Genomic DNA, 115,343 nt, shown 5'->3' with positions numbered 1-115,343 from the left:
TGGCCTGGCTGAAAATTTCGATTTTCCCCGAGGGAGTTCTAAATGCCCCCGGCTGGGTGTCATAGGTTTTCTCCTGATAAAAATCCCCTTCTGGTTTTGTCTCAGTCAAATATTCAAAATTCAGCTCACACGGTTGTAAAATATCTTTTACCAGGTCCTGCTCATCTTCCCAGGGAAAGATGTCTTCCAGGCCCAGACGTTGGGCCAGGCCTTTGTAAACATCCAGAACACTTCGGCATTCCCCCACAGGTTCGATGGCTTTGGAACGGACCTGTATGTACGGCAGACAATGACACACATTGTAATTATAGGCCAGGCTCCAGCCTTCAAGATGGCTCGTTGCCGGAAGCACATAATCGGCAAGCCGGGTGGTGTCTGTCTGAAACTGTTCGTAAACGACTAATAAATCCAGACGCTTAAACGCTTCTCGAAATGCGTTGGAATCCGGCATGGTCACAATGGGGTTACCCCCTAACACCATAAAGGCTTTCAGCTTGTCCGGAATATTTTCGGGAACCATCGACACGATACCATAAGGACTGGTCCGACCCCAGAGTTCGTAGAATAACGGATATTTGTCTGTTCCCAGGGGCCGGCCCTCAACCGGCAAACTGATATTTTTCATCTTTAGGCGGGGACTTAAAACCCATCCGCCCGGCACATTGATGCCGCCAACGATGGTCTGTAAAATGGCGATGGCGCGATTGGTCTGGGTACCATTGGCTTGTTGATCCTGGGTACAGGTCCCTTGATAAATGGCTGCTCCTTTTGTTGTGGCAAAAATACGGGCTAGTTTGCGAATATCATTCGCCGGAATCCAGGTAATTTTTTCGGCCCATTCAGGCGTATAAGGTTGTACATGCGGCACTAATTCATCAAAACCAAGGGTCCATTTTTCGATAAAGTCGGCGTCATACAGTTTTTCAGTGATGATCACATGCATCAATGCCATTGCCAGAGCACCGTCAGTACCGGGCCGAATTTTTAAATACATCTCGGATTGATCGGCAAGGGTGATGCGTTTAGGATCAATCACAATAACCTTTGCCCCTTTCAGTCGATTTTCTTTGATGGCCATTGCCAAAGGAAAATCTGATGCCAGGGGATTATGACCCCATAGAATATAAAGGTTGGAATTCAATTCTTCAACGGGATAACTGCCAAAAGTGATTTGTCGACATCGGATACGCATGCGATAACAAATACTTTCCACTGAAAAATAATTGGCTGACCCCATGGCGGACTTAAACCGCTGGGTCAAGGCAACCATTTCAAAATTTTCCACCCCTACGGAACCACAGAAAAATCCCAGCACCGAAGGCCCATATTGATCCTTGAGCGACTGCAACTTGGCAGCGATTTCATCCAAGGCCTGATCCCAGGAGATCTGTTTAAATCCGTCACCCTCTCTTTTTAAAGGATGGCGCAACCGATCCGGATGGTAGATATGTTCGATGGTGGCGCGTCCTTTGGGACATAAGAACCCTTTGTTCAATGGGTGGGATTCCTGGCCCTTTACATCCACCAATTTGCCGTCATGGACGGTCACCTCTTCTCCACAGCTATGATAACAAAGCGCACATCCGGTAAATACTTGTTTTGTTTTAGGGAACATTTTAAAAAATCTCCATTTCAAACCGCTATCATTTGACAAGGTTTTATTTGTATTTAATCAATTACATAATAATATATTATATAAAAAAACTTGCATTAACCCCCATCCGATATTCATTTCTCTTTCCCGTCAATAAAATGTTATTAATAATCATTTTTTATACTTTTTAGCAAAAATTATGTCAATAAATAAATTATTTAAAATTTAAATAACTAAAAATAACTAAAAATAACAATAATGCCCAATAACATTACCCTATCTGTCTTTTCCTTTCCCAGGATCGAATAATTCCTTTAAATCCAATGAATTCATCATCAAATAATTGGAATATAAGACTATTTTATTGGAATTAATCCATACAAATAACTAATTATATAATAATATTTTATATATCTCCTACCCGTTTCCATCGTTGCCATGACCCGATATCGCAACCTGCAAAACAGCATTCAAGACCCTTTTCTATCCGGATCCTGACAAATTTGCCTGTACTTTTTTCAAGGATGTACTTATATTCAGTGGTAACAACATCTGCAGCACGGGTGATGTACGGAAAAACCCATATACAAACTCATTGAACCCATAAAAGAGGGAACCTTATCATGACAAATTATCTTATTGTTGGAAACGGTGCCGCCGGAACAACAGCGGTTGAAAAAATTCGAAACCAGGATAAAACCGGTAAAATTGTAATGGTGACCGAGGAAAGCCTGCCCTATTATTCCAGGATCCGATTGCCGGAATTCATGGCAGGAGAAATTGATGAAAAACAGCTCATCATCAAGAAGGACTCATGGTACCGGGACTTGTCCATTGATCTGGTTCTCGACACCCGAATGGTAGCGGCCGATAAAAAGGCAAAGGTTTTAATGGCCGGGAATAATCGTCAATTTCCCTATGACACGTTGCTCGTTGCAACGGGAAGTCATTCTTTTTTGCCGCCAATCCAGGGCGTTAAAAAAAACGGGGTGTTCTCCCTGAGGAATATCAGCGATGCCCGCCAAATAAAGGCCCATGCAGAAACCATCAATGACGTCGTCCTCATTGGCGGTGGGCTTCTGGGTCTTGAATCGGGAAATGCCTTGAGAAAGATGGGAAAAAAAGTGACCATAGTGGAATTTTTTCCCAGGCTGCTGCCGCGTCAACTGGATGTGCCGGGCGCTGAAATGCTCCAGGCACAGATGGAAGACATGGGGTTTTCTTTCCGGCTTGATGCCAAAACCAGTGAATTCACCGGCACGGACGCGGTTGATGGCGTCTTGCTCGAAGATGGCGAATTGCTGCCCTGTGGCATGGTGATTGTTTCCGCCGGTGTTCGGCCCAATATGGAACTGGCCCAGCTCATGGATCTGGATGCGGACAAAGGCATCAAGGTTGATGACCAGATGAAAACCAGCGCTCCCGATGTTTATGCCGCCGGTGATGTGGCCCAGTTTAATGATCTGCCGCCCTATGGGATATGGCCGGCGGCAACGGAACAGGGGGAAATCGCCGGGTCCAATATGGCCGGAACTGCCGCGGTTTACAAGGGAACCACCATGTCCAACAAATTAAAAGTGATCGGCATTGACCTGGCTTCCGCAGGCAATATCGATGCAGAAGACCAGATGGAAAACAAAACCCGTATTGAAAAAGACGTGTACAAAAAAATTATTTTCAACGGCAATAAAATTGCCGGGTGCATCATGCTGGGCGATACATCCGGATTTAACCGGATTGTCAAAGCCATGTCGGAACAAACAAATATTTCATCCGTAAAGGAGGATATCCTGTCGGACGGATTTGAATTTTAAGATTTTCACGGTCTTAATTCACCGCTCCTTTTGGTCTGGAACTTGACATTCCCCGGGTTTTTCTTTAGGGTTTTCCCCCAGTAGTTCCCTGGAAATAGGCCCTGAAGAATAGCAGAAAGGAGAAGGACTGTGGTAAACAATGAAAAAAATGTTTTTGACCTGGGACAGAAAGATAAGTCGCGTTTTATCGTGGACATGTTCAATAGAATCATCGTTCACTATGCCCTCTGGTTCACGGAGGTGAAACACCAGATGGGTATGGAAAAAGCGCTTCAGGCGCTGGAGACGGCAACGGGAAAAAGTCTTTCCATTCAGATGAAACGCTTGTCCCAGGTACTTGATTTTGAGTTGAAGGATGGATTACCGGCTTCCTTTGTGGATATGGATGAAGAAACGCAATCCGCATTGATGGGTGCGGTGGCAAAAAACTGGCTGGTCAACGATGGCGTGTGGTTCCAGGCCGTTGAATTTGACAGGGGTATGATTGATGCAAAGCGGTGCAATGATTCCTGTTGGGCGCAATTTTCCCCTTACGAGGCCCGGGCCATTAAAAATTTTCTAAACCTTTCCGAAACACCAGGGCTTGAAGGATTGAAACAGGCCTTGAACTTCAGAATGTATGCAATGATCAACCAGCAATCAGTAATTGATGAAGGACCTGACAGCTTTGTTTTCCAGATGAACGACTGCCGGGTTCAGAGTGCACGGAAAAGAAAGAACCTCATGGATTATCCGTGTAAATCCGGCGGCGTGGTGGAATACACCTATTTTGCCCGGGCCATTGATTCCAGGATAACAACCGAATGTATTGGTTGCCCTCCGGACGAGCATCCGGAAGAATGGTATTGTGCCTGGCGGTTTTCCATTGACCGAAAACTATAAGAATAAAGAGGCACCGGGTGCTCAACCGTTTTAGCCCCCACTGGCGCTGTGCACTTCCGCCCTTTAAAGGTAACAAGTTATATAAAAATATATTATACAATTTGTTGCCTTTAAAAAAACAAAAGGACTATGAAAGGCTGACTTAAGGTGCCCAAAAATAATTAAATCCTTTATTTAACACAAAACAAACAAAGCATTCCTGCCATTGCTTTTCCTGCCGGGTCACCCCCCTAAGATCCTCATTAAAAGGGGTTTAACAGGGATGATGGGTTACATCATTATTCAGTCAACGCATTGAATATCTATACAATGTATTATGATAAACACAGGTTCATATAGGGTATCCGTAAAATTTTCAAATAAAATTTATGCCCCTTAAAAAACTCTTGACAGAGATTAAAGCGTAACATATTATCCAATAATAAGTAAACTTTGTAATCGCTTGCCAAGGCTAAGGTATGAATGTCAATACTCACATTAAGAGGGTCAACAACATGGATAAAACAAAAGAAATATTAACGGATTGCACTCTGTGCTATCATAGCTGCGGGACCAAAGTCACGGTCAAGGATGGCAGAGCTGTAAAAGTGGAAGGCCTCAAGTCTCATCCCATAAACAATGGAGAACTCTGCCCCAAGGGAGAGGCCATGCTGGAGCATATTTATGGTCCCGATCGAATAGAACACCCCATGAAACGGGTCAACGGCAAATTTGAACCCATTAGCTGGGATCAAGCCCTGGACGAAATAGCAGATAAATTAACCCAATTAAAAACAGAATTCGGCCCCCAGGTGCTGGGGGTTTTCAGTGGCTCTATCGGGGTAGAAAATCTGGAAATGGCGGGATTGACTCAGCGATTCAAAGCGGCATTCGGATCTCCCAATTTTTTCTCAGTGGAAAGTGTGTGTTACAGAATGCGCATTCGTACCCGGCAAATCACCTTTGGGAAATACCCCACTGAAGAGTTGGATTCAAAACTTTACATCCTCTGGGGCCATAACCCGGACGCCTCTGATTTTCCCTTGAAACTGGCCATCGACAGAAATTTGGCCCAGGGATCAAGACTGGTGGTCATTGATCCCCGGCGCATTCCCATGGCGGACAAGGCAGAGACCTACCTCAGCATAAGGCCGGGAACCGACGGTGCCATGGCCCTGGCCATGATTCATGTTATCATCAATGAAAATCTGTATAGCCCGCACAAAAAATTAATTGACGACTACACTATCGGGTTCGATAAATTAGTGGATCATATTCAAAAATATACCCCCGAGTGGGCCCAGGAGATTACCGGGGTTCCTGCCGAGGAAATTCGTAAATTAGCCCGCCTGTTTGCCAAGACAAAAGGGGCAGCCATTTATCAGGGGACCTGCACCCAGGACCAGACGGCCAACGGTACCCAGAGCAGCCGGGCCTTTTCCGTTTTACAGGTCATTACGGGAAATATAAATGTCCCTGGCGGATGGGTCATCAGTCCGCGTTTGGCCTTTGGGAATGTGGGATTAAAGGTCGAAGGAGAGCCCCTTGGCGCAGACCAATTCCCCTTGTTCTTCAAGGTCTGGGGCCGGAAAAGCCCCTATGGGGTTGTCACCGTAGTACCGGAGAGTATCCCGGACAAATTAAAGGCCTTTTATGTGGTGGGGGGCAACCCCCTGATGTCCATGCCCGACACCAATGCGTTCCGGGAAGCGTTTAAAAAACTGGATCTTTTGGTTGTTCATGACATGCACATGACCGAAACCGCCCGGGAAGCCCATTATGTGCTGCCGGCCTGCTCGCATCTTGAAAAATGGGGGGTTGCCTATACCTACAATGTCTGCCATTGCCTCCCCTTTCTGATGCTTCGGAAAAAATGCATTGAGCCATTATATGAAAGTCGATCCGAATGGTGGGTATATACGGAATTGGCCAAGCGGTTGGGACTGGAAGCATTGTTTCCCTGGAAGTCAGAGGAAGAATTGGTGCGTTTTGAACTGGCCCCCGGCAAATTGTCTTTTGACTATCTGTTAAACGAAAAACCTGAGGGAGCGTTTTATCAGGAAAAGACATACGAACTGAATAGTGATTTATTTCGAACCCCGTCCAATAAGATTGAACTCTACAGCGAGGCTTTGGAACATGTTGGATTTGATCCCCTGCCAACGTATCAGGAGCCGGCAAGAAGCCCACAGAGTGCGGAAAAAGAATTTTTAGCCGAATATCCGCTGATCCTGAGTACCGGCCATCGAAACTATTACTATACCCATAGTCAGCATCGAGATGTCCCGTCCCTTAGAAATGAGTCCCCCGAACCAGAGACGGAAATCGGCCCCACAACAGCAAAAGAATACGACATAAAAACCGGGGACTGGATCATCATCAAGACCAACACGGGACAGGTAAAAATGAAAGCCAAAGTGGATGAACGGATTTCAGAAGGCATGGTCTTTGTCCCCCACGGCTGGCCGGAAGAAGCAAATGCCAATCTTCTGACCGATGTGACATGCCGGGAATGCATCATGGGATATCCTGATCAGAAATCTCTGCTTTGCAACATCCATAAAACAGCATAACAACATGACAAAAAAATGGGTGCCCCTCTTTTAAGGGCACCCCGTTTACCGGTTATAAGGGACCAAATAAAAACACAACCAGGGAGGGTATAGTCACATGACACCACTTGAAATTCCGGATCAATTCAACATTGCGTCTTATATGTTAGACCGTCATATAGAAGAAGGCCGGGGCAACCGTCCGGCTATCTATTATAAAGACCAGGTGATTACATGGTCAGGCGTGGCGGAACAGGCGAATCGTGTCGGAAATGCATTGCTTGACCTGGGGGTGGAACAGGAAAACAGGGTGATGATTTGTCTCCCCGACTGTCCGGAGTTTATCAGTGCCTATTATGGCATCATAAAGATAGGTGCTGTTGCAGTTCCGGTAAACACCATGGCGTTACCAAAGGATTATCTTTACTTTTTGAATGACAGCCGGGCAAAGGTATTGATCACGACGTCTGATCTGGCCCCGGCTTTCAGCAAAATTTCCAATGACCTTAAATATTTAAAACACGTTGTGGTACTTGGAAAGAGTCAACCCGGACAGATCGATTTTGATGCCATGGTCAGCAAAGCTGCCCCAGAGTTGACCACCGTCGCCACTTCCAAGGACGATATGGCGTTCTGGTTATACAGCTCGGGAACCACGGGAACGCCCAAAGGGGTTGTGCATCTGCACCATGATATTGTGCACTCCATGCCACCGCACTGCACGGAGGTGATGGCCATCACACCGGACGATATCTCCTTTTCAATATCCAAACTCTATTTTTCATATGGTCGAAATAATTCATTGGATTCCCCCTCTTTTCAAGGTTCTGCCGTTGTTCTCAACCCGGATAAGCCGGATCCGGAAACCCTGATAAATATCATTGAAAAATACCGCCCTACCCTTTTCTACAGTGTGCCCAGTTCCTATTCCGCCCTTCTGAATTTCATGGAAAAAACCGGGCGCAGCCTGGACCTTTCTTCTGTTCGCTTGTGCGTTTCAGCCGGGGAAGCGCTGCCCAAGGTGATTTACGATAAATGGCGAGAGATGTTTAATGTTGAAATTTTAGACGGCGTCGGCTCCACGGATGTCGGCATGATCTACTTGTCAAATCGACCGGGGAAAGTAAGGCATGGCAGTTGTGGTAAATTACTAACCGGTTTCGAAGGCCAACTGATGGATGAAAATAAAGTCGAAGTGGCCGTGGGTAATATCGGGACGATGTGGGTAAAAAATGACGGAACAACCGCAGGGTATTGGAATAAGCATGATAAGACAAAACAAACCATTCACGGTGAATGGTTTTGTACCGGTGATCAATTTTACCAGGACAAAGATGGCTATTACTGGTATGCCGGTCGAGACGATGACATGCTCAAACCCGGTGGACTATGGTTGTCCCCAATGGAAATAGAAGATGTGTTGCTGACGCATTCCCTGGTTGATGAAGTGGCGGTGGTGGCCGAGGGCAATGAATCAGGCCTGGATAAACCGGTGGCGTTTGTGGTGGTCAAAGAGGGCTGTACCCCCACTGAAAATATGGAAAAAGAAGTATCAGACTTTGTCCGAAGCAAAACCGCACACTACAAGTGCCCCCGAAAAATTTATTTTGTCAATGAATTGCCCCGGACAGCCACCGGTAAAATTCAGCGGTATAAGTTACGGGTCCAGCTGCAACATGAAAGGGAACGTTAGACAAAACTCGGGACTATCTTGGCACAAACCATTTCTCCTTTCGATAGGCCTGGTCCTGGCTTTTTGCGATGAGCTCGCCGGTCGTTTGATTATAGATATTGATGTGATACAATGACGTTCTCCTGCCATTGTAATCCTCTTTTGCCTCTGCCACCAGATGGTCTCCCGGATAACTGGGTTTTAGAAAACAGATACTCACATTCAGCGCAACGGCAACTTTTCCGTGGGAATTGCATGCAGCGGCAAAGGCCATGTCACTGATGGAAAAAATAATACCGCCATGGGTGGTGCCGTGAAAATTCGTCATATCATCTGTAATGGTAAGGGAAACCCGGCTGTGTCCGGGTTCGATAATTTCCACTGTTGCCCCAAGATACCTGGCAAAGGCATCTTTTTGAATGTGATCATGGATCGCTTGCTCGCGGGTTTTATCTGCCATGGCATTCTCCTGTCCTGCCCTAAAGTAATTCATCAGCAGAGATTCTGGTTAATTCGCTTAAGGGACACGGAAATACCCCCTGTTCTTATACCGGTACTTGCTGAAGATTTTTTCACAACAAGGGTTAGATTGCAATATGTTATTTCTTTAAAGTTTCATCACAACACGTGTATGATGGACCCTTTAACCGGTAAAATATCGTGTATCCCTGAAAAAAATCGTTTAAATTTTTTTTTACTGTATTTTGTCAAAAAATGGGTTATAATCCTTATATCGATATCAAATTATATCATTTTAAAAACCAACCAAGTTCATAACGACACATCAGAGCAAACCATTTCAGTGTTGGTTTAATGTAAGCATTTCAATGCAAGGGTAAATATTAATATCATAAAAGGAGGATAAAATGAAAATCAGGACGAAATCTTTTTTAACTTACATGCTGATGGTGATATGCACATTGGTATTATCGGCATGCGCTACGACTTCGAAACAGGATACGACCATGGCACAAAAAATGGCCGCTATTGAGACTCAGGAGAAAGCACTTGCCCAGCAAAAAGAAGCCCTGGAGGCCCAAAAAAGCCAGTTGGCTCAAAAAAGCGCAACCGTCAGTTCCCAGAAAACGCAACTTCTTCAAAAAGAACAGATGTTGACCCAGAAGGAACAGGAACTGGCCATGGCCCGGGAAAAAGAAAAGGAGATGGTCGTTGCAGACCTGTTTCCACCCAACGCAAAACCCGGGGAATGCTATGCGCGGATCTTCATCCCCAGTAAATACACTTACGAAACCGAAACAATTCTAGTCCATGACCCCAAAGAAACAATTCAAATTATTCCAGCCCGTTACGAAATCGTGGAAGAAACAGTCCTGGTAAAGGAAGCCAGCACTAGACTGGTCGTGGAACCAGCCCAGTATAAATGGATCGAAGAGACCAAGATGGTTTCTCCTGCGAAAACCGAACTGGTCCAGGTACCAGCGGTTTACGAAACAATTAAGGAAAAAGTCCTGGTCCGAACAGCCCATACCGAATGGAAAAAGGGGACCGGACCGATCCAGAAGGTCAACGAAACCACAGGTGAAATCATGTGCCTGGTTACGGAACCTGCTGTTTATAAAACCATCAGCAAACAGATGTTGAAAACCCCTGCCACCACCCGGGAAGTCATCATTCCGGCAGTAACCAAAACCATCAAAAAACGGATAATGGTTTCACCACCCGTGACCAAGGAAATTGTTATTCCGGCTGAATATGGCAAGGTAAAGGTTACCCGCATGGTCTCTCCGGCCACATCTAAAAAAATCATCAAACCGGCTGTTTATGAAACCGTTCAACGCCGGGTAATGACGAATCCCGGGCATCTGGAATGGACCCAGATCCTGTGCCAGACCAATATGACCCAGGTCAAGGTCACCCAGATTCAGCGGGCCCTGGTCAAAGCCGGTTATGATCCCGGCCCCATCGACGGTGTGATCGGAACTGAAACCATGAAGGCGGTTAATAAATTTCAGTCGGCTAAAAAACTTGCCGTAACCAAATACTTGACCTTTGAAACGCTTCAGGCGTTAAATGTCAAGATGTAAACCCGACGTATTTCAATTTTCAGGATACGCATCCCCTGCTCTTTGATGCAGGGGGATGCGTTTTTTTTGCATTACCGGTAGTCGTCTTTTGTGATTTTTTTCTTTTGTTTCCCCTGGTATTCTGCATTATCCATTGTGGATTAGATTAACTGCTGCCTGAAAATTGAATTGCCTTGCCCCTCTATATATTGTAAGTTGATTCTTATTGACTCAACCTAGGGGGTCAGGCTTTTTTTATTGGAGGCTGAATCTTTTATCAGGCGCCATGCTTTTTATCACTATTTCATGATCAGACGGGTAAAAAAACCATAAAGAACACCTGACCCCAAGTATAAATGGTTCACCCTGAAAGTTGAGGTATTCAAATAGACGGGATGATTAAAAGTGTTCTGGGGTTCCTTATGGCGTTGTTATGAAGAAGAATGACATCAAACTTCGAACGGTATTCATTATACTGTCCATGATGATAGTGGTGTCCTCTTTTATTGGGGGTTACTTATACTATTCAGCCCTGAGAGACTCTTTAGAAAAGCAGACCCATAAAGAAGCCGAAGAACACATAAAACGATTGAGAAACAACCTTGATTCCTACCTGACATGGTCCCTCCTTTCGGTAAAATCTTTGGCTGGATTAAAGGAATTAAGACGCTCTCTATTGATTGGGGATAGACCTGCACTTGCCGAAACCAATTTGATTTTGGACCATTTCCGCGATGTTCTGCAGGTCAATGTCTGTTATTTAATGGACACTTCCGGCAACACCCTAGCGTCCAGCAACCGAAATGATCCCGATACCTTTGTGGGAAAAAATTATGGATTCCGCCCGTATTTTACACAGGCCATAAACGGCATCCCATCGGTTCATATGGCCCTGGGGATAACATCGAAAACCCGGGGAATCTATTACAGCCATCCGGTTTATAACGAAAAAAAAGGCCCCCCTATCGGGATTGCTGTTATTAAGGCATCTGTTGAACGAATTGAAAAAGATCTCATAGAATCTCACAACAGAATTATATTGCTGATTGATCCCCATGGCGTGGTGTTCGTTTCAAGTCGCCCGGACTGGCGGTACCATCTGTTATGGAAGGCATCTTCACAAACAACCTTAGAAATCACCAGAACCAGGCAATTCGGCACAGGGCCCTGGAATTGGACAGGCATGAAACGAATAGACGCAGAAACTGCTGTGGACGATTCAGGCAATACATACCATGTGCATCAACAGGCATTGGCGAATTACGCTGGCTGGCAGTTGGTTTCCCTGCATGACACGCATGACATTATGAAAAAAATAACCGCCCCTTTACGCAATTACATTGGTGCAGGGGTCCTGGTATCCTGTGTGTTTTTTGGCATCATTGCCTTCTTTCTTTTCATACGAACAAATACCAGCATTGTTGAACTCAAAAAAACAGAAGCGGAATTACGAAAAAGCGAAGAACGATACCGGGAATATTTTGAAGAAACTATTTCCGGGACGTATATATCAACCCCTGAAGGACGACTGATTGCGTGCAATCAAGAATACAAGCGCATTTTCGGATTCGATAGCACACAACAAGCCCTGGACACCCCTATCCGTGATCTCTCAGAAAATCCTGCTGAGAGAGTTCACTTTTTAAATCTCCTTAAAAAAAACAGGCGTGTAAAGGGCTATGAACCGAATTTAAAGACCGTCCATGGAGTCCCGATTCATCTGTTTGAAAATGCCTCAGGTGTCTTTGATGAAGCTGGTAATTTAAAGCATATCAGAGGGTTTCTACTGGATATCACGGAGCAGAAAAAGCTCGAAACGCAGCTTCAACAGACTCAAAAACTCGAATCCATTGGCACCCTTGCCGGCGGTATCGCCCATGATTTTAACAATATTCTTTCTGCCATTATCGGATATTCTCAATTAGCTGAAATACATATTAACGACCCGGAAAAAGCAACGGAATATTTGAGTCAGGTGTTTAAAGGTGCCCAAAGAGCATCCGCGCTGGTTCAGCAAATACTGACCTTCAGCAGGCAATCTGAATACAACAAACAACCGGTAACCATTTTTTTCTTGCTAAAGGAAGCACTTAAATTACTCCGATCTTCAATTCCCTCAACCATAGAGATCAGAGAGGATCTTATTTCCAAAGCAATCGTTATGGCAGATCCAACCCAGATTCATCAGGTCATCATGAATCTTTGCACCAATGCCTATCATGCCATGAGTGATACTGGCGGCGTATTGACGGTGAGCCTGCATGAGGTTAAAATTTCTGAGCAGGAAAGCATTCCTGATCTCAACAGGTTCCCGGGGAGATACCTTATCCTTGAAGTAAGGGATACCGGGCATGGCATGGATAAGGAAACTCAGGACAAAATATTTGATCCCTATTTTACAACAAAAGAAGTGGGAAAAGGGACGGGTTTGGGGCTGGCTGTGGTGAACGGCATCGTTAAAAACCATAATGGTTTTATCAAATTATCAAGCGAGACCGGTTGTGGTTCGACATTTCAGGTATTCTGGCCCATCATTGAACAAGTGGAACCCCTTGTTCTCCACGACAAAATGAAAACAAAGTTATTCACAGGGACCGAGCAGATTATGCTCGTGGATGATGAAACCGATATCCTCCACTCATTACAGCAAATCATGGAAAGGCAGGGATATAAAGTAACCCCGTTTAGAGACGGAAAATCCGCATTACAGGCCTTTGCAAAAAATCCCGACCAATTTGACCTCATTATCACCGATATGACAATGCCCCGGATGACAGGGAACGAACTTGCCACCGAGGTGTTAAACATACAAAAAGATATGCCGATTATTCTTTGTTCCGGATATAATGAAAATTTTACCGAAGCCATGGCCCGGGATTTAAGGATTTGCAAATATGTTCAAAAACCGGTGACGGGTCAGGAGCTATCTGCCTTGATCCGTGAGATATTAGATGGGAAGAATATGCTGTTGCCGGAATAAACCGTTCGACAGAAATATATGACTTTGAATTGTAACACGTCATTTACCAAAACATTTTCATTCAAAATAATTGGGAACGATCAAAAAATGGAGACCCCCCTGCTGAAGGAAAAGACGATTGCTGACAGTATTTCACTGGAAATTCTGACATCGCGTATCACACTCCCCCCCATCCCGACCAATGGTGCAAAACTCCTGGACATGGTTCAGCAGTCCACAGATAAAATAGATATTTCTTCATTTGCCAAGCTTGTGGAGGTGGATCCCGGCCTTTTGGCCAGAGTCCTGCAGCTCGCTAACTCCCCTTATTACAGTGAGGTACAAGAAATTGTCAGCCTGAGATCCGCCATTACCCGTATCGGCCTGAGGGAAGCCATCAATTCAGTCTGCCTTCACTTTTTCCAGAAAATATTACCCAAGGTTCCCGCCCTAGAAGGATTTTCTGCAAAGGATTACTGGGCCTTTTCCTGGGCCTGTGCAACGGCGAATCGACGTCTTGGCCACCCCAATCTAAGGATGGGTGTTTTGCCCGGAGAGCTTTATCTCGCCGGACTGCTGCATGGTATGGGAAAGCTGCTGATGGCCATGCATTCCCCCAATGAATTTTCCAAGTGCTTGTCCATGGCCAGGGAGTTGAATCAACCACTGTACAAAATGGAACAAGAGGTGTTTGGAACCACAGATGCCTTTGTTGCCGCCAGAATTATGGAAGTGTGGCATCTTCCTGCCAACATCTGTGCCGGAGTGGCTTTTTATCAAATGCCCGAATCTGCCCCGGTTCAATACAGAGAAATTGCAGGGCTGACTCAATTTGCCCATTGCATTGCCACCCTGTCAGGAATCGGAATCAATGGAGATGGCCTTTTAATGGATCTTTCTTCCACTTACATGGGCCAGCAATCTAATTTACTGATTTCCAGAAAAGAGATCCAGGAAAAGCTTGTCCAGGAAATATTGGCCACCTTATCAGAAAAATCCGAAAGCGTTACCGGGGTGGCAGCGATATCCCAAACCAAATCCCTTGAACAGGCAGACCTTAAACAAGAGCGCCCTGCAAAAAACCCTCTCCCGGTCACCCGGACAGACCACAAGAAAAAGGGGTTGCTGGCCTGGATCAGATCATTGCTGGGCGGCGATTAAAAGGGACATGGTCATCCCACATCGGCAGACAAAAGAGACAAAATCTGTCCCCCTTATCGGGACCATGGGAATGGCTTCTCCCTCACCCTGGGGTAAGGATTACAGATAACAATAAAAAAAGATCATTTTGTGCTTGACTTTTATCTTTGTTTCTATAATATAGATCGGACTTGCGCTGTTGTATGGAAAGCGTAAAGGTTTCATCCGAAAGGTGTATATTCCCGATCACAGAAACGGCATTGCCCCCAAAGTTAGAAACTCGAATTTTTTATTTTTATTACAGGAGATTGCCAAAATGGCTACTGGTACAGTAAAATGGTTTAACGACTCAAAAGGTTTTGGATTTATCGAACAGGAAAATGGAAAAGATGTATTCGTACATCACAGCGGCATTAATTCAACAGGTTTTAAATCCCTGAACGAAGGAGACCGCGTTTCCTTTGATGTCGAAGAAGGACAAAAAGGACCTGCTGCAACAAATGTAACCGTATTATAGTTAACCATTTTAGTTGCTTTTAAAAAAGTCATTTTGGTGACTTGAAAAATAAAGTCCCCGGACAGGATACTGTCCGGGGACTTTTTGATTTTGTGCTCTCCCTGCAAAAAATAACCTGCCAAGAATACCTTTTTCCATCGTCTTTTACAAATCAATGCCCGGGGGAAGAATCGTCCACTTCTTCTTTGATTTCATCACAACAAAAGATTCGCTATAATCAATATTTCCCTGCTGGGGAAGTTTGGATGACATAAACTTATAGAGTGCTTCCATATCATTTGAAAAAAGAATTTCCGCAAAAATATCATATCGACCGGTTACCGCATACACGCTGTCCACCTCCGGCATCCGGGAGAGACCATTCAACGTGTCATCTATTTTCAAATCATCAATTACCCGGATCGCCACAAGGGCCATAAAAAGTTTTTCAATTTTAAAGACATCCACCAACCCTGCGATTTTCAAAACCCCGGACTGCAGCAGATTTTTCATTCGAACCTGCAGGGTTGGACTGGTGATCTCCAGCTTGTTGACCAGTTCTTTTACGGGCATACGGCCATCTCGGGTCAGATGGCGGATCAGTTTTTTGTCCAGTCCATCCAGTTTTTTTAATCCCCCCATATTTTCTCCGACTCTCTTCAACCCCTACCCAATCACCTTATGAATAATATCAAGTGCATAATCGATATCTTTTTTGGTCACCACCAGGGGGGGCGCAAACCGAATGATGTTTTCATGCGTCTCTTTGCAGAGAATACCATTATCTTTTAACTGTTCACAATACTGCCGTGCATTAATCTTTTCAGGCATAAACTCCAGGCCGATCATCAGTCCCCGGCCCCGAGCCTCTTTTATCAAAGGATTTTTCAATGTTTTTAAGCCGCTTAAAAAATACGCCCCCATGGCGGCAGAATTTTCAATCATTTTTTCCTTGATCAGCACATCAAGGGCCGCCAGGGCCACGGCACAGGCCAAAGGATTCCCCCCAAAGGTACTGCCATGCTCCCCCGGATGAAGCACATCCATGATTTCGGTATTGGACAATACGGCAGACACTGGATACAATCCGCCGGATAAGGCTTTGCCAATGAGGGTCATGTCGGCCTCAATGCCGGCATGTTCTTCTGCCAGGAGCTTTCCTGTGCGACCCAGTCCTGTCTGGATTTCATCGAGAATCAAAACGATATCATGATCATCACAGATCTGTCTGACATCTTTTAAATAGGTATCCGGCGGAATGATAACACCGGCTTCTCCCTGGATGGGTTCAACCATAAAGGCAATGGTATTTTCGGTTATGGCGGCTTTCAGTGCTGCTGCATCACCAAACGGGATACGTTTAAAGCCCGGTGTAAAGGGCCCAAAGCCCTCCCTTGCACCGGGGTCTGAACTAAAGCTGATAATGGTGATGGTCCTGCCGTGAAAATTATTATCACAGACAATGATCTCGGCTTTATTTTCACCAATGCCTTTGGTTTGATATCCCCATTTTCGAACGATTTTTATGGCGGTTTCCACGGCTTCGGCACCACTGTTCATGGGGAGCACTTTATGGGAATGGGTCAATTCACATAATGACGTGTAAAACTGACTTAATTGATCATTTCTAAACGCCCGGGATGTCAAAGACAGTTTACCCGCCTGTTCGGTCAACGCCTTGACGATTTCAGGATGGCAGTGCCCCTGGTTCACGGCAGAATACGCTGACAGGCAATCCATGTAGCGATTGCCATCCACATCCCATACCCATATCCCTTGGCCTCTGTTTAAGACCACATCCAGCGGTTTGTAATTGTTTGCTCCCAGTTTACGTTCAATTTCAAGATAATCCATTTTTTCACCCTATCTGTAATATTTATTAAATTAATAATCATCTATTCATGGGTAGCTGCCCTCATTGAGATAAACAGGTTCTATGTAGGGAGATGTCATTGCGGACAGCAGGGCACCATAGGTCAGATGAAACCGAACCGTCTCTCCTACCTTAACCATTGTCGCCTTTAAATCAACGATGACATGATCACTGCTGGACCCGATAATCTCCATATCCCCCACAGGGGTTAACCCCTGGGTCAGCACATCCTGACGCCCAATTTCCAGAATCCCCCTTCTGATCCTGCCCCGATCGGAAAAAACAGGCACCTCCCCAAACGCATCCGTACAAATGGTGCCACAGGGCAGAGAATCCTTTTCCTTGACCTCTATCACTTCTGCCACAAGGCAGCTCGTGTTTGTTTCAAGTTGGTCAATCCTCGCATAATCAATGGTATTGTTCCCGGTAAATATCATTTCACCGATTCTCAAATTATTAACCCTGCCCACCCGATCGGTTTTGTTAACCCAGGGATAATTAGCAGAATTGCCCCCGGAAATCAGGTCAAAACAAAGGTTGAATCTGCTTTCCAAGGTTGTTGCAATCCTTGACAGTTCATCCATCTTCTCCTGATCCGGCAAGACCGCCCCGACACATCCCAGGTTGGTGCCGATACCGATGAGTTTGATTCCCTCAAAGGATCTGAGGGAATCAATGGCTTGCGCCATCTGATCCGGCAAAATACCTTCCCGCAAATCGCCCAGATCCACCATCAATACGATGCGGTGGATCTTGTTCTGCGCCCGGGCTTCATCAGACAGCAGCCGGATGACCGGCAGTTCCGAATTAAAGCTGATATCGGCATAGGTCACCACCTGTTTGACTTTGCTCATGGACGGTGTCCGGATAAGGACCCGGGTATTGTTAATGCCGGCTTCTTTAATTTTTTTAAGATTTTCTATTCTTGAGTCGGCCAGAAACCCGACCCCGGCAGCGGTCATTGCCGCTGCCACCGGGGGACTGCCAAGAACCCCCTTGGTAACCCCCATCATGGATATGCCTTGTGCCTGGAACATCTGCCGTAATAGTTTCGTGTTTCTGTATACCTTGCCAAGGTCAATTTCTATTCTTGGACAACGCAAAAAAATATCGGAAAAACCTGTCATTAGTTTTCTAATGCCTGCCTGGATAAATCTGTCTAAGGGGGCTATTGCGCCAGCTGTAAGCCCGGGATGGTTACCTTTTTTTCAATGGTGCTCATTATTTTGGCCACAGCAAACACCATAATCGTATAAATAATGGCCGCCACGACATAAGATTCAAAATATCGAAAATTCATGGCACCGGTCAGGTCTGCCTGGGCGAGCAGTTCCGGAACCCCCACGGCAAAAGCAACCGATGTATATTTGAACATATAAATAATCTCATTGGAAGAGGACGGAATCACAAGCCGCAAGGCCTGGGGTAAAATAACATACCGTATGGATTTCCATTTACTCAGTCCCATGGATCTAGCCGCCACCATCTGCCCGGGCTTAATCGACTGGATCGCCCCACGAAAATACTCTGCCTGATAAACAGATGTATTAATCCCCAAAGCAATACCGGCGGCAAGGATAGGCTTGAGTAACAGTCCCATATCCCCCAGACCATAATAGATAAAAAACAATTGAAGCAGGCAGGGAGTCCCCCGTAAAAACTCAACATAAGCGGTGACGATCCAATAAATAAATTTGCTGGAATAAACCCGGGCAACCCCCAGTATCATACCAAAAAAAATACCAACGGTGATACAGACAACAGACAGTTGCAGGGTAACCCAGGCACCTGACAGCATTTCGGGTAATATCTCAATGGCGTAATCAAAAAAGCTGACCATGTGTTTCAAACCTCCGGTTCACTGGATATCGGCTATTCCAGCCTAACAAAATTACTCAAAAAAAGTCTGGTTCTTTCATGCCGGGGTGTGGCAAACATTATTTTTGGCTCCCCCTGTTCGACAATCAGGCCCTGATCAATAAAAATGACCTTGTCGGCAACGGATCGGGCAAATCCCATTTCATGGGTAACAACAATGGCGGTCATGCCTTCATTTGCCAGGGCGGTCATGACACTTAACACCTCACCTGTCAATTCCGGATCAAGGGCTGAAGTGGGTTCATCAAACAAAATCAGCTTGGGTTTTAAGGCCAGTGCCCTGGCAATGGAAATCCGCTGCTGCTGGCCACCGGAAAGCTGTGCCGGATAAGAATCAATTTTATCAATCATGCCCACGCGTTTGATTTCTGCTGCGGCAATCTGCCGGGCTTGTTTTTTAGACAGCCCCCGGACCCTTAACGGTCCGAACATGACATTTTCCAAAATATTCAAATGGGTAAACAGGTTGAAATCCTGAAATACAAATCCCATATCCGCGCGGATGCTGTTAATATCAATTTCCGGAGTGTTTATGTTGACCCCTTCCAGCAGAATCTGGCCGGAATCGGGGGGCGACAAATGATTCAGACATCGAAGCAATGTGCTTTTCCCGGAACCTGATGATCCGATGACAGCCAGGGTTTCTCCTTTTTTTAACTCAAAAGAAACATCCTTAAGGACTTCATTGTCATCAAATTTTTTCGTCAGATGTTTAACTTCTAATATAGTGGACATGACACTATCCGCTCCTTTTTTCAAAGCCAGGAACCCACAGTCGTTCTTCTAATCTATAAAAAAACGATGTGCCTATTCTGGTCAATGTAAAGTAAAGAATTCCCACAAACAGATAAACAGCAGCCGTATTGCCATAGGTATACGCGATAATATACTTTGCGTTACGCATGATTTCCACCACCCCCACCACATAGGCAAGGGAGGTATCTTTGAGTTCGGAAGAAAATTCATTGGTCCAGGGTCCGATGGAGAGGCGGATCATCTGGGGAATGACAATGTAAAAAATGATTTTGGGTTTGCTTAAGCCCATGGCTTTTGCCGCCTCAAGCTGGCCGGACTGTATGGACAAGATAGCCCCCCGGAATATCTGGGATTGGAATGCGGAAGAACACAGGCCCAAGGCAATAATGGCTGCTAACATGCGATTCAGATCAAAGGGAAGATAAAACACCAGGAACAAAAGAACCAGCTGGGGAATGGCCCATAAAAATTTTCGCAGGGTTGTTGCTAAAAATTTTATAAGGGTGTTGCCGAAAATCTCAGCCAGTGCAATGGCCAATCCAAGCACGAGCCCCACAATCAAAAGCCCGGCAAGGACCTCTAAAGCCACCAGGGTTCCCTTTGCAAACTGGGGGAGCTCGGAAATAAGTATTCGAAGGATTTCCATAAATCGTGTTCCTGTCTCCAACAAGGGGTGAACCGATCAAGGTAACGCCTGGTCCGGGTATTCCGAACCAGACGTTCAATCGCGCTGATAAAATAACACCCGCAAGGGTGAAACAATTAATTGGACTCGGTGCAAAAAGCCTTATAATCAACCGGGTAAGGAACGGCTTCCACTGATGCCCAGGGCAGATATTTTCGAACCAGCTCTTCAATTTTGCCGGACTCGTAAGCTTTTTTGATACCTGCATTTATTTTTTCAATCAATTTATGGGGATCCCCCGGGGTGACAGCATAGGCGCTGTAATCAAAATGCAGCCCCTTACAGACATATCTGACATCCCTTTTGGCTTCAATAAATCCCCGGGCGGTTGGTGAGTCAACATGAAGGGCGTCCAGCCTGCCAATCTCAAGTTCTTTGATACCCAGTTCAACGGATTCATATCCTTTGATATTAATATTAACGCCCTTGTCCTTGAGTTCTTCTTTGAGCCACCTGTAACCGGTTGTACCCGCCTGGGCTCCCACATTGGCCCCATTGCTCATTGCCGTAATACAATTTAATTTTGAGGTGGATTTAACCAGTGTCCAATAGTCTGTTTTCCAATGCGGTAGTGCATAGTCAATCACTTCAGCACGCTTGCAGGTATAGGAAAGGCCACCGGCAAGGATGTCAATTTTCCCTTTGGAAAGGGCTGCGATAATGGCAGACCATGGAATATCAGCCGCCTCGACCTTAAACCCTTCAACTTGACCGATATATTGAAACAATTCCCAGTCAAACCCTTTGATTTCACCCTTTTCCGCCCATGTCCACGGCGGAAATGCAGCATCAATCCCTAGTTTGTAAACCGGAAGATCTGCAGCATACGACAGACTGCTCAATAAAAATGCTGCGCAAATAAATCCCACACTTAACATCTGCTTTTTAAATTTAAACATACGCTCTCCATTTCTTAAGTTAAAATAATCAACCCCCCATTGCCTCATTAATAATTCTGCAAAAATTAATATAAACAAAATTTAATGTCAAGTAATCTTACGATCTTAAAATATACAAGTGAATAATATTAATGTCATAAAAAAAATATTATTATTATTTTTATGACGTAAAAAAATTGGCCAAAATCGGCTGATGCAGTTTTGTTTTAAAAAAACCATTGATTGGATGGCATTTTGAAAGCTGCATAAATGTAATATTGGTTTTCAACTTGTTTATCTCTTCTCCCAGGCTATCAAAATTCCCCACCCCCTTGGAAATGATCAAATCCGACCGGTCAACCCATTCAAGCCCGCGCAAACCGGGAATGGTTAAAATATCGGAATATAGATCCCTGGCAATGGTATCTTCCAGTGAAAGATGATTAATGGCCGTCAACGACATGTTGAGAATACAGGGTATGCAGCCGGGTTGAATCAGCACAAGAAACTCCTTTTATAATGAATAACTCAACTTTCGGGGTTGGCCATTTATGCTTTATGCTTGGGGTCAGGCTTTCTTTCTGGCACTTTTTTCCCATCTTAGCATGAAATAATGATAAAAAGCACAATAAAAAAAGCCTGATCCCGTCCATAATGAGAATTGCTGGCGAAATATTCTTTGGTTGACTTGAAATGGTTTTGATTGGATACTGTATATAGTGTCCTTGACACTTTGACGGAACCCATTTAACTCATTTTTTAAGGAAGGATAACCATCATGGAGTTCAGCGAATTGATCAAAAAAAGGAGAAGCTGCAGGGCATTTCAGAATACACCGGTTACAGAAGAACAATTACAGTCCATTGCCAAAGCCGGCCAATGGGCCCCCAGCCCCCTGAATGAGCAGCCGTTTCAATTCATTGCCGTTACCGACCCGGGTGTCAAGGCCCAGATTCAGAAAATCAGTATCGAAGCCAAGCAGACCGTTATCAATAAAAATGGCCCCGCCTGGGTGGAAAAATACCCCATGAATTTTATCGGCGACTGTCCATTGATCCTGGTGGTAATTTATGATGCCGACAAAGGCGGGCTGGGCAGCTATTTTGAGCAACCCCACGGTGCGCTGCAATCCGCATCTGCATGCATTCAGAACATGATGCTCCAGGCAAAAGATCTGGGGCTCGATTCCCTCTGGTTTACTTTTTTCAATCCATCCGCCTTGAAATCGATTCTTGACATACCGGAAGAACTGGATATTGCCGGGGCCATCATGGTCGGGACACCTGCCATGAATGCCAAGGCACCCAAACGAAGACCCCCTATGGTTCACAGGGATCGGTTTAACGCCGAAGCACACTAGCCCCCCATTTGCACGGTTTCAATTGCCTGTTGTTTCTGATGCATCCTCCCGGAAGGGATGCCGTCTTTAACTGGCAAGGCCGGGAAAGTATTTAACAGCCGTTTGGGTAAAGACGGCAAAGAAGGATTCAATGAAAACAGAAAAAAGCACACAGGATTCCAGCGTGATTATCTCCAGGGTCATGCTGCCCGAGGATGCCAACCCGGCGGGAATTGTTCATGGCGGGGTTATCATGAAAGAAATTGACAATGCGGCTGGTGTTACGGCAGTCAGACATACCCGAAAAATCTGTGTCACCGCATCCATAGACCGTCTAGATTTTCACAAACCCGCATTTATCGGCAACCTGATAACAGTAAAAGCGGGGATCAATATGACGGGAAAAACCTCCATGGAAATCGGCAAGTGTTAAATGGTAGGAAACCATTAATTTTTAAGGGTCTAATTCGCTATCTATTATGATATCCAAGGGATATTAATTTGGAGTTGGGGTAATTGCAAATGGTACAAGAATCATTTGAAAAATTGGCTGAGTCAGTGAACATGAGCAAAACGTCTTCCTCGGAATCTGATACTGCAAAAAAATTGCTGGTACAGACAGAAAACAGATACAACCGGATGCTCGAGAATCTGAAAGACGAGTTTATGTTTTTCACCCATGACACAAACAAGCGATTTATCCTGCTAAGCCCTTCAGTGAAAAATATTTTAGGATATACCCCAGAGGAATATAAAAAACACATAGATGAACTGTGGACAGATCATCCGGGAAATATAAATGCGCGCAAGCACACAGAGTTGAGTGTTCGGGGAATTCGACAACCACCATATGAGGTGGATGTATTTCATAAAGACGGATCTGCCAGAAGACTGGTGATTATTGAGGCCCCGTTTTTTGATGAAAGCGGCCGGGTGTTGTTTGTCGAGGGAATGGCACGGGATATTACCCAAAAGCGCAAGGTTGAGGAAAAGCTTGAAAAATATCGCGAACATTTAGAAGAGCTGGTGGATCAACGGACCATTGAACTGAAGAATTCACAGCAACAGTTACAGGAAATTATCGATTTCCTTCCTGATCCCACCTATGTCGTGGATAGTGACAAAACCATTATTGCATGGAATAATGCCCTGGAAGAAATATTGGATGTTCCTAAACACAAAGCAATGGGAAAACAATTCTATGACTTCATAAAACCATTTTACAATGACGACGTTCCTTTGCTTATCGATCTCATAGGCGTGGAACCGAAAAATCCGATATTCAGGAATTTTAAAATTTCCAAAGAGGGGAAACTGCTGTTTTCAGAACGGTTTATCCAGTCAATGAATTCTGGGAAAGGAGGATACGTCTGGGTCACCGCAACGCCCATATTAAATCGGGATGGTAAATCCGTTGGTGCCATAGAGTCCATCCGGGATGTGACCCACATCAAAAATGTTGAAACAAGGGTTCTCGAAAGTGAGCGAAAGCTGTCCACATTGATGAACAATCTGCCTGGCATGGCTTACAGGCTGGTTAAAAAGAAGCACTGGGAGATGGAGTTTGTCAGCAAGGGAAGCCGCCTCGTCACCGGACATGAACCTTCTTTTTTCATGGGAAAATCGCTGAAAGAACTCAAAACATTGATTCATCCGGATGATTTAGGCCGGATTCCCTCAGAGATATTCAATACCATCACGAAAAGAAGGAAACCCGCCCGGACCGAATATCGCATTATCGATTACCATGGTGAAGTGAAATGGGTCTTTGACAGGGCAGAAGGGGTTCTTTTTGATGATGATAAACTGGTTGTCATTGAGGGGCTTCTGACTGATTTTACGGTTTTCAAGCAAAAGGAGCAGAAACTTCAGCATGAAAATCTCTATCTTCGATCCACCATCAAAGATCGGTATAAATTTGATAATATCATCGGAAACTCCCCGGCAATGCAAGCGGTCTATGAACTGATACTAAAGGCTGCCGGAACCAGTGACAGTGTGTTTATACACGGTGAATCCGGAACCGGGAAAGAGTTGGTGGCCCAGGCCATCCACAATGCTTCGGATCGGCGCGGGGCTCAATTTGTTGCCGTTAATTGTGGTGCGATTCCTGAAACGCTCATCGAAAACGAATTTTTCGGTTCAAAAAAAGGGGCTTTCACAGGGTCGAATATGGATAAGCCGGGCTATCTTGATATGGCGGATGGTGGTACGCTGTTCCTTGATGAGGTCGGTGAGATCAGCCCGGCACTTCAGGTCAAGCTGCTAAGGGCAATTGAAGGCGGCGGATATTCTCCTGTGGGCAGTACACAGGTAAAAAAACCGAATTTAAGAATTCTTGCCGCTTCCAATAAAGACTTGATGGAACTGGTAAAAAAAGGCCGCATCCGGCATGATTTTTATTTCAGAATTCATGTCCTGCCCATTCATCTGCCGCCATTACGAAAACGGGGCGATGATCTGTTCCTCATCATTGACCATTTTTTTAAAACATACAGTAAAACCAATACCGTCACCACATTGGCGCCCAAAGATCTCATCACACTGAAAAATTATCACTGGCCCGGTAATATCCGTGAACTGCAAAATGTGCTTCGCAGATACGTCATCCTTAAGAATCTTGATTTTCTGCAGGGATCAAAGCCAATGGATGCAAGCCTTGAGGAGACTTCCGAACCGGTGATGGCTGTTGACAAACCGTTTCCTTTAAAAAAAGCCGTGGGTAATTTTGAGAAGCGTCACATTCAGGAGATTCTCAATCAAAACCAATGGCAAAAAGGCAAGAGTTCAAAATTGTTGGGCATCTCCCGGAAAACCCTTTTCAGAAAGATGAAAACATATGGGTTAATATAGGCCTGCTGCGTGTCTTTTCCCCCGGAGAAACCGTCATTCGTCTATTTTCCAAGATACGCTTTTTTTATATAATCACTTTTCAGCAGGGCTGACGCATCTCCTTGTTGGACAATCCTGCCGGTTTCCATGACATATCCTTTTTGAGCCAGGCTCAATGCCAGTTGCGCATTTTGTTCTACGAGCAAAACAGCTGTGCCGGTTTCATTGATATCACGTACCACCTTGCCGATTTCTTTAACCATCAAAGGGGACAGTCCGGTGGACGGCTCATCCAGCAGCAGGAGTTTTGGTTCCGCCATAAGGGCGCAGGCAATGGCCAGCATTTGCTGCTCTCCCCCACTCATGGTTGATGCGATCTGTGCAACCCTCATTTTGAGCTTTGGGAACCGGTCAAAAACCCACTCAAGCATGTCATCTGTTTTCTTTTGATCCTTTTTAATAAATGCCCCAAGTCTTAAATTTTCCATGACAGTCATATATGGAAAAAGTCCCCTGCCCTCGGGCACCTGTACCAATCCTCTTTTAACGATTTCCTGGGGCTGCAACGTGTCAATCCTTTCCCCTCTAAAAAAAATTTTTCCGGCTGTCAGATCCTTTAACCCTGAAATCGCCTTTAGTGTTGTCGTTTTTCCGGCACCATTACTGCCGATCAATGTTACAATCTGTTTTTCTTCCACAGCCATGGACATCTCTTTGATGATGACGGCGCCGCCATATTGCACTTTAAGATTTTTTATTTCAAACAGCATCTTGTTCCGCTCCCAGCCAGGCTTCAATAACATTCGGCATTTCAACTACCATATCCGGATCTCCCTGGGCAATTTTTTTACCAAAGTCCAGCACCACCACCTGGTCACACAATCCAAGGACCGCTTTTATATTGTGTTCAACAATGACAATGGTCAAATTTTTTTCATCCCTCAAGGTTGTGATCATTTCCATCATTTGATCCGTTTCTTGTGCATTCATCCCGGTTAATGGTTCATCCAGAAGCAACATATCGCAACCCGTTGCCATGGCAATACCCAATCCAAGCGCCCGCTGATTCCCATGGGGGAGATTGATCGCCATTTCATCGGCTTTTTCACCCAGCCGGACAAATTTAAGGATTTCCATGGCTTTTTCATCAAGAATCCTGTCTTTTTTTTTACTGATGGCCGACCATGGGAAAAAAATTTCCTTCAGGCCCAGATTTGAATGCAAATGCAGGCCCAGTTTGATATTCTCCCGGGCTGAAAAGCTGCTGAACAGCACATCTTTTTGAAATACCCTGGCAATGCCTTTTCCGGCACGGCTGCATGGACGCTGGTGCGTGATATTTTCTTCCTTAAATATAATCGTTCCGGTTGTGGGGAAAAGAGATCCGTCAATCATATTCAGGGTGGTGGATTTTCCGGCGCCATTGGGACCTATGAGTCCGAATATTTGTCTTTCCTTGATATCAATATCCAATTCAGTAACCGCCTGAATGCCTCCGAATCGTTTTGACAGATTTTTGATTTTCAGCATGGTTTACCCCTTCTTCAATTGTTGTTTCAATCGGGTCAATCGTTCCGGGATACCTGTGACGCCTTCAGGTAAAAACAGTACCACAATAATGGCAATGAATCCGATGATGATGGGCCTGTATTCTTCAAAGGAACGTGCAAACTCACTAATCATCATTAAAACAATGGTACCCACTATGGGGCCGGAAAATTTTTCTTTGCCGCCGATCACCACATAAACCAGCAGATAAATCGATGCCATAATGCCGAATCTGCTGGTGACCTCCACACTCAATCCTTTTTGATAATGCGCAAACAAGGCACCTCCAATCCCGGCAAAAAAACTGGCAATCACAAAATTCATAATACGATGCAGGATGGCATTCATTCCAACGGATTGCGCCAGGGACTCCGCATCTTTTATGGCTCTCCATTTAACGTTCAAATGGGATTTTTCAATGAAAAAAAGAACCAGGATGGAAAGAATGACCACCATGAGTGTAAGGTAATAATAGTTTTCCATTGTATCGAAATCAATCGTTCCGAGAAATGGCAGGCCTATCGTTCCCGGGCCCGGAATATCCGTCAGGCCGAACTGTCCGCCTGTGAGACTGCGCCAGTTATATGCGATAAGACGAAGGGATTCGGCCAGCATAAAGGTTAAAATTGCAAAATAAATACCTTTCAGCCTTAAAAAGGGATATCCCAGCAATAATGCGGTCAGAGCACAGATAGACCCGGAAAGTGGCAGGGCGAGCCAAAAGGAAATATTCAATTTCATGACCATCAGTGCTGATGAATAAGCCCCGATCAAAGCGAATCCAACATGGCCCAAAGATATCTGCTCCAAAATAAAAATAGTTCTCAAACTGCAGGCCATAAGAACATTTATGGCAATTAGTATCAATACAGACAGCAAATAATCGTTTCCTGCCCACCTGCCGGCCAAAAAGCTGACAAGGGTGAATAAAAGGATGATCATCGTGTTGGTTTTCTTATTCATGTCCGAAAAGTCCCTGGGGTCTGATTAATAAAATGATAATGACAATAACAAGGGGAGCCAGTGATGCAGTCAATGGACCAAAAAGAACCGGTACGATCCCATCTATCAAACCGATCAGGATACCACCGAAAACAGCGCCCGAAAGACTTCCCATGCCCCCCAGTACAATAATAGCAAGCCCCTTGACCAGGGGCAGGGTTCCCATAAAAGGCGTCAACATTAAAATAGACCCTGCCATGGCACCGCCGGCAGCGGCGAACCCGCTGCCGATGGCCATGGCCAGAAGTGACATTTTATGGGGATCAATCCCTTTCAATTGTGCAGCCTGGGGATTCTGGGCGCTGGCAACCATCCCTAAACCCAGTTTTGTTCTTTTTAGGAAAAGATACAACATATAGGCCATGCAGGCAGAGATCACCATGGCAACCATTCTATCTTTGGGCACAAAAACCCCCATCAGTTCAAATGATCCCTCACTCAGCCGGGGAATGCTGCGCTCATACAGGCCAAAAACAATCACTGCCCCGGCCTGGAGTATCAATGTCAGTCCGGTGCTGATAATGATGGGTGAAAGGACTTTGTCCTCACAGCGACGAAACAGAAATCTCTCCATCAGCATACCGAACCCGGCCATCAAAAACATGCTGAACAATATGGCGGCATAAACATTGATTCCCATTTTAACCGCCAGGTAGTAGACGGCATAAGCACCCAGCATATATACTTCACCGTGGGCAAGCTGCAGGATTCCCATGATACTGAGAATCAATGTCAAGCCGAGGGCAATCAGGACATAGAGACCGCCCAGGGACAATCCGTTAATAATAATCTGAACCCATACTTGAAAAGGTAATGCCATCAGTTTAATTCCTTTTTGTCCGGTCTGTACAACTTATGGGTTCACAAAATCAGAAAAAACGACGTCTCCTTTTTTCATGTGGGTGATGGAAACAGGTCGGCTCAACACTCTATTGGCACCAAACCTATCTTTCCCGGTCGCTTTAGCTTTGCCGAAAATGGTATCGATATCACCGGGTTTATTTAAAGATTCAAATGCAGCGGTCAATTTTTCAGGATCGAGACTTTGGGCGATGCCAATTGCCTTCAACAATATGCCTGCGCCATCCCATGCAAGAAAGCTATCACCGATAAACGGTTCATTGTATTTCTTTTTCCATCTATCCATGACGTCTTTCATTTCGCTTGTGGGGTTCCCTAAATCAACACCGTTTGTGATCAGGTTATCACAGGAGCTCTTTCCGGCAATCGCCGTAAAAATATCCGGTCCCATGGGGGCATTGGCAATAAAGGTGCCTTTAAACCCCAACTGTCGGGCAGCCATCAATTGATAAGGTCCCTGGCCACTGACCATGGCAAAAATAACATCCGGTTTTGCAGCAATTATTTTTATGAAAACAGGCAGAAAATCCGTGGTACCAAAAGACCATTTAACAACTGATGTGACAGACAGTCCGTTTTTTGATGCCTTGGTTTCCAAATCCTTTATCATACCTTCATACCCGATATCCGGTGCCGAAATGACAATATTTTTGGCAGAAGGATAACTTTTGGCAAGGTAATCAATATCAATGGTATGGCTATCGTCAAAGGAAGGCCCAAGGCGCACAAGGTTCGGTTTTTCACCGGAGACATCTGCCGGATGCCCGGGGATGTTGACAGATGCTATGGCATAAAAGACCCCTTCTTTTTTTGTCACTTTGTAAATCGCGTCAATATTAGATTCAATAATACCGCCGTAAATAATCTTTGCTCCGTCCTTGTGGATTAATTTCAAGGCCGAAGAACTTGATGCACCGGGACTCATTTTCGTATCTTCGGCAATCATTTCAACTTGAAATTTTTTGCCGTTTATTTCAATGCCGCCCTGGGCGTTAATTTTTTCAAGGCGCATTTCAAATCCCCTTTTCAAGGCAACCCCCACCACGCTGATGGGTCCAGATAGAGGAAGGATTGTACCGATAACAATTTTCTCAGAAGCAAATACCACGCTTGAGCAAATAAAAGAGGCCAGACAAAATAAAATCCCAATCTTAAGTTTAAGCTGTTTTTTCATGTCTACTCGCTTTCTTTATTTTATTGATTAACTATTATTTTTTTCAAAAGCACCATTGCTTTTGTCAAAGACCACCTTGCCATCTACAATTGTCATCAAAACCGCTATCGAACCTATTTCATGGGGAGAAATTGTCAGGATATCTTTATCAATAATGCATAAATCAGCCAGTTTCCCCTTTTCAATTGATCCTTTGATATCTTCCATATGATCCTGCCATGCACCGTTAATGGTATAGGTTTGTATCGCCTCCTGAACTGAAATACATTCTTCCGGACCGCTGACGCTTCCTGAAACCAGGCTTTCCCTTAATACCGCAGCCTGGATACCCATTCGCCAGTTGGGATAGGTAACTGGCGCATCAGAGCTGTTGGTCAATGGGATACCGGCTTTTAAAACAGTTTTAAAAGGAAATTCTCTGGCAGCACGCTCAGCGCCAACCACTGTGGGTTCAAAATCACAGATCATTGCATGTATAAATGGCTGCATGGAAACACCAAAATTATGTTTAGCCAAAACCGCCGCCTTTTTTGGGCTTAAAAAATCGGCATGGACAATATAATGCCTCAAATCTTCTACAGGATTCTCTTCCATGGCCTGGACCATACCATCGACGGCCGTATCGATTGCCCGGTCTCCGGTGGCATGTATCCCGATCTGATATCCTTTGGAATGGATATATTTTATCATGGCAACCAGGTTGTCGGACTGTTCTTTATCCGTATCGCCGGGTATAACAGAACGCCCGTGGCCGACGTCTCCGCTGACATAATCTTCATTCATCCAGGCAGAATATGTTAAGGGGATACCATCTGCAAAAATTTTGATCCCCGGATATTTAAGCCAGTTCGCATCACTGGTCTTTGGAAATTCAAATGCTTTGAGACTTTTCTTTATATCGTCCAGGGTCAGTGCCCCGTAATTTCCCATTAACAATAAAATATTGACCCGGGTAGTTAATTTGCCCTCGGACAACAACTCCTGGTAGATCTGACAAAACTCAGCGCTCATTACCCCGTAAACATAGGCCTCCCCGCCAGGCCCGATCGCGGCATCAGTAAAGCTTGTCACGCCGTTGGCACTCAAATGTTCCATGGCAGTAAGCACAGCCTGTTTTTTTTCTGCCCGGGTTAAAAGCGGGACATATTTTGCGACAAGCGACTGGGCTCCCAATTCCTTAAAAATACCGGTGAGCTCTCCTGTTTTTGGATCTTTTTCTATCTCTCCTGATTCAGGATCAGGTGTCTCCTGTGTGAGATTGGCAATTTCAAGGGCTTTGCTGTTTACCAACATGGTATGTGCGGAAAAATCCGTAAACACAACCGGGTTATCCGGTGAAACCGCATCAATATCTTTTTTCCTGGGTAATCTTAAGGGGTCATCTTTGCATTCGGCCAGGGTACTCTGATCCCATCCAAACCCTCGTATCCATTCACCCGGCTTAACTTCTGCCACCTTTTCCTTTAATGCATCGACCATATCCGATATGGATTGAACATTCGGAAACGTTAAATCAAGAGACAATGGGGGCCGGGTGGCACCGAACAGGGGGCCGTGCATGTGCGAATCATTTATACCCGGCAAAACAGATTTACCATTCAAATCAAATATCTTTGTTGTTGGACTGACAAATTTTTTTACATCATCGTTGCTGCCAACCGATAGTATCCTGCCGTCCTTGACGGCTATGGCCTGTTGGATGCTGAACGTTTGATCTACTGTGATAACCTTGGCATTCTTTAAAACGAAATCAGCTTGTGCTGGCTGTGAATTCATTCCAAAAACCTCCATTTTTAAAAGAATTAATGGTTTAAAAAAAATAAGTTTAAAAAAATACATCTCATTCATTTAGTGATGGACTATAAGGGTATAAGAATACCCCAAAAAGGCAATGGGATAAAATTGAGGGGAAAATGGGAGGAAGAAGCTATGGCTTAAAGGAAGATGTCAAATATGATTGCAGGTTAATTTTTTTATTTTTAAGATTTAACTTAGTTCTTATATTTTTTCTGTGAAAATCGATGCTGGCAGGCGAAACAAAAAAGCACTCGGCAATTTCCTTTGTGGATTTCCCTATTTTGATCAAGGCTGCGACCTGTATTTCTTTGGGTGTTAACAAGTATTGTTCACTGCTCAAAAGGTATGAAAACTCATAAACAAATTCATTGATACCGGCTTCTATCCCTTCCAGATTGGATATCTGGTCAGGACGTACAAGACTGCTCCTTAAATTACTTAAAAACGGTTCAATTATCTTTTTTACGTTTGCCATGGCTTTTTGTTCCCAAATCACCTGATCTTCTTGCCGTAATTTCATAATGGTTCGCAGGGTTGTTTTCAGGTCCATAATTTCAAGTTCTTTTTGTTGCAGTTGCTGCTCAGCCAAAACGAGTTCGGTTACGTCCAAGGTAGAAAGCAAAAGCCCTGCAGGTCTATTCTGGTCATCTCTGACGGGAATCAGTTTTGCATCCCAGTATGTAGCGTTTTGTGTTATTCGCACATCCAGGGGCACTGGAAATTCGTGGGATGTATGCTGTCGCATATCATTACGGACACTGGTAAAAATTTCAAGCAAAGAGGAGCGAGCACTGGCAAACAAATCAAAGTATTCCATCCCTATGGCCTGTTTAGAAGATTTACATGAATAGGTATTGATATAATCCTGATAAAGTTTATTGCACTTTAATAAAACAAAATTTCTATCAAATAAAGCAACCCCGATTGGCAAAAAATTCGCCACATCGTTTGCAAGTAAGTCTTGCCATAATGTTGCCTGTTCAGGAAACTTACCGGCACAAGATCGATCCTTCATCTCTATTGCTTTTTTTACCACAATGTCAAATGCCAAATGCGAACCCATGATAATTGCCTCTTGATAAAAAAAATAATAAGAAACCCTTGTATTGTTTTATGGCTCGAACAGATAGACTGTTTTGAGTTAAGAGAAACTATCCTGCCGAGACAAACCAAATATGGCACATGATGAGCCACCATTCAAGTATAAAAATCAGCATTGTATCACGATAATATTTCAACAAATTTCCAACGATTAAATGATGTTAAAGAAACGTCTGAATAGATATTTCCCTTTACAGGCACACTAAATATTGGTACGCCGTCATAGATGTCGTGTTGTTATATGGGAAATATCCAGAAAATAAGGATGGCACTGCCATGATAATGCCAATAGAAAATCAAAAAGAATCCAATTTTCTAATGATCCATATTCCTGAATTACTCGAACGGTTTTCACTGTCATATGAAAAAAATGATGCGACCTGTATTGAATACTTTTTATTCAGCAAAAACACATTAGTGGAAATCTCACGATCCCTAATTGTTTCTCATGAAATTTTTTCAAAAAGTTTATATGTATCAAAGTTTTATCCTGAGATTTTCAAAGAACTCAACTGCAAATATCTGTCAGCAGCATGTTTCTATATAATGGCCCATCATGCGATTCAACAATTTCATCTATCCGATAACTGCTGGGTAAACCTGGAAGCTGAAAATACAGTTTTTGATTCATTTTATTCACGGCTGAACGATTTTAATTTTAAGGTACAAAGCAACCGACCTGCGAATCGGGTCTCTCTTCGGGGCCGGTATCATGAAATGCCCTTTCATACTGACATGATTAGGATGCATTAAAGTAATTCCGGCTTGAAAGCCGTCCAGTATACAGACCAATGAAATGAGGGCTGTATTACAGCCATTTTCAGAGATTGTCTAACCATTCTATTTGATTGCAAATTCTATTCATTAGTGTATGATACGATCCAGTATGCAAGTAAGAGCACATTCCCTCTGCCAGTTTTTTTGTCAGGTTGTCCTCGCAGCTGCGTTGTTTCCATTACATCATAGGAATCATCAGCCGCGGCATAATTATTATTTTGACACTTCAAACGACAGGGCTCCGCTTTAAAAAAACAGGGACCTCATCTGCTGCAAGGCCGATATTTGGTATCATCATAAATTTAACAATTTGTATGGATGGGAAAGCTGGTGTTTTTGCAAAACAGCCTCCCTGTCTTGCATTGATGGAGTGATATGGAAAAGCAACATCATTTTACCGGGCAGGATCCTCTCAAACAACTGTTGTTTAAAAACATCCAGGCTATATTACAGGAAAATCCGTTTGTACAATCCATTCTGCCCGCTTTTGAGCAGATCATGGAGTTTGCACAAGTTATCATTGAGCAGCTTGAAGAATCCGGGCAGAGCCCATTGGTATCATGCCAATGCGGGTGCAGCTATTGCTGTCATTCCCAGGTAAAAATCATCCCCATTGAAGCGCTGTTGATTTATACCTATGTAAAACGGACATTCAACGATATTGAAATTTCTGATTTAAAAAAAAGAATTTTATTCTTTAGCAATTTAACCCGGGGAAAAACATTTGAGCAACGATTTTCAATGAAACAAGCGCTTCCATGCATTTTCCTAAAGTCCGAACAATGTTGCATTTATCAGGCGCGGCCCAGCATTTGTCGGTCCTGGAATTCTCTTGCACAATCAGCTTGCATCACTGCATATAATTCAAAAAATTCCCAGGCAGAAATAGAATCATCCCCTGCCAGAGATTATGTATATGGCTCAGCAAGAGAGCTATTTGAAATGATAACCCGACAGCAGGCGCTTCAGGCACAGACCTTACACATGCACCAGGCCATTGATGACTGTTTCAACAATCCCGACCCGTTGACCCAATGGAGTCGGGGCATAGATATATTTCACATTCGGCCAAGGATGTGAAATATATCTTGGTGGCGAAAACAAAGAGGGCGTATCGTAAAAACAAAAAGACCCTGAACAATCTTCTGTTCAGGGTCTTTTATTTTTAAGTCATCAAGATGACTTTTTTTTAAAGCAAATAAAACGGTTTACTAAACCACGGTTACATTTGCTGCTGCAGGACCTTTCTGGCCTTCTTCAATGTCGAATGTAACACTATCCCCTTCACTGAGGGATTTAAACCCGGTTGAATTAATGCCTGAGTGATGTACAAACACATCTTTTCCACCGTCTTGCTGTTCGATAAATCCAAAACCTTTTGATTCGTTAAACCATTTTACGATACCATTAGCCATATTGGCAATCTCCTAAAAAAAAATAAAAAAATACAAGTTTCTAACTTTGGGGGATAATACCGCTTTTGTTGTCGGGATATTCACCTTGGAGGGAAACCTATGTGTTAACACAACATAACACACTTCCCTAAATATAAAAGAATATCGCCTATAAGTCAAGTGTTAAATATATTTTATTGGAAAATCCTATATACGCCTCAATCTTTCACAGCTTTTCCCATCTCGAGTTAAGTTTTTTGCCCCAGACCCCATTCGAATATAAGACATGCCATAGAACAGAAAAGCAAGTAGCGATCCGCCTACTCTTTCCCTGATTCTACTAGGACGTTATCTATCACCATGATATCCTGCCTTCCTACAAATGCCTCTTGACCAATAGTATACCCATTTAACGTCAGTATATTATCGTCGCCTATGATCAGTCCGTTCAATGTTTTTATTTCATCTGACAAGAACTTGGCAACAAAGTTGCCCCGATCATCAGATTTCCACCAATCGATTGCAACGCCGTTGAGATACACACTCGCTCCAACCACTATATTATAGGCGATATCGGTATGAACAGTGACGATAGTTCTTTGACTCTGAATATTGAGAACATTTTTGATATATGGTTTTGAACACTGTTTATAATCTCCAATTATGTCGAGCGGGGAATTGATTCTTTTGATTTTGAATTCTCCTATATGGGGGGGGTTAGTGAGCTGTCTCGAAATTTCTTTGCCGATTTTACGCGATGATATCGGGATGTAACCGGACATTATTGCTGATATGCATTTTGTAACCGTCTTGGTAACACTTCCGGTATGGGAGCTGAAGTGGCTCCGGGCATATTTCGCAATAATCTGCCCTTCGCAGATCCAGGAAAAATCGATGCCATTGAGTGTACGGTTACCATTGTTGAAACCAGACTTGATACTGTGGTAAATTCCAAAAATTTTGCCAGGCCCAATGAGAATCATCCGCTTTATCGAAGAACTTGGCTTGAGGCATTACGGTGGACTATGCCCAAAATTAGTTTGGTTTTGCAATTTTTTCATATACTGTTTGACAAAAAGCATTTTCCCATCCTAATATAGTTAAACAAAAAGTATTTATCTATCGTACTATCCCCTTATTTTTTAGCGTTTGACTTACTTTTTTTTTAATTTTAGCGATTCCAAATTAAACCAAACCAAGAGAGGAGAAAACCCATGAGAGGACGTAACTTACTAATAACTATAGTGATGGCTGGATTGATGGTCTTTTCGCTGTCAACTGCAACTTTAGCAAGTCCTGCTGTAGACAAGGGAGAAGCAAAGCCGAACCAATTCTGGTGGCCTGAACAGTTAGATCTCAGAGTGCTTCGTGCACGTGACATTGCATCTAACCCATATGGTGAAGAATTTGATTATGCCAAAGAATTTAAAAGCCTTGATCTCGAAGCGGTGAAAAAAGATATTGACGACTTGTTGACAACTTCGCAAGATTGGTGGCCAGCGGATTATGGCAATTATGGACCGTTTTTTATTCGCATGGCTTGGCACAGTGCAGGAACCTATCGCATTGTTGATGGACGGGGTGGTGCGGGCGGTGGTCAACAGCGTTTCGATCCGCTCAATAGCTGGCCTGACAATGTAAACCTTGATAAAGCACGACGGTTGCTTTGGCCGATCAAACAGAAATATGGAAAAAAGATTTCTTGGGCTGACCTGATCGTTTTGACTGGTAATGTGGCGATGGAAAATATGGGCTTTAAGACTCTTGGTTTCGCGGGTGGTCGTGAAGATGACTGGGAGCCTGATATGGTTTATTGGGGACCTGAAACGATGTGGCTTGATGCTAAACGTCGCAACAAAGAAGGGAAATTAAAAGGACCTCTTGCGGCTGTACAGATGGGCTTGATTTATGTCAATCCGGAAGGGCCGGGTGGAAACCCTGATCCGCTTGCATCGGCAGAAACTATTCGTGAGTCCTTCGGTCGCATGGCGATGAACGACGAAGAAACGGTGGCACTCATCGCAGGTGGACATACTTTTGGTAAAACACATGGCGCTCATAAGCCGACCGAGTGCGTTGGAGCTGAGCCAGGTGGTGCTCCTATTGAAGATCAGGGGTTGGGCTGGAAAAACAGTTGTGGTAAAGGGAATGCCGAAGATACGACGGGCAGTGGGTTAGAGGGTGCCTGGACATCCACACCAACTTTATTTAGCACGATGTATCTGGACAATTTATTTATGTTTGAATGGAAGCAAACGAAGAGTCCTGCTGGCGGGATACAGTGGATTCCAACAGATGAAACGGCTGGCGACATGGTACCTGATGCACACATTGAAGGTAAGTTTCATGCGCCTATCATGTTTACCACAGATCTTGCGCTTAAAGAGGATCCGGCTTATCGGAAGATCGCAAAACGGTTTCAGGAAAATCCGGAAGCGTTTGAAAATGCGTTTGCCAGAGCCTGGTTTAAGTTGACACATCGTGATATGGGGCCACGTGCACGCTATATTGGTTCCGATGTGCCAGATCTGGAAATGACTTGGCAAGATCCTGTGCCTGCTGTTGATCATGCCTTGATTGACGAGAAAGATATTGCAAAGCTTAAGAAAGAGATTCTCGAATCAGGGCTAGCCGTTCCAGAGCTTGTCAGAACTGCCTGGGCATCTGCTGCTAGTTTTCGTGCAAGCGATATGCGTGGCGGTGCGAATGGGGCACGTGTACGTCTTGAGCCACAAAAGAATTGGGACGTTAATAACCCGAAAGAACTGGCAAAAGCGTTGATGCATTTGAAAAAAATTCAGAAAGCGTTTAATGAATCACTTTCCGGTGATAAAAAAGTTTCGCTTGCTGATTTAATTGTTTTGGGCGGAGCGGCTGCTATTGAGAAAGCGGCAAAAGACGCTGGTTATAGTGTTGAAGTTCCTTTTGAACCAGGTCGCACAGATGCATCGCAAGACCAGACCGATGTAAATTCTTTTACTGTCTTGGAACCAACTGCAGATGGATTCCGGAATTATTTTGGTAAGGATAATGACCGTTCTCCGGGTGATATGCTTGTTGACAAGGCGAGCCTGTTAGATCTAAGTGTTCCAGAGATGACTGTTCTAGTGGGTGGTATGCGTGCACTGGACGCCAATTCAGGTCAATCCAAGCATGGTATATTCACCGACCGTCCAGGAGTGTTGGACAATGATTTTTTTGTTAATTTGCTTGATATGTCCACAAAGTGGAAGAAGTCAGAGAAGTCGGAAGGAATTTATGAAGGGTATGATCGTAAAACAGGTGAACTGAAATGGACAGCAACATCTGTTGATTTGGTCTTTGGCTCAAACACCGAGCTTCGTGCCGTTGCAGAAGTGTATGCATCTAGCGATTCTAAAGAAAAGTTCGTACGTGACTTTGTCGATGCCTGGGTTAAAGTAATGAGCCTCGATCGTTTTGATCTTCGCTAGTTGAATTGCTTATGATGTCGCATAAGTTGCTTACCGATAGGCGGCTTTAATGCAGGGAGCTATAAAAAAGCCAGTACTCTTTTGGGGTACTGGCTTTTTTAAATCGTTGAGAAGGTCTTTTAAAGCAAGGCCCCAGTGATCTTTTCGCTTCCGTCTGCGGATTCTTCCTCTTTTGTCTGTTCTATAAACCATGAGCCCATATCTTTGTTTTTGCCTGTTTTGCTGAGCGACACACCAACGCCGATTTTTTCCATTAGACCGGACAGTTCCGGGCGCATTGACCGCGGTATGCTGCAAGTTCATAAAAATCTTCCAAAACCTGTTGATTATTGGGCTTCAAATTATTTCGCAACAATTGATACTACATTATGCGATGGCTGTGGTAATTGTGAAAAAAATATCAGGTTGGTGCAGCAATAATGTCGGCCTCCAAAGCCCTCCGCGATCATATCTTCATTCAATTGGCTTGAGTCGGCATTGTGAAGCGCTGCATGCGTTTTACCAAGCACAATGGCAGTATCTTGATCAAAAACTGTTGGTAAAAGCGCTCCGGTCAAAAACTCCATAATCAGGAATTGGTTTCCTATATATTTATATATCTATACAGGCATAATATACATATGGCACGAGAAATCATTGATCTACCAAAGAATTATGTATGACGCTTTCCATGATGGCCTGTTTAGGAGGATGAAACTTTCGAAATACGCTCAGGACTAAAGGCCCTGAGAGCAATGACTGAACGTTCTTCAACTTAAATTGGAAAATAGATGTATCATAACCGCCCTGAAGTTGTGATGGCGGAATTTTATAGTCTACTTTTGTATCACCCATATCCTCCTCATAGCATGCTAATTTCGCGTGATAAACAGAAAGAAATTAAAAAGGTATCATGATGAATAATTATTCTGCCACCCATTTCATATTGACATTATACAAATCAAGATAAAATAGCAAAGATTTATGAATTTTTTGCATAGTTCAATGGTATAAGTCCGGGGTCGGGCCCGGCACCAAAAAACAGTGACTTGTGTTCATATTACATTTAGTCTGGTCTGATGAGATCAACAACACGACACCCGCACTGATAACTGCTCCCCAAAAAAGAGCCAACAGATGAGAATTCCCCATTTCTACAGTGCATTTTACGTTTACAAATATTCAACAGGTCTGTCTGCAGTAATCGCTCTTGCCAAAAGGGTCATGAGTGGCGGTGAAAGAGAAAAAGAGCAATATCTATTGTGCGACAATTAGAAGAACTAATTTAAAAATACAAATTGATAAACAGATATCCCCTTCTATTGAAAATAGTTGCCAAATACCGAAGGGATCGTCCTAAAAAAAAAGAGAAGCATGTCCCGGAAGGATATGAATATCGCCTTGAGCTTTCCTTTGAAGCTGATATGGCGCTTTATCGAACCATTTATGCGCCTTTATGTTGAAGAAAATCAAACCACAATAACAGGGTGCCAGGAGGCAAAAGATACTGGTTATGCTGTCGCCAACTAACTTTCCCGCTATTTCCTGCGCATGATGATTATTGCATCTGCAGGACAGATGGTCTGGCATAAACCGCAAAATTCACATACTTTTGCCTTCCATTTTGGAAATCCGTCCTGCATCGACATGGCACCATAGGGACAAACCGAACACTGTGCGCAACCCACACATTTTACTTTGTCAATGGTCATGGCCATGGCTTCCCTGGGGACCTGTCTTTCTGTTACAAATTTTTCGTATTCTTCTGGATTATTTACATGAGGGACGGAGATTCCTATAATATCCTGTAAGCCCTCGTAGCCTTTCCGGATCATAAAGTTTTCTAACCCGTCCACCATTTCGGTGAAAATATTGGTCCCATAACGCATGGCGGCGGTCATTACTTCAACTACCGATGCCCCACACATCAGACGAGATATGACATCCCGGGCGGTCATCGTTCCGCCGGAGGTAATGATCGGATGCGTTGTGAGCGCAGAGAGCCGGGCGGTTTGATAATTCTCATGTGCACTGATACCGCGCCCATAATAGGGGGATGGAAAAGGCAGTATGGGCATCCCGGTTTCTATGTCGATAACCGTGGCTGGAAAGAGAGAATAGATGGTATGTCCTGCCGCTCCAGCCATTTCGAGCCGGTGGAAATGGGCGCACGTCACATCCGTATGGAGTTTGAAATAAAAGGGAATATCCACTGTTTGCTGCAGTGTTTCTGCTACCCGCACGAGATGATCGATATCGGATATCGTCCCCCAGTCGCCTCCGCTATTTCTGCCAACATCAATCGGACAGGCGTTGAAGACTTCCAGCATGTCGGCGCCGGCCGACTCAAGCCGTTTGGCTATATCGGCCGTACGTTCCAAGGCCTCATCTTCTGAGAAGAATTCGGTATCGCTCATGATGTTGATATTGGGTATCAGAACAACGTCGGCCGCCTGGGTCAAGGGCTTTATTTTCTTTACAAACTCTATTCCTTCGTCTTCCTTGAAATTGCCGATGGAAATGTTCTGACTGCTCCCGGGATCGCCATACTTGTCCAGAAGCCATATGGCTGGTCTCGGAAGAAGCCACTTGCCACCCGAAACCCCTGAAACAAAAGAGATGCTCTTGGTGACGATTGCGGATGCCCCTGCCTCTATGCATCCTTCTACGGACTGTACGCTCCTGGTTATTACTCCCGAGGCTGCTGCGATCGGGTTTTTGAACCTTACACCAGCAATTTCCACACTTAAATCTACGTTTGACATGGTTTGGATTCCTTTATTTTGACGGACTTTGTGTAGAGGTCAAATGCCATAATTTGTAAAGGAAAATGAACCCCAGTTTTACCGCCTATTTTTTCTTCGACCTATCCAAATCTACATCAGACGTCTGTACGATAGGAAGACGTTTTTTGTCAAGAAAAGTATGAAAATTATTAAAGCAATGAAATATGCATGCAGCAGGGCACGAGCACAACATGCTCAATGTCTGAACCAAACAGTATGGCAAGTCAATCTTTCGCATTAAGGTAAAAAATAATTAATTCAAAGAGGCGACTCCTGCCGATTAAGTCCGGTTTCACCAGTTGCCCCTCCCCCTAACTATCCCTGCGACTCTTCAATTTTGCCTTACAGGGATCTCGTTGAACAGGAGTCTGGATCATTTTTGGAAAAAATATTGGATTTGTTTAAAAAATTTGATACTTTGTTATGGATGATAAAGTAATTAAGTTTACTTGTCAGCAGTGATGATCTTTTTTTAAAGATAAAAAGCTCTATTTTTGAATTTTCGATACTTTTTTATAAGAACATAATGCCTGATAAATCCTTCTTCTCAATGACTGCAGGGATTGGGCCTCAATATTCATTTTATGTTTAAAATAAGGAGAGAAAAATGACTGAAGAGAAAAATCAAGCGAAAACTGAAAAATCACCTACTCTTCCTGCACCAGCACCTGCATTAGCGCCAGCACCATTACCAGCACCAGCACCAGCGCCCAAAAGCAGAGGCGCTTTTTATTATCTCGATGGTTTTTTAGTTCGTTTATCACTGCTGGTACTTATTATTGCGCTTCTTTGGAACTGGGATGGATTCTGGAGAACAGATATAAAATTTCTTACCGATGCTCAAAAAAATTATTTTCCGGACAAGTACGAGGCAGAACATCTAAAAATTGCAGCATTAGATGATAAATCATCACTTTTCACAAAAATGAATGAGAGAATTGTAAAGTATGAAGAGGAAAAAAATCAGTCTTTAAAATCGGTAGAAGAGGTCGAAGCTGAGTTGGTTGCTTTAAAGAAAGAAGCTGCCGTATTGTTGCGCCACTACGATACGTCACTTAGAATTATCAAACAACTAAATCGAAAATTTTCTCCGGATGAATTTGAGGAGACATTAAAATGCAACAGCCCCGAATGCGAGAATATTCTCAAATCAAACCCTGAAGCTGACCCAACAACATACTCTTTTAACTAACCCCCATGCCCTGGTGGGCACAACAAATCATGAAAAATATTTTAACCACAGAGACCACAGAGGTATCCTCTGTGATCTCTGTGGTGATATTCTTTTTCATATAAAAAGCGTTTTTTCATATAGTCCCGCAGTCAAAGATGCCCCAAAATTTACATTTGATGCAGCCTGACTGCAAACCGGAACCGGTTGATCCGGCATGCGGGAGCATTGATAGCCTGAAGGTCACAAAGTAAAATGTTAATGAATCTCCAATTAAATTGTTTTTCGGGTGTCATTTAAATTTTCATGTTGAACAAAGACAATTTTTGCTATGTTAACTATAATTTGTTTATTAAGGATGAGACGAGGAAATGAATAAGACAATTCCATTATTTTTTGTATTCCTGATAATTGGTTACACAACTGAATCTCTGGGGGCCTCAATATATTTTTTTGAAGGCAAGGTCGAAAAAATAAGTTATGATGGAGCTGGTATTATTGCAAATGCAGGTTGGCAAATTGGTGATCCTGTTAAAGCTTCATTTTGTGTAGATTTCATAGAATTCCGTCCATTTTGCGAATGTAGCTATGGAGCCGGTGGGCTTGGTGGAATTGGTATGCTGAAGCCAAAACCCAATTGCAACATGGAAAAATTTCTAAAGTACCGGAAAAAGACCGGAGAAACAAAAAAAGATCTCAGGAAAATTTCCCAAAAGTCTTATTTTTATTGAAAAGTGTATAGGTCGCCTGTGGAGGTGGCACCCGAACTGGTGTCCTGGGTGGAAAAGGGACATTACATCATTGCCGGCTGAAGGATAGAATTTCACGAACATACAATATGAAAAAATACCAGGATTGATTTGAGGCCCAAATAAATAAAATAATTATTCGTAACAATGTAGCAGATGCTACAGACGGGTTAATGGAACTCCCATATATTGAGAGTCGAAGTGATTTAAAAATATCATCCATTAATTAAAAGGAGAATGGATCATGAAAGTGTTGGTAACTTATTTCAGCCAGAGTGGAAACACAGAAAAAATAGCCAAAGCCATCTGTGAAGAAGCAGCAAAGGCCAGTGATGCCGACTTGAAGAAACTTGAAGAACTCACCCCCGATATGGTCGCCGAATACGATTGCATTTTTATTGGCTCGCCCCTGCACTCCGGCAGCATGGCAGCCCCGGTAAAAGAATGTTTGGGTGTTCTCAAGGCAAGCTCCGGTCAGCAGATGGCTGGTTTTATTACCCATATGGCTCCTGCCTACCCAGAACAGGATATGGAAGCCTTTGCAGAACCCATGAAAGCCGCATGCAAAGAAAAAGGTATCGAATATAAAGGCTGTTTTGACTGCCAAGGCTTTCTGGCTGAATCCATGCACGCGCCAGTGCAAAAGAAATTAAATATGGATGATGATAAGTGGGCGGGTATGGTCAAACAGATGACCGGCCGGCCGAACCAAGAGGATGTGGACAACGCCAAAGCATTTGTTAGATCGCTCTTTGCATAAAAAAGAACGCCGGAATTAAATACAGATTCCATTTTGTTTGTCTTTTATTCCGTTTCCCGCGTTACCATAGATGGCGTATATGATACTATACGCCATCTATTTAACGAGTTTCAGACAGGACATCCGTACCAGCTAAAATACAGCAAATAAGCCTTGACCATTTTAAGGAAAAACTGATTGAAGTGCTTGAATAGCAAGTTGTAGAAATCCAACAGTATTTTTGACATTAAAATTTTTGGAATTTGGCGCCCTGACTTTAAATACTTGTCTGTATGACGTCCCGGAGCAGTTCCATTTTATCCAGCGGCGTGTTCTGATAAAGGCCTCTTTTCCGATTTCCATTTTGAGAATTTTGATTGACTTACTTATGGTTTTTACCCGTTCGGAACGTCTGATAGCTTTCGGATCGATTTTTTTGTGTTCCTCTGCGGACAGTCATCAGTTTCATCTTTTATCCCTCCTTTTGCTTGAGAATGATGTCCAGTAATTTTTCCATTGATACTGATAGCAGAATGTTGGTACCCCATCACAGACAATGCGGGACTCCCAACTCCTTTTGAAAGGACTAAAACTACATGCCCGGTCGGATCAGTGTATTTCAAAGGATTATTCAGACAATATGCATACCGGTTCAAACTCTGGGGGTTATTTATTCATATATTGTTCAGAAAAAATAACTAAAAAATAAATCTGTCCCCCTTTTTTTTTGCACATTTATTTTATTCGCTTACGATGGCTTTTACCTTTGCCAGTACTTCACTGATCGCACTGGCTGGTGCTTTTTCAGCAAATTGTAAACCCCTTTCAACAAAATCAATGGTTTTGACCTGGTGGCAAAGCACCACACCGCTGATTTTTTTCCCCTTGAAAGAAACTTCAAACCCATGTCCTCTGACCCTGCTTGTAATGGGTGCAACCAGGGCCAATAGAATTTTTTTATTAAAAGCAGAAGGAGAAAGGACAATGGCCGGTCTTTGCCCCATTTGTTCATGGCCGGCAGCCGGATTAAAATCAATCCAGACGATGTCACCACGCTTTGGAATATACCCCTTTGCCATTACCATTCCCTTCCAACCGGTTTGTCATGGAGCCATGCTTTGTCTTCATTATCAAGTTTGAGTGAAGCTGAGTTGCATTGGTCAAGAAGTTCATCCATAGTATATTCTTTTTTTCCTACAACCGGTGTGATAATTATTTTACCATTTTTAGCTTCGATATTAATTTTTTGATTAAGATGCAAATCAATCATATCAGCTATGGCTTTGGGTATTCTGGTTGCAAGGCTGTTGCCCCATTTTTTAACTATCATTTCCATAAAGCTATCCTATTTCTATTGAAATATTGTTTGTACAAAGCTTATCAAAAGAAATGATATGTGTCAACATTGTTGATACTAAATTCTGGGAAGAGTTCAACCTGTTTACTTATCATAGGTGAAGTTATTGATACTATTTTTCCGGTCCTCCTCCGGTCCTTTGGCTTTTATGAAATGGTCTTATTGTAAAGGAATTTGCTTTTAAACAGTGAAACCCCTTTAGCCAAAGGGGTTTTCATTTTTCCGATTTTCTCTTATTTTTACCCGTTTTAGCAGATTTTGGAAAGTTTTTCACACACAGATTCACACACAGAATTTTGTTATAATTTCCACGCCCTCCCTCCCCTCTTTCAATACCCCACCAAAAATCTTAAACAACACCTTTGATAACAACCATATACCAAACAAGACTAACACAGGAGCACCACCCTTGGCACGCACCAAACAGATAATCATTGAAAAAATATCAGAAGAAATTGACCAGTCTCCTTCAGATGCAAAAGATACAGTTGAACACCTTCTTGAAATTATGAAATCCACACTGGCATCTGGAGAGGATGTTATGGTATAATGGTTTGGTGAATTCCAGGTTAATGACAAAGCACCACGGAAGGGAAGGAATCCAGCTATCCCACCATATTCATTGGTAACGGGTTCTCCTGGGAAAGTTAAGAAAACATATGAAAATCTGAAGGAGATTGAACATAAAAAGAGATCCATGTCGAAAAGTTATATGGACAGCGCTCGGAATTTTGGTTCAAATGAAATATTTTATGAGATAAAGGACCAAAATGCCCCCTAAAACTTTCAAATGCAAACAATGCGGCAACTGCTGTCTTAATCTCAGCGATGCTTTCCAAACAAGTGTCAGTGATGAAGATGTTGCTATGTGGGAAAGAAAAGGCCGGTTTGATATCCTGGAGTGGGTTTGTCCGATATCCCTTGGTGAAGATCATAATATTTATGACATTTGGATTAGCCCAAAAACAGGAGATGATGTATATAGGTGTCCTTGGTTAAGAAAGCTTCCAAAGCAAGATAAATACATTTGCCGAATTCATGATCTAAAACCAGAACATTGCCGGAAGTATCCACAATCAATAAAACATGCTGAAGAAACTGGATGTAGAGGTTTTGAGTAGTTGATTTTGAAACTTGAGTGGGCACCCTAACCTCCTTCATCTTTTCAATCTCCTCAATAATTAAGCCACCGTTTTACCCTGAATTACAATTTCACCATCCTGATTTTAAATCCAGCTTTTTATATCAACTTCTTCTTTGTCCTGATCAATCTCCACAATTTCAAACTCGGTACAAAGAGCATCCCCGATGAAGATAGAACGTAAAAATTCTAAAGTCTGAGGTTTATAAATGGTACCGAATCCTGGGATACACCACCCAAAGGAATCAATCCCCGCCCCAAAATTCCTGTCACATACTTGATTTCCCCTCTGACAACTTGCATCAAAAAATGATTCATGGGATATCTGAATGCAAGTTCATCCTTGCATATTGGCATCACTTTCATAAGATGCCATTAATTTAAAATTGTTGATAACAGAGTTACTCATGGAACCTTTCTGTGTCAATTCTCCTCAATCCTGGTGGCCTTATGGCTTGTTTCAAAGGGATTTTCTACGAATGGATTGCAGTGTTCCCGCCTGAGGATTTATCGGGCTTATTTGGGAGGATTTGTTTGGGGTAACTCCAATATGCTGTAATGGAAAATTTAAAATTTAATTTTGTCCTGCCCATATCATGAATTTTTGAACCTGAGAAGAAAAATAATATGGGTACAACATCTTGTACCCGGCAAAATCAAAATTTTTAACAAGCGAGAACTAACACGTTATAGATAATATGAGAAGGCTGATCCCTCCGACGAGTTGTGATATAATCACGCTCAAGCAAATCAATAACGCAGTCACCCGAAGGGCTGCAAAAAGGGAGGGACCAGCCATGGATAACCAAAATAATATCACAATTGGAATTGATTTGGGAGACAAGTTTCACATAGCGGTAGTGCTTGACGGTGATGGTAATGAATTGGAAACCGTCAAGGTGATTAATACGAAAATCGGTGTGACCAAATTTTTCAATCCGTACAAATCCGCTACAGTGTCCATGGAAGCCGGGACTCACTCTCCATGGATAAGCCGCTTGCTCACTGAAATGGGTTTAACTGTATATGTAGGTAACCCCCGTAAATTAAGATTGATCTGGGACAGTACAGATAAATCCGATGCACGTGATGCCCGGATACTGGGCATGGTCTGCCGGGTAGAACACAGACTTTTACATCCATTGTACCATCGTGGTAGCCAGGCACAAGCGGATCTGGCAACAATTAAATCCCGTGATATGCTTGTGAAGAGTCGCACCCAATTGATCAACCATGTAAGAGGACTTGTCAAGGCAAATGGAGAACGGTTCCCCAAATGCAGTACAGCAAGTTTTGCCAAACGTTGTGAATCTCTTGTGCCGTCTGAACTTCAACCGGCTCTGGGGTTCGTGTTTGAAACAATTTTCCATTTGACTGAACAGATAAAAGAACTTGATCAGCAGATTGAACAACTGAGCATCGAACGGTATCCGGAAACACAGTATTTAAGTCAAGTAACCGGTGTCGGTCCCATCACAGCCCTGTGTTTTGTATTGACTATTGAAGATCCCGTTCGGTTTGCTAAAAGCCGTCAAGTAGGACCTTTTTTAGGGCTGACGCCCAGGCAAGATCAATCGGGTGAAATAGATAAACAGCTTCCCATTACCAAGGCAGGGAATACATACCTGAGGCAATTGCTGGTAGGAAGTGCGCATTATATTATTGGACCGTTTGGGCCGGAGAGTAATTTACGCCTCCACGGCCTGTCGATTGCAGCGCGTGGAGGTAAAAATGCAAAAAAAAGAGCTGTGATCGCTGTGGCCCGGAAGCTGGCTGTGCTGCTACATCGACTGTGGGCAACCAAAGAAGAATATCAACCGTTTTATGGCAGGGACAAAAAAGTGGCCTGATAATCAACAGCATCAAATATAACACAGGATTTTATAGTTGAAGAATTTAAAGGAAGATAACCCGATTGTAAGGGGGCCAGCCCCCTATCCCCCCGGGATTTACCGCATTAAGGACAAAAGTATGAGGGAGGAACAGGTACATTCGCGGTGTACCTGCCCTCATGCCTTCGTCACCGACTGCGGCGCTCGGGTTGCTTCCCAGCGTTGCCCTAATATTCCTATATCGGAATATTAGGGCATATTCCGTTTTTTGATGTATTCCGATAATTTTTCAAATCATGCTGAGTGTTTTGTAGACGTAACACCGTCACTATCCTTTTGGCTAAAAGAATCGGAATATTATATTCTCCTATTTTGTTTATTCCTCCATAATAGAGATGTCTGGCAGTCAACCAAGACAAATCTATAAAGGAGGTTTTTCTATGCAAAAGATCATGGAAGCAATCGAGTGTGTTTTGACATTTCTCCGAAAGATCCATCTCAGTAGCAGTAGCATTAAGCAGTATAAGATTCATCTGCGAAGTAGCATTGTTCCTTACTGCGAGGCCAACTGTATTGGAAGCTTTTCTGATGACGAAATGCAGGCCTATGCAGAGGAACAGATGTCAAAGGCAAAGAACGGTGAGTTTAGCAGATCTACTATGACACACCGAAGGAAAGCGGCTGCACTACTGGCAGACTGTATGCAAGGCAGGGAACTTGTATGGGGGCACAAGAGTTTCAAGCAGAAAAAGCTGTGCGAGTACTTTGAAGAGATTCTGGCTGACTATTGCACCCACATCTCTCAATCCTTAGCACTCAGAACTATTCGGGGGCACATATGCGTAATACGACAGTTTCTTGTTTTCATTGAGCAAAATAGCATGCAGAATTTCAACAAACTAACGTCCGAGAATGTGAAGGATTTTATTGCGAACGCAGCTCCAAACCACAAAGCCAGCATGTCAATGCTCACGGGTGCAACAAGAAAATTTCTTTCATACATAGCTGATACCGGACTTGCATCTATCAACGCTGAATGGAACCTTATCAACCCGGCACCCAGATATCGAAAATTGCTACCTTGTTTTTCCGACAAAGAGACGGATGCCATTCTTGACAGTATGGACAGAACTACTCCTATTGGAAAACGAGATTATGCTATCATAATGCTCACGCTTTGGGCAGGGCTTCGAGGCGTGGACATTTTAGACCTAAAGAGATCTGACATCGACTGGAATCGTAAGGTGATCAATGTAGTCCAAGGCAAAACCGTTGTGAGTATTCAAACAGCATTATCGCCGGGAGTAGGCAACGCTATAGCAGACTATATTCTGAACGGTCGCCCCGAAACGGATTCTCCATACATATTTGTACGTCATAGAAGACCTCATGACAGGTTAAGTGATACCACAGGCAAGGACATAATGGTCAGATCTCTTTGCAAAATAGGTATTTATCATAAAGCTTGGGATGGCAAGTCATTCCATGCATTAAGGAGAACTTTTGGCACAAGGCTTGTTCGGGCAGGAGTACCCATTCGATCCGTTGGTGAGATGCTTGGGCATGTAAATCCGAACTCAGCCAAACGTTATGTTTCCTTAAACATAGACGGCCTTCGTGTATGCTGTCTGGACATCTCCATGTTCAGAACCAAGAAAGTTGGTTTGTTATGACATATGAATATAAAAGCGGATTTGCCAGGCAGATCCAAGAAATGTTGGGACATAGAGCCATAATGGGGCATTCCGTGAAAGATTACAATAAGATCCTTGCGAACTTTGATCGGTTTTGTATGAATCACTTCCCGAACGAAAATATTCTTACGAAAGAAATTGCATTCGCTTGGTGTAATGATGCCAAAGGCAATGGCAAAGGTGGCTTTAATAGAGCAAGTGCGCTTCGAGGATTCGCTCGGTATATCTTTCTGGCAGGCGAAGAAACATATGTCATACCACCGTCTTTTTTTCCTATGCCAAAAGCCAAGCAACCTATCATCATGAATCATGTTGAACTAACGAACTTTTTTGAGGCGACGGATTGCTGCCATAGCAGCAAAAAAAACATTCTGCATGAGTTTACAGTGCCGGTCATTTTCCGTTTACAGTATGCCTGCGGAATGCGTCCACAAGAGGTGCGGTGTCTCCGGTGTGTGGATTTCAACTTCACAAATAATACAATTTATATCGCCGATGGAAAGCACCACAAGGATCGATGCCTGCCTGCTAATGCAGGCGTTATGGAGATATGCAAGAGGTACAACCGAATAGCGGAAAAACTAATCCCCTATAGAACATACTTCTTTCAAGCTCAATCGGGAAAGCCCTACACAACCGACTGGCTCTGCGATGCTTTCCGTATGTGTTGGGAGATGAGCGGAAATGATGGAACCAGGCGTGGTTCTTGTACTCCCTATGCTCTTCGGCACAATTTCGCTACACAAATACTCATGCGCTGGATTGAAGAGGGAAGGGATTTAGACGCAATGATCCCATACCTCAGTGCCTATATGGGGCACGAAAGCTTTTCCGCCACATACTACTACATTCATTTACTGCCAGAGCGATTAGCTCTTATGGACTTCACTCGCTCAGACAGTATCATACCGGAGGTTTATGATTATGAAGAAGATTAAAGATAACCTGTTCTCACATCTGCGAGAGTTTTTTACCATTTTCCTACCTAAGCAAGCTCAGCGCAGCTCACATACGATCCTATCCACGCAACAGGTGTGGAATATGCTGCTTTTCTTCGTCTGTGGCGCAACCGGCAAGCGTGTTGAGAGCCTCACCTTAGCAGATCTTTCCCGCAAAAACGTAATAAATTTTTTGGATAAAATGCAGCAGACAAAAAAATGGACTCCGTCTACACGAAATCACCGACTGGCACGTATCCGCTCATTTTTTCGTTATGTAGCCAGCATCGAACCGACATTTGTTTTTTATCTGGAAGACCTGCGAGGTATCCCGCTGCAAAAAGATGTGAACAATTCCTTCATGCTGGAGTATATGTCCAAGAATGCAATAACCGCTGTTCTTCACCAACCTGATCCATCCAAGAAAATCGGGATTCGCGATTTGTTCTTTCTGGTGTTAATGTATGATTCTGCTGCCCGTGACTGCGAAATGCTATCCATGCGGTTTTGTGATTTTGATCCGGTAGGAAAAGTTGTCTATTTGTTAGGGAAAGGGAACAAACCGAGAAGTGTCCCGATTAGCGATGATACCATTCAGCATTTTCACAGATATACGAAAACTTTCCATTCCCAAAAAGACGGATTTGTTCCCATGTTCTATACGATTAGGCATGGTAACAAGGGGCAGATGTCTGACGACAATGTGGCCAGGTTTGTCAGAAAATACGGCAATTCTGCAAAAGCTGAGTGCTCAGAAGTCCCTGATTGTGTTCACCCGCACTTGATCAGAAAAACGCGTGCCATGCTTCTGTATCAGGCAGGAATGCCTCTAGAATTACTCGCTCAGTTTCTGGGTCATAACAATCCGATGACCACATTGATCTATGCCCGTGCAGACAACGAGATGAAGCGCAAAGCCATTGATAGAGCATCGGCTGTGACCGGCTCAGTTAGTCCGGAAGCTGAAGAGGCTACATGGGACGGCAACGAGGAAATGATCAAGCGCCTGCTTGGATTGGGCTAAAACAATATCCCGATATATCGCTGGGGACATAATTGAGTTGTCTTACGTTCCCAGCATGATTTGAAAAATTATCGGAATACATCAAAAAACGGAATATGCCCTATCCTCCGAGCCAGCAGTAAAATGATATCACTGCTGAATAAAATAGCAACAGGGGAATGGTGCAACTTGATAAAAGTTTCCAACGTCTCATCCAGGAGACTGCGATTGGTTCTATGCAATAGTTAGTCGCCATTAACATTTTAAAATTGCGTAAGTTAGATAGCAGCTCCTGCCCACGGATATTAATATGTACCGGGGCAATTGGCAGCCCCACAAAAGAGTGCGGATGGAAGCGTGATGGTCGAGACTTGTTGGGCGGACAAAAAAGGTGAATTCGTGAACGAATTAGCTCTTGACATAAGCCTTCTCATGGAAGGACCAAGCCCCATATATGAAATGGAGAGCCCTATTATGAAATTAAGACAGTTTGTTATCAGTGCCCTTAGAAGCATAACCAGGAACAGAATGAGAAGCCTGCTTACTATGTTAGGAATCATTATCGGTTTGGCTTCTGTTATCGCACTCTTATCCTTGGGAAAAGGGTCCCAGGCAGATATTGAATCAGAGATCAGTTCCCTTGGAACGAATCTGATTATGGTTAGACCGGGCAGTACCAATGCCCACGGAGTGAAGGGGGGAGCCGGTAGTAAAAGTGCCCTGTCCATGGATGATGTTACGACGCTCGCTAAATCTGCTGAACATATCCAATATGTTTCGCCACTCATTAAGATTTCATCCCAAATCATTGCCGGTAACGCCAACTGGAATTCAACCATTCAAGGTGTAAATACCACCTATCCCATGATTCGCAACTATGAGCTAGCCCAGGGATCATTTTTTAATAAGAGAGATATGAAGGTGAAGGCCAAGGTTGCGGTACTCGGGCAAACGATTGTGGATGAGCTTTTTCCCGGTCAAAATCCCGTGGGGTCCCGTATCCGTATCGGTGCCATCCCCTTTAAAGTCATAGGCGTTCTCGCTGAAAAAGGCCAATCCTCCACGGGAAATGATCAGGATGATATTGTTTTTGTTCCATCTACAACCGCCCTTTATCGAATGAGTGACGGCAAAACCGTGCATGACATCATGGCCAGTGCCACTTCAGAATCGGCCATGGACCAGGCAAAGGCAGAGATCACCAGTATTCTCAGAAAAAACCATCGCATCGCAACCGGTGGTGATGATGATTTTGAAATACGGGATCAGGCTGAAATTGTCAGCATGGCCACCCAGGTTACCGGCACCCTTACCATGCTGCTCAGTGCCGTCGCCTGTGTTTCCCTGCTGGTCGGGGGTATCGGCATTATGAATATCATGCTGGTTTCCGTAACCGAAAGGACCCGGGAAATAGGTATCCTCATTGCAGTCGGTGCCAGGAGCTCAGATATTTTGATTCAGTTCCTGATCGAAGCGGTCATACTCAGCCTTTCAGGCGGAATCATCGGGGTCTTGACCGGGATCGGGATCGCTTTTGGATTGGGCAAAACCATGGGGACTCAAGTGATTGTGGAACCATCCATGATCATCATCAGCGTTGGATTTACTGCGGCAGTAGGAATTTTCTTCGGTTACTATCCTGCAAAAAAGGCTTCAGCACTTAACCCAATAGAGGCGATGCGATACGAGTAAGTATAACCCAAAATGATGTCATTTATAATAATCAGCACGTCTCCTGCTGCCATATTATTAAACAAAAACAAAAACAGGTTCAAGTTTTCCTGGGCAATCCTCTATTTGTCCACATATTTTGATCACCTGGTTCACATAATTGGATGTTACCATACATCCAAATTGGAACAATATAAAAAAGGAGCAGTAAAATAAAAATTAACCAAGATGGATTTATTGAAAAGGGCGAAATGCCAGAAGATCACATAAACTTCAAGGGAAAAAAGATGGAAAACCCGCCAGGCCTTGTATCCCATGGGCAGGTTTTGACGCAGGTTCCGCAACCAATACACCCCTTAATGGACTTAATGGTCATTTGCATTTCCTCTGTTAGCAGACACGGAGTCGCTTTGTTTGTCAATCACGGGGGGACCATAGCGTTGCGGGTGTGAATGGTCGTGAAAAGAATGTGAAAAAGGTGTGAAATTTGTAAACTTTATTTGTGCCTGCCACATTTAATTGCCATGGCAATGTACAATCCATCCTGGATCCGCTATATAAAAAATCACAGGGATTGTGCCTGTAAAGAACGCAGACGTCAATCAAAACAAGAAACGGTCCTGACCGACCATGATGGGAGCAGCACCATGAATGATACACATAAGCATCCCAAGGGCGCGGGTAAGAGTAGTTTTGAATTAATAAACACAAAGACCCTGGCAGACATTCTGCCGGTGAAACCTGGATTCGTTGTCCTTGATCTGGCCTGTGGCAGGGGGCTTTATTCCATGTTCCTGTCCGGGATTATTGGTGATCAGGGACTGGTTTATGCTGTGGACTTCTGGCAGGAGGGAATTGGCCTTTTAGACCAGGAGATTGAAGCCAGGGACATCACCAATATCAAAACCCTTTTGCTGGATGGGACACAGGAAATGGATATTGATGATGACAGCGTTGATGTCTGTCTGATGGCCACAGTCCTCCACGATTTTGAAGAAATTAACAAGGCCGATGCAGTTTTAAAACAAATCCATCGCATATTAAAACCCGGTGGATGTCTTGCTGTTGTTGAGTTCAAGAAAATTGAAGGACCTCCTGGTCCGCCCATGAAGATTCGGCTGTCTGAAGGGGAGGTTGAAAAAATGGTTACCGGGCATGGGTTTGAACGAGAAAAAACGGCCGATATGGGTCAATACAACTATCTGGTCACGTTTCGGTCAAGGGGAAATTAAGCCTGAATTTCAGCAGGTATTTGAAGGCCGATGGAATCAATTTCTCGTTTTTCAGTTGTTTTTATCCAGAATCAAAATTTGAATCTTTCTGTTGTAGCATAAGGCTCTACCAAGGCCGAATATTTGTCATAGAGGGCCTGAATGGTATTGGTGTTAAAGGCATTTTCAATGACCTCTGCGACATACCTGTCATATTGTTCTTTGTAAATTGTATCGGCATATATCTTTTCGATCAGTGGCCAACTGCCGATTTCAATGTTTGAAAAATCCAGCAAGGAATTCTCTACATTTCTTCATCCCTTGGCACCAACAAAGAAGGTAAAATTAAAGCGTCGGGAAAACATCTTATTTCGGTCCGGCGGCAGGGAAATTATTTCTCCCTTGTCAGAATGGTAAATCTCTATTCCCTTCTCCTGAACCATGCCCAAACAGCTGACGGCATGCTGCGTTTCAACATTAACAGCAGTGATGAGAACAGACACGAACTTGAAGCGTTGCTGAAAAAATATTGCAAAACCTTTGTCCTGATCACAGGTTAGGGTTTTAGCGAACTGCTAATGGCTAAAAGCTAACCACACAGCTATAAAGTTTTTATGATAAAATCAGGGAAAGACTTGCCATGGCACGGCTCATCCCCACATATAACAGGGGCAGATATTTTTCATCCTGGTAATGATGATCAAGATCCACAAGGAGGATACACTTGTTTTCAAGACCCTTGAATTCGTGTATCCGGGCATAGGAAATTTTAGGGATCAAAAAAATATCTTGAATTGAATTTTCATCCAGCACCTGGATGTTGCTGCGGGATGCTTTATTCAGAAGGGCGGCACAGGACACCTTAAACGGGACAGGGGATAAAATAGTAATATCGCCCAGGGCAACCCCTTCCCGGGTCACCAGGCGGTTCAACTCCCGGGCAAGTTCACGCTCAGGATGGCCATGGCTCGGATGGATGACTACCTCAGGTCCATGTCCTGTGCCGGTATCGCCGATATCATATTGCGTGAGGGCCTGGATTTTTTTTAAAATCGGTGTGGTATTCCGGCAGTTTTTTCGCAGTGGAATGCACACAGGATTCATCTTTAACAGGGAGTCCAGGGCTTGTTTTTGATAACACCCCCAAATGCCGGATTGATGGTTGATGTCATGAAAAATTGTCCAGCAACCGGTGGAAAAAGACCCGTTTAAAAAGGATGCCAGTGTTGCCAGATCGTCAAAATTAAAGAGGTCCTGGCCCTCATCCACGATGAGCCGATCAAAGGATTTAATCCGGTTTTGTTGGGCCTTCAGTTCCAGTTGATCAATGGTTGAAACCAATAGGTTGGGTTTTCTAAGCCGGGCATGCAGATATCGTTCAAGCCACACGGATTTGCATACAAACAGAACCGTGTTATGAGATTGCGCAGCCCTTCGACACAGTTCTGCCGCCATCAAGGTTTTCCCGGTACCTGCTCCCCCGCTGCACATGACCCTGTCATTGGCCTGGGCCACATCCAGTAAACGGAACTGGTCGTGGGTTAATCTGCACATCCGGTCATGGATCGTGTCTAATTGAGCAGACAGGCAAGCAAGGGTTTCAAATTCCGGGCGAAGATAGGCTTCAATCTGCTGTATCTCCTCATCACTAAGACGGGTTGCGGTTTTCCGCCGGTCAAGGGATATCCAGTAGCGGATAAGGGCCTTCAGCCAGGCATCAAAGCAATCAAACGCAGCGGCATCCAACAGGGTTTTTGGGTCCCATTCAAGGGTTTCCAGATCCAGGGCGCAATCCGGGAAAATAACCCCATATCCGATGCACATACGGGTGATCAACGGGTGACCCAACTGGTTTCCCAAATCATTTTTAATGGAGTGCAGGGCATCGTTTGCCTGGACAAAAGGACTTCTTCTGCTGGTATGGTCAATCCCTTTTTTATCCCTGAAATGCCAGAGTCCCTCCTTGTCCCGGGAGACGGACCCGCCTTTGACCTCAAAAACAAAAAGGCCATACCTGCTTAACAGCACAAAATCAGCTTCGCCAAACCGTTGTTTGATATGGCGGGGCACATTTAAGGAATGGAAACACACGGATGTCTTGTCCAGGGAGGGGAACTGTGAAAATTTTTCAAAGACCTGAAGTTCGGCTGTGCTGTTATTGTCATAGGGTTGGCAGGGTAACATTCTCATGGGGTTGACATATCCTTCAGGCCGTATAGAGCATGTCAAAGTGCTTTTTTTCATCATCCGTCAATTCTGTGGCTTCCAATAGGGTCTTGAAGAGAGGGATATCAATGGATTCCTTGAACACGACGTTTCCAATGAGCTTCAATTTTAATCCGCCCTCTCTTGTATAGTGCAGATCTGACAGTTTTTCTTTGGGGGCGGTGATATCCCAGTGAAGACAAGGCCAGTCCCTTGTTTTTGCCAATTGAAGGGCACATTTTCCCAGTTTGTGATGGGCCTTCCAGGGCAGGGTCAGCAGCATTGTTTTTTCCCAGGGGCTGCATTGTCCCGTCACCTTGAAAGTGCCTCCAGGAGAAAAGCCATAGGAATGCCCGGCATAAAATTGATTGTGCCAGTCTGCCATGAAATTACACACAGCAGAAACATGGGGCTTGTCCCGGCAGCAGATGCCTTCATCCAACCGCGTCCATCCCTGCCAGGCCGCGTATAAAATGGTGGCAAACAAGTGAATGGGGGGGGTTATGCCCCATTCTTTCATCATCTCCTTATTATCCGGAAAGTCATAGATATCTTTGGGATACAATAAAAAAAGCAACAGGCCTTTCATTACATTGGATGCAATGCCGTTGTCCTGGAAAAAAATGACCGGGTCAGTGATGCCTTCAACACTGGTTGAAATTTCCTGAAATCTTTTTTCCAGCTTCTGGATCAGGTCTGCATAAGGGCTTTTAGGGGCCTGCCGGAAATCCGGGCTTCGTTTAAATTCTTCGTGTAATCCATGTAAAAAAACAGACGCTGTCATGCCCTGGTGGGGATCACAGGCAGACAAGAGGTTCAGCAGGTGCCACAACAATATCCCGTCAACATCGTCGGTGGCTGCCGGCTGTTTCCAGATCCAGTGATGAAGGGTCTTGATCTGTTCGGGTAATACCGCCAGATCAACCGATGCGGATGGCAATTCATGAACCGCTGCAGTGATGAGCTTTCCGGCCTCGGGCAAGGGCGGCAGGGAGGCTGACAGCAGGGAAAGAACCCCGCCCCGGGCATCAGCCTCCAGAAAGTCTGCGGTACATGGGACGGTTTTTTCTGCAAAGGGCGGTGGGGATGTAAAGGCATCAAGCCCCGGGTTTTCATGAAAGATGTCTCCGTCAATGGTGGTTTGACGAAATGCCTTTGCGTTTACTTTCAGGCTGAAATCCGTGGGATGAAAATGGGCATACCGGAAATCCAGAAACCGGTCTTTTTCTTTTTTTGATTTAAAATAAATGTGTTGAATGGCGGTAACCGGTATCACCCCTTGGAAAAAAAAGATGCCTGCCGGGTTTTTTTCCTCCAGCGGGTCTTTACCCTCCACGGGGTCTTTCACCAGGGCGCTTAATTTTTCCCGGGACAAGTCAAGGGAAAGGATGACAACATCCATATCTGTTTCTTCCTGACACACCGAAAGGTGTTTGGCCGGTATGGAACCGATAAACAGCGGGATAAAGCCCGGAGAAAACGAACAAAAATCCTTGTAATATTTTCGATATCCTTCCATGGGACGAATGAGGCTGGTGGTGAGGATACTTTTTAAATTTTCCGTGTTCGTGGCCATTAAAAACGGTTTTGAATCAGGTTTTGCCATCCATTTACTCCTCTTGGTGTTGCTGCCATGTTTTTAATACCCGCGTATCGTCCGGGAATTCATCCAGGATTTTTTTAGTGATGGTGCCGGGGAGGGTGGCATCCATCAGGAAAAAAAGGCGTTCCCTGGCCCTGGAAATCAACACATACATCTCTTTTCTGAATCGTTCATCCCGGGGACCCGCCAGGAGAAATTTGTCTAGTTCAACAATGAAAACATCGTCAAATTCCAGGCCCTTTGCACTTTTTGAATTGATCACAACAATACCGCCCCGGTCAAAGGCAATGGGTTTGTTTTTGTTGCCCAACTGGTTTGCATAGGTGTACAGGGAAAAAATCCCCAGTTGCGCCAGTTGATCGAAGTAATTTGCCCTGACCGTGTTGTTGGGTGCCAGAATCCCGATCAAATGATCCGGATGGGTTTTGTGCCGAAGGGCGATACGCTGGATCATGATTGCTAAATCCGTATATTCGACCAGCAAGGGGATTTCACCGTTTTTTTCCGGCAGCTTTGGGGGATCAGCAGTGGTGGCGCAATAAAAGTGTTCGGCTAAAAGAGCGATTTGCCGGGTATTTCGATAATTTTTAGTCAGTAAAAAGCAGTGGTCCGGTTGAATATCCAACCGTTCTCTGATCTGCTTGATGGATGAATTCATGTCAGCCAGCTGCTGGTTTTCATCAGCCGAGACAATGATATGTTGAAAGGTTTCATCCATGAATTCATAGAACCCGGGGGGCATATCCTGTCCCTCATCAATTAACAAAAACGTATGGGTATCAACGTCCGGATCGGCTTGGTCCACCCGATCCATGACCCCGTCCCAGTCATATTCAAATTTTTTAATCTCCGGCGGGGTATGGTTGAACTGACGAAGGAAAAAATGCCAGAACCAGGAGTGCCAGGTTTTGATGTTAATATCATCGGCCAGGCTGTGGGACATTTTTTCCAGAATTCGATTGTACAAAAGACACAGACACGCTTGTTTGTTCCGGTTTAACCGGTCGGCCAGAATAAGAAAGATGACGGTTTTGCCTGTGCCGGGGGCCCCATAAACAATGGACCGGTTTTTTAATTGCGTTCGCCGCAGAACCCTGTCCTGTTCTTTACTCAATTCTTCGTATGTGGGAAGCCGGAAATCCTTTTTCATGGCATCACTTTCAGCCTAAATGTTCTGTATAAAAGGAATAAATCCTGTCATGTGGTGGCCGCCGGCGCCCATGATAAACTGCCGGTCCAGGAGGCAGTTGTTATAGATGCAGCTGACCTCCGGTAACAGGGAACAGCCATGGCAGGCGGCCCGGTTTAACTGGTCAGGGCCCTGTCCCTCATGCTCGGCACAGATGGGATCATAGGTGCAGTGTTCGGCTTTTGCCATGGCCTTAATCCACAGTTTAAAAAAACTGTCGGGCTGTCCATGTTCACTCAATCCCCCCAGCGAGCCCATTTTATTGGGAACGGCCACATAGATGAGAATACCATTCATAGCGTCACTGCAAAAGATTTTTTCTTTTATGGACGATATGGGATAACCGGAGGTAAATTCCAGTTCCCTTATGATCTGGTGGGCCAGGGTATGTAAAAGAATGAACCGGGCAGAGACGGTCACCTGTCGTTTAACAAACCCCGAGGTTTTAAGCCTTTTTTCCAATATCGTTGAGCGTTCAATACACAAGGGATCTGCTTCCCATGCCTTCAGCTTTTTTTCATCCAGGGAGAAGAAGATGCCTTCCCCATAGAGTTCACACGCGGGAAGCCAGGTGGTTTCTTCGCCCAGGGCAGGGCCGATCAACGCCCCCTGTGTGCCCACCTGCCGGGTAAATCCGCAGAACACCTGGATTTCCCTTAATCGGTTGATGATAATTAATCGTTCAATGGCACTGCCAATGGTCGCGTTTTTTTCGGTCATGTCCGTGGATTCAAGGTAATCCTTCCATTGAGCGGTCTGATGATCGGTGATAAAGCGTTCATGTTCCTGGATGTCTTTGTACTCAGTGCAGATGGCCTTATACTCTGCTGCCAGCATCTCATTTTCACTGGTGACCGCACCGGTTGGGGTTCCATAGTGGGGCCATCCCGCCTTGAGATCCGTTAGGGCTTTTTTCACCTCATCCCCGGTGAGGTGAAACTGTCGGGCCATTTTCTTGAGCAGGCGTTTTATCTGTCTTGTGTCACGGGCTCCCAGGTCTTTGACCACGGGATAATCATCATGCTGTCTGATTTTTGCCCGGATATCGCGTTCATTGATCCGGGATTCCGGCGGAATATCCAATGCTGAAGCAATGTCTGAAAAATGGATACGGGCATCGGTTAAGGGCATGGCCACGGGCGGGTCAGACTCTATGGGTTTTCTTTCCAGCAGCCATGGCTGGCTGCGCATGGTCTGGATCCGGTTGACGAAAAAGTCTTTATTTCTCAGGCCGCTTAAATTGTAGGGGGGAGACCCACAGGCCTTACATCTAAGGGTCAACCGGCCCTGGGGATCTCTGGACAAGATCAGGTGATCTTTGGCACTGCAATGTCTATTCGCTTTTTCGTCATAATGGGCCATGTCTGCCCAGGGCAGATCATCCAGATAGCCTTCACCCGATACCAGGACCCAGGTGACAAATTCAAGTTTACCATTACAGCTTTTCCCTGAAGATGTTGCATCACACGTCAACGCTTCCACGGAGTCGATTTTTTTTCCCAGCCAGGGCAGGTAATGGAGCCGGCCACAGCGCTGGCACACCATCCAGGACGGAAACCGCACGGCCGGGATGCGATTGCCCAGGCGTTTGTTGTTCACCTGGGTCAGGGTCGGGGGTTTTAACAGCTCAACATCTTGAAACCCTTTGTGTTTGAGCCAGATCTTTAAATGTTCCCGCACGATGGAGATGGGCTGTCCCAGAGGATTTCCCTGTCTGTCGGTCCAGAAACGGATGTCGCAGGGCACAAAGCATTCGCTGCCGGCCCGGCAGATTGCCCCCACCGAGCACATGCCAATGGTTTTGGTCTGCCCTACTGTGATGGTGGTCTTATCCATTCCATTGCCTGCCTGAAATAACCATTACCGGGGCCCCATAAACCGAATCCCGCATTCATCATCCACCTGCCGCATGGATTGCAGGGTCACCCAGCTGTCATCATCCGGGCGGTCCATTTTTTTCTCATTGTGCCGTTTTAACAAGGGTTTGCTGTCCTTTGAATGGCTTTGATACTGGAGTTTTTCCTTGAACAGTCCATCGCCGCCGCTCATGTCCTGCCACTCATACAATAAATTGTCAATGTGGGCCTGGGTTTTATCCCCCTTATCCGGTGATGCCAGCCTGCAGCGCTGGGCAAAGCAGGCAGCCGCATGCTGGATCTTGTCATCTTTAAGATTGATGCGGTCCGCCATATGGTTCCCCAGGAGACCGGCCCCATGGCGCATGACAATGACCAGGGCTGCATGCAGGGCCCTTTTCCGGGCCGGGGATGAAAACGGGGTTAAACTGGTGGGTTCAACAAACCGGTAAAAAGATTGATGATAGGCTTTAAAATTTTCAAAATGGGACATATCCCGGGCATGATTGCGGAAATAATGGGCCACCACAATGCCGGGAACATTGTTTCGTCCCACCCGGCTGCCGGCCTGGATATATTCGCCGGTTGTAAAGGGCTGGCCATTGATGACCATTAATCCCAGCCGGGAGATATCCAACCCCACCGACACCATATTGGTGCACAAAAGAACGGAAATGGCCTGATTGTTTTCCCCGGAATACGGGATCTCCAGATCCCCCAGGTATCGCCTGATTTCATTGGCGTTTCGATTGCTGGTCAATTCCGCAATACCGCTTTCCGTGTAGAGCCGCCTGTGGGTTAAAAACCCGTCAATTATCTTTCTTTCCCAGTCGTCCTCATTCCTGGAGACCTTAAACTTTTTACAGAACGCATTAAATCCCCGGGCCAGGGCATCGGTTCGACCCTGTTCGCCATCCAGCAATCGGCGGACAAACAATTCCAGGTATTTTCTGACATCATCCCCAATTAAATTATGGGTGATGCCAAGTCCTCTCAAACTGCCATGATAGGCCACCAGGGTCCACCAGGCATCCTGGATGCTTTCATCGGCATCATTCCACAGGGACGGCGATAACAAGAGGGCCGCACCCAAAGGGGCAAAGGATTCCGTCCGTTTAAATCCCGGAGAATAATAGCCCAGGTATAAGCGGCCCGGTTTTTCCCTGTCCACCCGGGCAAAAAAAGAATCGCTCCAGTTGAGTCCCGGTGACGGGAAAATGCTCACCTCCCGGGCATAGAGTTTTTTTACCTGTTCCCTGGCATTGCGGATGGTGGCCGTGGAGGCAATATATTTGGGGGAGTGGTCTTTGAGTTTCAAGACCGTATCAAACCCGGCTTCATATACCCCGGCAATGGTGCCAAGCTCTCCTGCGATGAGGTGCAGTTCATCCTGGATGATCAAATCCGGCGGCCGAAACGGGCCTTTTCCCCGGGAGGCGTTGCCCAGAAAAATCGTGGTATCCGTATTCCAGGCAAACATGGCAAATTTGTCAATGGTGGCCAGCAGCAGGGTGGGCGGATGGGTATACAGGTGTTCATCCACCACATTCACCGGCAGCACCGGGTTGTCGCTGCCCCCAAAATCACAGCGGCGATTGGTACAGCAAAAATGAAACTGTCCTTGATTTGAGACAAATCCCGATTTCGCCGGATTTTGGTCTAAGGCGAGTCGTTCCCCGCACCAGGGACAGTCTGTGACAACCAGTTTCTCAAGGCCTGCGCCATGGCTTTGTAAGGCATCATCCAGTATGTTCCGGGCATCTTTAAACCGGTTGGGGGAACTGGCGCCCCCCACCCACAACCCGGCGGTTATGGGTTCTGACCCCAGCACCTGGGGGTTTTTCCGGCGCAGGAGCTCAAGGGCGCACATGACAATGGATGCCCGCTGAAATTGCTGTATGGTCAAAAGCCTTAAGGTATATCGCATGATCACGGTGGTTCCGGCTCCGGTCCCGGGAAACCGCATGCGTCGGTGGGTCACCAGAAAGGCGATGATGGCCAGATAGGCTTCTGTTTTTCCGCCGCCGGTCTGGAACCACAGCAGATCCACCAGGTCCCGGTCCGGATTGTTTTCATCGATTAACGAGGGCAGGGTCTGCAGGAGAAACCCCAGCTGAAACGGGCGCCACAGGGGGTTTTCTACCTTGCGCGTTTTCATATAGGCCAGCATGGCGTCATGGGCAAAGGCAAAGGCCCGGGCCACCATGGGGTCTTTCAGGCAAATGATTCCCTGGTTCATTCTGTCCGCTGTTTTTTCAAGCCGTTTTAGCATGGTGCCGGCAACCGTCCGCTGCTCCGGGGACAGGCATATGGATGCCTTCCAGAGGTCGTCTACCCAGTTCTCATAGGTTTTTGTAAAACCAGTCAACCTTTTCTGGATGGTGTCCGGATGCTGCTGAATTTGCGCAAGGCGCGACAATTGAAGGGCCTTGCTGTCAATTTCAGGGACCTCTGTCTTCATCAACGGCACTTCATAGGCGGGAATAAAAGATGCGGTAATTGAGGTGACGCTGCCATTTTTTTCCGACCAGTCCGGGGAAACCCCATGTCCGATGGCATAAACGGTCTTGTCAGCGTAAAGCAATTCAAATTCTTTGTCTTCCCGGGCCATGGTATCAATTTCATTTCCCGGATAGGGACGGACCTGTCCGGCCTGAACATGACACTCAAAAGACAATTGGAACAGATGGGTTTTCTCCCATTCTCTCGGGTCAATTCTTCGGGCAACCGCCGTGTTGACAACAGAAATCGTCACAATATACCCGTCAGGCGCTGCCGTGGGATAGGGCCGCCATTTTACATGGAGTCTGGCAGACGGCTTATGGTCCTGTTCAAGGTCTGTATGGTGCAGAATCGGTATGGGAACCGTATCATCAAACTGCTGGTCATTCTCCGGCGGTTTCAGGGTGATGATGTCCTGATGATCCGGTGTGTCATCGGGCAACGGGTAGCGTTTCCAGATGTTTCCGGTCTTGTTGGTATATCTGGCCGCTTTGAGAATGACGTCCAGGGTAATCTCTTTGTCAACAAAAAAGCTGAGTCCCACGGCTGAAGGCGGTCGATACCGACAGATGGAAGATGCTTTTTTGGCACTATTGGCTGGGGCAGGGCCCTCCTCCACGCCAAACACGGGCAGTTCATCTTCATCCTCATCATCGGTTGCGAATACGTCATTGTCCGGGTCTTCCATATGCCCGTACAATATGCCGCAGGAATACAGGAGCGAGGGTCGTATTTCATTTAATTGTTCGTCAGCGTCATAAAAAGGGCCCACAAGGCATCGCTTAATCCAGTCGTGTATGTCTTGTCTTGCTTTAGTGAATGTGTTTTCGAACATAAGAATAATCAATGTTCTTTATCATGCTAAAGAACAGAAGCCCTCATTTGCGACCGGTTAACTTGAAAAATGAAATAGTCATTTTTAATCACACAAATCCATACAGCATCGTATTGTAATTGGTCAAGGAAATTTCAGAAATTAACAGTCAGCAGGTTCTGTCCTGCATGAATTTGCTACAACTGATACCCTTTAAAATGAATACGGCAGATGTATAAAATTTTAACTATTTGCGTATCGATTACTCCATATCATTTAAGTTTAATATCGCTTTATAGGAATTATAGATATTTGTTACTAATCAATTCAAATGAAATATGATTTTGGGGCGAATAGCATTCAAAATAGAGAGATCTGGAGGAAGAGGATATTACCGGGGAAATTGTAAGAAAGATCAATGAAATACTTGAAGACAGAGAATCTCCACCATGGGTAAGTTCTTTTGCTGTCCATGAAGACCCAATGATTAATGAACCAGGTCGAAGAGGTAAGAGACGAAAGAGAATTGATATTGAATTTGAGTGGGTCTGTCACGGTCCTCGTCACCGTTACCCCTTTGAAGCCAAACGTCTTTGTTCCAACACCCATCCGATTGGTAAATATCTCGGCTCAGCAGGTCTTGGAGAATTTCTTTCAGAAAACTATGCTCGTGACAACCTTGAGGCCGGAATGATTGGTTATGTTCAATCGGGTACTCCTAAATCTTGGGCTGAAAAGGCTCAAAAGAAATTCGAAAAAGAGCCTGGAATAATTCAAGTTTGCTCGGATGGTAACTGGACAAATATTACAATCATTAGTGAGCTTGGCCATTGTTTTCGTTCAAAACATCATCGAAGTACAGAAAAGAGACCCATTACTCTATATCACGTATTTCTAATTTTCTGTTAGCCGCTTTTTAAGTCGTTGTAAAATTTTTATTTTCAATGAAGATACTTTTTTAAGTTTCCTCAAATCTAACAAAAACATGTTGACGGCTGCAAGCCGTAGATGTTTATGTTCATAAACGGAATATATTGTACAGAATATTTCAGGAAATTAACTCATGGCCATCCAACCCGGATTATACGAACAACTGATCACCCAGGCGCTGAAGCAGGAACTGGACAAACTGGATAATGGGCTCCAAAGCATCACCACCCGGGTGGACACCGAAGAAAGCCACGGCATCCTGGCCCGCTATATGGAACACTACCTCGCCGGCATCCTGGCCCGGGTCAAAGGCCGTGACAAGCTTGCAAAACAGATTACCGTGTGCAATAAACTCATCTCCTCGGCCTGTAAATCCATTGAAAAAGATCAGGATGGCCATGGACACATTGATATAGATGGCAGACGTCTGCTGCAAGTCCTTGATCCAGCCCTTACCAATTCCCCCAGGCCGGAAACACCGCTGTCCGTGGGGGCATTACTCACGGCCACATCTGGTGATCCCTCCCTGGTCTCCCAGCTCAAGCAGGAAATGCTTCATGCCGATGGTCTGGAGTGGAATGTAAAATTGTGCCAGCAGGAATCAGGACATCTCTGGGAAAAGATCAATGCCACCTTTGAGACCTATCTGCGCTCCCGGGAGTTCGAACCCGTCTCCCTGGAATCTTTGCCGCGCCTGGACCGAGCCCTGAACCAGGAACGGGGAGGTGGGGCATTCACAGCAGATCAAGAACTCTCCTTTTTCAATATTGTCCCCTATACCTATCAACAGGAAATTCTGGACACCCTGAAAGCGGAAAGAGCGTTGCACCATCGGTGCAGAAATTTGGTGGTGGCAGCCACAGGCACGGGCAAGACCATCATTGCGGCCTTTGATTTCAAACACTCCTTTGACCGTCCCCAACAAACGCGAATACTTTTTGTGGCCCATCGGGAGGAGATACTTGTTCAATCCCGGTGGGTGTTTCGAAATATTTTACGGGACAACAACTTTGGAGAGTTGTGGGTGGGCAACCACAGGCCTGACCATCTGGAGCAACTCTTTGTCTCGGTGCAGACCCTCAACGCAAGAGCGCTTTGGGACCAGGTACCACCGGATTTTTTTGACTATATTGTGGTGGATGAGTTTCACCACGGGGCAGCGATACATCCACCACGAGAAACAGGGTCATCAGATATTGCTGTTTGTGAGGGAACAGAAAAGGTTCAACTCGCTTGCCTGCCCCTATTATTTCCTTGGGCCGGCAACCTATGTCCATCACACGGAGAATCGGCCCATGTCCATTGTGTGGCGTTTGAAATATCCCATGTCGGCACGATTGATCCGGACTACCCGGCGCTTGGCTGTGGGATGATCCAAGTTCCTTTTTATCTTAGCCTATGCTAAAAATGTCAGGCTTGAAACCGCCTGGCAACCTCAAAGATTGAAGATTTGATATTTTACCGGCATATGATATAGAGATACTCATGAACCCATTTAACCCAAAATTCACCATAATCACCCAAATAACAACGGCCATAACTCAGGTTGAACGGGCAAGGGGTTTCCTGGAAGCTGCTCGTCTTTCCGATGATTGGGTTCGGGAAATGGGAAACCAGGCCTTGCTCAAAAAAGTTCATCACACAACACATATCGAGGGGACAAGGCTGACACTATATCAGGCCCGCCGGTTTGCGGCGTTGGCCCAAGGGGAATAGACATGAGTAAAAACAAAAACCATCTGGTTTATCAATTTAAGATTTCTCTTTCCGAAATAGAACCGTGTATTTGGAGAAGAATACAGGTGCCGGCTAAATATAGTTTCTGGGACCTTCATGTAGCCATTCAAGACGCGATGGGATGGTTGGATTATCATTTGCACGCATTTCGCATACGTCCAAAACATAAAAGAAAATTCATTGAAATCGGTATTCCTGCAGATGATTGGGATGGTGATGAGATAATTCCTGGTTGGAAAGTTCCAATTGTTGATCATTTTACTGAACCCGGGCAGATTGCTGAATACGAATATGATTTCGGTGATGGGTGGTTCCACGAGGTCTTATTTGAAGCGATACTTCTCAAAACAAAAGGCACTAAATATCCGATATGCTTGGCTGGTGAACGCGCTTGTCCCCCAGAAGACTGTGGAAGTGTTGACGGTTATTACCGGGTTATTGATATTTTGCAAAACCCTGACCATGATGAATTTGAAGAGTATGTCGAATGGCTTAAAGGGCATGCAAAGAATTATTATCCCTATGATCCTGATGAATTCCTTTGTGATAAGATTCGTTTCGATAATCCAAAACAGCGGTGGAAAATTGCATTTTCCCAAAATGGAACATGAAATAATGGACGCTGGATTTGGGAGTTCTGGAGTTCTGAGTTCTGGGGACGCCTTATTTAATTCTGAATAATGCAGATAGAGATAAATATGGTGTTCCTGTAATTAGGCACATAGGCGCTAAATAAAGAGCCAAACGAAATTTAAAAATAAAAATTGAAGATGAAGTCAAATGAATGATTGGTTTACAATAGATCAAATCGACAAGGAAACTTTTATTATAAGCGAGTACCGCCACTGGGAGGAAACGCATTGTTATCTCTTGAATGGTTCTAAACATAGTTTGCTGATTGATACCGGGCTTGGCATCTGTAATATTTATAAAGAAGTCATGAAATTAACTGACAAACCGGTTACCGCAGTAGCTACTCACATTCACTGGGATCATATTGGCGGTCATAAATACTTTCCAGACTTTTATGCCCATGAGGATGAACTGAATTGGCTTAACGGAGAATTTCCTCTGACGATGGCGCAGATTAAAGGCATGGTCGTTGACCGCTGTGACCTGCCGAAAGGTTATGATGTAAACAAATACGAATTCTTTCAGGGTAAGCCGGCAAGAGTGCTGAAGGATAATGAAATGATTAATATTGGAGATCGTTTTGTTCAAATAATTCATACGCCCGGCCATTCGCCGGGGCATATGTGTTTTTGGGAAAAGGAGCGCGGTTACCTTTTTACCGGTGACTTGGTTTATAAAGATACGTTATTTGCCTATTTTCCGTCCACCGATCCAGTGGCGTACCTCAACTCTCTGGAGCGGGTGTCCGCACTGCCGGTGAAGCAGTTGTCCCCGGCACATCACACATTGAATATTCAACCTGAGATCTTGGGCAGAATGCGGGACGCATTTCGGCAGTTGCAAACTGAAGGTAAATTGCATCATGGCAGCGGAACATTTGACTACGGTGACTGGGCTGTATGGCTTTAAAAGGAAAATACCTAACATCATTACCACCCGGGTGGACACCGAAGAAAGCCACAGCATACTGGCCCGCTACATGGAACACTACCTCGCCGGCATCCTGGTACGGATCAAAGACCGTGACAAGCTTGTAAAACAGATTGCCGTGTACAATGAACTCATATTCTCGGCCTATAAATCCATTGAAAAAGATCAGGGTGGCCATAGAATTCATGCTCTCCCTTCTCAACACAGGTGTACGGGTCTCGTTCAATACCCGGCAGACACGTCTCCATGCCAAGGCCTACATCTTTCATCTTACTTAATTCTGAATAATGCGGTTAGAGATAAGTATGGTGTCACCGTAATTGTTCACCGTAATTGTGTCCTCGTAATTGCTAAAATGCAATTTATCACGAGGTCTGAATATTATGAATTTTACTTTATACCCCCAGGGTTTATATTATGAGGATGACCTATATTTTTAATATTGCCGTTACTCAATCAGGAGGAATTCCATGGAAAAGAAAAAAATAAATAAAATTTTGCAAACACTGGGGATAGAGACGGTGAATAAGGGTGCCACAACCGGCAGCATCAACGGCTGGATTACGACCAAAGGCCAGGAGCTTGTCAGTTACTCTCCCATAGACGGTCAGCCCATTGCAAGGGTTGCCCTGGCAGATGCCGGGGCCTATGATATTCTCATGGAAAAGGCCATCACAGCATTTGCCTCCTATAAAATGATGCCGGCGCCTAAAAGGGGGGAGATGGTCCGGGAAATCGGGAATCAACTCCGGGAAAAAAAAGAGGCCCTGGGCACCCTGATCGCCCTTGAAAACGGGAAAATAAAGGCAGAAGGACTGGGCGAGGTCCAGGAGATGATTGATATTGCTGATTTTGCTGTGGGGTTGAGTCGGCAGCTCTATGGGTTGGCCATGCACAGTGAACGGCCCTTGCATCGGATGTATGAACAATGGCATCCCCTGGGGGTGGTGGGAATTATCACTGCCTTTAATTTCCCCTGTGCTGTCTGGGCATGGAATGCCCTGGTGGCAGCGGTATGTGGGGATGTCTGCCTGTTTAAACCCAGTTCAAAAACACCTTTGACCGCCATTGCCATCCAGAACATTATTGCGCCGGTGGTGGATAAATACGGGGCTGATGGGGTGTTTAACCTGATCATCGGTTCAAGACAGGATGTGGGAATGCCCATGCTCAATGATCCCAGAATTCCTTTGATTTCCGCAACGGGCAGTACGGTCATGGGCAAACGGGTGGGGGCCATTGTGGGGGAGCGACTGGGACGCACCCTGTTGGAATTGGGGGGGAACAATGCCATTATTGTCACCGAAGATGCCGACATGGACATGGCCATCCGGGCAACACTTTTCGGGGCCGTGGGCACTGCCGGCCAGCGATGTACCTCCACCCGGCGGATCATTGTCCAGTCCTCGGTAAGAGAGGTTTTTCTTGCCCGGTTAATTGATGCCTACAAGCAGGTCCGAATCGGTAACCCCATGGATGAAAAAACCTTGATGGGACCCCTCATTGATGCCGAGGCCGTTGCCAACATGGACCAGGCCCTGAAGGCTGCGCAGGAACAAGGGGGGCAGATCCTTTATGGCGGCGGTCCGGTCACCATTGAAGGGTTTGAAACAGGTTTCTATGTAACCCCTGCCATTGTGGCGGTCAAAAATGATTATCCCGTTGTCCAGCAGGAGACCTTTGCCCCTATTCTTTATATCATTGACTATGATTCCCTGGATCAGGCCATTGAACTGCATAATCAGGTGCCCCAGGGACTTTCCAGCGCCATCTTTACCGGGTCCATGTACGCCCAGGAGCAGTTTTTATCCCACAAAGGATCAGACTGCGGCATTGCCAATGTCAATATCGGGACCTCCGGGGCTGAGATCGGCGGGGCCTTTGGCGGCGAAAAGGAGACCGGCGGGGGCCGGGAATCCGGGTCCGATGCCTGGAGGGTCTACATGAGACGTCAGACCAATACCATTAACTGGGGCCGTGATCTTCCCCTGGCCCAGGGCATAGAATTTGACATTGGATAGACATCGGATAGATATTGGATAGACAATGGAAAAAGCAATGGAGAAAAACAATGAACAACAGCATATTCAAATTACCGGCAGCCTATAACGAACCCATCAAGACCTTTTTACCGGGTAGCCCGGAGCGAGAACTTCTGGACAAAGAACTGGCGCGGCAGATGGAGATGACCCTGGAAATCCCCTTGATCATCAACGGCCGGAAGATCCATACCAAGGATACCGGTGTTGCCCGCTGCCCCCATGACCATGGTCATGTTCTCGGCACTTTCAGCAAGGCTTGTGATAAAGAAATTCTTTTGGCCATTGATGCGGCTCTTGCTGCCAAACCTGCCTGGGAAGCCATGGCCTGGCAGGATCGGGCCGCTATTTTTCTCAAGGCCGCAGATCTTATTTCCCGGAAATATACCCATAAGATCAATGCGGCCACCATGCTCAATCAGTCCAAGAATGCCTTCCAGGCTGAGATTGATGCTACCTGTGAACTGGTTGATTTTTTAAGGTTCAATGTACATTTCATGGAAGAGATTTATGGCAACCAGCCCATTTCTGATCGAGGGATATGGAACAGGACGGAGTATCGGCCGTTGGAAGGATTTGTTTTTGCCCTGACTCCCTTTAATTTTACGGCCATTGCCGGAAATTTGTGCACGGCACCTGCCATGATGGGCAATACCATCGTGTGGAAACCAGCGTCCACAGCGGTTCTTTCAGGCTTTTATCTCATGGAGATTTTCATGGAAGCAGGATTGCCCGACGGGGTGATTAATTTTATCCCGGGCAGCGGGTCAGCCACCGGCAAGATTGTCCTGAACCACAAGGATCTTGCCGGTATCCATTTTACCGGTTCTACCCGTGTGTTCCAGACCCTGTGGCAGAAAGCCGGAGAGAATATTGCCCGCTATAAATCCTATCCCCGCATCGTGGGGGAAACCGGGGGCAAGGATTATATTTTCATGCACCCGTCGGCAGATATGGATGCGGTGGTGACGGCCGCCATCCGGGGAGCCTTTGAATACCAGGGTCAGAAATGTTCTGCCTGTTCCAGGCTTTATGTGCCCCAGTCCAAATGGGAGGTTTTCCAGGAAAAATTGACCGCCCAGGTTTCACAGATCAAATCTGGCAGTGTCCTGTCCTATACGCCTTTTTTAAATGCGGTCATTGACGAAAAGGCCTTTGATACCATTGACGGATTCATCAGGCGGGCTGAGGCTTCGGACAAGGCAGATATCATTGCCGGGGGAGATCGGGACAAGTCCCGGGGATATTTTATTGAGCCCACCGTGATCCTGGCACAGGATCCCTATTATGAATCCATGGTGGAAGAAATTTTCGGGCCGGTGCTGACGGTATATGTCTATGATGACAAGGCACTGGACCAGACCCTTACCATCCTGGACACAACCTCGGCCTATGCATTGACCGGGGCTGTTTTTGCCCAGGACCGGCAGGCCATTGCCCACATGACACAACGCCTGACCCATTCTGCCGGCAATTTTTATATCAATGACAAGCCCACAGGTGCTGTGGTGGGCCAGCAACCCTTTGGAGGGGGGCGTAAAAGCGGGACCAATGATAAGGCCGGCAGCCAGCTCAACCTGCTGCGCTGGGCCTCTCCCCGGGCCATCAAAGAAACCTTTGTGCCGCCAGTGAGGCATGAATATCCTTTTATGGCGGAATAGGTTTTGGTGTTTTGGGAACACCTTACTTAATTCTGAATAATGCGGTTAGAGATAAGTAAGGTGTCACCAAAATCCAAAGGCTTTTGAGAAGCACCATTGAACGGATATCCAGGTGATTACCGGTTATTTATTCCGTGAGCTGGCAGTATCTATTATCGAATCATCATTTTTTATGATAAAAGAACCTGAGGAAATAAAAGAATTCATTTTATTTGAAATCACACTTTGGAGAAAATTATGCATTCTATTTGTATCTTCTTAGGCTCCAACCCGGGCGCTGAACAGGTTTATGCCCGGGCAGCCAGAAAAATGGGAAAAGAATTGGCCGCATGCGGTCTTACATGCGTATATGGCGGCTCAAATAAAGGCCTCATGAAACTGCTTGCAGACAGTGTCCTGGAATCGGGCGGTAAGGTGGTCGGCGTTACTGTCAAGGCTTTACGGGATAAAGAAATTTTTCATCCCGGCCTGACAAAACTTCACGTTGTATCCACCATGCACGAAAGAAAGGCGCTTATGGCGGAACTGTCTGACGGGTTTGTGGCCCTTCCGGGCGGTGTCGGTACGTTTGAGGAATTTTTTGAAATATATACCCTGTCTCTATTGGGGTTCCATTCCAAACCCTTCGGGCTTCTGGATGTAAATAATTATTATGCACCCCTGGATGCCCTGCTGGACAATGCGGAACGGGAAGGGTTCCTGAAAGTCCCTCACCGGAATGTGATACTGCGGGCAGACAACCCGGCTGATATGATTAAACGTATGGTCGGCAAATAGGCTGAAACCAATCAGATTTTAAATTGCTCTTATGGGGAGACATGGGTTAATGGCTATTTTTGGAAAGAATGGATTTATCCGGAAACAGCAGGTTGCTTTTGCTAAAAAACTTCTTGTCTGGAAATATGAAACAGACGGCACTGCTTTACCCGATGAGGCAGCAATCTCTGCACATGCAGAAAAAATTGTGAATGATGCCCATATGATTGCAAAAAAAAGCGGCAACAATGTAATGGAAATTTTGAAAAACCAGTTGAAAGATATAAAAAAATAATTGAGGAGATGATGAAATGATAAATGTAATTGCATCCATACAAATAAAGGAAGGACAATTGTCCAGTTTTGTTGAAATTTTTAAATCCAATATTCCAAAGGTTCTTGAAGAAAAGGGATGTATTGAGTATGTGCCGACCATTGACGTCCCTACAGGCTTGCCCCCTCAGGAGTTGAATAGTGATGTTGTCACAATCATCGAAAAATGGAACAGCTTAGAGGATTTAATGGCACATCTATCCTCACCCCATATGCTTGTATACAGGGAAAAGACAAAGACGCTTGTTGAAAAAATGTCTGTCAAAGTGCTGGAAGAAGTATAGTGAACAGATTTTTTAGTTCCGTAGTTCCGGGGACACCATACTTAATTCTGAAGAATGCGGTCAGAGATAAATATGGTGTCCCCGGAATTTGGGGAATTCAAAAGTGACATCGCGCCAGAAATAAGCAGCAGCTTAAGTTAGTATTGAGGGCAGCCACAGGGCAATTTGAGGAAACAGCATCACCAGGATAAGACACACAACCTGGAGGCCAATAAAGGGCAAAACCCCTCTGTATATGGTCATTGTGTCAATCTCCGGCGGCGTTATGGCCCGCATGTAAAAAAGATTAAATCCATAGGGTGGTGTTAATAAAGCGCATTGCATATTGATCAGAATCATTACGCCAAACCAGACAGGATCAAACCCAAGAAAGATGATAATCGGTACAAATATGGGCATGGTCAAAAAAAGAAGGGCAAAATCATCCATAAATGTGCCCAGTAAAAATATGGACAATTGCATAAAAATAATAACACCAAACCCGCCGGTTGGAAAATAGCTGATCATTTCATTGATAATGGTTGGTGCGCCAAGGGCATTGTAAACATTTGAAAAAACCGTAACGCACATGATAATCCAGCCGATCATCCCCAGAAGCTTAAACGTTTCAATGATGGCCCCATAGGCAGCCTTGAACGTAAGGCGCCTTTTTAAGATCGCCACGATAAATGCAGAAGCCGCTCCCATACCGGATGCCTCTGTGGGTGTGGTGATGCCGCCGTATATGCCCCCCATTACAATGACGATGATCAAAAGCGGCAGGATGATTTTACCCAGTGCTGCCAGCTTTTCATTCCATTTTGGGGCTTCTTCTTCAGGGATGGAAGGGCATAATTCAGGGTTGAGCCATGAACGGATTCCAATATAAAGGATATACAATGACGCCAGCAATACACCGGGAATCAGGGAGGCAAAATAAATTTTGCCGATGGACACACCTGATATCCCGGCATATACAATGGCAATAATACTTGGAGGAATCAAGAACCCCAGGAGCCCCCCGGATGCAATTGAGCCAATGGCAATACGGGGATCATATCCCCTTTTGAGCATTGCCGGCAGGGCCATCAGGCCGACGGTCAGAGTTCCGGCTTCACTGGACCCGCACATGGCTGCCAGGATGGTTCCCGCAGCGACGGTTCCCATGGCCAACCCCCCTTTTAATCGTCCTGTCCAGAGATAAAGGGCATGGAACAGTTCATCGGCAATCCCGGTATGGGCAAGGATATTTCCCATGAGAATAAACAAAGGGATCGCAATATAGACCTCGGTACTCAAAGCGCCCTGCATGGATGATGCAAGGACAAAAAGATGAGAAGGTCCCCACAACACAATCGTGAAAATAATGCCGGTCACCAGCAGGGCAAAAGAAACCTGAAGTCCGAGAAGCAGCAGGGTAAACAGGCAGGCAAAAAGCAGGAGCGTAATCAGACCGATACTCATTTCAAAGATTCCTTTCTTTTCTGTTCAGGTTCTAACAGCGATATAAGCTGTGTCAGCCAGCGTGAAATAAACTGAAGGAGCAAAAACACCCCTCCCAATGGAAGGCAGAGTTTTACAGGCCACAATGGCGGCGCCCAGTGGGAGTGGCTGTGCTGATTCATTTTCAGGGCCCATAAAAAACTTTCAGAGCCTTTCCAGATGACAAAACAGATGGCTGTCATGGCCAAAAGACCGGTTATCATATCCAGGATCGCCTTGGGTCTGGAGCGCAGGTTCCTGTGAAAAATATCCAGGCGGACATGGGTATCATGTAACAGGGCATATGCGCCTGCCAGCATGCTTGCCCCTGTAAACAACATGATATTGGTATCCATGGCCCAAATGGTCGGATTGTTAAAAACATACCTTAAAATAACATCCATAACTTGAATGAGCATGATAATAACCAGAGAAAAACATAACACCTGCCCGATTTTTTCGTTCAGGGTGTTAATAATGCCGATCATTTGTTTTACGAAAATCATTTAGCCGCTCTCCTTGAGAATCCGATTTAAATTATTACGGTTAAACCGTATCCCATGATGTTTGATCCATTGTCAACATGAGCAGCCATCCTCCCCTATTCAGGGGAGGACGGCTGCTGCAGTGTTTTCGTTGATTATTTTCCCTTTTCCTCAAGGAATTTTCGAAGCATGGCAACCGCCTCTGCATTGGCTGGATTTTTGGCTGCTTGAACGTCCCAGGTCTCCCGGGCCACTTTTTTCAGCCGTATTGCTTCTTCAGGACTTAAATGGATGGTTTTTACCCCATATTCTTCTGCCTTTTTAAACCCAATGTTATTTTCTATGGCGATTCTGTCATACATGGGACGAATATTTTCCTTCATGACTTTTACGTACGTTTGTTGTGTGTCAGGGGATAGTTTTTTCCATGAATCCATATTTATGGACCAGTCAAACACAAGAGGATCAAGGATAGCCGGCAGACTGATATATTTGATAACTTCTTTTATTTTTACGGTTTCCAGTTCAGCAGGTCCCCACAGGACACCGTCAATGGTTCCCAGTTTCAATGCCATGTAAACTTCACCCGGGTCAAACATCACCGGTTTTGCTCCAAACGCCTCTACGACCGCGGCCATAAGGCCCCAGGCCCAAATCTTTTTTCCTTTGTAATCTTCCAGCTTATTCACGGGAAAATTCGAGAACAGGGTCACAGGTCCCCAGGGAAGGGGGCAGCCCACAAAAATATTGTATTTTTCTTCATGCTTTCTAAACCAGTCAAGGAATCCGTAATCATAGTAAAATTCAATTACATCATCAAAACTGTCCCATGAAAACGGCAGTCCGAAGGCAATATTTCCGGCTTCAGTTCGTGCCATGGGCGGCATGTATGCGGCATCAAACACGCCATGGGATAAAGCCGCACCCATCTCTGCTTCCGGTACAATCTGCCCGACCTGAAAAAAAGTTGTGGCCAGTTTTCCCTTTAGGGCCTCATTGGTAACTTTAACCATGCCCTGTGCCTGATGAACAGTCCCTGAATCCATGGGGGGGAAGCTGGTCTGGGCTTTCCATTTGATTTCTCCGGCAAAAACCGTGAGTTGACCGAATAAAAACAATAATGCAACAACGACTGCTGAAACAAATCCAGTTTTTTTCATTTTCCTTCTCCTTTGATATATTTTATATATTGCCTGCTATAAAATTGAGGACAGGATTGTCCGTTTAACCATTGCCTTAATTATTTTTTGTTTATACCCATTGTGTGCCAGCAGGACAACCCCTTCCACAGCCAGACTGGCCGCTTCTGCTGCTTTTACATTTTTGACGGAATTTCCCTCCAGCATCATTTCCGCTTTTCTTACCCGCATGGGTACGGGCGCAGCGGCTCCCAGAACAATTCTTGCTTTTTCAATACGGCCATCGACTATTTTCAATACCACGGCGACGCCGGCAATGGGAAAATCTATGGCATTCCTGATTCTGAATTTCATATATGCGGTCTTGATATTGTCCTGAAAAGGGATAACAACAGAAGATACCAGTTCATTGTTTTCAAGTATGGTCGAGGTCATGACCCCTGCTGTAAAAAATGCTTCTGCCGGAATAGTCCGTTGTGTGGTAATCATCACGGCATCAAGGGCGACAAGAACCGGGGCAAGGTCAGAAGGCGATACGGCCACACAGCCGCAGTTCATGCAGCGGGCAGCTTCCCTTGATACCTGTTCCAGGCTGAGACCGCCAAGGTCTTCCAATGCCATTTCCCGGTTTTCCACCGGCTTTAAGATTCCTTTTTCTCCAAAAGAATTGTCGAGACAGGAAGGATTAAACGGGTTCATTAATTTTTTTTCATTCCCGGCATTTTTATCGGCACATCCAAGGTATTGATGTATTGACCGGGCTGCCTTTTGTCCAGCTGCCACAGCACTGACAACAGTGGCCGGCCCGTCTGCACCGTCACCACCGGCGTAGATTCCTTTGACACTGGTTTGCCGGGTATCTGGATCTGAAATAATAAAACCGTTGTCAGTTTTAATGCTTGTGTCCAGAAAAGCCGCATCCGGTTGCTGACCAACAGCAATGATAACCATATCTGCTTTTAAATTTTTTTGTTTGTCCGTATTAAAAATCGGTGCAAACCGCTTCTCCTGATCAAAAACCGATGTACATGCCACAAGATCAATGCGGGTGACCCTGCTGCCTTCAACACCAACGCTTGAAGGCCCCCAGGAGGTCAGCAGCGTTATCCCCTCTTGGATGGCCTGTTCAATCTCCTGGTGATGAGCCGGCATTTCCTCTCTTTTTTCAAGACAGATCATGGTTACGGTGTCTGCTCCCAGCCGTTTGGCGCTGACCGCTGCATCCACTGCCACGTTTCCACCACCGATAACAATGGTATGGTTACCCAGCATTTGAGATTTTTCAGAATCCGGCATCACCAGGAAATCCAGCCCGGACACGGTGTGGTCCTCTCCTTTAATACCAATGCTGGGTGCCGCCCAGGTCCCGCCGGCAAGATAAAGGGCATCAAATTTATTCTTCAATTCCTCAATTGGCAGGTCCTTACCGATTTCAGTCTGTTGTTTGAACTCAATCCCCATATCCACAAAGGCAGACGTCAGTTGATCCATTATTTTTTCCGGCAGCCGGAAATCAGGGATCGCATATCGCAGCATTCCTCCGGGCTTATCCATTTTGTCAAAAACCACTACTTTGTGACCGGCACATCTCAGGTAATATGCCGCTGAAAGGCCCGACGGACCGGACCCGACCACGGCAACAGCTTTACCTGTTGACTCGATTGGGCCTGCCATTGTCCGGGTATGGTTTTCAAGGATATAGTCGCCTAAAAACCGTTCCACCCCCCTTACGGAAACCGTTTCATCCACCCGGGAGCGGCTGCAGTTGTCCTCACAAAAGTGGGGGCAGACCCGGCCCGTAACCGCCGGCATGGGGTTCTTTGCCAGCAGAATCGCCGCTGCCTCATCTAATTTTCCCATCCGGATCATCTCCATGTAAGCCGGAATCTCAGTTCCGGCAGGACAGGCAGATGAGCAGGCCGTCTTTTCCACCCGCATGGACCCAAAGATGGAATGATACCGGTTATCACCATGGAGAGCATTACAATAATTGCCGCCTTTGCGGATACAATTAAAGGTATTGTCCGGATGGCGATAATACCAGCACCTGGGTTCCTGGCAGATATTTCCGGCCACCGTACCACTGTTCCTGATCTGGGGGGAGGCCACAGACCGGGCTGCATCAGCCAGAAGGGGAAATTTGGCCTTAATGACCTGACTTTTTTCAATGTCGCATATCAGGGTCATGCCGCCCAATACCAGATTCTGATTTCTTTCTTCTATATAGGCAAGTCCATCAATGGTCTTCAGGTCCACAACCGCCTGGGGATACTGGGGGTGGATGGCCGCTTTAAGGCCGCCGTAAATGTCGGTTCCACCGGCGACAGGTCTTGCCTTGTCGCCATATTCGGAAAGAATGGCAGCGGCCTCGGTCAAAGACGTTGTTTTAACATATCCAAAGTGTTTCAATTTCCCACCTCCTCTTTTTGAGCGCATCCTGCCCGATCAACGGCATCAAGTGCTGCCAGAACCTTTTCCGGCTTAAAGGGTGTTGCGTCAACCCGGGCTCCGGTGGCATTATATACGGCATTGGCAATGGCCCTGGCCGTACAGGTGGTGACAGACTCACCGATTCCGCAGGCACCATATTCCCCGGCACCTTCCCACACTTCCATGGCCACAGGTTCGATATCGGGCATATCCAGCATGGTGGGGATAAGGTAATCCACCCAGTTAAAATTCAACGGGATACCGGTTGTTTTGTCATAGACAATCTCCTCGGTAAGCGCTTCCCCCAGCGCCATGGCCTGGCCGCCGATAAGCTGGGCCTCGGCCCCGGTGGCGTACATAACCGTCCCGCAGTCATTCAACTGCACAATTTTTTTTACATGTATTCTACCCAGTTCAATATCGACATCCACCTCTGCAAACGTGGCTTCATAAGGGACACCGGTCTTGTCAAGGGGGGTCAGCTTTTCAACCATTACCGGTATGGGCACCAATGTTTCGTTCCATAACAATTCTTTGATCGACATGTTTTTGTCTGGATCGGAGCGTACAAACACCCGGCCATTTTCAATATCCATATTTTCAATTGATTGTTCAAACTTTTTTGCCGCCATGGCCAGGATTTTAATTTTTAATTTTGCCGCTGCCTCGGGCATTAATTCAGCATGAAGATAGGATACTGAACTGTCTGTCTGAACCATGTCTTTCAGGCCGGTTTCGGTATCTGCTTTTTCAACCCATTTGATATCTTCAGGCGTAATGCCGAGAAAACCAAGATGGTCGGCACAGGCCCATACAGCGCATGAATTTGATCCGCAGCCTGTCTCTGCCATGGGTGCATCCAGAATAACACTCAGATCAGGATTAAGCCTGAGACCAAGCTGTACCATACCCCTTGGTTCTTCCTGCCAGGCGGTATGCCATCCGTCATGCAGGGAAAAACCAAACCCTTTTTTGCACCTGCCATCAATCAAAGGGCCCTGGTTCGTGGGCAGTCGTTTTTCCCAGCCGATTCTTTGGGCGCCCTCCCGAAGCACTGCTGTCACGCTTTTATTTGGGGGGGGCTCCCATTCATGGCTGAAATTTTTAATGGCCAGGTCAATGGGGTCCATACCCAGTTTTTCTGCCATCAGCTCCACAGCAATAAACAGGGCCATATTTAGCTGATTGTTCCCGATCCCTCTTTTACAGCCGCTGGGAATTTTGTTGGTATAAACACCATATCCTTCCATTTTCATATTGGGGATATGGTGTAAAAGGCATTCATCCATTTCAAAGCCGGTCATGAATTTTAATGCAGCAATGGTATGTTCGGAATAAGCACCTGCATCACCAATACCATTAAAATAACACCCTGTAATACTTCCGTCCTTTGTTGCGGACATCTTCAAGGTCCATTCTATGGCATTCCTTGTGTCGTGGAAATCCTCCTGCCGGGTATGTTTGTATTTTACGGGTCTTTTTGCCCTTTGCGCAGCAATGGCGGTAAAGATATAATAACTTTGATCCCCCGTATTTGACCGGCCGAAACTGCCGCCGATATATGGGCAGATCACCCTTACCTTGTGTAATTTCATATCCAGCATCTGGGCAATGTACATCCTTGTCTGGTCCGCTTGGTACAGATTTGTCCAACAGGTAAGTTCATCTTTGTGCCAGTTTAAGAGACATCCCCGGGTATCCAGACACCCCTGATCTGCAAAATGATAATCAGACTGTACTTCAACAATTTCGTCGGCATTGGCAAAGGCATTGTCTAAGTCTCCACGAACGCGAAAAACATCCGGCCCGCATAATTCTTCACAGGGAAGAATATTGGACTTGGGATCAATTTCCGGATGAATAACGGGCGCACCCTTCTTCATGGCCTCTTTCGGGTCTAATTCAAAGGCAAGCTCTTCCCATTGCACTTTCATGGATTTCAATGCGTCATAAGCGATTTCTTCGGTTTCAGCCGCAACAACCGCTCCCACCTGGTCCCCTGAATAGTGCGCTTTGGCACCCAGCACTTTCCTGTCTCTGTAATTTGGATAATACATGGTGTCATAGGCCGCTGTATTAAAGCTTGTCCATGAATTGGTCGTCGGCTTGAGTGCTTCAATTTCCGGATCATCATACCGAAGCACGACATGAACACCCGGCATTTTTTCGGCAGCACTTGTATCAAGGTTTTTTATGATTGCATGGGGAAAGGGGGACCGTAATACCTTGGCATGAAGCATTCCCGGGAAACGAAGTCCTGAAGCGATATCGTCCAGGAATTCACTCGAACCGGAAGCCTTTTGATAGCCTTCTATTTTCGGCCGGTAGGACCCGACAAATTGTCTCGGCTTTCTGGGCTCAAATTGTCTGCTCATTTATTCGACCCCCTGATTCACCACCCGCTCTACAGCACGGGCAACAGCAGGATAACATCCGCATCGGCACAAGTTACCGGACAGGCCAAGTTTTATTTCATCAAGATCCGGACTGGGATTTTCATTCAGCAGTGATTTTGTTGCCATGACAAATCCGGGCGTACAGAATCCGCACTGCATTGCCGTTCCATACCCGGGTTCAGACTGTTCAGCAAATGCCTGAATGACCGGATCATTATCCCCCAGTCCCTCCACTGTGACCACTTCACGGCCGTCTGCCGCCATGGCCAGGATCATGCAGGATAAAACGGCTTTGCCATCCAGCAAAACAGTACAGGCGCCGCAGGCACCCTGGTCACAGGCTATTTTTACCCCGGTAAGCCCCAGTTTTTCCCTGAGCAAATAAGAAAGGGTCTCAGACGGCTCAATGTCCCGGCCAATCATTAATTCGTGCAACGCCCCGTTAATCGTAATTTTTATTGTACCCTGTCCATTCTTCATCGAATTCTCCTTTGATAACTGCATATCGTTGTAACTGGATAATAAAATGTTTAACAAAGGAATGTAGGAAATGAAATATGAGAAGATTATTAGGGGATTAACAGGGTTAACCTATCAATATCGTCCTTGTTTTCATCATGTCGACCTTGTTTAAGATAACATTCCGGTCCCGAGCAAAGAAACCCCATCCTGACCAGAATAAAAGCCTTGAAACGTGGATTAATCCCTTCCCAGGTTTTGAAGATAAGATGCCAGGTTGACTTTTTCATTGGTGATTTCCAATTTGGACCGGATGTTGTTGCGGTGAAACGAAATTGCTGCCGGAGATACGTTAAACAATTCTGCGATCTCCTTGGTATTTTTTCCGTTTTTTACCAGGTCTGCCACCCTTATTTCTGTGGGTGACAACCTGTTCTTCCAGGATGACATGGTTTTAATAAAAGAGGAAGTGATATTGATCAGATTGGATGAAATGATATCCACAAAGGTCTGTTGGTTCTGATCCAGTTCTGTAACCGACAGATCCTGAAGATAAGGAACAACCAGTTTATCAAGGCTTTCAGACATATTATGCTGCATATCCTTAAGTTTTTTTTCCTGATGTTCCAGCAGTATGGACAGTGCATCATTGAGTTTCTGCAGTTTTGCGGTCTGCCTTGCCAGTTGCAAATCCCTTTTTTTTATTGTGCTGGATGCCTTAACCCGGTCAGTGACATCAAACATAATACCATTTGAATACGTCAAATTTCCTTTTTCGTCTGTCAAATGGTTTTCTATGATTTGAACCCAAAGCCATTCCTGGCGTTCCGGGTGAAAAACCCGGACCGTTTCTTCCATTTTCCGGGGAACCGGTTTTTTCCTTAATGTCTGCCTTATTCTTTCAGCATCCTCTGTATGCAATGTATTCAGCCAGACATCCAGACCGTTTTCCGTGGCTCCCAGGATATCCATAATTGACGGACTGGCAAAAATAATCTCCGGATGAAACGGGTCTTTTTTATCAAACATTAGCCGATAAATGGCGAAATCAGTTGCAGTCTCCATCAAGGACCTCAAGTGTTCATCACTTTTCTTTAAGGAATGTTCTGCAAGTTTGCGTTTGGTGATATCCTGTCCAAACCCGAAAACCCGTATTCTGTTTCCATGATGATCAAAGACAGGTATGAAAGAATCATCAATCCACCTTAATTGCCCGTCCGGCCGGATGATCCTGTATTGGATGTATAAATTATCCTTTTTTAAATTACCAATCGCCGCCATTACCCAGTCCTTGTCATCCGGATGGATGGATTCCGTCCATTTGGAAGGCGGGTTCATCACCTCATCATGGCTCATTCCCCAGATCTGGCTGCCCAGTTTATTTGCATAAACCGCATCAATGCCGTCTGTATAATCCGCAAAGATAATGGGCATATTCTCAACCACCTGAAAAAACCGATTTTCAGAGGCTTTTCTTTTTTTCTTCTCTTTGAGCAGGCGCAGGAATGTGTTCACCCGTGATATGATTGCCATTTTTTCTAACGGCTTAACAAGAAATTCTGCCCCCCCCTCCTGGATCATTTTTTTTGAACTGGATTTCATTTTTTTATCAACCAGAAGGATCATTGAGGCATGAAAAGGTTTAACCAGGTCCCGAATCTGCTGACTGGCTTCGCTATAATTTTTTGGCAGCACCTGGTCATCCATGAGAATCAAATGACTGCTTTCATAATTAATATCTGCTTCTATGAGCGGCTTTTTTTCAAGTGGTTTTAAGGATAAAATTTTAAATATTCCTGGAAAAAAGTGCTGAATACTGGTCTTTATTTTTTTTTCATCCTCGTTTCTAACTCCAATCAATATAAGCTTCATGACATTTCTCAACAATATATCAAATTGTTCCGGTCAGGTTTTCTTCATTCTTCCAGGTTTTAAAAATCGAATCAAGTGCTGCAATTTTGAAAAGTATCAATAATTTTTGGTGTATGCAATTCTTTTGAATTTTTATTCTCCATAAACGACCTGCTACAAAAATTTAAAACCGCGCCGAAAACCGGCAGAGAAGTTGTAGTGGGAATTGTGGAATTATATCTTAAATTGATCCATGGTGGTTTTTAATTCCTTTGACAACTGGCTTAACTCACCGGCACAGGTGTTGATCTGTGCGCAGTTGCCGGACATCTTAGTGGCGGCCTGGTTAAAATCGGCAATATTTTTTGCAATTTCCTTTGCAACATGTGAACTCTGGCTCACATTATCCGTCACTTCCTGAATCCCCAGGGCGGCACTGGTAACATTGCCCGCAATTTCTTTAGTGGTTGCAGACTGTTCTTCAACGGCTGCTGCAACCATGTCTATCATTTCATTGACGCTATTGATGGCAATAGTGATCTCTTCAACTTCAGATACCGTCTCCTGTGTGGAATTTTGAATGCTATCGATTTTTTCTTTAATTTCCAGGGTTGCTTCCGCCGTCTGCCTTGCCAGATCCTTGATTTCGCTGGCCACAACAGCAAAGCCTTTACCGGCCTCACCTGCACGTGCCGCTTCAATGGTGGCGTTTAGCGCAAGTAAGTTGGTCTGCTTTGAGATCTCATTAATCGTTTCCACAACCTTTCCAATCTCAAGGGCAGACATACTCAACGTATCAATATTATCGGATGCTTTTTTTGTCCGGACGACCGCCTGATTGCTTGTGACACGTGTTTGTCCAGTATTTTTAGCAATCTCATTAATCGTTGCAGTCATCTCTTCCGCCGCAGCAGAGACCATGCTGAGATTGATTGAAGTTTGTTCTGCTGCTGCAGCGACCGATGACAGATTGGAACTCATCATATCCGCTGCCACCGCAACTGTATCAGATTTTTCAGACAGTTGATCTGCCCCGTCAGACATGTCTCTGGAAATGGTTAAAAGTTCACCGGATGAGCGGTTGAGCTTTTCTGAATTCCCGGATATGTCGGCAATAATGCCCTGGAGTTTTTGAACAAGCACATTAAACCATTTTGAAAGATTGCCAACTTCATCAGTGGATATTACGTCCAGGCGCTTGGTGAGATCTGCTTCACCTTCGGCAAAATCCTTCACCATGGCACCGGCGTTATTAAGCGGCCCGGTAAATTTATTGGAAAAGAAGGCGGTAATGACAATTATCGCAGCACAAATAACCATTATAAAAATAACCAGTTTCCAGATTTGACGGTTTATATGAGATTGGATAGCCCTTTTTTTTTCAGCCATTATCCTGTCAATATTATCGATATATACACCAGAACCAATGATCCAATTCCATTTTTTCACCAGTTTAACATAAGACGATTTTGGAAAGACCTGATCTTTTATCCCCGGCTTTGGCCAGTCATACGGCACAAAACCGCTGCCTTCTTTTGAGACCACCTCGACCATGGCAATAAATAAATTTTGTTTCCTGCCCATGGCACAATTATATGCTGGATTATCCAGCACTTTTCCTTCCAGTTGAGGGGCAATCGGATGCATGATCATTTTGGGAAAAGGCGTATCTGTATTGTTAATCCAGAGATATCCTTTGTTGTCTTCTCCATACCGGATCGACCGAACGATTTTTATGGCATCCTCTTGGGAGTCGATATTTTCAACAATGGAGCAGACACTTTGAACCAGGTCTTTCAGCTTTTCGTTTTTACCTTCTGACAGCATCTGCTTTGCGGACAGGATTTCTTTCTGCCCCCGGTCCTTAAACGCGTAAATGGTGACGCAACCGGTGATGATTCCCATAACCAATACGCTAAGAACAACTAAAGTGACGAATTTTCCCTTTATTTTCAAATGTTTCACTCCCTTTCATCATGACCGGTTTAACGATGTGACACGCTTTAAGTGTCAGGCATAATATTTAAGGCAGCATACTACACAATGTGGCACATAACAATTGTGTTTTTCAGATACCGGTTCAGGGGGTTGGAGCTACGGGGACATCATAGAGTTCCGGAGACATCATACTTAATTTTGAAAAAGGTGGTCAGAGATAAGTATGGTGTTCCCGTAATTACCCGTAATTATATGGTGTCCCCGTAATTTCGTAATTCTTATTTTTATTGCTTTGGGAACATTTTATGCTTATATTTTTTTCCATATAATTAGGGTAGAATATATTCTGTCCATGTTTTTTTACCGGGGTCCCAAAGCGGTTTCGATGTCACCGCCGTTAGCAGGAGCAACATCATGCCGCAGGACCCGGGCTTTTGAGGAGGTAGTCATGAAGACAACGACCATCTATCATCCGGTCCCTGGATTATTCATCCTGGTTGTTCTTATCTTTTGTTTTGTCTTGCCGCTGAGGCAGGTCCACGCCCAGGACAGCAGCTCTCCGGAGTCGTCTGAAACATATAGCCAAGAGGAACTGGCACAGATGCTGGCACCCATCGCCCTGTATCCCGATGCGCTCCTGTCCCAGGTCCTGATGGCATCAACCTATCCCATTGAAGTGATTGAGGCCAACCGCTGGATCAGGAAGAATCCGGGGCTAAAGGGTGAGGCTCTTAATACAGCGCTTTTGGACAAGGACTGGGACCCCAGCATAAAGGCGGTCTGTCATTTTCCGTCAATTTTTGCCCTGATGAGCGAGCGGATCACTGAGACCACCAACCTCGGCAACGCCTTTCTTGCCCAGGAGGCTGAGGTTATGGACATGGTTCAGGAACTGCGGGCCAAGGCCTATGCCCAGGGAAACCTTACCACCAACGATAATCAAAAGGTCATTGTCGAAAAGGAGACAATCATCATCAAACCGGCAGATTCCAGGATTATCCATGTGCCATACTATGACCCCGTCCTTATCTATGGTCCGTGGTGGTATCCCGCCTATCGGCCCCATTACTGGGGACCGCCGGGCGTCAGCATGGGCATCGGCATCTCATACTGGCCCGGCTTTTATTTTGGTTTCAGTTTTGGTTCCTGGAGCTATTTTGATTGGCCCCACCGCTATATTTATATTGATGTGCATAAACGACCAAGATTTGTCAGGCACGACCGATGGAGAGCAAGGCCCGGCCGCTGGCAGCACGCTCCCATTCACCGGCGGGGCGTTGTCTACCGTGACAAGGTTACCGCAAAGAAATACGGACAACACCCCAATCGCTCCCGGGATTTCAGACACAATACCCGTGATTTTAATGAACCCAAAACGTTGGATCTCCATCGGCGCGGTGACGACCGGACAAGAATTAACCGGGAACGACAGCCAAGGGAATCAGTTGACCGCGACCGAGGAAAACAGACAAGGATCCAACGGGACAAGCAGGAGCGGACCCCAGGTGACCGGCAGGGTCAGACACGGATCAAACCGGAAAGACAGGGAAGGGAACAAGTCAACCGCGACGGGCAGATGCAGCAACGGGTCAACCCGGAAAGGCAAGGTCAGAAACAGGTTGAGTACGAACAGCCGCAAAGGCGCCCCGACAATGCCTTCAACCGGGTCGAAGATGGCAGAAGGGGAGACCCATCAAGCAAGGGCGGCCGGGTCAGCCGACCAGGCATGGGCGATGACTCCCCCAGGAAAAATCGTTCAGGCGGTGACAGCAGACGCGGCCACGGCGGCGGAAAAGGCCAAGATTAATATTGTGCATCATCAAATACGCAGCCATTTTCATTATGGCTATCACTAACCCGGGTCAGGTTTGTGGTATTGTGCTTTTGACCAAAACCTGAACATTGTCCGGGCCTATTGGGTTTTATAATAAGAATTGCTGATGCGATTTGTAATCCCTGGGCGTATGTGCTAATGCTCTTTTTGAATTTTTATACAGACGTTTAACGGTGAGGGAAAAATATGACAAGTCAAAAAATTATTTATACTGAGATTGATGAGGCCCCGGCACTGGCGACCTTGTCCCTGCTACCTGTCCTTCAGGCATATACAAAGGGGTCTGGAATTGTTTTTGAAAAAAAGGACATCTCATTTGCCGGGAGGATTATCAGCCATTTCTCGGAAAATCTCACTGCGGACCAGAAACTTCCCGACCACCTGAGGGAACTGGGCGAACTGGCCAGACAACCGAAAACAAACATTATCAAGCTGCCGAATATCAGCGCCTCCATCCCCCAGCTCAAAGCCGCCATCAAGGAACTGCAGGATAAGGGGTATGATATCCCGGATTATCCTGAAGCGCCCCGGACAGAGACAGAAAAAGAACTGCAGTCACGTTTTGCAACATTACTTGGCAGTGCGGTAAATCCTGTTCTCCGAGAAGGAAATTCCGACAGAAGAGCACCCGCTGCTGTAAAACTATTCGGCAAAAAAAATCCCCATCAGCTCATGAAAGACTGGCCCGCTGATTCCCGGTCCCGCATCGCCCATATGGCAGACGGAGATTTTTATGCCAGTGAAAAATCAATCACCGTTGACAATGATTGCAGCGTTCGCATCGAACATATCGATACCGACGGAAGCATCATGGTTCTGAAACACGGCATTGCCCTTCTTGCGGGGGAAGTGCTGGATGCCGCGGTTCTGAATGTTCAGGCCCTGCGCCGGTTTTATGCCGAACAGATTCGGCTGGCCAAACAAGAGGACCTGCTGCTTTCCCTTCATCTTAAAGCAACCATGATGAAGGTATCTGATCCGATCCTGTTTGGACATTGCGTGTCTGTTTTTTACAGAGATGTTTTCCAGAAACATGCAGACACCCTGGACCGGCTCGGTGTAAATGTCAACAATGGCCTGGGGGAAGTGTATGCCAGGATTCAGGACCTGCCTGAAGCCCAACGAACGGCCATTGAGGCGGATATCATGGCCGTGTATCAAACCAATTGTAAGGTGGCCATGGTGGACTCGGGCAATGGTATCACCAACCTGCATGTCCCCAATAGTGTGATTGTTGATGCCTCCATACCGGTGTTTATCCGCGATGGCGGCAGAATGTGGGGGCCCGATGGTCAGCTGCAGGATACCATCGCCATGGTGCCTGACAGATGCTATGCAACAATATATCAGGTGGTTGTGGAGGATTGCACAAAGAACGGGGCCTTTGATCCGGCCACCATGGGCAGTGTTTCAAATGTCGGGCTGATGGCCCAGAAGGCCGAAGAATACGGTTCCCATGACAAGACTTTTGAGATGACGGCCGGCGGTACCGTTCGTATCATTGATGATTCCGGAACGGTTCTCATGGAACAGGCAGTGGCACAGGGTGATATCTTCCGGTCGTGCCAGACCAAAGACGAACCGGTTCGGGACTGGGTCAAACTCGCGGTTAACAGGGCACGGCAAACCCATACGCCGACCATTTTCTGGCTGGATGAAAACAGGGCCCATGACGCTCGGATCATTGCCAAAGTGAATGCGTATCTGCCGGAGCACGACACCAACGGGCTGGACATTCGCATTCTTCATCCCGAGGCGGCCATGACATTTTCCCTGGAAAGGATCCGGAAGGGCGAGGACACCATTTCAGTCACCGGAAATGTCCTGAGGGACTATCTCACGGATTTGTTTCCGATCCTTGAGTTGGGCACCAGTGCCAAAATGTTATCCATTGTTCCCCTCATGAATGGGGGGGGGCTTTTTGAGACCGGTGCCGGCGGGTCGGCTCCCAAACACGTTCAGCAATTTTTACAGGAAGGACATTTGCGCTGGGATTCCCTGGGTGAATTCTGTGCCCTTGTGCCGTCGTTTGAGCATATCGCCGCAACCTATAACAATCAACAGGCGCAATTGTATGCCCAGACCCTTGACCAGGCCATTGGCAAATTCCTGGAAAATGAAAAGTCCCCGTCCCGCAATGTGAATGAACTGGATACCCGGGGCAGCCAGTTTTATCTTGCCCTTTATTGGGCCCAGGCCCTGGCCGGGCCAACCAGCCCTGCAGAGATTCAAAAGCGGTTTGCGATGGTGGCTGAACAACTGGAAGCCAGTGAACCGGTGATTATAAAAGAGCTCACCGATGCCCAGGGACAACCGGTTGACATTGACGGGTATTATCGACCCAATCGGGATAAAATGGAACAGGCCATGCGGCCGAGTGCAACCTTTAACACGATCATAGACAATCTCTGATTCTGGAAAAACAACCGCCCATAGTCGTCCTTAATATCTTGCTATCCTTGTTTGATTGATAGAGAATCTGTGTATATAAGTTCCACGGGAATTATTTTGTTATGGGTGACCCTGTTCAATGATTTAAACCATAATGAGAAATGCTGGGAAAGTTGATTGCCGATTGACAACAGATCAGATAAATTGATACTGTAAAAACAGAATTTCGCCATCGTGAAACTGAGTTCTTAATTCTTTCAAAATCAATTTCTTTCGATTGTTTGAGTTGTGGTTTGTGCCACATTTTTTTTGTCAGGCAATAATTGTTTAAAAAAGGAGGACATTATGGCAGTTACGATTATTATCAAACGAACCATAAAAGATGAGCATATGGTAAGTCGATTGGCACCCTTGATCGTTCAGCTCAGATCTCTGGCAGCGGTCCAGCCTGGGTTTTTAACGGATCAGACCTTCAGTTGTTTAGACTGTGAAGGAGAATTTCTAATCATGAGCACCTGGCATTTGCTTGAGGACTGGAACAAATGGATGCACAGTGAAGAACGCATGGCCATTCAGCGCCAGGTGGATGAATTGCTGGGGGAAAAAACCGTTTATCGGTATTATGAACCGATTGTGGGTGGCATTCCGCCACAATTTCGTCCAGAGGCTTAAGCCCGGAGCCCGCGGCTGCGAAATTTATCTAGGCTGCCCTGGGCCGGGTCCTTAAGCATAGCAGAAGCCCAAAGGAAATACAGCTGATGATCAATATTAACCAGAAAGCAGCCGTATAGTTGTGGGTCCTGTCAAACAGATATCCGGTGCATATGGGGCCTAAGGCGCCGCCCGTGGCCCCGAAACAAGCCACCACCCCAAACAGAGAGCCATGGGCCCGGATGCCGAATAATTCCACCATAATGGGGGAAATCGCGGTGAAGAAACCACCATGGGCAATGCCATAAATGCAGGCAAACCCGTAGAGTTTCCACAGGGCATCGGCCTTTGGCAGCCATAGCAGGCTGATGAGCAGGAATCCGAAACAAATCCGCATGATTTGTTTGCTGCCTGTGCGGTCAATGGCGATACCGGAAATAAACCGGCCCACAATGCTCACAGCCCCGATAGTGGACAGCACACTCGCTGCCTTGTGGGGGGAAATACCAATGTCTCTGGTATGGGGAACGATGTGCATGATGATACTCATCAGGCAATATACCAACAGCAGATTTACCAGACAAATTATCCATAATTCAGGGGTTTTCCAGGCCCTGGAAAAGGAAAATCCCTGGTTTTGGGATTTTGTCAGTTCCCTTGGCGTGCCGGCGGATGGGTGATAAAAAGAGTCTGGATCCCGTCGAAGAAATTGGGCAATGATCAGCAGAAGGATCAAGGCAGAAAATCCCATGATGATAAAGGCATGCTTCCACCCAAAACCTGCAATGAGAAAACTGGCCAGGATGGGAAATGTGAATTGCCCGGCCCCGGTACCCATCTTGACGATACCGGTCATTTTGCCCCGTTTCAGGGCAAACCACCTGGCAATGGTGGACAGGGCAATAACATCAACAGAACTGAGTCCTATGCCAAAGATCAGGCCAAAAACAAGGTAGAGCTGGAACAGGGTGCTGACCTGAGACATAAGACAGAGTCCCAGGCCGAAAAAAACGGCGGAAATGCCCATCAAAATCCTGGGACCGAAATTGTCATTGAGCCGGCCAATGAGGATGCCAAACAGTCCCGTGATAAAAAAGGCCAGGGAAGAGGCCCCGGAAAGCGACGCTCTGGACCAGCCGAATTCATCCATCAGCGGGTTGAAAAACACACCATAGGAGACATAAACACCCACCCCAATCGCCTGGATACTGAAACAGGTGGTTGTAATGACCTTGCCATAGTTCATGGGTTCTTTGCTCAAAGAAATTGTCATGCCGGGGGGGTCTCCTCAATCACTTTATCGGGTCGACCGGATAATCGGATCATCATTCCCTGGCTTTTACGGACAGGGTCGCCGGTAACCACTCGGGTAGAGAAACTCTTAATGGGTATGTCCATATCAATGATTTTTTCCCATTCGCAATATTATTTTTTCTAACATACACCCATTGGGCCCGGTGTCAACAAGTATAAAAATTTTTCCCCTTTCCATTGAAATTTTTGAAATGTCCATAACCCAGTTGATCCTTTGCCTGTTACCCACTGGATTGCCTGGGTATGGCCGTTAAAAATCTGATCAATGCTTGCATCGTCTGGGAGACGGTTTGGGAAAATTGATATGGTATTATATTTGATGTTGATTTGCTTGTTATCAAAAAATAAAAGGTACCAAAAATATTTTAAAAATAGTGTTCATAATCACTTAAATAATTGAAAATGTTATAAATAATATAAAAAAAACAAGTAGACTATAACAGGATTGATATTTTTTATTGACAATCTTGGTATAATATTTTAATTTTCTGTCATTGCCGAATCATTTTAAAATGGTGACCTTATAATGGGTCTCCAAAAAAATGGACTGTTTTCTTATGTTCCAGAAGATGCATGCAGGGACTGCAAGTCCTTCCAAGAAGACATGCTTGTGAGAGTAAAAGGGATTTTAAAGCTATGAATATAGATGAATTTAGTTGTGTAGGCAAATCTGTACCCAAGGTCGATGCCTTGAGCAAAGTTTTAGGAACAGCGAGATACGCTGAAGATATTAAAATGTCCAATATGCTTTATGGCAAGGTGTTGCGTGCGGGGGTGCCACATGCGGTGATTGAGGAACTGGATGTCTCTTCGGCCCGGGCAATGGGTGGAGTGGCCTGTGTATTAACAGCCAGGGATGTACCGGGAATCAACCGTTATGGCATTGCATTTGCCGACCATTATGCTTTAGCAGAAGACAAAGTCCGGTATGCCGGAGATCCGGTAGCACTGGTGGCTGCGGAAACCGAAGAGATAGCTGCTGAAGCAATCAAGGCCATTAAAGTCAAATATCGATTGTTGCCGGTTGTTTCAGATCTCCATGAGGCACTGGCAGAGGGGGCGGATCGGGTTCATGATGAACGGGAGAACTTAATCCTTCACAGCAAAACGCGAAAAGGAAACATCCAGGAAGGCTTCCGCAAAGCCGACGTGATCGTGGAAGAAACCTACACAACCCAAACAGTGGATCACGTCTATATGGAAACCGAATCAGGGGTAGCTCACATCGATGAAACCGGGATGCTGGTCATACAGAGTGCAAACCAGTGTCCATTTCGGGACCGACGTCAGGTAGCCATGGTGCTGGGCATCAGGGAAAACCAGGTTCGGGTAATTAAAGCTGTCACAGGCGGTGCCTTTGGCGGCAAGGACGATGTGACAGTAGAGGTGCATCTGGCCCTGCTGGCAATGGCCACAAAAAGGCCGGTGCGACTGGTGATGAGCCGTGAGGAATCCCTTGTATCCCAGAGCAAACGGCATCCGATCGAAATCTGGAGCCGATGGGGTGCCACCAAAGAAGGAAAGCTTTGTGCCATGGAAGGCAGGGTTTACGGTGATAGTGGCCCCTATATTGGGCTGGGGGCATTTGTGGTCAAAAAATGCGGCATTCACCTTTCCGGCCCCTATTATATTCCCAATTTGAAAGTGGATTCATACTCCGTTTACACCAATAATACATTCAACAGTGCCATGCGCGGTTTCGGCGTGACCCAGGCTGCCGTGGCACACGAATCCCAAATAGATCGGCTGGCCTCGAAACTGGGAATTAATCCGTTGCGATTCAGACTGATAAATGCCTTGGATGTGGGCTTAACAAATGCCACTGGGCAGAAGTGTGACGAAAGTGTGGGGATTAAACCCACGTTGGAAATCCTTCGACAGGTGGTTTTGAAGGACCCGGAACTCAAAAATATGTGGGAGGACTTGGATTGAAGAAGCGCGGTATTGGCATCGGGAGCATGTTTTATGGCATCGGTTACGGCTTTTCCCGTCAGGACATTGGTGCTGCAACGGTGGAGATCTGTGAGGATGGTTCGGTCATTGTTCGCTCGGGCGAAGTGGATTACGGCCAGGGTTCAGACACTATTTTTTGTCAGATTATTGCAGAAGAGCTGGGCGTGGACTATGCCGAGATAAAATTGATCACTGCAGATACACTGACCACCCCAAACGCAGGGCCTACTTCCGCCAGTCGGGTAACCTATGTGACCGGCAAGGCCATGATGAAGGCAGCAACTGAAGTCAGGGAAACCATGCGGGAGGTCGCTGAAGAGAAACTCGGTATGCAGGATTTGATGTTTGCCAATGGGCAGGTTTTTTCAATGTCGCATCCTGAAAAAAATATATCTTTTGCCCGCCTGGCTAAGGCGACCCATCTGGCTGGCCGATCGGTGGTTGCTACTGCCTGGCAAGATATTACTACCAAGGACGTGGACCCGGAAACCGGTCAGGGAGATGCCTACTCCACATACGCCTGGGCCAGCCAGATTGCTGTGGTAGAGGTGGACACTGAAACCGGAAAAATTGAGGTCCTGCGCGTGGTGGCAGCACACGATGTCGGCAAGGCCATTAATCCGAAAAATGTTGAAGCCCAGATAGAGGGCGGGGTAGCAACGGGTCTGGGTTATGCTTTGGAAGAGCAGATTCTTATAAATAAAGGTATTGTGCAAAACACGACCCTTAGTGAATACATGGTTCCCACTAGCATGGATGTGCCCGTCATCGAATCTCATATTGTCGAGGTGCCGGCTCTGGAGGGTCCTTATGGTGCAAAGGGTGTTGGTGAGCCTGCCCTGATTCCCACAGCCCCGGCAATTTTAAATGCCATCGCCAATGCTGTAGGGGTTCGCGTAACGGCTCTGCCGGCCAACCTGGAAAACCTTCACCGCTTGATTCGGGAACAAGAAAATAACAACAAGGATAAAAGTTAACGATGCAAAGTTTTCAATTTTATTCACCAAATTATTTGGAAGATGCCCTGAAATATATTGCTGATCGAAAGCAGACATGTAGAACCCTTGCCGGGGGTACCGATTTGATCCCGATGTTAAAAAAGGAAGAAATTCGCCCGGATTATCTGCTCAATATTAATGAGGTTGGTGAACTCAAAGGCGTTGAAGATCTCGATAATCAGGTAAGAATCGGGGCCACGACTACTTTTACAGAAATGATCGAGTCTGAGACGTTGAACCGGTTTTTTCCTCTTTTGGTGAATGCTGCCGCCTCAGTCGGTGGTCCCCAGATCAGAAACAGGGGAACCATTGGTGGCAATGTCATCACAAATGGACCCTGTGCAGATGTTTTACCCGGTATTGTGGCATTAGATGGGCAATTGGAGCTTCAATCGAAACAGGACGGCCGTCGTTTGGTGTCTGTAGCCGATGTTTTGGTCACGGCATACGAAACCAGCATCAGATCAGATGAGCTCCTGACCGGAATCCTGATTCAGAAACCGGTGCAGGGCACGAAAAGCGGTTTCGAAAAATTGGGTCGAAGAAATGCCATGGCTAAGGCACGACTGAATCTATCGATCGCTTTACGACAGGATCCAAATGGTACTATTTCAGCGGTAAGTATTGTACCGGGGGCAGTAATGCCGGTGGCAGTGAGAATGAACGATGTGGAATCGATGCTGTTGGGCCGGAAGCCAACGCCGGTTCTGATACAGGCTGCGGCGGATAAACTGGTCGAAGTGGTCGTCAATACGGCTGGAATCCGCTGGTCCAGTGAGTACAAGGTACCGGTGTTAAAGAATATATTTAAGCGGGTCATGTGGCGAGTGCTGGCTGAAGACCCCCAATAAAACAGCAGCAAGATGAGGAAAAGGGATATGACAGAAACAATTGGGAAAACAAAACTCACGTTTACAGTCAACGGCCGGGAAACCGAAGTCTTGGTTGATCCATCCTGGACCCTGTTGCGGGTTTTGAGAGAATCGCTTGGGTTGACAGGAACCAAACGAGGGTGCGAAGAGGGAGATTGCGGACTATGCACGGTGATCATGGAGGACCGTGCCGTAGATTCCTGCCTGGTCATGGCACTGCAGGCCCAGGGCAAGACCGTCGAAACCATTGAAGGTATGGGGCATGAACACGCGCTACACCCATTACAAAAAGCCTTTATTGAAGAGGGTGCTGTTCAGTGCGGGTTTTGCACACCGGGAATGATTATGTCATCAGAGGCGCTTTTGCGTCAAAATACCCATCCGACTGTCGAAGAAATTAAAGTCGGCCTATCGGGCAATCTTTGTCGATGTACCGGATACACCAAAATTTTTAAAGCGGTGGCAAAAGGTTCTGAATCGGGCGGTCGCTTATAAATCAATGCACTTGTGGGCATCGGGTCGGGTTGAATTCCAGCGTAGGATTTCTAAACTCGATATATTATATAAAGACTGTGTTTTAGTTTAATTTTAAAAGTAGGAGTCCAAAAAATGAAGAAGGTATTGTTTTCAACCGTTATTTTGTCCATTGTTGGGTGTTTTATCTTTACTGGCAGCGCTTTTTCTGCACCTAAATACAAATTGACACTGGGTCATGTGGAGCCTACGTCAATTTCAACTCATGCTGCCGCCCTTAAATTCAAGGAACTTGTTGCGGAAAGAACCAATGGGGCCGTTGATGTCACTATACATCCCAATTCTGAATTGGGATCAGGTGCTGATCAGGCACAGATGGTCCAGAGTGGTGCCATTCAGATGGCGATGCTGCCTGCCGGTCACATTGCGACAATCATTCCCGAGGTCCAGGTTTTTACCATTCCGTTCTTTTTCCCGGGAGATATTTATGAAATGGAAAAATTGGTAAACGGACCTGCCGGTGAAACGCTCAAGAGTTATTTTCCTAAAAGGGATGTTAAAGCCCTGGAAGTGCTGGTCCATTCGCCCAAACAGTTTACCTCAAATAAGCCCATTGCCATGCCGGATGATTTTAAAGGACAGAAAATCCGTACCATGGCGTCTCCTCTGATCATGGAAAGCTACAAACTGGTTGGTGCTACGCCTGTGCCGATTAACTATCACGAAGTGTATACTGCGTTACAGCTGGGTACCGTGGACGGTGAGGAGAACCCCTTCTGGGCGATTGGCGAAATGAAGTTTCATGAAGTCCAGAAATACATTGCCGTGAGTAATCATGCGTATTTAACATCTGTATTTATTGTTAACAATAGGCTCTTTGAAGGAATGCCGGAAGCAATCCAGCAAGCGATTGTCAGCTCGGCTAAAGATGCCATACCTTACCAAATAGAAGCCGATCTTGAAGTGGATAAGGAAAACGAACATGTGATCCGGGCTTATGCCAAAACATCTGTTACAACACTTCCTCCTGCAGCAATCGAAGCCTTTAGGGAAAAAATGAGCCCGATAAAAGATATTTATATTAAAATGGTCGGTGACGGTGGGAAAAACGTCGTGGACGCCTTTGAAAAAGAGATGAATAAATAGCGGTTTGGATGATATGATTTCCTCCCCTTGTCTCTGCTGACAGGGGGAGGGATTCCTTTGACTGTATCGATCCCCTTTTTTTGCAGCCGGTAGTTGTCTTATTCCTGGGTCTATAGGGGGCGGCGCTATATATCCTGGGGCAAATCTTCCTTGTCTTCAAAATGGGTGCAGACTGTGCCTGTGTATAGAAAACTGAATTCCATTCGTTCTTCTGAAAAAAATATCCCCAAGCTTACGTTTTGAGCATTCTACCCTGTTTGAGGGGCCATCAAACATGCCATTTGATTCTGACAGGGAACCTGTGGACGGATTAAAATTTTCAGTGACCCTCATTTGGTAGGATATTTATAACATAATTTAGCCATGCTATACAGATATTTTAGATTTGAAATATTTTTACTTTTTATATATACCTGTAATTAAAGCAAAAAAATAATTCACAAAAAAAACGATAGATTATTAATAAAGATTTTGGTATTATATTAATAACAATTAAATCGGCGGATTTCAGTAATTTTAAAAAACGAAGGAGAACGTAACATGGCAAATCTGGAAGTGAGCATTGCCGGTGTAAAATTTAGAAACCCCTTGATATTGGCTTCTGCAACACCGGGATGGGACGGGGAGCGGTTAAGTCAGGCATGGAAGGGCGGGGCTGGGGCAGTCGTGCCCAAAACCCTGGGGCCTTCAGCCACCTGGGCAAAACATCCCCGTTGCGGCCGCATGAAATTGGTCAAGAACGGTAAAAAAAATATCGGCATGATAAATATTGAACTCTATACGACCATGGGCCTGGAGGAATGGCTGGAGCGCGAACTGGTTTTGGCCACTGAAAACGATGCTGTGGTTATCGCCAGTATCGTTGCGCAACCGGATCCAAACGACACCGCTGAAGTCGCCAAGAAGGTTGCCGCAACTGGAAAAGTTGTCATGTTCGAGATCAACGTGTCCTGCCCCATGCCCTTTGGCACGGATAAAGTGGGGTTTCAGATGGGGAATGATCCGGAGATGTGCCGACGGCAGGTCGAGGCGGTCAAAGCCGCCGTTGATCTGCCCGTGGGGATCAAGCTCACACCCACATCTCACAATATGGTTCCCATGGCCCTTGCGGCAGAAGAAGCCGGTGCCGACACGCTGACGATTGCCAACTCCGTCCGCTCATTCGCCGGGGTGGATATTAAGACTGGCCTGCCCCGCCTGGCTGCGTATGGTGGTTACAGTGGCCCTGCTATCCGGCCCATCACTATGCGCCATGTCTCAGAGGTGGCGCGCGCCGTGAAAATTCCCATTCAGGCGGTGGGGGGTGTCACATCCTGGGAAGATGTCATCGAATACATAATGCTGGGTGCCAGCGCCGTTCAGATTTGTACCAGCATCATGTGGCAGGGGTATGGACAATTTCAAAAAATACTTGACGGTCTTGGTCAGTATATGGAAGATGAGGGACTTGATTCACTGGAAAAGATTCGGGGAAAGGCGCTTCCCCATATTAAGACCATTGAAGCATTGGCCCAAAACCCCCCGCTTTTTGCAACCCTTGATCCGGAATCCTGTTCCAACCTGACCAAGGGGGGGTGTGAGTTGTGCGGCAATGTCTGCTTTTATGGGGCCATTAAATTCGATCCGAATATGTCACTCATACGAGAGAATTGTGACGGTTGCGGTCTGTGTATCGAGATATGTCCCAAGGGAGCATTAACGTTGACAACATTGTAACGGCGATGATCCCAAGCTCAGTTTGTGCTTAATGTGCCGAAGCGTTCCCTGTTGGAAACAATTGTTTTAACCATCAAAGAACCGCCCTCAGCCTAAAATAACCTGGCAGAAGGCGGTTCTTGTAACATGAATTTTTTGATGGGTTAGACTTGATTTCCCTGCAACTTAATCTGCGTCCACACCGCACCATTCCATTATGGCCAGGGCCATGATCTTTGTTGCGGTAATCAGATCATCCACAATCACATATTCATTATTGGCGTGCATTTGCTCGGTTAACCCGGGTCCAAAGATAACCGTTGGCGTCTGTCCGTAGTTGATCAGATACCTTATATCGGCTGCTCCCTGGCGTCCGGTCACCGGAGGGGTTTGACCTGTGACGGTCTGATAGGTGTCCGTTAAGGTCTTTACGATGGGGTGTCCGGGTGATATTTCGGCCGAATCACCACTGTAACCGACAAAGTTGATTTCAGGAGGGTGTGCCTTGAGCCATGGGTCAGTCTGGCAATATGCCTGAACATGGTCAACAAATTCCTGCTTGACTTGCGGTGTCTTTTCACCGGGCAAACTGGCAATACTGCCCTTGAGGCGGCAGGTATCCGGGAACGCACTGGGGAAAGAACCTGCTTCAAAAACACAAACCATGCAGGGTAACGAACTCAAGTTATCCGGGTAAAGGGGATGTTCCTGTTCATTGATTCGAATCGCCTCAAGGTTGGCGACAGCCTTTACAATCTCCTGGCCCTTTTCAATAGCGCTAACGCCTTCGTAACGTCTTTGGATGCCCGCGGGTTTGCCATGAACCACTATTTCAAACCAGATCCTGCCGAGGCAGGCCGGTTGAACATGCATGCTGCTGGTTTCACAGCAAATCCCGGCATCTGCGCGATAGCCTCGCATCACGGCTGCCAAAGTGCCGTTGCCGGTTTGTTCCTCGTCCATGACATATTCCAGGATTACGTCCCCCTTTGGTTTCAGGCCCATTTGGAGAAGGCTTTCAACGGCCATTGTCATTGCTGCAAGCCCGCTTTTCATATCTGATGCACCTCTGCCATAAAGCCGTCCATCCTTGATCAGGGCCCCGAATGGCGGGTCTATCCAGGCTTCTTCCGGTCCCTCTGGAATGACGTCAACATGGCCGTTAAACAGAAGCGAGCGGCCTTGACCCGTTCCTTTCAGAATACCGACAACATTGGGTCGATTCTTGTAGCTTTTGTCGGGCGCTACATAGGCGGGATGGTCCTTAAGGGTATCTAAATCGGGTACCCACATGTCAACCTCAAGACCCATGTCTTTAAGGTAATTAGAAATGAAGTCCTGGATTTCCGTTTCCTGACCGGTGACGCTGGGAAAAATCACCAGCTTTTGCAGGAAAGAACAAATCTCTTCTTTTCTTGAATCAATGGTTTCGATCACCTGTTTTTCTAATTTTGACTGCATACATCTCTCCTTGAAATTTCTTTAGGGTCGAGTTTGGTTCACCAGATTGATGCTGTATCTTGTTTGGTCTGGTCAAGAGAGGGGGGATTGCTGAACGTTTTGATGAAAGCTCAGATCACGTCTGTGATAACTGACACCCATTCTCCTTTTATGTCTCTCCGAGAAGACTGAAGCGGACCACATGGGCCTTGATGAGCGATAATGCCCTGTTGCACTGGGAATTTTCAAGCGCCTTGATGATGGCGGACCAGTCTGCCAATGCTTCTTGAGCCCGTGAGCGTTGAACAGGATACAAACTTTGATAGGATGAAATTTCCTGGTTAATGGTGTCCACAACCCATTCACACATCAAGTTCCCCGATGCTTTTGCAAGCAATCGGTGCAATTGTCTCTCTTTGGACCAAAAAACTTCCAGTTTATCATCAGAAATCAGATCGCTTAACTCTGCCCACATTTTTACAAGCACCTCAAGCTGTTCGGGCTTGATCCTTTCAGCGGCCAAAGATGCCGCCAGACCTTCAATGACTTCGCGAAATTCAGCCATGTGTGCTTCGGGAACAATTCTATGGCGAACCAGCAGTCCCAGCGTCTCTCTTAACAGATCTGTACCCATAGGACAAACAGTTGCCCCCCCGCCGGAACCGGCTCTAATCTCGATCAGTTTTTTTTGTTCTAGTGCTTTGAGCGCTTCCCGTATGGGTCCCCGGCTGGTATTAAATATTTTTATCAGATCCCTTTCAGACGGCAGTTTCTCTCCAGCAGACAATTTCCCGCTGACAATGGCCTCTTCGATCTGGGTTACGATGTTGGCATAAACACTTGTATTTCGAGCTTGTTTAAAAATATTTGGCCCTCTTTCTGATCATCAGTCATAATGACTTTCGATTAGTGAATTCTCTGAATATTAAACGTAATAATACTGTTCCGCCCAAAACAAGTCAAGTAAAATCCTACCAAATTCAGGTCAGGCAAAGCCATACTGATTCTTTTCATGTTGATAAAATTATTGTTTTGAAGAGCAAAAATCGGTAAGCAAGTGCATGCCGGGTTGTAAAAGAATGAACTAAATGATTGCTGGGCTGATGTATCGAAATGTTAAGTTCCCAGTTTACACCCGTGGGGTATTTTTAAAAAACGATTTCTATTGACGGTAATTTTTTAATTAACCTTTTCGATATTTTGATCCAATATACTACCAAATTTGTCACGTGTAAGCGGTTGCATATGCGGGTATTTCCCATTTTTAGACCCTTGTTTTGAAAGGCTTCCGTTATTTTTAAGCCCTCATTACACTCCCAGCAATCGAGGCAGAAAGAGTGTGATCCCGGGGAATATCGTCAGTAAAATCAATACCAGTATTCCCGAAATGATAAAGGGGAAAATACCTTTTACAACAATATTAAACGGAATTCTGAAAATAGCACAGGCAGTAAACAAATCCACCCCGAACGGAGGCGTAGCAGATCCAATCGCAGCATTTAAGGTGATTAAAATACCCAAATGAACGGGGTCGATCCCCATTGCTTTTGTGACAGGTAAAAATAAGGGCGTGATGACGAGAACGGCGGAAATAGGATTAAAAAACATTAAAGCGATAAAAAAGGTGATATTAAGGAGAACAAGCAGTATTAAAGGACTGGGATTCAAACCCAAAATGAATTGAGTGACCTGCAGGGGGATTTGTGCGATGGTCAGAATCCACACAAACGCTTCTGATCCACCGATCAGAACAAATACCAAAGCGGTTGTCGTGCCGGATTTGAGCGCTAGGGATCCCAAATCCGTTATTTTGATAGACCGGTAGAGGAAACATTCCAGAACAAAACTGTATCCCACGGCAATCGCTGCCGCTTCAGTCGGACTGAACAAACCGGAGTAAATTCCGCCGATGATAATGACCACAAACCCCAGTGGACCGGCAGCATGTATTGTTGCCGCTTTTAGTTGTGCCCAGTCGGCCCGTTTTGTTTTGGGGATATTGTTTTTTTTTGCCCAATACCAGGAGTATGTCATAAAGGCAAGGGCCAAAAAAATCCCGGGTACTATCCCTGCTGCAAAAAGGGTTGCTATCGAAGTCCCGGAAACAACGCCGTATACAATCAAGAAAATGCTTGGCGGGATTAGCTGGGAGACATCACTTGCATTGACGATCAAGGCCGTTGTGAATGATTTGCTATAGCCGCGCTTTAACATGGACGGATACATGTTGGAGCCGATCGCTGCAACGGTTGCCTGGGTAGATCCGGAGACGGCTCCAAAAATTAAAGAGGCCAATATCGTTGTGTGGGCAAGACCTCCGGTAAAATGACCGATCAATGTCTCGGCAAAATCGGTCAGCCGTTTGGCCATTTGGCCTTCCAGCATAATATCGGCAGCAAAAATGAACAAGGGCACTGCTGTCAGGGGAAACGGACTGATTCCGCCTATCATTCTCTGCATCAGTACGGTTGGCGGGATGTGAGGATAAAAAATGGACAAAGAGGTTATGCAGGGAAACATCATGACGATGAACATTGGAAGTCCAGCGATTAGAAGAACAACGAGTGATACTGCGAGGTATGAACCCATTTTGTTACAACCTTTCTATCTTAAATTCATTCAACTTTGTTTAAAGCATGTTTAGGCGATGATCTCTATCATTGATTTTTAAATACTTGAGCCGGTTTAAATTGCTTTAAGGGCTTAAGCTGTCAAGTGATTTCAAGCCCCATGTACATTTCTTTTCGTGTAAGATTATGGAAAAATCCCATCAGGTAATAGACACCCGTCAGGAAAAATCCTATTGGCAGAGAAATATACATACACCATAACGGTGCTCTGAGAGCCGGTGTTACCTGTCCTCTTTGAAACACATCCCAGGTCAGCTGCGTACCGAATATGAATAGCAGGAAGCAAAACAGCGCAGAAAACAGGCATATTGCCGTTACCACTTTTTTCTTTTTGTTTGTTGAGATGCTGTCTAAAACGGCCGACATAACAATATGGTTCCCCTTTCGGGCACAAAGCGCTGTTCCCAGAAATGTCATCCAGACAATCGCAAAGAGTGCAACCTCTTCTCCACCGGCCATTATAATATTCAATTGTCTGCAGATCACTGAAAGCAGCAGTGAGCTGGCAGTCACAATCATACTGGTGGAGACGATAAAATTTTCAAATGTGGAAATCCATTGATCTAATTTGATAAAAAAAGTCATACGTGGCGTACCTTTCACTATTCAGCGTCTTTAACATTTTTAAAAATAATCGACTTAGAATTAGAATATTATACCAAAATTGTCAATAAATAAATGGGTGGTGTATTATTGTCTTTTATAATATTCGCTTTGAATTTTGGTGAGTTATTTAATAGATTATCTGAAGAAACGAGGGGGCTATATCAATATTTTGGTATGCTTTATTTTTAATATCGTGTGAAATTTACATTAAATATAGTACCTTTATTTGGCAACCAATCAAGGTCAATATAAAACATGATCTTCATGCCTGGCAAGGATTGCATCCGGAAGATTCCAAGGAGGAGTCACGGCTGTTTTATTTTTCGACACGGTTCCGGAATCCAATGGTATAGGATCCTATTGCATGGATGGGGAGTGGAAGTTCCGGGGCCTGATGCTGGAAATAAAGGTATCGATCATCGTTACAAGGTCGAAAACCGGTACGTTTAATTTGTTCTGGATATCGCGCCGGAAGGATATGAGGTTGGTGCATTCGAGAACAATGGCCCCCAACCCTTTACCGGACAGGCTTAAGGCGGCATCCACTGCACCTTTTCGCATCTTTTCCACATCCAGGGTTTGCTGTCGTTCAATCACCACTCGATTAAATTCTGAACTGTTTTCCATGCCGGCAATTAAAACGGTTTCCGGATCAATGCCCGAGGCCTTAAGATGGCCTGCTGTTAAAATCCGTGTGTCCCCGGTGATGATCCCCACCTGCTGGTTAACGGGTAAAAATCGCTGCAAAAGAGGTATCATATCCAACGCTGACCCGATAAACGGGACATCCAGATGGTGCCTTAACGCTTCCTGAAACGGCCCAAAAAGACCGCAGTCCGTGACGATAAGGCTGACACCCTTTTTTTCAAGGGCCTTTGCCTGTTCAATTAGAATATCAATATGATCTTTTTTCCGGTTGACAAGATCTTCAAAGGGAAACCCCTTGAGGACTTCATAGACCACCGGAAAAGGGAAGGTTCCGGCATGGCCCGGATCACCGGGAATTCTTGGAATGGTTGAGTCGCTCATCAAAATGCCCACCAGATGGCCATAGGTGGTTTGTCCTCCGGATACAATATTCTTCATGGTTTTTGCGGTACGCCTTTTTTATCCCAGCCCTTGAGTTTATAATAATCTTCAACCATGTCATGAATCGGCACGACCTGGTTTTTGGATGCCCCTTCCAATAAAGGCTCATGGGTGAATCTATGGGGCAGGGTGTCATCTTTTGCGGTGATGCCGAAATCAATGTTCATTAATCGGTCATGGGTGATGGTCTTTCTTAACGCTTTGTTGACACGCTCTTCTGCAAATTTTAGCCCGGTCCCGGCGGTTAAAAGTGCTGCGGCCATTTCAAAATCCAGGATATCCATGCTCAGGCCCACATTTTTGCACATGGTCAGGCAATCCGTTAGCAATGCCTGCCGTTCCGTATATTCCACAAGAATGGCTTTTCCATTGTCTGATAGCCGGTCTGCGGCATCCCTTGTGCCAAATCGTTTCCGGGCTTCATCAAACCGGTTAGTCAACTCGAAAAAGGGTTCTGCTCTTAAATGATCGGCACCCCGGGATGCAATGGCGTAGGTCAGGCCAAAGGCCTTGATCCCCCTGGGATCCCCACAGATAATATCCAGGCCTTTGACATGAAGGGCATATGTTTCAGAGCCCTTCCCCATTTTGTTGGCAAGATACCTTGTCCCCTTTGCAAAATCAGCGCCTATGCCCTCCTGCCGGATGATCAGTTGCAGAATTTTTTCAATGGTTTCTCGGTTGCCCCAGGTGAACTCAAGGCCGTCAAAATCGTCTTTGTTAAAAATACCGCGTTCAACGCATTCCATTGCCCAGCCAATGGTTTCTCCGGCACTCAGGGAGTCCAGGCCCATCCGGTTCAGGTAGTGGTTCATTTTAAGGGCGAATTCAAGGTTGTCGTTGCCGATGCGGGAAGAAAAACTGCAAAGGGTTTCATACTCCGGGCCTTCGCTTTCCACCGCCGGGGTGACATAGTATCGGGAACAATTAATATTGCAGTTAAAGCACCCTTTGTTTTTGGTTTTATACTGTTTTGCCAGGGTCTGGCCGCTGATCTTGTCCACATAGGGTGCCACGCCTCGTTGAAAATGATTCACCGGTAAAATTCCCAGTCCGTTCAATGCATTCATTAAAAGGGTGGAGCCCATGTCATGCCGGTCCTGGAATTCCGGATGGGTCATTATTCTGTTGTCCATGACCTTGCACAGTTTCATGAACGTTAAGGGATCGGCCACAGAGACCATGCCGGTCCCTTTTACAACGACGGCCTTCAGGTTTTTTGAGCCAAACAGGCATCCCATGCCGGTTCTTCCGCAAACCCGGGAATTATTGCAGGCCACTATGGCATATCTGACAAGATTTTCACCGGCAGGGCCGATGGCGGCAATCTGTAAGTTGTTATCATTGAGTTCTTTTCTGATGATGGCCGTGGTCTGGAAAATATCCTGGCCCTTTAAATGGGCGGCATCCCGTATTTCCACATGATCATCACAGATATAGACATAGCTCAAGCGGTCAGATCTGCCCGTAAAAATCAGTTGGTCATATCCGGCATATTTGATCTCCGGCCCAAAAAAACCGCCGGCTGCCGAATCCCCAAGAATTCCCGTCAAAGGAGATTTGCCGGAAATGGTCATATAGGCTGACGTGGAAAACAAAGATCCCGTGACCGGCCCCACACCGATGAGCAGCATATTTTCTTCGGAAAGGGGATCAATGTCCCGTTTCAGTTCATCATACAGCCGACGGGAATTAAGCCCACGGCCGCCGATGACGTCCAGCATAAAGTCGGGATCTGTTTTTTCCCGCAGAATTCTGCCTGAACTTAGGTCTACCCTTAAAATGTGTCCTCCATACCCGTGCACCATTACGCCCTCCTGTCCTTTAACCAGTCGGTTCTCATTTTTTCTGTGGCCTGGTTTGCATATTTATGTCTTTTCATTGCCGGCGTCATTTTTTTTGTTTGCTTTTTAAATGACTTCAGGGATAGGGTTTGCTTGATCTCCGGATCATAGGAAATGGCATCCATTTCACAGGCATCCACACACCGGGGGGTGCCGCCGCAAAGATCACACACATAGGGGATATCATTATAGATTTCTATGGCACCGATGGGGCACAGGGTTTCGCATGTGCCGCAAAGATTACAAAGAGTAGGGGAGACTTCAATACTGCCCCGGTCGGTAATGGAGATGGCTTTCTGGGGGCAGCCTGTACAATAATGCTCTTGGCATTGATGGCAGACAACTGGAAAATCAATCCCTTTTATTTCAATTTTCTCCACTTTTATCCTGGCGCCAAAATGCCCTGTTTTTCCTGAATGATAAAAAGAACACTGGGTTTCGCATCTTCTGCACCCGGAACATTTACTCGGATCAATGATCAGCATCAGTCTAATATCCTTTCAATTCTGTAATGTACTTTTCCTTTTGGATCCGGACAGACAAACACCTGGCCGGTTTCATTGGATGTCCAGTCCCCTTTTTCACTGCTACCGCGCTGCAGAAGGGGGAAAATCGGCATCATGCTTTGCAGCGCCCACATGCAGATATGCTTGCCGTCAGGGATTTTTATCTTTCCGCCATCCACAAAAAAATAATCTCCCACGAGCATTGGTTGATTGCAATACCCCTCTATTCTTTCAACACTTATCTTTAATTTATACATGCTTGCCCCTTAAAGTTCGCCACCAAGATATGCGGTCTGCATACCTGAATGATGTAACAGGTTTTCAGCAGTGTCATCCAGTACAATTTCACCGGTTTGAAGCACATACCCCCGGTCTGCAATGGAAAGTGCCATTGTTGCATTCTGCTCAACCATGAGAATGGTTGTTCCTTTTTTATTGATATTTTCTATGATTTCAAACTGCTGGTCCACAAGGGCAGGCGAAAGTCCCATGGAGGGTTCATCCATCAGTAATACGGACGGATTGGACAACAATGCCCTTGCCATGGCCAGCATCTGCTGCTCGCCACCGGAAAGCACCATACCCTGCCGGCCGATTCTCTGTTTCAACCGGGGAAACAGCTCAAACATGGCCTCTATATCCCGTTTTACCTGGGATTTATCCTTCCGGTGCATGGCACCGATTTCAAGATTTTCAAGGACTGTCATCCTGGGGAAGATCCTTCGGTTTTCAGGAACAATGGAGACCCCGTTCCGGATAATATAATTGGTCGGCTTTTTATTGATCGTTTCACCATTTAAAATAACCCTACCGTCTCTGGGCCGGACAATTCCCAGTATGGTTTTCAAGGTGGTGGATTTTCCCGAGGCATTGCCCCCTAAAAGACAGATGAGTTCTCCTGGAAGGATACGCATATTGATATTGTAAAGCACCTGTATTTTACCATAACAGGCATTCACCTGTTTGAGTTCAAGAATTGGTTTGGTTTCCACTTTTACCCTTTTTCCCCAGATACGCTTCAATCACCATGGGATTTTTTGCGACGTCATCATACGACCCTTCACAGATTTTTTCTCCGTGGTCCATAACAATGACCCGGTCTGAAACCGCTTTAACCAGATTTAATTTGTGTTCAATCACAAGAATGGTATATCCGAACCGGTCCCGTAATTCTTTTATAAATTCGGTTATTTCCCCTGTCTCCTGGGGATTCATGCCGGCAGAAGGTTCGTCAAGCAGGAGAATTTCAGGGCCTGTGGCCATGGCCCTTGCAATTTCAACCCGTCTTCTATTGGCATAGGAAAGCTGGGATACTTTTTGATCATATCGATATCCGGTCAGTCTTCGCCCAAACATTTTAAGGATTTTTTTTGCTGTTTCATGGGTCTCTTTTTCTTCTGTTTTGTTTAAATTCAAATTAAAAATCGCTGAAAAAAAGAAGGCCTTTGTCCTGCAGAATCGGCTTATCTTAATGTTGTCAATGACGGACAGCTCGTTAAAAAGCCTTAAATTTTGAAAGGTTCTAGCAATGCCTGCTTTTGCAACACGGTGGGGCTTATAAGCGGAGATATCCAGGTCCTTGTAAATCACCTTTCCCTGATCGCTTTGATAAATGCCTGAGATGATGTTGAACAAGGTGCTTTTGCCTGCGCCGTTCGGGCCGATAATGCTGAGAATTTCATTTTTATGCAGGCAAAAGTCAAGCTTATCAACAGCGGTTAATCCGCCGAAATTCAGGGTCAGGTTTTGGATTTCCAGCAGGGGAATCGCTTGTTTGGTATATCTTTTGACATCTGTTTCATCCTTGTCTTGAGAATAATACAGATCAGTTGATGCCCGGAGTTCTCCTGTTTCATCTTTATCCGGTCGCTTCACCAATTTTGTGAACCCGGGAATGGCAGAAAACAGCCCCTGGGGTCTTAAGGCCATGATGCTGACCAGAGCCACCCCGTATATCATCATTCTCAACCCGCCATATTCCCGCAGGATTTCGGGTAAAATACTTAATACCACGGCACCGGCAATGACACCGTAAATATTGCCCAGTCCCCCGATAATGACCATGCAGTAGACAATGACCAGCTGCTGGAAATCAAAATTGTTGGGGAAAACAGAATCCTGGAAAGAGACGAAAACAGCACCGGAAAAGCCGGCTATCATGGCACCGGTGGCAAACGAGTAGAGTTTCATCCGGGTGGTGTTGATACCGATGGCATTGGCTGCCAGCTCATCTTCCCGTATGGCATTCCATCCCCTTCCGATCCTGGATGCCTTAAGTCTGAAGGAAACCAGAAAAACCAGCAGTGCACAGGTCCAGATCAATACCGAATAGTTTTCCGGGGTAACAATGTTAATAAACAACAGGGTGACCTGGTCAAAGGCATAAATACCGTTCACACCACCGGTAATGTTAATCGGTGCATCAAGGTTTAACAGCAGCAGTTTGAAAATCTGGGCAAAGGCCAGGGTAACAATGGCCAGGTAATCCCCTTTCAGGCGAATGCTGGTCAGGCCCAGTAAAAAACCGGATACCATGGCCGTCAGGGCGCAAATCGGCAATGCCAGAAGAAAGGGAAGATGGATGCCAAAATGATCAGAACACAGAAAAGCGAAGGTATAGCCGCCAATACCGAAGAAGGCGATGTAGGAAAGATCTAGAAGGCCCGTAAAACCGGCCACAATATTCAGCCCCAGGGCCAGCATCACATACACGCCGGTGATGGAAAAAATACTTTGCCAGTAGTTGTCGGGCAGCAGGCGCGGGATAACCGCCAGGGACAGCACAAAGAAAAGAATCGTGACTGACGTGGGCCCTATCTTGATCCGGGGCTTAAACCTTTTCACGTATTCTTTCTCCCATTAATCCCTGGGGTCTGAAAATAAGGACGGCTATCAGAATGGCAAATGCCACGACATCTTTATACGCCGAGGGAAAGAATGTGACGGCCATGGCTTCACAAATCCCCAGCAACAGTCCGCCGGCCATGGCACCGGGAATACTGCCGATTCCTCCCAGCACCGCAGCGGTGAACCCCTTTAATCCCGCCTGAAATCCTACGTAGTAATCCACCTGGGTGAACAGAAGGCTTACCAGTATGCCGGCCGCACCACCCAAAGCAGATCCGATTAAGAAGACAATGACAATGATTTTATCTGTATCAATTCCCATGAATGCAGCCGCTTCAATATCCTGGGCCGTGGCCCGGATGGATTTTCCGATATTGGTTTTTTTAATGATCAAGGTGAGTATCACCATTAAAAAAAAACAAGCCAGTATCACGATAATCCGCATGAAGGATATGACAACACCACCGACATGAAATGTTCTTATCCCTTCCGGTATCAGGTGGGAGATGTGAAACACCTTCACTTTGGCACCTTGAAAATATAAAATAAAATTCTGGATAAAAATTGAAACACCCAGGGAGCTTAATAGCAGGTTCATCCTTGGTGCTTTCCGAAGCGGCCGGTAGGCGATCCGTTCAATGGCCAGCCCCAATAGAGCTGAGACCGCCATTGAAAGAACAATCATTAAGGAAATTAAAAGGGCCGCGTTCATAACCGGTACATGGTTGATTGAAAATATCTGTAATACCCACCATCCGGTAAAGCCACCGATCATATAGAGTTCACCATGGGCAAAATTGAGCATGGAAAGCACACCGTAAACCATGGTGTATCCTATGGCAATCAGTGCATACACCCCGCCGATGGTAATACCGTTTATTGCCTGCTGGGAGAGCTGACCAAAAATATCTTCCATTGAATTTGATTCCAAAACAAGTGAGATGTTCCGGGCACTTGTTTTGGAATTGCCCTTTCTTTTATTTTAAAAGTGAGGTGCTATTTACCGGTCAGTACGGCAACCTGTTCAAATTCCTTGCCGTTCACCTTGAAAAAATAGGTGGCACCACCCAGAAGGTCTCCTTTTTCATCAAAGCTGACGGGAAACCCCAGGATCCCATTGTAGTTCGCAATGGCAGAAAGGTTGGAAATGACTTCCGGACGGGAAATGTTCCCATCTTTTGCCGCCAGATCAATGGCGGTCAACAGAATATTCATGGCTTCGTAGGCAGGGGGACCAAACCCGCTCAAAGAACCGTATTTTTTTTCATAACTTTTGATATACGCTGAGGCTGCCGGAATGGAGTAAATATCAGGGCTGAAATGATACACATAGGCCCCCTGGGCCGCCCCTTCTGATGCAGCGATAAAATCATTTTTATCCCGTGCCCCTTCTGTTCCAAAGAAAATAGCCTCTATTCCCAGTTCTTTGGCCTGTCTGACACCGATTGCCTGATCCGGAGCTGTGGTGGCGATAAAAAAGAGGACATCCGGTTTATAGGCTTTTACTTTTGTAAGAACAGCGGAAAAATCTTTTGAACCGGCGACAATGGTATCATTCATAATATCGGTAATGCCCAGTTTTTTAAGACCCTTGATGGTTTGTTGGGCCATGTTTTCACAATAGGCGACTTTTTCGTTTAAAATAGCCACTCGCTTTGCCTTCAGGTTTTTTTTAATGAAAAGGGCACAATTCCATCCATGGGCATCGTTTCTGGCATTTACCCTGAAAAAATGCTTGTACCCGGAGTCTGTCAGCTCTGGTTTTGAAGCAGCCGTGGTAATACAGGCAAGATTGCTTTGACCATAGATTTTCAATGATGCCTGGGCAATATGGCTGACCGGCGGCCCGACAACGCCGTACATCAATTCATCAGAGGTAAATTTTCTTGCCACATTGATTCCCTGGGCCGGATCAAGGGCATCATCCCCCATGACATGTTTGATTTGAACACCCTGTATCCCTCCCCTGGCATTCCATTCATCCACCGCCAACTGGGAAGAATTGAAAATTTCCATACAGGGCGCTGCCGCATCACCGGTAAACGAACCGGCATTTCCGACATGGAGTCCCTTTGATACATCATTGGCCATCACTGCCTGGCCTGAAAGCAAAAAAAACAAAGAAACCAATAAAGCCATAACCCTTTTCATCATACCCTCCTCCTGGTTAAATAAAAATACGAATACCCTTTATCTATTTTATCTTTTGCCCTGTGAAAATGAACCTGATCGGGCTTTTTTCATCATGTCCGGCAATGGCACCGTGGCCTGCTCTCCAAGACGTATTATCGGGTGTGTTGCGTTGTCTTCATTTTTTGCAAAAAGGGTTGGTCAAATGATGATGTGATTTTCAATCGACCCCTTATTTCTTGTCATATATGTAATCAAATTTGTCAACTATTTCCAGTCCTTTTTTACCGAGAGGGTCAATCAGGAATTAATATAAACGGATCCTTAGTCCTGCCGGACAATTTTTCGTCTATGACCTGTTCCGGATAGCTTAACAACTGCATAAATTCTCTGGATATGGCTGTCAGCGCATGTTGTTCCGGGCCTTTACCCGTATCCAGGAGCGCCCTTTTTTCCTTTAACGCTTTATAGGAGTCTAAAACATCGTCTGTTTTGTAATATAATATCACCCATTTGCCGGCAATAAATGCATCAGACTGCAGCGCCGTAGCGATCAAGCGCTTTTCCAACCAGGATTTCATTCCAAAACCGGCCACTATTTTTTCAGACCAGGGCTTGATCCGTTCATAGTCCTCTGGAGATAAAGGGGGGCTAAGGGCCAATCTTTTTACACCACAGGCCACCATTTCCACAAAACAATTGATCATTCCAATTTCAAATGAGCATCGATCAATACGTTTTAAAGCGGTTGAGTCTTCCATTCCTTTCCTCCTCCTCTTTTAATATTCTGCATCATAAATTGGGTCCCATCTTATGTCAATTTTTTTTACACGCAGGAAAAGGGGTGTGACCATTTTATGCCACAGATGGGTTTTTGCATGCCAAAACGCAAAGACCTTGTGGTTCTGTGGACTTGTGGCTTGATTGTGTGTCATTCCTTCTTACATTATAAGAACCATTGTGCAGCCTTATTTTTTAGGAGGGATTTATGCCTTTTGTCAAAGTACCGGGATTAGCAGGGACATTATATGTGCCTGAAAAACTGGACAATTGCTTGAAAAAACATCCCTGCCACGACTGCTATTCTTGCGAACATTGTTCTGATGACCGTTGTCGGGTCTGTCGGGACCCTAAAGAACGCCAACATAAAACCTCCCAAAAACAATAAAAAGAGCCACTCGGTCGTTTCTGGCAATTTTACCATTAAATTATAGATGGGTTTATGGTATAGAGGCACAGATAATTTCAGGATAATAAAACAACATGGGTCAAGATGATTTAAACATGAAAATTAATATTGCGATCAACGGATATGGTAGAATCGGGCGATGTATTACAAGAGCCTTGTATGAATCTAAAAAATTTTATGACCAGATCCGGCTTGTGGCCATCAATGAGATGGCGGATGCAGACACCATTTATCACTTGACTAAATATGATTCAACCCATGGCAGGATTCCTTTCCCGGTTAAAAAAGAACCGTCAGCCTTAATTATAGACAAGGACAGGATAACAATATTTCAGGAGCAAAATATCGTCAACCTTCCATGGAAAGATCTGGATGTTGATATTGTTCTTGACTGCACCGGCATTTATAATGACAGACAATCTGCTGAACTGCATCTTCTTTCGGGAGCAAAAAAGGTGATTTTCTCACAACCGGCAGTGGATGACGTGGATGCCACCATCGTATATGGGGTTAATCATCACATTTTGCAAAAAGAGCATGCCATCCTCTCAAATGCATCCTGCACCACCAATTGTGTCATTCCTGTGCTTCATGTGCTGGACAAGGTTCTTGGAATTGAAAGCGGGGTCATTACCACCATTCATTCTGCCATGCACGATCAACCGGTTATTGATGCGTACAATCCGGATCTGAGAAAAACCCGATCAGCCCTTCAGTCTATTATTCCAGTGAATACGGCCCTGGAAAAGGGGATTTCAAAAATTTTGCCGGCCATGGAAGGAAAATTTGAAACCCTTGCCATCCGGGTACCCACAACCAATGTATCCATCATGGATATTACGCTCCTGGTCAAGACGGACACGGACATCAAAATCGTCAACAATTCGTTGATTCACGCCTCGGAAAATGAATTAAAGGATATCCTTGGCGTGAGTGACGAGCATCTGGTTTCTTGTGATTTCAATCATGATCCCCGGTCCTCGATCATTGACCTTGACCAGACCCGGGTCAGTCGAAAACGACTGGTCAAACTCCAGGTCTGGTTTGATAATGAATGGGGGTACTCAAATCGAATGCTGGATACGACCATCGCTGCATTCGAAGCCCAATAGCGGTACTTTACGAAGATAGCGCCATTAATTTTTTTGTGATTTCCTTTAGCTCTTCCGGTATCTGGGTGATATCGTCAAAAGGGCGCAAACCCGTTCTGTCTGAATTGATAATTTCATCCATTTCAGGCATAAATCCCAAAATTTCATAATCCGGCATCGTGTCCCGGATCAATTGTTTGTCTGCTTCAGATTTGACCCTGTTCCCCAGAATCACAATGTTTTTAATACCAATATCCTGCCCCAGCTTTCTTATCTTATCTG

Annotated in this window: 100 protein-coding genes and 1 pseudogene (1 of these 101 running past the window's edge); 45 read left to right on the top strand and 56 right to left on the bottom strand. The window is 45.5% G+C overall.

The features are described 5' to 3' along the window. On the bottom strand, nt 1-1,615 hold the 5' portion of the coding sequence (locus Q1Q15_RS11060) for a molybdopterin-dependent oxidoreductase (protein ID WP_300459612.1). It extends 440 nt beyond the left edge of the window; only the first 1,615 of its 2,055 coding nucleotides appear in the window; its start codon is at nt 1,613-1,615; its stop codon lies off the left edge, out of view. Nucleotides 1,616-2,217: 602 nt separating this feature from the next. On the opposite strand from Q1Q15_RS11060, the gene Q1Q15_RS11055 reads away from it, so the two are divergent. From Q1Q15_RS11055 to Q1Q15_RS11040, 4 genes are all read left to right on the top strand, one after another. Next, the gene (locus Q1Q15_RS11055) at nt 2,218-3,408 is read left to right on the top strand and encodes an FAD-dependent oxidoreductase (RefSeq protein ID WP_300459610.1); all 1,191 of its coding nucleotides are present in this window, start codon (nt 2,218-2,220) and stop codon (nt 3,406-3,408) included. A 129-nt stretch (nt 3,409-3,537) separates the two neighbouring features. Beyond that, a complete protein-coding gene (locus Q1Q15_RS11050) occupies nt 3,538-4,290 on the top strand; it encodes a DUF6125 family protein (RefSeq protein WP_300459608.1) in 753 nt (250 codons plus the stop codon). Between the two features lie 494 nt (nt 4,291-4,784). Further along, complete coding sequence (locus Q1Q15_RS11045; RefSeq protein WP_300459606.1) at nt 4,785-6,842, top strand: molybdopterin-dependent oxidoreductase; 2,058 nt, start codon at nt 4,785-4,787, stop codon at nt 6,840-6,842. A gap of 97 nt (nt 6,843-6,939) precedes the next feature. Further along, on the top strand, nt 6,940-8,514 hold the full coding sequence (locus Q1Q15_RS11040; protein ID WP_300459604.1) for a benzoate-CoA ligase family protein: 1,575 nt from the start codon (nt 6,940-6,942) through the stop codon (nt 8,512-8,514). Between the two features lie 13 nt (nt 8,515-8,527). Here the strand turns inward: Q1Q15_RS11040 and Q1Q15_RS11035 are convergent, their stop codons facing one another. Beyond that, nucleotides 8,528-8,953, bottom strand: a complete 426-nt coding sequence (locus tag Q1Q15_RS11035) for a hotdog fold thioesterase (protein WP_300459601.1) — start codon at nt 8,951-8,953, stop codon at nt 8,528-8,530. Between the two features lie 406 nt (nt 8,954-9,359). Between Q1Q15_RS11035 and Q1Q15_RS11030 the strand changes: the two genes are divergently transcribed. From Q1Q15_RS11030 to Q1Q15_RS11015, 4 genes are all read left to right on the top strand, one after another. Further along, nucleotides 9,360-10,538, top strand: a complete 1,179-nt coding sequence (locus tag Q1Q15_RS11030; RefSeq protein WP_300459598.1) for a peptidoglycan-binding protein — start codon at nt 9,360-9,362, stop codon at nt 10,536-10,538. 412 nt (nt 10,539-10,950) lie between these two features. Beyond that, nucleotides 10,951-13,497, top strand: coding sequence for a response regulator (locus tag Q1Q15_RS11025; protein WP_300459596.1), 2,547 nt, complete (start codon nt 10,951-10,953; stop codon nt 13,495-13,497). 87 nt (nt 13,498-13,584) lie between these two features. Further along, nucleotides 13,585-14,637, top strand: coding sequence for an HDOD domain-containing protein (locus Q1Q15_RS11020; protein ID WP_300459593.1), 1,053 nt, complete (start codon nt 13,585-13,587; stop codon nt 14,635-14,637). 295 nt (nt 14,638-14,932) lie between these two features. Continuing rightward, the gene (locus Q1Q15_RS11015) at nt 14,933-15,133 is read left to right on the top strand and encodes a cold-shock protein (RefSeq protein ID WP_300459592.1); all 201 of its coding nucleotides are present in this window, start codon (nt 14,933-14,935) and stop codon (nt 15,131-15,133) included. A 144-nt stretch (nt 15,134-15,277) separates the two neighbouring features. On the opposite strand, the gene Q1Q15_RS11010 is transcribed toward Q1Q15_RS11015, so the two are convergent. The 8 genes from Q1Q15_RS11010 to Q1Q15_RS10975 all read right to left on the bottom strand — a co-directional run bounded on the left by Q1Q15_RS11010 (nt 15,278) and on the right by Q1Q15_RS10975 (nt 21,684). Continuing rightward, the gene (locus tag Q1Q15_RS11010; RefSeq protein ID WP_300459590.1) at nt 15,278-15,754 is read right to left on the bottom strand and encodes an Lrp/AsnC family transcriptional regulator; all 477 of its coding nucleotides are present in this window, start codon (nt 15,752-15,754) and stop codon (nt 15,278-15,280) included. A 24-nt stretch (nt 15,755-15,778) separates the two neighbouring features. Further along, nucleotides 15,779-16,966, bottom strand: a complete 1,188-nt coding sequence (gene rocD / locus Q1Q15_RS11005; RefSeq protein ID WP_300459588.1) for an ornithine--oxo-acid transaminase — start codon at nt 16,964-16,966, stop codon at nt 15,779-15,781. Nucleotides 16,967-17,011: 45 nt separating this feature from the next. After that, on the bottom strand, nt 17,012-18,112 hold the full coding sequence (locus Q1Q15_RS11000) for an alanine/ornithine racemase family PLP-dependent enzyme (protein ID WP_300459585.1): 1,101 nt from the start codon (nt 18,110-18,112) through the stop codon (nt 17,012-17,014). A 41-nt stretch (nt 18,113-18,153) separates the two neighbouring features. Continuing rightward, nucleotides 18,154-18,825 carry an amino acid ABC transporter permease gene (locus tag Q1Q15_RS10995; RefSeq protein ID WP_300459582.1) on the bottom strand — a complete coding sequence of 224 codons (672 nt, stop codon included), beginning with the start codon at nt 18,823-18,825 and terminating at the stop codon, nt 18,154-18,156. A gap of 32 nt (nt 18,826-18,857) precedes the next feature. Then, nucleotides 18,858-19,598 carry an amino acid ABC transporter ATP-binding protein gene (locus tag Q1Q15_RS10990; protein WP_300459579.1) on the bottom strand — a complete coding sequence of 247 codons (741 nt, stop codon included), beginning with the start codon at nt 19,596-19,598 and terminating at the stop codon, nt 18,858-18,860. Between the two features lie 4 nt (nt 19,599-19,602). Continuing rightward, nucleotides 19,603-20,265, bottom strand: a complete 663-nt coding sequence (locus tag Q1Q15_RS10985) for an ABC transporter permease subunit (RefSeq protein ID WP_300459576.1) — start codon at nt 20,263-20,265, stop codon at nt 19,603-19,605. Between the two features lie 116 nt (nt 20,266-20,381). Further along, on the bottom strand, nt 20,382-21,203 hold the full coding sequence (locus Q1Q15_RS10980; protein ID WP_300459573.1) for an ABC transporter substrate-binding protein: 822 nt from the start codon (nt 21,201-21,203) through the stop codon (nt 20,382-20,384). Nucleotides 21,204-21,363: 160 nt separating this feature from the next. Then, a complete protein-coding gene (locus Q1Q15_RS10975; protein WP_300459570.1) occupies nt 21,364-21,684 on the bottom strand; it encodes a hypothetical protein in 321 nt (106 codons plus the stop codon). Nucleotides 21,685-21,960: 276 nt separating this feature from the next. Here Q1Q15_RS10975 and Q1Q15_RS10970 point away from each other — a divergent pair, with 276 nt between their 5' ends. From Q1Q15_RS10970 to Q1Q15_RS10960, 3 genes are all read left to right on the top strand, one after another. Next, nucleotides 21,961-22,542, top strand: coding sequence for a nitroreductase family protein (locus tag Q1Q15_RS10970; RefSeq protein ID WP_300459568.1), 582 nt, complete (start codon nt 21,961-21,963; stop codon nt 22,540-22,542). A gap of 130 nt (nt 22,543-22,672) precedes the next feature. Beyond that, nucleotides 22,673-22,954, top strand: coding sequence for an acyl-CoA thioesterase (locus tag Q1Q15_RS10965; protein WP_300459566.1), 282 nt, complete (start codon nt 22,673-22,675; stop codon nt 22,952-22,954). 89 nt (nt 22,955-23,043) lie between these two features. Further along, nucleotides 23,044-25,374 (top strand): sigma 54-interacting transcriptional regulator, encoded by a 2,331-nt coding sequence (locus Q1Q15_RS10960; protein ID WP_300459563.1) that lies wholly within the window; start codon nt 23,044-23,046, stop codon nt 25,372-25,374. A gap of 41 nt (nt 25,375-25,415) precedes the next feature. Here Q1Q15_RS10960 and Q1Q15_RS10955 read toward each other — a convergent pair whose 3' ends face one another. From Q1Q15_RS10955 to Q1Q15_RS10925, 7 genes are all read right to left on the bottom strand, one after another. After that, on the bottom strand, nt 25,416-26,120 hold the full coding sequence (locus Q1Q15_RS10955) for an ABC transporter ATP-binding protein (protein WP_363320934.1): 705 nt from the start codon (nt 26,118-26,120) through the stop codon (nt 25,416-25,418). Further along, a complete protein-coding gene (locus Q1Q15_RS10950; protein ID WP_300459557.1) occupies nt 26,113-26,883 on the bottom strand; it encodes an ABC transporter ATP-binding protein in 771 nt (256 codons plus the stop codon). The genes Q1Q15_RS10955 and Q1Q15_RS10950 overlap by 8 nt, the downstream gene beginning before the upstream one ends. Nucleotides 26,884-26,886: 3 nt before the next feature. After that, nucleotides 26,887-27,864 carry a branched-chain amino acid ABC transporter permease gene (locus tag Q1Q15_RS10945; RefSeq protein WP_300459554.1) on the bottom strand — a complete coding sequence of 326 codons (978 nt, stop codon included), beginning with the start codon at nt 27,862-27,864 and terminating at the stop codon, nt 26,887-26,889. After that, nucleotides 27,857-28,723 carry a branched-chain amino acid ABC transporter permease gene (locus tag Q1Q15_RS10940; RefSeq protein ID WP_300459551.1) on the bottom strand — a complete coding sequence of 289 codons (867 nt, stop codon included), beginning with the start codon at nt 28,721-28,723 and terminating at the stop codon, nt 27,857-27,859. Before Q1Q15_RS10940 ends, Q1Q15_RS10945 begins: the two co-directional genes overlap by 8 nt. Before the next feature lie 33 nt (nt 28,724-28,756). Continuing rightward, complete coding sequence (locus Q1Q15_RS10935) at nt 28,757-29,938, bottom strand: ABC transporter substrate-binding protein (RefSeq protein WP_300459548.1); 1,182 nt, start codon at nt 29,936-29,938, stop codon at nt 28,757-28,759. Between the two features lie 27 nt (nt 29,939-29,965). Then, complete coding sequence (locus Q1Q15_RS10930; protein WP_300459546.1) at nt 29,966-31,714, bottom strand: amidohydrolase; 1,749 nt, start codon at nt 31,712-31,714, stop codon at nt 29,966-29,968. Between the two features lie 151 nt (nt 31,715-31,865). Then, nucleotides 31,866-32,771, bottom strand: a complete 906-nt coding sequence (locus tag Q1Q15_RS10925; RefSeq protein ID WP_300459543.1) for a LuxR C-terminal-related transcriptional regulator — start codon at nt 32,769-32,771, stop codon at nt 31,866-31,868. Nucleotides 32,772-33,988: 1,217 nt separating this feature from the next. Here Q1Q15_RS10925 and Q1Q15_RS10920 point away from each other — a divergent pair. Then, on the top strand, nt 33,989-34,693 hold the full coding sequence (locus tag Q1Q15_RS10920; protein ID WP_300459541.1) for a YkgJ family cysteine cluster protein: 705 nt from the start codon (nt 33,989-33,991) through the stop codon (nt 34,691-34,693). Nucleotides 34,694-34,824: 131 nt separating this feature from the next. Here Q1Q15_RS10920 and Q1Q15_RS10915 read toward each other — a convergent pair whose 3' ends face one another. Continuing rightward, nucleotides 34,825-35,028, bottom strand: coding sequence for a cold-shock protein (locus tag Q1Q15_RS10915; RefSeq protein ID WP_300459539.1), 204 nt, complete (start codon nt 35,026-35,028; stop codon nt 34,825-34,827). A gap of 299 nt (nt 35,029-35,327) precedes the next feature. Further along, complete coding sequence (locus Q1Q15_RS10910; RefSeq protein WP_300459536.1) at nt 35,328-35,990, bottom strand: hypothetical protein; 663 nt, start codon at nt 35,988-35,990, stop codon at nt 35,328-35,330. A gap of 231 nt (nt 35,991-36,221) precedes the next feature. Between Q1Q15_RS10910 and katG the strand changes: the two genes are divergently transcribed. Next, nucleotides 36,222-38,459 carry a catalase/peroxidase HPI gene (gene katG, locus Q1Q15_RS10905; protein WP_300459533.1) on the top strand — a complete coding sequence of 746 codons (2,238 nt, stop codon included), beginning with the start codon at nt 36,222-36,224 and terminating at the stop codon, nt 38,457-38,459. 119 nt (nt 38,460-38,578) lie between these two features. On the opposite strand, the gene Q1Q15_RS10900 is transcribed toward katG, so the two are convergent. The 3 genes from Q1Q15_RS10900 to Q1Q15_RS10890 all read right to left on the bottom strand — a co-directional run bounded on the left by Q1Q15_RS10900 (nt 38,579) and on the right by Q1Q15_RS10890 (nt 39,293). Beyond that, nucleotides 38,579-38,713, bottom strand: coding sequence for a hypothetical protein (locus Q1Q15_RS10900; protein WP_300459532.1), 135 nt, complete (start codon nt 38,711-38,713; stop codon nt 38,579-38,581). An 87-nt stretch (nt 38,714-38,800) separates the two neighbouring features. Next, a complete protein-coding gene (locus Q1Q15_RS10895) occupies nt 38,801-39,025 on the bottom strand; it encodes a hypothetical protein (protein WP_300459531.1) in 225 nt (74 codons plus the stop codon). Nucleotides 39,026-39,092: 67 nt separating this feature from the next. Then, nucleotides 39,093-39,293 carry a hypothetical protein gene (locus tag Q1Q15_RS10890; protein WP_300459529.1) on the bottom strand — a complete coding sequence of 67 codons (201 nt, stop codon included), beginning with the start codon at nt 39,291-39,293 and terminating at the stop codon, nt 39,093-39,095. Nucleotides 39,294-39,827: 534 nt separating this feature from the next. Here Q1Q15_RS10890 and Q1Q15_RS10885 point away from each other — a divergent pair. Further along, nucleotides 39,828-39,968, top strand: coding sequence for a hypothetical protein (locus tag Q1Q15_RS10885; RefSeq protein ID WP_300459527.1), 141 nt, complete (start codon nt 39,828-39,830; stop codon nt 39,966-39,968). An 8-nt stretch (nt 39,969-39,976) separates the two neighbouring features. Here the strand turns inward: Q1Q15_RS10885 and Q1Q15_RS10880 are convergent, their stop codons facing one another. Continuing rightward, a complete protein-coding gene (locus Q1Q15_RS10880; RefSeq protein ID WP_300459524.1) occupies nt 39,977-41,203 on the bottom strand; it encodes a hypothetical protein in 1,227 nt (408 codons plus the stop codon). Between the two features lie 628 nt (nt 41,204-41,831). On the opposite strand from Q1Q15_RS10880, the gene Q1Q15_RS10875 reads away from it, so the two are divergent. The 3 genes from Q1Q15_RS10875 (at nt 41,832) to Q1Q15_RS10865 (ending at nt 43,904) form a co-directional block, all read left to right on the top strand. Continuing rightward, a complete protein-coding gene (locus tag Q1Q15_RS10875; protein ID WP_300459521.1) occupies nt 41,832-42,416 on the top strand; it encodes a hypothetical protein in 585 nt (194 codons plus the stop codon). Nucleotides 42,417-42,766: 350 nt separating this feature from the next. Continuing rightward, entirely contained in the window at nt 42,767-43,126 is a 360-nt protein-coding gene (locus Q1Q15_RS10870; protein WP_300459519.1) for a hypothetical protein, read from the top strand. A 262-nt stretch (nt 43,127-43,388) separates the two neighbouring features. After that, the gene (locus tag Q1Q15_RS10865; protein ID WP_300459516.1) at nt 43,389-43,904 is read left to right on the top strand and encodes a flavodoxin family protein; all 516 of its coding nucleotides are present in this window, start codon (nt 43,389-43,391) and stop codon (nt 43,902-43,904) included. A gap of 719 nt (nt 43,905-44,623) precedes the next feature. Here Q1Q15_RS10865 and Q1Q15_RS10860 read toward each other — a convergent pair. Then, on the bottom strand, nt 44,624-44,962 hold the full coding sequence (locus Q1Q15_RS10860) for a type II toxin-antitoxin system PemK/MazF family toxin (RefSeq protein WP_300459514.1): 339 nt from the start codon (nt 44,960-44,962) through the stop codon (nt 44,624-44,626). After that, nucleotides 44,962-45,219, bottom strand: coding sequence for an AbrB/MazE/SpoVT family DNA-binding domain-containing protein (locus Q1Q15_RS10855; protein ID WP_300459512.1), 258 nt, complete (start codon nt 45,217-45,219; stop codon nt 44,962-44,964). Before Q1Q15_RS10855 ends, Q1Q15_RS10860 begins: the two co-directional genes overlap by 1 nt. A gap of 430 nt (nt 45,220-45,649) precedes the next feature. Here Q1Q15_RS10855 and Q1Q15_RS10850 point away from each other — a divergent pair, with 430 nt between their 5' ends. The 7 genes from Q1Q15_RS10850 to Q1Q15_RS10820 all read left to right on the top strand — a co-directional run bounded on the left by Q1Q15_RS10850 (nt 45,650) and on the right by Q1Q15_RS10820 (nt 53,540). After that, on the top strand, nt 45,650-45,790 hold the full coding sequence (locus Q1Q15_RS10850) for an HU family DNA-binding protein (protein WP_300459510.1): 141 nt from the start codon (nt 45,650-45,652) through the stop codon (nt 45,788-45,790). A 220-nt stretch (nt 45,791-46,010) separates the two neighbouring features. Further along, nucleotides 46,011-46,361 (top strand): YkgJ family cysteine cluster protein, encoded by a 351-nt coding sequence (locus Q1Q15_RS10845; protein WP_300459507.1) that lies wholly within the window; start codon nt 46,011-46,013, stop codon nt 46,359-46,361. Between the two features lie 817 nt (nt 46,362-47,178). Beyond that, nucleotides 47,179-48,231, top strand: a complete 1,053-nt coding sequence (locus tag Q1Q15_RS10840) for an IS110 family transposase (protein ID WP_300459505.1) — start codon at nt 47,179-47,181, stop codon at nt 48,229-48,231. A 422-nt stretch (nt 48,232-48,653) separates the two neighbouring features. Next, nucleotides 48,654-49,886 (top strand): tyrosine-type recombinase/integrase, encoded by a 1,233-nt coding sequence (locus Q1Q15_RS10835; RefSeq protein WP_300459503.1) that lies wholly within the window; start codon nt 48,654-48,656, stop codon nt 49,884-49,886. After that, on the top strand, nt 49,883-50,845 hold the full coding sequence (locus tag Q1Q15_RS10830) for a tyrosine-type recombinase/integrase (protein ID WP_300459500.1): 963 nt from the start codon (nt 49,883-49,885) through the stop codon (nt 50,843-50,845). Before Q1Q15_RS10835 ends, Q1Q15_RS10830 begins: the two co-directional genes overlap by 4 nt. Beyond that, nucleotides 50,832-51,869, top strand: coding sequence for a tyrosine-type recombinase/integrase (locus tag Q1Q15_RS10825; protein ID WP_300459498.1), 1,038 nt, complete (start codon nt 50,832-50,834; stop codon nt 51,867-51,869). Before Q1Q15_RS10830 ends, Q1Q15_RS10825 begins: the two co-directional genes overlap by 14 nt. A gap of 453 nt (nt 51,870-52,322) precedes the next feature. Then, nucleotides 52,323-53,540 carry an ABC transporter permease gene (locus tag Q1Q15_RS10820; protein ID WP_300459495.1) on the top strand — a complete coding sequence of 406 codons (1,218 nt, stop codon included), beginning with the start codon at nt 52,323-52,325 and terminating at the stop codon, nt 53,538-53,540. A 241-nt stretch (nt 53,541-53,781) separates the two neighbouring features. On the opposite strand, the gene Q1Q15_RS10815 is transcribed toward Q1Q15_RS10820, so the two are convergent. Then, nucleotides 53,782-53,895 carry a 4Fe-4S dicluster domain-containing protein gene (locus tag Q1Q15_RS10815; protein WP_300459493.1) on the bottom strand — a complete coding sequence of 38 codons (114 nt, stop codon included), beginning with the start codon at nt 53,893-53,895 and terminating at the stop codon, nt 53,782-53,784. Nucleotides 53,896-54,166: 271 nt separating this feature from the next. On the opposite strand from Q1Q15_RS10815, the gene Q1Q15_RS10810 reads away from it, so the two are divergent. Beyond that, the gene (locus Q1Q15_RS10810; RefSeq protein ID WP_300459490.1) at nt 54,167-54,751 is read left to right on the top strand and encodes a class I SAM-dependent methyltransferase; all 585 of its coding nucleotides are present in this window, start codon (nt 54,167-54,169) and stop codon (nt 54,749-54,751) included. Between the two features lie 71 nt (nt 54,752-54,822). Here the strand turns inward: Q1Q15_RS10810 and Q1Q15_RS10805 are convergent, their stop codons facing one another. From Q1Q15_RS10805 to Q1Q15_RS10780, 6 genes are all read right to left on the bottom strand, one after another. Further along, nucleotides 54,823-55,026, bottom strand: a complete 204-nt coding sequence (locus Q1Q15_RS10805) for a CotH kinase family protein (RefSeq protein ID WP_300459488.1) — start codon at nt 55,024-55,026, stop codon at nt 54,823-54,825. Nucleotides 55,027-55,342: 316 nt separating this feature from the next. Next, nucleotides 55,343-56,920: an NERD domain-containing protein gene (locus Q1Q15_RS10800; protein ID WP_300459486.1), complete on the bottom strand. Its 1,578-nt coding sequence runs from the start codon at nt 56,918-56,920 to the stop codon at nt 55,343-55,345. A gap of 16 nt (nt 56,921-56,936) precedes the next feature. Further along, nucleotides 56,937-58,541, bottom strand: a complete 1,605-nt coding sequence (locus Q1Q15_RS10795; protein ID WP_300459484.1) for a hypothetical protein — start codon at nt 58,539-58,541, stop codon at nt 56,937-56,939. A gap of 4 nt (nt 58,542-58,545) precedes the next feature. Beyond that, complete coding sequence (locus tag Q1Q15_RS10790) at nt 58,546-59,688, bottom strand: AAA family ATPase (RefSeq protein WP_300459481.1); 1,143 nt, start codon at nt 59,686-59,688, stop codon at nt 58,546-58,548. Nucleotides 59,689-59,703: 15 nt separating this feature from the next. Next, on the bottom strand, nt 59,704-61,563 hold the full coding sequence (gene drmB, locus Q1Q15_RS10785; RefSeq protein ID WP_300459479.1) for a DrmB family protein: 1,860 nt from the start codon (nt 61,561-61,563) through the stop codon (nt 59,704-59,706). 24 nt (nt 61,564-61,587) lie between these two features. Beyond that, nucleotides 61,588-64,920: a helicase-related protein gene (locus Q1Q15_RS10780; RefSeq protein WP_300459477.1), complete on the bottom strand. Its 3,333-nt coding sequence runs from the start codon at nt 64,918-64,920 to the stop codon at nt 61,588-61,590. A gap of 462 nt (nt 64,921-65,382) precedes the next feature. Here Q1Q15_RS10780 and Q1Q15_RS10775 point away from each other — a divergent pair, with 462 nt between their 5' ends. The 10 genes from Q1Q15_RS10775 (at nt 65,383) to Q1Q15_RS10730 (ending at nt 74,202) form a co-directional block, all read left to right on the top strand. Further along, nucleotides 65,383-65,808 (top strand): hypothetical protein, encoded by a 426-nt coding sequence (locus tag Q1Q15_RS10775; protein ID WP_300459474.1) that lies wholly within the window; start codon nt 65,383-65,385, stop codon nt 65,806-65,808. Between the two features lie 154 nt (nt 65,809-65,962). Then, nucleotides 65,963-67,234, top strand: coding sequence for a DEAD/DEAH box helicase family protein (locus tag Q1Q15_RS10770; protein ID WP_300459472.1), 1,272 nt, complete (start codon nt 65,963-65,965; stop codon nt 67,232-67,234). Between the two features lie 80 nt (nt 67,235-67,314). After that, nucleotides 67,315-67,545 carry a hypothetical protein gene (locus tag Q1Q15_RS10765; protein WP_300459469.1) on the top strand — a complete coding sequence of 77 codons (231 nt, stop codon included), beginning with the start codon at nt 67,315-67,317 and terminating at the stop codon, nt 67,543-67,545. A gap of 2 nt (nt 67,546-67,547) precedes the next feature. Further along, nucleotides 67,548-68,177, top strand: coding sequence for a plasmid pRiA4b ORF-3 family protein (locus Q1Q15_RS10760; RefSeq protein ID WP_300459466.1), 630 nt, complete (start codon nt 67,548-67,550; stop codon nt 68,175-68,177). Nucleotides 68,178-68,346: 169 nt separating this feature from the next. Beyond that, on the top strand, nt 68,347-69,108 hold the full coding sequence (locus Q1Q15_RS10755; protein ID WP_300459464.1) for an MBL fold metallo-hydrolase: 762 nt from the start codon (nt 68,347-68,349) through the stop codon (nt 69,106-69,108). A gap of 491 nt (nt 69,109-69,599) precedes the next feature. After that, nucleotides 69,600-71,150, top strand: coding sequence for an aldehyde dehydrogenase family protein (locus tag Q1Q15_RS10750; RefSeq protein WP_300459462.1), 1,551 nt, complete (start codon nt 69,600-69,602; stop codon nt 71,148-71,150). 50 nt (nt 71,151-71,200) lie between these two features. Then, on the top strand, nt 71,201-72,829 hold the full coding sequence (gene pruA, locus Q1Q15_RS10745) for an L-glutamate gamma-semialdehyde dehydrogenase (RefSeq protein ID WP_300459459.1): 1,629 nt from the start codon (nt 71,201-71,203) through the stop codon (nt 72,827-72,829). 237 nt (nt 72,830-73,066) lie between these two features. After that, nucleotides 73,067-73,606 carry a TIGR00730 family Rossman fold protein gene (locus Q1Q15_RS10740; protein WP_300459456.1) on the top strand — a complete coding sequence of 180 codons (540 nt, stop codon included), beginning with the start codon at nt 73,067-73,069 and terminating at the stop codon, nt 73,604-73,606. Between the two features lie 49 nt (nt 73,607-73,655). Continuing rightward, on the top strand, nt 73,656-73,880 hold the full coding sequence (locus Q1Q15_RS10735; protein WP_300459453.1) for a hypothetical protein: 225 nt from the start codon (nt 73,656-73,658) through the stop codon (nt 73,878-73,880). 16 nt (nt 73,881-73,896) lie between these two features. After that, the gene (locus Q1Q15_RS10730; RefSeq protein WP_300459450.1) at nt 73,897-74,202 is read left to right on the top strand and encodes a putative quinol monooxygenase; all 306 of its coding nucleotides are present in this window, start codon (nt 73,897-73,899) and stop codon (nt 74,200-74,202) included. 132 nt (nt 74,203-74,334) lie between these two features. On the opposite strand, the gene Q1Q15_RS10725 is transcribed toward Q1Q15_RS10730, so the two are convergent. From Q1Q15_RS10725 to Q1Q15_RS10690, 8 genes are all read right to left on the bottom strand, one after another. Then, a complete protein-coding gene (locus tag Q1Q15_RS10725; protein WP_300459448.1) occupies nt 74,335-75,645 on the bottom strand; it encodes a TRAP transporter large permease subunit in 1,311 nt (436 codons plus the stop codon). Then, nucleotides 75,642-76,169, bottom strand: a complete 528-nt coding sequence (locus Q1Q15_RS10720; RefSeq protein WP_300459445.1) for a TRAP transporter small permease subunit — start codon at nt 76,167-76,169, stop codon at nt 75,642-75,644. The genes Q1Q15_RS10725 and Q1Q15_RS10720 overlap by 4 nt, the downstream gene beginning before the upstream one ends. 134 nt (nt 76,170-76,303) lie before the next feature. After that, nucleotides 76,304-77,308 carry a TRAP transporter substrate-binding protein DctP gene (gene dctP, locus Q1Q15_RS10715; RefSeq protein ID WP_300459443.1) on the bottom strand — a complete coding sequence of 335 codons (1,005 nt, stop codon included), beginning with the start codon at nt 77,306-77,308 and terminating at the stop codon, nt 76,304-76,306. A 36-nt stretch (nt 77,309-77,344) separates the two neighbouring features. Beyond that, nucleotides 77,345-79,696 carry an FAD binding domain-containing protein gene (locus Q1Q15_RS10710; RefSeq protein ID WP_300459440.1) on the bottom strand — a complete coding sequence of 784 codons (2,352 nt, stop codon included), beginning with the start codon at nt 79,694-79,696 and terminating at the stop codon, nt 77,345-77,347. Further along, a complete protein-coding gene (locus Q1Q15_RS10705) occupies nt 79,693-82,092 on the bottom strand; it encodes a xanthine dehydrogenase family protein molybdopterin-binding subunit (RefSeq protein WP_300459437.1) in 2,400 nt (799 codons plus the stop codon). Before Q1Q15_RS10705 ends, Q1Q15_RS10710 begins: the two co-directional genes overlap by 4 nt. Next, on the bottom strand, nt 82,093-82,593 hold the full coding sequence (locus tag Q1Q15_RS10700) for a 2Fe-2S iron-sulfur cluster-binding protein (RefSeq protein ID WP_300459434.1): 501 nt from the start codon (nt 82,591-82,593) through the stop codon (nt 82,093-82,095). Between the two features lie 219 nt (nt 82,594-82,812). Then, nucleotides 82,813-84,444, bottom strand: a complete 1,632-nt coding sequence (locus Q1Q15_RS10695; RefSeq protein WP_300459431.1) for a PAS domain-containing protein — start codon at nt 84,442-84,444, stop codon at nt 82,813-82,815. 213 nt (nt 84,445-84,657) lie between these two features. Continuing rightward, entirely contained in the window at nt 84,658-86,379 is a 1,722-nt protein-coding gene (locus Q1Q15_RS10690; RefSeq protein WP_300459429.1) for a methyl-accepting chemotaxis protein, read from the bottom strand. A 430-nt stretch (nt 86,380-86,809) separates the two neighbouring features. On the opposite strand from Q1Q15_RS10690, the gene Q1Q15_RS10685 reads away from it, so the two are divergent. The 3 genes from Q1Q15_RS10685 to Q1Q15_RS10675 all read left to right on the top strand — a co-directional run bounded on the left by Q1Q15_RS10685 (nt 86,810) and on the right by Q1Q15_RS10675 (nt 91,258). Next, nucleotides 86,810-88,168, top strand: a complete 1,359-nt coding sequence (locus Q1Q15_RS10685; RefSeq protein ID WP_300459427.1) for a DUF3300 domain-containing protein — start codon at nt 86,810-86,812, stop codon at nt 88,166-88,168. 213 nt (nt 88,169-88,381) lie between these two features. Further along, on the top strand, nt 88,382-90,607 hold the full coding sequence (locus tag Q1Q15_RS10680; RefSeq protein ID WP_300459425.1) for an NADP-dependent isocitrate dehydrogenase: 2,226 nt from the start codon (nt 88,382-88,384) through the stop codon (nt 90,605-90,607). Nucleotides 90,608-90,931: 324 nt separating this feature from the next. Then, nucleotides 90,932-91,258, top strand: a complete 327-nt coding sequence (locus tag Q1Q15_RS10675) for an antibiotic biosynthesis monooxygenase (protein ID WP_300459423.1) — start codon at nt 90,932-90,934, stop codon at nt 91,256-91,258. Nucleotides 91,259-91,286: 28 nt separating this feature from the next. Here Q1Q15_RS10675 and Q1Q15_RS10670 read toward each other — a convergent pair whose 3' ends face one another. Beyond that, nucleotides 91,287-92,510 (bottom strand): MFS transporter, encoded by a 1,224-nt coding sequence (locus Q1Q15_RS10670; protein ID WP_300459420.1) that lies wholly within the window; start codon nt 92,508-92,510, stop codon nt 91,287-91,289. Then, nucleotides 92,507-92,635, bottom strand: coding sequence for a hypothetical protein (locus tag Q1Q15_RS10665; RefSeq protein ID WP_300459417.1), 129 nt, complete (start codon nt 92,633-92,635; stop codon nt 92,507-92,509). Before Q1Q15_RS10665 ends, Q1Q15_RS10670 begins: the two co-directional genes overlap by 4 nt. Before the next feature lie 552 nt (nt 92,636-93,187). On the opposite strand from Q1Q15_RS10665, the gene Q1Q15_RS10660 reads away from it, so the two are divergent. The 6 genes from Q1Q15_RS10660 to Q1Q15_RS10635 all read left to right on the top strand — a co-directional run bounded on the left by Q1Q15_RS10660 (nt 93,188) and on the right by Q1Q15_RS10635 (nt 99,710). Continuing rightward, nucleotides 93,188-94,483 (top strand): xanthine dehydrogenase family protein, encoded by a 1,296-nt coding sequence (locus tag Q1Q15_RS10660; RefSeq protein ID WP_300459414.1) that lies wholly within the window; start codon nt 93,188-93,190, stop codon nt 94,481-94,483. Next, nucleotides 94,480-95,481 (top strand): molybdopterin cofactor-binding domain-containing protein, encoded by a 1,002-nt coding sequence (locus Q1Q15_RS10655; protein WP_300459411.1) that lies wholly within the window; start codon nt 94,480-94,482, stop codon nt 95,479-95,481. The genes Q1Q15_RS10660 and Q1Q15_RS10655 overlap by 4 nt, the downstream gene beginning before the upstream one ends. A gap of 2 nt (nt 95,482-95,483) precedes the next feature. Beyond that, a complete protein-coding gene (locus Q1Q15_RS10650; RefSeq protein ID WP_300459409.1) occupies nt 95,484-96,353 on the top strand; it encodes a xanthine dehydrogenase family protein subunit M in 870 nt (289 codons plus the stop codon). Nucleotides 96,354-96,380: 27 nt separating this feature from the next. Continuing rightward, entirely contained in the window at nt 96,381-96,869 is a 489-nt protein-coding gene (locus Q1Q15_RS10645; RefSeq protein WP_300459407.1) for a 2Fe-2S iron-sulfur cluster-binding protein, read from the top strand. 114 nt (nt 96,870-96,983) lie between these two features. Continuing rightward, nucleotides 96,984-97,994, top strand: coding sequence for a TRAP transporter substrate-binding protein (locus Q1Q15_RS10640; protein WP_300459404.1), 1,011 nt, complete (start codon nt 96,984-96,986; stop codon nt 97,992-97,994). 540 nt (nt 97,995-98,534) lie between these two features. Beyond that, entirely contained in the window at nt 98,535-99,710 is a 1,176-nt protein-coding gene (locus Q1Q15_RS10635) for a tRNA-dihydrouridine synthase (protein WP_300459402.1), read from the top strand. 165 nt (nt 99,711-99,875) lie between these two features. Here Q1Q15_RS10635 and Q1Q15_RS10630 read toward each other — a convergent pair whose 3' ends face one another. The 13 genes from Q1Q15_RS10630 to Q1Q15_RS10570 form a co-directional block, all read right to left on the bottom strand. Next, the gene (locus Q1Q15_RS10630; protein WP_300459399.1) at nt 99,876-101,150 is read right to left on the bottom strand and encodes an ArgE/DapE family deacylase; all 1,275 of its coding nucleotides are present in this window, start codon (nt 101,148-101,150) and stop codon (nt 99,876-99,878) included. Between the two features lie 148 nt (nt 101,151-101,298). Continuing rightward, the gene (locus Q1Q15_RS10625) at nt 101,299-101,955 is read right to left on the bottom strand and encodes an FCD domain-containing protein (RefSeq protein ID WP_300459620.1); all 657 of its coding nucleotides are present in this window, start codon (nt 101,953-101,955) and stop codon (nt 101,299-101,301) included. A gap of 482 nt (nt 101,956-102,437) precedes the next feature. Continuing rightward, entirely contained in the window at nt 102,438-103,718 is a 1,281-nt protein-coding gene (locus Q1Q15_RS10620) for a TRAP transporter large permease (RefSeq protein ID WP_300459396.1), read from the bottom strand. A gap of 122 nt (nt 103,719-103,840) precedes the next feature. Further along, nucleotides 103,841-104,344, bottom strand: coding sequence for a TRAP transporter small permease subunit (locus Q1Q15_RS10615; protein ID WP_300459394.1), 504 nt, complete (start codon nt 104,342-104,344; stop codon nt 103,841-103,843). 378 nt (nt 104,345-104,722) lie between these two features. Then, nucleotides 104,723-105,451 (bottom strand): aspartate/glutamate racemase family protein, encoded by a 729-nt coding sequence (locus tag Q1Q15_RS10610; RefSeq protein ID WP_300459391.1) that lies wholly within the window; start codon nt 105,449-105,451, stop codon nt 104,723-104,725. Then, nucleotides 105,448-107,262, bottom strand: coding sequence for an aldehyde ferredoxin oxidoreductase family protein (locus Q1Q15_RS10605; RefSeq protein WP_300459388.1), 1,815 nt, complete (start codon nt 107,260-107,262; stop codon nt 105,448-105,450). The genes Q1Q15_RS10610 and Q1Q15_RS10605 overlap by 4 nt, the downstream gene beginning before the upstream one ends. Next, nucleotides 107,262-107,783 (bottom strand): 4Fe-4S dicluster domain-containing protein, encoded by a 522-nt coding sequence (locus Q1Q15_RS10600; protein ID WP_300459385.1) that lies wholly within the window; start codon nt 107,781-107,783, stop codon nt 107,262-107,264. Before Q1Q15_RS10600 ends, Q1Q15_RS10605 begins: the two co-directional genes overlap by 1 nt. Continuing rightward, nucleotides 107,783-108,061, bottom strand: a complete 279-nt coding sequence (locus Q1Q15_RS10595; RefSeq protein ID WP_300459383.1) for a TIGR04076 family protein — start codon at nt 108,059-108,061, stop codon at nt 107,783-107,785. Before Q1Q15_RS10595 ends, Q1Q15_RS10600 begins: the two co-directional genes overlap by 1 nt. Nucleotides 108,062-108,070: 9 nt before the next feature. Further along, nucleotides 108,071-108,796 carry an ABC transporter ATP-binding protein gene (locus Q1Q15_RS10590; protein WP_300459380.1) on the bottom strand — a complete coding sequence of 242 codons (726 nt, stop codon included), beginning with the start codon at nt 108,794-108,796 and terminating at the stop codon, nt 108,071-108,073. Further along, complete coding sequence (locus Q1Q15_RS10585) at nt 108,774-110,648, bottom strand: branched-chain amino acid ABC transporter ATP-binding protein/permease (RefSeq protein ID WP_300459377.1); 1,875 nt, start codon at nt 110,646-110,648, stop codon at nt 108,774-108,776. Before Q1Q15_RS10585 ends, Q1Q15_RS10590 begins: the two co-directional genes overlap by 23 nt. Continuing rightward, on the bottom strand, nt 110,635-111,567 hold the full coding sequence (locus Q1Q15_RS10580; RefSeq protein WP_300459375.1) for a branched-chain amino acid ABC transporter permease: 933 nt from the start codon (nt 111,565-111,567) through the stop codon (nt 110,635-110,637). Before Q1Q15_RS10580 ends, Q1Q15_RS10585 begins: the two co-directional genes overlap by 14 nt. Nucleotides 111,568-111,647: 80 nt before the next feature. Continuing rightward, nucleotides 111,648-112,805 carry a branched-chain amino acid ABC transporter substrate-binding protein gene (locus Q1Q15_RS10575; protein ID WP_300459372.1) on the bottom strand — a complete coding sequence of 386 codons (1,158 nt, stop codon included), beginning with the start codon at nt 112,803-112,805 and terminating at the stop codon, nt 111,648-111,650. Nucleotides 112,806-113,077: 272 nt separating this feature from the next. Beyond that, nucleotides 113,078-113,542, bottom strand: a complete 465-nt coding sequence (locus tag Q1Q15_RS10570) for a hypothetical protein (protein ID WP_300459370.1) — start codon at nt 113,540-113,542, stop codon at nt 113,078-113,080. A 502-nt stretch (nt 113,543-114,044) separates the two neighbouring features. Here Q1Q15_RS10570 and Q1Q15_RS10565 point away from each other — a divergent pair. Then, nucleotides 114,045-115,082, top strand: a complete 1,038-nt coding sequence (locus Q1Q15_RS10565) for a glyceraldehyde 3-phosphate dehydrogenase NAD-binding domain-containing protein (RefSeq protein WP_300459367.1) — start codon at nt 114,045-114,047, stop codon at nt 115,080-115,082. A 7-nt stretch (nt 115,083-115,089) separates the two neighbouring features. Here Q1Q15_RS10565 and Q1Q15_RS10560 read toward each other — a convergent pair. Further along, nucleotides 115,090-115,343 (bottom strand): annotated as a pseudogene (locus Q1Q15_RS10560) (carbon monoxide dehydrogenase); the annotation flags it as partial.

It is taken from the genome of Desulfobacula sp. (genome assembly GCF_030145145.1).
In the GTDB taxonomy this organism is placed as follows: domain Bacteria; phylum Desulfobacterota; class Desulfobacteria; order Desulfobacterales; family Desulfobacteraceae; genus Desulfobacula.
This window is presented reverse-complemented; position numbering and strand designations above follow the sequence as displayed.

Bases quoted from the DNA above. Each gene is read 5' to 3' on its own strand.
- Q1Q15_RS11015 (WP_300459592.1), top strand. From the start codon at position 14,933: ATGGCTACTGGTACAGTAAAATGGTTTAACGACTCAAAAGGTTTTGGA.
- Q1Q15_RS10910 (WP_300459536.1), bottom strand. From the start codon at position 35,990: ATGATTCTCATTGGGCCTGGCAAAATTTTTGGAATTTACCACAGTATC.
- Q1Q15_RS10760 (WP_300459466.1), top strand. From the start codon at position 67,548: ATGAGTAAAAACAAAAACCATCTGGTTTATCAATTTAAGATTTCTCTT.
- Q1Q15_RS10880 (WP_300459524.1), bottom strand. From the start codon at position 41,203: ATGTCAAACGTAGATTTAAGTGTGGAAATTGCTGGTGTAAGGTTCAAA.
- Q1Q15_RS10830 (WP_300459500.1), top strand. From the start codon at position 49,883: ATGACATATGAATATAAAAGCGGATTTGCCAGGCAGATCCAAGAAATG.
- Q1Q15_RS10800 (WP_300459486.1), bottom strand. From the start codon at position 56,920: ATGAGAATGTTACCCTGCCAACCCTATGACAATAACAGCACAGCCGAA.
- Q1Q15_RS11025 (WP_300459596.1), top strand. From the start codon at position 10,951: ATGAAGAAGAATGACATCAAACTTCGAACGGTATTCATTATACTGTCC.
- Q1Q15_RS10965 (WP_300459566.1), top strand. From the start codon at position 22,673: ATGAAAACAGAAAAAAGCACACAGGATTCCAGCGTGATTATCTCCAGG.
- Q1Q15_RS10670 (WP_300459420.1), bottom strand. From the start codon at position 92,510: ATGACAATTTCTTTGAGCAAAGAACCCATGAACTATGGCAAGGTCATT.
- Q1Q15_RS10575 (WP_300459372.1), bottom strand. From the start codon at position 112,805: ATGATGAAAAGGGTTATGGCTTTATTGGTTTCTTTGTTTTTTTTGCTT.
- Q1Q15_RS10640 (WP_300459404.1), top strand. From the start codon at position 96,984: ATGAAGAAGGTATTGTTTTCAACCGTTATTTTGTCCATTGTTGGGTGT.
- Q1Q15_RS10945 (WP_300459554.1), bottom strand. From the start codon at position 27,864: ATGAATAAGAAAACCAACACGATGATCATCCTTTTATTCACCCTTGTC.
- Q1Q15_RS10580 (WP_300459375.1), bottom strand. From the start codon at position 111,567: ATGGAAGATATTTTTGGTCAGCTCTCCCAGCAGGCAATAAACGGTATT.
- Q1Q15_RS10900 (WP_300459532.1), bottom strand. From the start codon at position 38,713: ATGGAAAAAATCGGCGTTGGTGTGTCGCTCAGCAAAACAGGCAAAAAC.
- dctP (WP_300459443.1), bottom strand. From the start codon at position 77,308: ATGAAAAAAACTGGATTTGTTTCAGCAGTCGTTGTTGCATTATTGTTT.
- Q1Q15_RS10610 (WP_300459391.1), bottom strand. From the start codon at position 105,451: ATGAAGAATATTGTATCCGGAGGACAAACCACCTATGGCCATCTGGTG.
- Q1Q15_RS10680 (WP_300459425.1), top strand. From the start codon at position 88,382: ATGACAAGTCAAAAAATTATTTATACTGAGATTGATGAGGCCCCGGCA.
- Q1Q15_RS11020 (WP_300459593.1), top strand. From the start codon at position 13,585: ATGGAGACCCCCCTGCTGAAGGAAAAGACGATTGCTGACAGTATTTCA.
- Q1Q15_RS10840 (WP_300459505.1), top strand. From the start codon at position 47,179: ATGGATAACCAAAATAATATCACAATTGGAATTGATTTGGGAGACAAG.
- Q1Q15_RS10810 (WP_300459490.1), top strand. From the start codon at position 54,167: ATGAATGATACACATAAGCATCCCAAGGGCGCGGGTAAGAGTAGTTTT.
- Q1Q15_RS10860 (WP_300459514.1), bottom strand. From the start codon at position 44,962: ATGGCAAAGGGGTATATTCCAAAGCGTGGTGACATCGTCTGGATTGAT.
- Q1Q15_RS10665 (WP_300459417.1), bottom strand. From the start codon at position 92,635: ATGGACATACCCATTAAGAGTTTCTCTACCCGAGTGGTTACCGGCGAC.
- Q1Q15_RS10765 (WP_300459469.1), top strand. From the start codon at position 67,315: ATGAACCCATTTAACCCAAAATTCACCATAATCACCCAAATAACAACG.
- Q1Q15_RS10875 (WP_300459521.1), top strand. From the start codon at position 41,832: ATGACTGAAGAGAAAAATCAAGCGAAAACTGAAAAATCACCTACTCTT.
- Q1Q15_RS11040 (WP_300459604.1), top strand. From the start codon at position 6,940: ATGACACCACTTGAAATTCCGGATCAATTCAACATTGCGTCTTATATG.
- Q1Q15_RS10740 (WP_300459456.1), top strand. From the start codon at position 73,067: ATGCATTCTATTTGTATCTTCTTAGGCTCCAACCCGGGCGCTGAACAG.
- Q1Q15_RS11000 (WP_300459585.1), bottom strand. From the start codon at position 18,112: ATGACAGGTTTTTCCGATATTTTTTTGCGTTGTCCAAGAATAGAAATT.
- Q1Q15_RS10595 (WP_300459383.1), bottom strand. From the start codon at position 108,061: ATGTATAAATTAAAGATAAGTGTTGAAAGAATAGAGGGGTATTGCAAT.
- Q1Q15_RS10790 (WP_300459481.1), bottom strand. From the start codon at position 59,688: ATGAAAAAGGATTTCCGGCTTCCCACATACGAAGAATTGAGTAAAGAA.
- Q1Q15_RS10735 (WP_300459453.1), top strand. From the start codon at position 73,656: ATGGCTATTTTTGGAAAGAATGGATTTATCCGGAAACAGCAGGTTGCT.
- Q1Q15_RS10605 (WP_300459388.1), bottom strand. From the start codon at position 107,262: ATGGTGCACGGGTATGGAGGACACATTTTAAGGGTAGACCTAAGTTCA.
- Q1Q15_RS10845 (WP_300459507.1), top strand. From the start codon at position 46,011: ATGCCCCCTAAAACTTTCAAATGCAAACAATGCGGCAACTGCTGTCTT.
- Q1Q15_RS11035 (WP_300459601.1), bottom strand. From the start codon at position 8,953: ATGGCAGATAAAACCCGCGAGCAAGCGATCCATGATCACATTCAAAAA.
- Q1Q15_RS11010 (WP_300459590.1), bottom strand. From the start codon at position 15,754: ATGGGGGGATTAAAAAAACTGGATGGACTGGACAAAAAACTGATCCGC.
- Q1Q15_RS10815 (WP_300459493.1), bottom strand. From the start codon at position 53,895: ATGACCATTAAGTCCATTAAGGGGTGTATTGGTTGCGGAACCTGCGTC.
- Q1Q15_RS10950 (WP_300459557.1), bottom strand. From the start codon at position 26,883: ATGCTGAAAATCAAAAATCTGTCAAAACGATTCGGAGGCATTCAGGCG.
- Q1Q15_RS10995 (WP_300459582.1), bottom strand. From the start codon at position 18,825: ATGGTCAGCTTTTTTGATTACGCCATTGAGATATTACCCGAAATGCTG.
- Q1Q15_RS10600 (WP_300459385.1), bottom strand. From the start codon at position 107,783: ATGCTGATCATTGATCCGAGTAAATGTTCCGGGTGCAGAAGATGCGAA.
- Q1Q15_RS10985 (WP_300459576.1), bottom strand. From the start codon at position 20,265: ATGGAAATCCTTCGAATACTTATTTCCGAGCTCCCCCAGTTTGCAAAG.
- Q1Q15_RS10990 (WP_300459579.1), bottom strand. From the start codon at position 19,598: ATGTCCACTATATTAGAAGTTAAACATCTGACGAAAAAATTTGATGAC.
- Q1Q15_RS10960 (WP_300459563.1), top strand. From the start codon at position 23,044: ATGGTACAAGAATCATTTGAAAAATTGGCTGAGTCAGTGAACATGAGC.
- Q1Q15_RS11030 (WP_300459598.1), top strand. From the start codon at position 9,360: ATGAAAATCAGGACGAAATCTTTTTTAACTTACATGCTGATGGTGATA.
- Q1Q15_RS10775 (WP_300459474.1), top strand. From the start codon at position 65,383: ATGATTAATGAACCAGGTCGAAGAGGTAAGAGACGAAAGAGAATTGAT.
- Q1Q15_RS10730 (WP_300459450.1), top strand. From the start codon at position 73,897: ATGATAAATGTAATTGCATCCATACAAATAAAGGAAGGACAATTGTCC.
- Q1Q15_RS10650 (WP_300459409.1), top strand. From the start codon at position 95,484: ATGCAAAGTTTTCAATTTTATTCACCAAATTATTTGGAAGATGCCCTG.
- drmB (WP_300459479.1), bottom strand. From the start codon at position 61,563: ATGGATAAGACCACCATCACAGTAGGGCAGACCAAAACCATTGGCATG.
- Q1Q15_RS10635 (WP_300459402.1), top strand. From the start codon at position 98,535: ATGGCAAATCTGGAAGTGAGCATTGCCGGTGTAAAATTTAGAAACCCC.
- Q1Q15_RS10705 (WP_300459437.1), bottom strand. From the start codon at position 82,092: ATGAGCAGACAATTTGAGCCCAGAAAGCCGAGACAATTTGTCGGGTCC.
- Q1Q15_RS10920 (WP_300459541.1), top strand. From the start codon at position 33,989: ATGGAAAAGCAACATCATTTTACCGGGCAGGATCCTCTCAAACAACTG.
- Q1Q15_RS10630 (WP_300459399.1), bottom strand. From the start codon at position 101,150: ATGCAGTCAAAATTAGAAAAACAGGTGATCGAAACCATTGATTCAAGA.
- Q1Q15_RS10565 (WP_300459367.1), top strand. From the start codon at position 114,045: ATGGGTCAAGATGATTTAAACATGAAAATTAATATTGCGATCAACGGA.
- Q1Q15_RS10755 (WP_300459464.1), top strand. From the start codon at position 68,347: ATGAATGATTGGTTTACAATAGATCAAATCGACAAGGAAACTTTTATT.
- Q1Q15_RS10885 (WP_300459527.1), top strand. From the start codon at position 39,828: ATGAATATCGCCTTGAGCTTTCCTTTGAAGCTGATATGGCGCTTTATC.
- pruA (WP_300459459.1), top strand. From the start codon at position 71,201: ATGAACAACAGCATATTCAAATTACCGGCAGCCTATAACGAACCCATC.
- Q1Q15_RS10620 (WP_300459396.1), bottom strand. From the start codon at position 103,718: ATGGGTTCATACCTCGCAGTATCACTCGTTGTTCTTCTAATCGCTGGA.
- Q1Q15_RS10615 (WP_300459394.1), bottom strand. From the start codon at position 104,344: ATGACTTTTTTTATCAAATTAGATCAATGGATTTCCACATTTGAAAAT.
- katG (WP_300459533.1), top strand. From the start codon at position 36,222: ATGAGAGGACGTAACTTACTAATAACTATAGTGATGGCTGGATTGATG.
- Q1Q15_RS10795 (WP_300459484.1), bottom strand. From the start codon at position 58,541: ATGGCAAAACCTGATTCAAAACCGTTTTTAATGGCCACGAACACGGAA.
- Q1Q15_RS10720 (WP_300459445.1), bottom strand. From the start codon at position 76,169: ATGATTTTCGTAAAACAAATGATCGGCATTATTAACACCCTGAACGAA.
- Q1Q15_RS10970 (WP_300459568.1), top strand. From the start codon at position 21,961: ATGGAGTTCAGCGAATTGATCAAAAAAAGGAGAAGCTGCAGGGCATTT.
- Q1Q15_RS10770 (WP_300459472.1), top strand. From the start codon at position 65,963: ATGGCCATCCAACCCGGATTATACGAACAACTGATCACCCAGGCGCTG.
- Q1Q15_RS10645 (WP_300459407.1), top strand. From the start codon at position 96,381: ATGACAGAAACAATTGGGAAAACAAAACTCACGTTTACAGTCAACGGC.
- Q1Q15_RS10700 (WP_300459434.1), bottom strand. From the start codon at position 82,593: ATGAAGAATGGACAGGGTACAATAAAAATTACGATTAACGGGGCGTTG.
- Q1Q15_RS10930 (WP_300459546.1), bottom strand. From the start codon at position 31,714: ATGAATTCACAGCCAGCACAAGCTGATTTCGTTTTAAAGAATGCCAAG.
- Q1Q15_RS10820 (WP_300459495.1), top strand. From the start codon at position 52,323: ATGAAATTAAGACAGTTTGTTATCAGTGCCCTTAGAAGCATAACCAGG.
- Q1Q15_RS10980 (WP_300459573.1), bottom strand. From the start codon at position 21,203: ATGTTTAAATTTAAAAAGCAGATGTTAAGTGTGGGATTTATTTGCGCA.
- Q1Q15_RS10660 (WP_300459414.1), top strand. From the start codon at position 93,188: ATGAATATAGATGAATTTAGTTGTGTAGGCAAATCTGTACCCAAGGTC.
- Q1Q15_RS10855 (WP_300459512.1), bottom strand. From the start codon at position 45,219: ATGGAAATGATAGTTAAAAAATGGGGCAACAGCCTTGCAACCAGAATA.
- Q1Q15_RS10870 (WP_300459519.1), top strand. From the start codon at position 42,767: ATGAATAAGACAATTCCATTATTTTTTGTATTCCTGATAATTGGTTAC.
- Q1Q15_RS10825 (WP_300459498.1), top strand. From the start codon at position 50,832: ATGAAGAAGATTAAAGATAACCTGTTCTCACATCTGCGAGAGTTTTTT.
- Q1Q15_RS10780 (WP_300459477.1), bottom strand. From the start codon at position 64,920: ATGTTCGAAAACACATTCACTAAAGCAAGACAAGACATACACGACTGG.
- Q1Q15_RS10915 (WP_300459539.1), bottom strand. From the start codon at position 35,028: ATGGCTAATGGTATCGTAAAATGGTTTAACGAATCAAAAGGTTTTGGA.
- Q1Q15_RS10940 (WP_300459551.1), bottom strand. From the start codon at position 28,723: ATGGCATTACCTTTTCAAGTATGGGTTCAGATTATTATTAACGGATTG.
- Q1Q15_RS10695 (WP_300459431.1), bottom strand. From the start codon at position 84,444: ATGAAGCTTATATTGATTGGAGTTAGAAACGAGGATGAAAAAAAAATA.
- Q1Q15_RS10895 (WP_300459531.1), bottom strand. From the start codon at position 39,025: ATGGAGTTTTTGACCGGAGCGCTTTTACCAACAGTTTTTGATCAAGAT.
- Q1Q15_RS10675 (WP_300459423.1), top strand. From the start codon at position 90,932: ATGGCAGTTACGATTATTATCAAACGAACCATAAAAGATGAGCATATG.
- Q1Q15_RS10865 (WP_300459516.1), top strand. From the start codon at position 43,389: ATGAAAGTGTTGGTAACTTATTTCAGCCAGAGTGGAAACACAGAAAAA.
- Q1Q15_RS10835 (WP_300459503.1), top strand. From the start codon at position 48,654: ATGCAAAAGATCATGGAAGCAATCGAGTGTGTTTTGACATTTCTCCGA.
- Q1Q15_RS10890 (WP_300459529.1), bottom strand. From the start codon at position 39,293: ATGGGTGATACAAAAGTAGACTATAAAATTCCGCCATCACAACTTCAG.
- Q1Q15_RS11045 (WP_300459606.1), top strand. From the start codon at position 4,785: ATGGATAAAACAAAAGAAATATTAACGGATTGCACTCTGTGCTATCAT.
- Q1Q15_RS10750 (WP_300459462.1), top strand. From the start codon at position 69,600: ATGGAAAAGAAAAAAATAAATAAAATTTTGCAAACACTGGGGATAGAG.
- Q1Q15_RS11055 (WP_300459610.1), top strand. From the start codon at position 2,218: ATGACAAATTATCTTATTGTTGGAAACGGTGCCGCCGGAACAACAGCG.
- Q1Q15_RS10685 (WP_300459427.1), top strand. From the start codon at position 86,810: ATGAAGACAACGACCATCTATCATCCGGTCCCTGGATTATTCATCCTG.
- Q1Q15_RS10570 (WP_300459370.1), bottom strand. From the start codon at position 113,542: ATGGAAGACTCAACCGCTTTAAAACGTATTGATCGATGCTCATTTGAA.
- rocD (WP_300459588.1), bottom strand. From the start codon at position 16,966: ATGGATTATCTTGAAATTGAACGTAAACTGGGAGCAAACAATTACAAA.
- Q1Q15_RS10935 (WP_300459548.1), bottom strand. From the start codon at position 29,938: ATGAAAAAACAGCTTAAACTTAAGATTGGGATTTTATTTTGTCTGGCC.
- Q1Q15_RS10725 (WP_300459448.1), bottom strand. From the start codon at position 75,645: ATGAGTATCGGTCTGATTACGCTCCTGCTTTTTGCCTGCCTGTTTACC.